Source organism: Aquamicrobium terrae, from assembly GCF_040545735.1.
GTDB classification, from domain to species: Bacteria; Pseudomonadota; Alphaproteobacteria; order Rhizobiales; family Rhizobiaceae; genus Mesorhizobium; species Mesorhizobium terrae_A.
Window position 1 is genome coordinate 1 of sequence record NZ_JBEPML010000014.1, and the last position, 115343, is coordinate 115343.

At 61.3% G+C, this 115343-nt stretch carries 110 protein-coding genes and 8 pseudogenes (1 of these 118 running past the window's edge); 41 read left to right on the plus strand and 77 right to left on the minus strand.

What is annotated here, in order from left to right; all coding sequences use genetic code 11:
- Nucleotides 1–110 precede the first annotated feature (110 nt).
- Complete coding sequence (locus tag ABID37_RS18015; RefSeq protein WP_354197451.1) at nt 111–623, minus strand: recombinase family protein; 513 nt, start codon at nt 621–623, stop codon at nt 111–113.
- Between ABID37_RS18015 and ABID37_RS26255 the strand changes: the two genes are divergently transcribed.
- From ABID37_RS26255 to ABID37_RS18080, 15 genes and pseudogenes are all read left to right on the plus strand, one after another.
- On the plus strand, nt 583–834 hold the full coding sequence (locus ABID37_RS26255; protein WP_435521585.1) for a zinc finger domain-containing protein: 252 nt from the start codon (nt 583–585) through the stop codon (nt 832–834). The two genes, ABID37_RS18015 and ABID37_RS26255, sit on opposite strands and share 41 nt — an antisense overlap.
- A gap of 57 nt (nt 835–891) precedes the next feature.
- Nucleotides 892–1194, plus strand: a pseudogene (locus tag ABID37_RS26260) (DUF7673 family protein).
- 590 nt (nt 1195–1784) lie between these two features.
- Nucleotides 1785–2369, plus strand: coding sequence for a hypothetical protein (locus ABID37_RS18020; protein ID WP_354197289.1), 585 nt, complete (start codon nt 1785–1787; stop codon nt 2367–2369).
- Between the two features lie 85 nt (nt 2370–2454).
- The gene (locus ABID37_RS18025; RefSeq protein WP_354197291.1) at nt 2455–3117 is read left to right on the plus strand and encodes a MarR family winged helix-turn-helix transcriptional regulator; all 663 of its coding nucleotides are present in this window, start codon (nt 2455–2457) and stop codon (nt 3115–3117) included.
- A gap of 16 nt (nt 3118–3133) precedes the next feature.
- Nucleotides 3134–3847 carry a hypothetical protein gene (locus ABID37_RS18030; protein ID WP_354197293.1) on the plus strand — a complete coding sequence of 238 codons (714 nt, stop codon included), beginning with the start codon at nt 3134–3136 and terminating at the stop codon, nt 3845–3847.
- Nucleotides 3848–4093: 246 nt separating this feature from the next.
- Nucleotides 4094–4576 carry a thioredoxin domain-containing protein gene (locus ABID37_RS18035; protein WP_239801967.1) on the plus strand — a complete coding sequence of 161 codons (483 nt, stop codon included), beginning with the start codon at nt 4094–4096 and terminating at the stop codon, nt 4574–4576.
- Entirely contained in the window at nt 4479–5270 is a 792-nt protein-coding gene (locus ABID37_RS18040) for an MOSC domain-containing protein (protein ID WP_435521586.1), read from the plus strand. The genes ABID37_RS18035 and ABID37_RS18040 overlap by 98 nt, the downstream gene beginning before the upstream one ends.
- A gap of 327 nt (nt 5271–5597) precedes the next feature.
- The gene (locus ABID37_RS18045) at nt 5598–5783 is read left to right on the plus strand and encodes a hypothetical protein (RefSeq protein ID WP_354197294.1); all 186 of its coding nucleotides are present in this window, start codon (nt 5598–5600) and stop codon (nt 5781–5783) included.
- Nucleotides 5784–6026: 243 nt separating this feature from the next.
- Entirely contained in the window at nt 6027–6956 is a 930-nt protein-coding gene (locus ABID37_RS18050) for an ArdC family protein (protein ID WP_239801970.1), read from the plus strand.
- The gene (locus tag ABID37_RS18055) at nt 6956–7939 is read left to right on the plus strand and encodes a hypothetical protein (RefSeq protein WP_354197297.1); all 984 of its coding nucleotides are present in this window, start codon (nt 6956–6958) and stop codon (nt 7937–7939) included. Before ABID37_RS18050 ends, ABID37_RS18055 begins: the two co-directional genes overlap by 1 nt.
- Before the next feature lie 526 nt (nt 7940–8465).
- The gene (locus ABID37_RS18060) at nt 8466–8777 is read left to right on the plus strand and encodes a DUF736 domain-containing protein (RefSeq protein WP_239801972.1); all 312 of its coding nucleotides are present in this window, start codon (nt 8466–8468) and stop codon (nt 8775–8777) included.
- Nucleotides 8778–8894: 117 nt separating this feature from the next.
- Nucleotides 8895–9164 carry a type II toxin-antitoxin system prevent-host-death family antitoxin gene (locus tag ABID37_RS18065; protein ID WP_354197299.1) on the plus strand — a complete coding sequence of 90 codons (270 nt, stop codon included), beginning with the start codon at nt 8895–8897 and terminating at the stop codon, nt 9162–9164.
- Complete coding sequence (locus tag ABID37_RS18070; RefSeq protein ID WP_239801974.1) at nt 9161–9574, plus strand: hypothetical protein; 414 nt, start codon at nt 9161–9163, stop codon at nt 9572–9574. Before ABID37_RS18065 ends, ABID37_RS18070 begins: the two co-directional genes overlap by 4 nt.
- 683 nt (nt 9575–10257) lie before the next feature.
- Nucleotides 10258–10569, plus strand: a complete 312-nt coding sequence (locus ABID37_RS18075) for a DUF736 domain-containing protein (protein ID WP_239801972.1) — start codon at nt 10258–10260, stop codon at nt 10567–10569.
- A gap of 364 nt (nt 10570–10933) precedes the next feature.
- Nucleotides 10934–11098 carry a hypothetical protein gene (locus ABID37_RS18080; protein ID WP_354197302.1) on the plus strand — a complete coding sequence of 55 codons (165 nt, stop codon included), beginning with the start codon at nt 10934–10936 and terminating at the stop codon, nt 11096–11098.
- 144 nt (nt 11099–11242) lie between these two features.
- Here ABID37_RS18080 and ABID37_RS18085 read toward each other — a convergent pair whose 3' ends face one another.
- Both ABID37_RS18085 and ABID37_RS18090 read right to left on the minus strand, forming a co-directional pair.
- Nucleotides 11243–11506: a WGR domain-containing protein gene (locus ABID37_RS18085; protein ID WP_354197304.1), complete on the minus strand. Its 264-nt coding sequence runs from the start codon at nt 11504–11506 to the stop codon at nt 11243–11245.
- A gap of 84 nt (nt 11507–11590) precedes the next feature.
- Nucleotides 11591–12037, minus strand: a complete 447-nt coding sequence (locus tag ABID37_RS18090) for a thermonuclease family protein (protein WP_435521591.1) — start codon at nt 12035–12037, stop codon at nt 11591–11593.
- Between the two features lie 624 nt (nt 12038–12661).
- Here ABID37_RS18090 and ABID37_RS18095 point away from each other — a divergent pair.
- Nucleotides 12662–13111: a DUF3846 domain-containing protein gene (locus tag ABID37_RS18095; RefSeq protein WP_354197308.1), complete on the plus strand. Its 450-nt coding sequence runs from the start codon at nt 12662–12664 to the stop codon at nt 13109–13111.
- 154 nt (nt 13112–13265) lie between these two features.
- Here ABID37_RS18095 and traG read toward each other — a convergent pair whose 3' ends face one another.
- From traG to traC, 3 genes are read right to left on the minus strand one after another with little or no spacing between them, the layout of a single operon-like run.
- Complete coding sequence (gene traG / locus ABID37_RS18100) at nt 13266–15146, minus strand: Ti-type conjugative transfer system protein TraG (RefSeq protein ID WP_435521587.1); 1881 nt, start codon at nt 15144–15146, stop codon at nt 13266–13268.
- Between the two features lie 31 nt (nt 15147–15177).
- Nucleotides 15178–15393, minus strand: coding sequence for a conjugal transfer protein TraD (gene traD / locus ABID37_RS18105; RefSeq protein ID WP_354197312.1), 216 nt, complete (start codon nt 15391–15393; stop codon nt 15178–15180).
- Between the two features lie 4 nt (nt 15394–15397).
- Nucleotides 15398–15661: a conjugal transfer protein TraC gene (gene traC / locus ABID37_RS18110; RefSeq protein WP_354197314.1), complete on the minus strand. Its 264-nt coding sequence runs from the start codon at nt 15659–15661 to the stop codon at nt 15398–15400.
- Nucleotides 15662–15916: 255 nt separating this feature from the next.
- Between traC and traA the strand changes: the two genes are divergently transcribed.
- The 5 genes from traA (at nt 15917) to ABID37_RS18135 (ending at nt 22401) form a co-directional block, all read left to right on the plus strand.
- Nucleotides 15917–19495, plus strand: a complete 3579-nt coding sequence (traA, locus tag ABID37_RS18115; protein ID WP_354197316.1) for a Ti-type conjugative transfer relaxase TraA — start codon at nt 15917–15919, stop codon at nt 19493–19495.
- 23 nt (nt 19496–19518) lie between these two features.
- Complete coding sequence (gene traF / locus ABID37_RS18120; protein WP_435521592.1) at nt 19519–20025, plus strand: conjugative transfer signal peptidase TraF; 507 nt, start codon at nt 19519–19521, stop codon at nt 20023–20025.
- Complete coding sequence (locus ABID37_RS18125; protein WP_435521588.1) at nt 20015–21181, plus strand: conjugal transfer protein TraB; 1167 nt, start codon at nt 20015–20017, stop codon at nt 21179–21181. Before traF ends, ABID37_RS18125 begins: the two co-directional genes overlap by 11 nt.
- A gap of 14 nt (nt 21182–21195) precedes the next feature.
- Nucleotides 21196–21792, plus strand: coding sequence for a lysozyme family protein (locus ABID37_RS18130; RefSeq protein ID WP_354197322.1), 597 nt, complete (start codon nt 21196–21198; stop codon nt 21790–21792).
- A gap of 303 nt (nt 21793–22095) precedes the next feature.
- The gene (locus tag ABID37_RS18135) at nt 22096–22401 is read left to right on the plus strand and encodes a transcriptional repressor TraM (protein WP_354197324.1); all 306 of its coding nucleotides are present in this window, start codon (nt 22096–22098) and stop codon (nt 22399–22401) included.
- On the opposite strand, the gene ABID37_RS18140 is transcribed toward ABID37_RS18135, so the two are convergent.
- Nucleotides 22398–23129, minus strand: coding sequence for a helix-turn-helix transcriptional regulator (locus tag ABID37_RS18140; protein WP_354197326.1), 732 nt, complete (start codon nt 23127–23129; stop codon nt 22398–22400). The genes ABID37_RS18135 and ABID37_RS18140 overlap by 4 nt on opposite strands.
- Before the next feature lie 230 nt (nt 23130–23359).
- Between ABID37_RS18140 and ABID37_RS18145 the strand changes: the two are divergent.
- Nucleotides 23360–23575 (plus strand): annotated as a pseudogene (locus ABID37_RS18145) (helix-turn-helix transcriptional regulator); the annotation flags it as partial.
- On the opposite strand, the gene trbI reads toward ABID37_RS18145, so the two are convergent.
- The 11 genes from trbI to trbB are packed head-to-tail and all read right to left on the minus strand — an operon-like array spanning nt 23566 to nt 33047.
- On the minus strand, nt 23566–24870 hold the full coding sequence (gene trbI, locus ABID37_RS18150) for an IncP-type conjugal transfer protein TrbI (protein ID WP_354197328.1): 1305 nt from the start codon (nt 24868–24870) through the stop codon (nt 23566–23568). The pseudogene ABID37_RS18145 and the gene trbI overlap by 10 nt on opposite strands.
- Nucleotides 24867–25328, minus strand: a complete 462-nt coding sequence (gene trbH / locus ABID37_RS18155; RefSeq protein ID WP_239801989.1) for a conjugal transfer protein TrbH — start codon at nt 25326–25328, stop codon at nt 24867–24869. The genes trbI and trbH overlap by 4 nt, the downstream gene beginning before the upstream one ends.
- A gap of 3 nt (nt 25329–25331) precedes the next feature.
- Complete coding sequence (gene trbG / locus ABID37_RS18160; RefSeq protein WP_354197331.1) at nt 25332–26156, minus strand: P-type conjugative transfer protein TrbG; 825 nt, start codon at nt 26154–26156, stop codon at nt 25332–25334.
- 19 nt (nt 26157–26175) lie between these two features.
- Nucleotides 26176–26838 carry a conjugal transfer protein TrbF gene (locus ABID37_RS18165; RefSeq protein WP_354197333.1) on the minus strand — a complete coding sequence of 221 codons (663 nt, stop codon included), beginning with the start codon at nt 26836–26838 and terminating at the stop codon, nt 26176–26178.
- Between the two features lie 10 nt (nt 26839–26848).
- Nucleotides 26849–28015, minus strand: a complete 1167-nt coding sequence (gene trbL / locus ABID37_RS18170; RefSeq protein WP_354197335.1) for a P-type conjugative transfer protein TrbL — start codon at nt 28013–28015, stop codon at nt 26849–26851.
- Nucleotides 27996–28205, minus strand: coding sequence for a hypothetical protein (locus ABID37_RS18175; protein WP_354197337.1), 210 nt, complete (start codon nt 28203–28205; stop codon nt 27996–27998). Before ABID37_RS18175 ends, trbL begins: the two co-directional genes overlap by 20 nt.
- On the minus strand, nt 28202–28951 hold the full coding sequence (gene trbJ, locus ABID37_RS18180; RefSeq protein WP_354197339.1) for a P-type conjugative transfer protein TrbJ: 750 nt from the start codon (nt 28949–28951) through the stop codon (nt 28202–28204). Before trbJ ends, ABID37_RS18175 begins: the two co-directional genes overlap by 4 nt.
- A gap of 22 nt (nt 28952–28973) precedes the next feature.
- Nucleotides 28974–31424 (minus strand): conjugal transfer protein TrbE, encoded by a 2451-nt coding sequence (locus ABID37_RS18185; protein WP_354197341.1) that lies wholly within the window; start codon nt 31422–31424, stop codon nt 28974–28976.
- 7 nt (nt 31425–31431) lie between these two features.
- Complete coding sequence (locus ABID37_RS18190) at nt 31432–31731, minus strand: conjugal transfer protein TrbD (RefSeq protein ID WP_354197343.1); 300 nt, start codon at nt 31729–31731, stop codon at nt 31432–31434.
- Nucleotides 31724–32089: a TrbC/VirB2 family protein gene (locus ABID37_RS18195; protein ID WP_354197345.1), complete on the minus strand. Its 366-nt coding sequence runs from the start codon at nt 32087–32089 to the stop codon at nt 31724–31726. Before ABID37_RS18195 ends, ABID37_RS18190 begins: the two co-directional genes overlap by 8 nt.
- On the minus strand, nt 32079–33047 hold the full coding sequence (gene trbB / locus ABID37_RS18200; protein WP_354197347.1) for a P-type conjugative transfer ATPase TrbB: 969 nt from the start codon (nt 33045–33047) through the stop codon (nt 32079–32081). Before trbB ends, ABID37_RS18195 begins: the two co-directional genes overlap by 11 nt.
- 483 nt (nt 33048–33530) lie before the next feature.
- Here trbB and repA point away from each other — a divergent pair, with 483 nt between their 5' ends.
- The 3 genes from repA to repC all read left to right on the plus strand — a co-directional run bounded on the left by repA (nt 33531) and on the right by repC (nt 37322).
- Nucleotides 33531–34745 (plus strand): plasmid partitioning protein RepA, encoded by a 1215-nt coding sequence (repA, locus tag ABID37_RS18205; RefSeq protein ID WP_354197349.1) that lies wholly within the window; start codon nt 33531–33533, stop codon nt 34743–34745.
- On the plus strand, nt 34742–35764 hold the full coding sequence (gene repB, locus ABID37_RS18210) for a plasmid partitioning protein RepB (protein ID WP_354197351.1): 1023 nt from the start codon (nt 34742–34744) through the stop codon (nt 35762–35764). Before repA ends, repB begins: the two co-directional genes overlap by 4 nt.
- Before the next feature lie 247 nt (nt 35765–36011).
- On the plus strand, nt 36012–37322 hold the full coding sequence (repC, locus tag ABID37_RS18215) for a plasmid replication protein RepC (RefSeq protein WP_354197353.1): 1311 nt from the start codon (nt 36012–36014) through the stop codon (nt 37320–37322).
- 47 nt (nt 37323–37369) lie between these two features.
- On the opposite strand, the gene ABID37_RS18220 is transcribed toward repC, so the two are convergent.
- Nucleotides 37370–38305 carry a recombinase family protein gene (locus ABID37_RS18220; protein ID WP_354197355.1) on the minus strand — a complete coding sequence of 312 codons (936 nt, stop codon included), beginning with the start codon at nt 38303–38305 and terminating at the stop codon, nt 37370–37372.
- A 283-nt stretch (nt 38306–38588) separates the two neighbouring features.
- Between ABID37_RS18220 and ABID37_RS18225 the strand changes: the two genes are divergently transcribed.
- The 3 genes from ABID37_RS18225 to ABID37_RS18235 all read left to right on the plus strand — a co-directional run bounded on the left by ABID37_RS18225 (nt 38589) and on the right by ABID37_RS18235 (nt 41217).
- Entirely contained in the window at nt 38589–39701 is a 1113-nt protein-coding gene (locus ABID37_RS18225) for an RHE_PE00001 family protein (protein ID WP_354197357.1), read from the plus strand.
- A gap of 100 nt (nt 39702–39801) precedes the next feature.
- Nucleotides 39802–40086, plus strand: coding sequence for a hypothetical protein (locus ABID37_RS18230; RefSeq protein WP_354197359.1), 285 nt, complete (start codon nt 39802–39804; stop codon nt 40084–40086).
- A gap of 24 nt (nt 40087–40110) precedes the next feature.
- A complete protein-coding gene (locus ABID37_RS18235) occupies nt 40111–41217 on the plus strand; it encodes a hypothetical protein (protein WP_354197361.1) in 1107 nt (368 codons plus the stop codon).
- Nucleotides 41218–41438: 221 nt separating this feature from the next.
- Here ABID37_RS18235 and dpdD read toward each other — a convergent pair whose 3' ends face one another.
- From dpdD to ABID37_RS18320, 17 genes and pseudogenes are all read right to left on the minus strand, one after another.
- Complete coding sequence (gene dpdD, locus ABID37_RS18240) at nt 41439–43568, minus strand: protein DpdD (RefSeq protein WP_354197363.1); 2130 nt, start codon at nt 43566–43568, stop codon at nt 41439–41441.
- Entirely contained in the window at nt 43565–44092 is a 528-nt protein-coding gene (gene dpdK / locus ABID37_RS18245) for a phospholipase D-like domain-containing protein DpdK (protein WP_354197365.1), read from the minus strand. Before dpdK ends, dpdD begins: the two co-directional genes overlap by 4 nt.
- Nucleotides 44092–48678: a protein DpdJ gene (gene dpdJ, locus ABID37_RS18250; protein WP_354197367.1), complete on the minus strand. Its 4587-nt coding sequence runs from the start codon at nt 48676–48678 to the stop codon at nt 44092–44094. The genes dpdK and dpdJ overlap by 1 nt, the downstream gene beginning before the upstream one ends.
- 9 nt (nt 48679–48687) lie before the next feature.
- The gene (locus tag ABID37_RS18255; RefSeq protein ID WP_354197369.1) at nt 48688–49401 is read right to left on the minus strand and encodes a hypothetical protein; all 714 of its coding nucleotides are present in this window, start codon (nt 49399–49401) and stop codon (nt 48688–48690) included.
- Nucleotides 49391–52432: a protein DpdH gene (dpdH, locus tag ABID37_RS18260; RefSeq protein ID WP_354197371.1), complete on the minus strand. Its 3042-nt coding sequence runs from the start codon at nt 52430–52432 to the stop codon at nt 49391–49393. Before dpdH ends, ABID37_RS18255 begins: the two co-directional genes overlap by 11 nt.
- Nucleotides 52429–53346: a protein DpdG gene (dpdG, locus tag ABID37_RS18265; RefSeq protein ID WP_354197373.1), complete on the minus strand. Its 918-nt coding sequence runs from the start codon at nt 53344–53346 to the stop codon at nt 52429–52431. The genes dpdH and dpdG overlap by 4 nt, the downstream gene beginning before the upstream one ends.
- Nucleotides 53343–55838 carry a protein DpdF gene (dpdF, locus tag ABID37_RS18270; protein ID WP_354197375.1) on the minus strand — a complete coding sequence of 832 codons (2496 nt, stop codon included), beginning with the start codon at nt 55836–55838 and terminating at the stop codon, nt 53343–53345. The genes dpdG and dpdF overlap by 4 nt, the downstream gene beginning before the upstream one ends.
- A complete protein-coding gene (gene dpdE / locus ABID37_RS18275; protein ID WP_354197377.1) occupies nt 55831–58971 on the minus strand; it encodes a protein DpdE in 3141 nt (1046 codons plus the stop codon). The genes dpdF and dpdE overlap by 8 nt, the downstream gene beginning before the upstream one ends.
- Nucleotides 58972–59204: 233 nt before the next feature.
- Nucleotides 59205–59771: a VUT family protein gene (locus tag ABID37_RS18280; RefSeq protein WP_354197379.1), complete on the minus strand. Its 567-nt coding sequence runs from the start codon at nt 59769–59771 to the stop codon at nt 59205–59207.
- Complete coding sequence (gene queC / locus ABID37_RS18285; RefSeq protein ID WP_354197381.1) at nt 59764–60489, minus strand: 7-cyano-7-deazaguanine synthase QueC; 726 nt, start codon at nt 60487–60489, stop codon at nt 59764–59766. The genes ABID37_RS18280 and queC overlap by 8 nt, the downstream gene beginning before the upstream one ends.
- The gene (gene queD / locus ABID37_RS18290; protein ID WP_354197383.1) at nt 60486–60854 is read right to left on the minus strand and encodes a 6-carboxytetrahydropterin synthase QueD; all 369 of its coding nucleotides are present in this window, start codon (nt 60852–60854) and stop codon (nt 60486–60488) included. The genes queC and queD overlap by 4 nt, the downstream gene beginning before the upstream one ends.
- Nucleotides 60851–61486 carry a 7-carboxy-7-deazaguanine synthase gene (queE, locus tag ABID37_RS18295; RefSeq protein WP_354197386.1) on the minus strand — a complete coding sequence of 212 codons (636 nt, stop codon included), beginning with the start codon at nt 61484–61486 and terminating at the stop codon, nt 60851–60853. Before queE ends, queD begins: the two co-directional genes overlap by 4 nt.
- 3 nt (nt 61487–61489) lie before the next feature.
- The gene (gene dbpB, locus ABID37_RS18300) at nt 61490–62587 is read right to left on the minus strand and encodes a DGQHR domain-containing protein DpdB (RefSeq protein ID WP_354197388.1); all 1098 of its coding nucleotides are present in this window, start codon (nt 62585–62587) and stop codon (nt 61490–61492) included.
- Nucleotides 62584–63873 (minus strand): tRNA-guanine transglycosylase DpdA, encoded by a 1290-nt coding sequence (dpdA, locus tag ABID37_RS18305; RefSeq protein WP_354197390.1) that lies wholly within the window; start codon nt 63871–63873, stop codon nt 62584–62586. The genes dbpB (ABID37_RS18300) and dpdA overlap by 4 nt, the downstream gene beginning before the upstream one ends.
- Nucleotides 63873–65015, minus strand: a complete 1143-nt coding sequence (dbpB, locus tag ABID37_RS18310; RefSeq protein ID WP_354197392.1) for a DGQHR domain-containing protein DpdB — start codon at nt 65013–65015, stop codon at nt 63873–63875. The genes dpdA and dbpB (ABID37_RS18310) overlap by 1 nt, the downstream gene beginning before the upstream one ends.
- Nucleotides 65012–65713, minus strand: coding sequence for a hypothetical protein (locus ABID37_RS18315; protein ID WP_354197394.1), 702 nt, complete (start codon nt 65711–65713; stop codon nt 65012–65014). The genes dbpB (ABID37_RS18310) and ABID37_RS18315 overlap by 4 nt, the downstream gene beginning before the upstream one ends.
- An 808-nt stretch (nt 65714–66521) precedes the next feature.
- Nucleotides 66522–67028 (minus strand): annotated as a pseudogene (locus tag ABID37_RS18320) (NAD(P)/FAD-dependent oxidoreductase); the annotation flags it as partial.
- Here ABID37_RS18320 and ABID37_RS18325 point away from each other — a divergent pair.
- The 3 genes and pseudogenes from ABID37_RS18325 to ABID37_RS18335 form a co-directional block, all read left to right on the plus strand.
- Nucleotides 67028–67171, plus strand: a pseudogene (locus ABID37_RS18325) (helix-turn-helix domain-containing protein); the annotation flags it as partial. The pseudogenes ABID37_RS18320 and ABID37_RS18325 overlap by 1 nt on opposite strands.
- Before the next feature lie 107 nt (nt 67172–67278).
- Nucleotides 67279–67884 carry a helix-turn-helix domain-containing protein gene (locus ABID37_RS18330; protein WP_090599498.1) on the plus strand — a complete coding sequence of 202 codons (606 nt, stop codon included), beginning with the start codon at nt 67279–67281 and terminating at the stop codon, nt 67882–67884.
- Nucleotides 67881–68522 carry an RES family NAD+ phosphorylase gene (locus tag ABID37_RS18335; RefSeq protein ID WP_354197396.1) on the plus strand — a complete coding sequence of 214 codons (642 nt, stop codon included), beginning with the start codon at nt 67881–67883 and terminating at the stop codon, nt 68520–68522. Before ABID37_RS18330 ends, ABID37_RS18335 begins: the two co-directional genes overlap by 4 nt.
- A 191-nt stretch (nt 68523–68713) precedes the next feature.
- Here ABID37_RS18335 and ABID37_RS18340 read toward each other — a convergent pair whose 3' ends face one another.
- The 3 genes and pseudogenes from ABID37_RS18340 to ABID37_RS18350 all read right to left on the minus strand — a co-directional run.
- Nucleotides 68714–69946, minus strand: a complete 1233-nt coding sequence (locus ABID37_RS18340; RefSeq protein ID WP_435521589.1) for an MFS transporter — start codon at nt 69944–69946, stop codon at nt 68714–68716.
- Nucleotides 69947–70061: 115 nt separating this feature from the next.
- Nucleotides 70062–70928: a DUF1259 domain-containing protein gene (locus ABID37_RS18345; RefSeq protein WP_354197400.1), complete on the minus strand. Its 867-nt coding sequence runs from the start codon at nt 70926–70928 to the stop codon at nt 70062–70064.
- A 41-nt stretch (nt 70929–70969) separates the two neighbouring features.
- Nucleotides 70970–71497: pseudogene (locus ABID37_RS18350) on the minus strand (chromate transporter); the annotation flags it as partial.
- Between the two features lie 180 nt (nt 71498–71677).
- On the opposite strand from ABID37_RS18350, the gene istA (ABID37_RS18355) reads away from it, so the two are divergent.
- Both istA (ABID37_RS18355) and istB (ABID37_RS18360) read left to right on the plus strand, forming a co-directional pair.
- On the plus strand, nt 71678–73228 hold the full coding sequence (istA, locus tag ABID37_RS18355; protein WP_354197402.1) for an IS21 family transposase: 1551 nt from the start codon (nt 71678–71680) through the stop codon (nt 73226–73228).
- A 16-nt stretch (nt 73229–73244) separates the two neighbouring features.
- The gene (gene istB / locus ABID37_RS18360) at nt 73245–74021 is read left to right on the plus strand and encodes an IS21-like element helper ATPase IstB (protein WP_354197404.1); all 777 of its coding nucleotides are present in this window, start codon (nt 73245–73247) and stop codon (nt 74019–74021) included.
- Between the two features lie 106 nt (nt 74022–74127).
- Here the strand turns inward: istB (ABID37_RS18360) and ABID37_RS18365 are convergent.
- The 24 genes and pseudogenes from ABID37_RS18365 to ABID37_RS18480 all read right to left on the minus strand — a co-directional run.
- A pseudogene (locus ABID37_RS18365) lies at nt 74128–75018 on the minus strand (chromate transporter); the annotation flags it as partial.
- Nucleotides 75019–75034: 16 nt separating this feature from the next.
- Nucleotides 75035–75976 (minus strand): chromate resistance protein ChrB domain-containing protein, encoded by a 942-nt coding sequence (locus ABID37_RS18370; protein WP_354197406.1) that lies wholly within the window; start codon nt 75974–75976, stop codon nt 75035–75037.
- Nucleotides 75973–76596, minus strand: coding sequence for a TerC family protein (locus ABID37_RS18375; protein WP_354197408.1), 624 nt, complete (start codon nt 76594–76596; stop codon nt 75973–75975). The genes ABID37_RS18370 and ABID37_RS18375 overlap by 4 nt, the downstream gene beginning before the upstream one ends.
- A 117-nt stretch (nt 76597–76713) precedes the next feature.
- On the minus strand, nt 76714–77190 hold the full coding sequence (locus tag ABID37_RS18380; RefSeq protein ID WP_354197410.1) for a TerB family tellurite resistance protein: 477 nt from the start codon (nt 77188–77190) through the stop codon (nt 76714–76716).
- Between the two features lie 162 nt (nt 77191–77352).
- Complete coding sequence (locus tag ABID37_RS18385) at nt 77353–77568, minus strand: calcium:cation antiporter family protein (protein WP_354197453.1); 216 nt, start codon at nt 77566–77568, stop codon at nt 77353–77355.
- A 527-nt stretch (nt 77569–78095) separates the two neighbouring features.
- Nucleotides 78096–79364, minus strand: a complete 1269-nt coding sequence (locus tag ABID37_RS18390; protein WP_354197411.1) for an MgtC/SapB family protein — start codon at nt 79362–79364, stop codon at nt 78096–78098.
- 253 nt (nt 79365–79617) lie between these two features.
- The gene (locus ABID37_RS18395) at nt 79618–80535 is read right to left on the minus strand and encodes a DUF6671 family protein (protein WP_244505149.1); all 918 of its coding nucleotides are present in this window, start codon (nt 80533–80535) and stop codon (nt 79618–79620) included.
- A 66-nt stretch (nt 80536–80601) separates the two neighbouring features.
- Nucleotides 80602–82473: an adenylyl-sulfate kinase gene (cysC, locus tag ABID37_RS18400; RefSeq protein WP_354197413.1), complete on the minus strand. Its 1872-nt coding sequence runs from the start codon at nt 82471–82473 to the stop codon at nt 80602–80604.
- Nucleotides 82473–83405: a sulfate adenylyltransferase subunit CysD gene (gene cysD / locus ABID37_RS18405; protein ID WP_354197415.1), complete on the minus strand. Its 933-nt coding sequence runs from the start codon at nt 83403–83405 to the stop codon at nt 82473–82475. The genes cysC and cysD overlap by 1 nt, the downstream gene beginning before the upstream one ends.
- Nucleotides 83406–83558: 153 nt before the next feature.
- Entirely contained in the window at nt 83559–85280 is a 1722-nt protein-coding gene (gene ilvD / locus ABID37_RS18410) for a dihydroxy-acid dehydratase (RefSeq protein ID WP_090599431.1), read from the minus strand.
- A gap of 37 nt (nt 85281–85317) precedes the next feature.
- A complete protein-coding gene (gene pyrC, locus ABID37_RS18415; RefSeq protein WP_435521590.1) occupies nt 85318–86358 on the minus strand; it encodes a dihydroorotase in 1041 nt (346 codons plus the stop codon).
- Nucleotides 86359–86363: 5 nt separating this feature from the next.
- Nucleotides 86364–87938 carry a pyruvate kinase gene (locus ABID37_RS18420; RefSeq protein WP_090599434.1) on the minus strand — a complete coding sequence of 525 codons (1575 nt, stop codon included), beginning with the start codon at nt 87936–87938 and terminating at the stop codon, nt 86364–86366.
- 28 nt (nt 87939–87966) lie between these two features.
- A complete protein-coding gene (locus ABID37_RS18425; RefSeq protein WP_167523851.1) occupies nt 87967–88725 on the minus strand; it encodes a tellurite resistance TerB family protein in 759 nt (252 codons plus the stop codon).
- Between the two features lie 180 nt (nt 88726–88905).
- Nucleotides 88906–89250 (minus strand): DUF1476 domain-containing protein, encoded by a 345-nt coding sequence (locus ABID37_RS18430; RefSeq protein WP_150978941.1) that lies wholly within the window; start codon nt 89248–89250, stop codon nt 88906–88908.
- The gene (locus tag ABID37_RS18435) at nt 89247–90311 is read right to left on the minus strand and encodes a TerC family protein (protein WP_150978942.1); all 1065 of its coding nucleotides are present in this window, start codon (nt 90309–90311) and stop codon (nt 89247–89249) included. Before ABID37_RS18435 ends, ABID37_RS18430 begins: the two co-directional genes overlap by 4 nt.
- Nucleotides 90312–90509: 198 nt before the next feature.
- Nucleotides 90510–91676, minus strand: coding sequence for a universal stress protein (locus ABID37_RS18440; RefSeq protein WP_354197419.1), 1167 nt, complete (start codon nt 91674–91676; stop codon nt 90510–90512).
- A gap of 465 nt (nt 91677–92141) precedes the next feature.
- Nucleotides 92142–92978, minus strand: a complete 837-nt coding sequence (locus tag ABID37_RS18445) for a hypothetical protein (RefSeq protein WP_354197421.1) — start codon at nt 92976–92978, stop codon at nt 92142–92144.
- Between the two features lie 21 nt (nt 92979–92999).
- The gene (locus ABID37_RS18450) at nt 93000–93404 is read right to left on the minus strand and encodes a hypothetical protein (protein ID WP_150978948.1); all 405 of its coding nucleotides are present in this window, start codon (nt 93402–93404) and stop codon (nt 93000–93002) included.
- Nucleotides 93405–93455: 51 nt separating this feature from the next.
- Nucleotides 93456–94304, minus strand: coding sequence for a universal stress protein (locus ABID37_RS18455; RefSeq protein ID WP_150978949.1), 849 nt, complete (start codon nt 94302–94304; stop codon nt 93456–93458).
- 75 nt (nt 94305–94379) lie between these two features.
- Complete coding sequence (gene htpX, locus ABID37_RS18460) at nt 94380–95288, minus strand: protease HtpX (RefSeq protein WP_354197424.1); 909 nt, start codon at nt 95286–95288, stop codon at nt 94380–94382.
- 148 nt (nt 95289–95436) lie between these two features.
- Nucleotides 95437–95745, minus strand: a complete 309-nt coding sequence (locus ABID37_RS18465; RefSeq protein WP_354197426.1) for a TFIIB-type zinc ribbon-containing protein — start codon at nt 95743–95745, stop codon at nt 95437–95439.
- A gap of 3 nt (nt 95746–95748) precedes the next feature.
- Entirely contained in the window at nt 95749–95934 is a 186-nt protein-coding gene (locus tag ABID37_RS18470; RefSeq protein WP_354197428.1) for a DUF465 domain-containing protein, read from the minus strand.
- Between the two features lie 58 nt (nt 95935–95992).
- Nucleotides 95993–96583, minus strand: coding sequence for a hypothetical protein (locus tag ABID37_RS18475; RefSeq protein ID WP_354197430.1), 591 nt, complete (start codon nt 96581–96583; stop codon nt 95993–95995).
- 7 nt (nt 96584–96590) lie between these two features.
- The gene (locus ABID37_RS18480; RefSeq protein ID WP_354197432.1) at nt 96591–96920 is read right to left on the minus strand and encodes an HPF/RaiA family ribosome-associated protein; all 330 of its coding nucleotides are present in this window, start codon (nt 96918–96920) and stop codon (nt 96591–96593) included.
- 113 nt (nt 96921–97033) lie between these two features.
- Between ABID37_RS18480 and nhaR the strand changes: the two genes are divergently transcribed.
- The gene (gene nhaR / locus ABID37_RS18485; protein WP_354197434.1) at nt 97034–97951 is read left to right on the plus strand and encodes a transcriptional activator NhaR; all 918 of its coding nucleotides are present in this window, start codon (nt 97034–97036) and stop codon (nt 97949–97951) included.
- A 50-nt stretch (nt 97952–98001) separates the two neighbouring features.
- Here the strand turns inward: nhaR and ABID37_RS18490 are convergent, their stop codons facing one another.
- From ABID37_RS18490 to ABID37_RS18520, 7 genes are all read right to left on the minus strand, one after another.
- Nucleotides 98002–98283, minus strand: coding sequence for a winged helix-turn-helix transcriptional regulator (locus ABID37_RS18490; RefSeq protein WP_354197436.1), 282 nt, complete (start codon nt 98281–98283; stop codon nt 98002–98004).
- A gap of 146 nt (nt 98284–98429) precedes the next feature.
- Nucleotides 98430–99164 (minus strand): IS21-like element helper ATPase IstB, encoded by a 735-nt coding sequence (gene istB / locus ABID37_RS18495; RefSeq protein ID WP_354197438.1) that lies wholly within the window; start codon nt 99162–99164, stop codon nt 98430–98432.
- Entirely contained in the window at nt 99097–100665 is a 1569-nt protein-coding gene (gene istA / locus ABID37_RS18500; protein ID WP_073067652.1) for an IS21 family transposase, read from the minus strand. The genes istB (ABID37_RS18495) and istA (ABID37_RS18500) overlap by 68 nt, the downstream gene beginning before the upstream one ends.
- A gap of 484 nt (nt 100666–101149) precedes the next feature.
- Nucleotides 101150–102145: an alpha/beta hydrolase gene (locus ABID37_RS18505; RefSeq protein WP_143009414.1), complete on the minus strand. Its 996-nt coding sequence runs from the start codon at nt 102143–102145 to the stop codon at nt 101150–101152.
- A 534-nt stretch (nt 102146–102679) separates the two neighbouring features.
- Nucleotides 102680–103027 carry a LysE family transporter gene (locus tag ABID37_RS18510; RefSeq protein ID WP_090597675.1) on the minus strand — a complete coding sequence of 116 codons (348 nt, stop codon included), beginning with the start codon at nt 103025–103027 and terminating at the stop codon, nt 102680–102682.
- Nucleotides 103028–103042: 15 nt separating this feature from the next.
- On the minus strand, nt 103043–103303 hold the full coding sequence (locus ABID37_RS18515) for a hypothetical protein (RefSeq protein WP_143009415.1): 261 nt from the start codon (nt 103301–103303) through the stop codon (nt 103043–103045).
- Nucleotides 103304–103370: 67 nt separating this feature from the next.
- Nucleotides 103371–103784 (minus strand): cupin domain-containing protein, encoded by a 414-nt coding sequence (locus ABID37_RS18520; RefSeq protein ID WP_090597677.1) that lies wholly within the window; start codon nt 103782–103784, stop codon nt 103371–103373.
- Between the two features lie 101 nt (nt 103785–103885).
- On the opposite strand from ABID37_RS18520, the gene ABID37_RS18525 reads away from it, so the two are divergent.
- A complete protein-coding gene (locus ABID37_RS18525) occupies nt 103886–104545 on the plus strand; it encodes a LysR family transcriptional regulator (RefSeq protein WP_090597678.1) in 660 nt (219 codons plus the stop codon).
- Here ABID37_RS18525 and ABID37_RS18530 read toward each other — a convergent pair.
- The 5 genes and pseudogenes from ABID37_RS18530 to ABID37_RS18550 all read right to left on the minus strand — a co-directional run.
- Nucleotides 104524–104946: pseudogene (locus tag ABID37_RS18530) on the minus strand (IS110 family RNA-guided transposase); the annotation flags it as partial. The gene ABID37_RS18525 and the pseudogene ABID37_RS18530 overlap by 22 nt on opposite strands.
- A gap of 261 nt (nt 104947–105207) precedes the next feature.
- A complete protein-coding gene (locus ABID37_RS18535; protein WP_090597679.1) occupies nt 105208–105426 on the minus strand; it encodes a hypothetical protein in 219 nt (72 codons plus the stop codon).
- Between the two features lie 21 nt (nt 105427–105447).
- Nucleotides 105448–106353 (minus strand): DUF6671 family protein, encoded by a 906-nt coding sequence (locus ABID37_RS18540; RefSeq protein WP_090597680.1) that lies wholly within the window; start codon nt 106351–106353, stop codon nt 105448–105450.
- Nucleotides 106350–108773, minus strand: a complete 2424-nt coding sequence (locus ABID37_RS18545) for a YbcC family protein (RefSeq protein WP_090597703.1) — start codon at nt 108771–108773, stop codon at nt 106350–106352. The genes ABID37_RS18540 and ABID37_RS18545 overlap by 4 nt, the downstream gene beginning before the upstream one ends.
- Nucleotides 108774–108796: 23 nt before the next feature.
- Nucleotides 108797–110368, minus strand: coding sequence for a proton-conducting transporter transmembrane domain-containing protein (locus ABID37_RS18550; RefSeq protein WP_090597681.1), 1572 nt, complete (start codon nt 110366–110368; stop codon nt 108797–108799).
- 103 nt (nt 110369–110471) lie between these two features.
- Here ABID37_RS18550 and ABID37_RS18555 point away from each other — a divergent pair, with 103 nt between their 5' ends.
- Nucleotides 110472–111365, plus strand: coding sequence for a LysR family transcriptional regulator (locus ABID37_RS18555; RefSeq protein WP_090597682.1), 894 nt, complete (start codon nt 110472–110474; stop codon nt 111363–111365).
- Between the two features lie 89 nt (nt 111366–111454).
- A protein-coding gene (locus tag ABID37_RS18560; protein ID WP_354197444.1) for an IS630 family transposase occupies nt 111455–112403 on the plus strand; the annotation gives its coding sequence in 2 pieces (ribosomal slippage) (nt 111455–111790 and nt 111792–112403; 948 coding nt in all).
- Between the two features lie 10 nt (nt 112404–112413).
- Here the strand turns inward: ABID37_RS18560 and ABID37_RS18565 are convergent.
- Nucleotides 112414–113091, minus strand: coding sequence for a hydrogen peroxide-inducible genes activator (locus ABID37_RS18565; protein WP_231771620.1), 678 nt, complete (start codon nt 113089–113091; stop codon nt 112414–112416).
- 96 nt (nt 113092–113187) lie between these two features.
- A pseudogene (locus ABID37_RS18570) lies at nt 113188–113325 on the minus strand (LysR family transcriptional regulator); the annotation flags it as partial.
- A 100-nt stretch (nt 113326–113425) separates the two neighbouring features.
- Here ABID37_RS18570 and ABID37_RS18575 point away from each other — a divergent pair.
- From ABID37_RS18575 to ABID37_RS18590, 4 genes are all read left to right on the plus strand, one after another.
- A complete protein-coding gene (locus ABID37_RS18575) occupies nt 113426–113665 on the plus strand; it encodes a YdcH family protein (protein WP_161601057.1) in 240 nt (79 codons plus the stop codon).
- Nucleotides 113666–113675: 10 nt separating this feature from the next.
- Entirely contained in the window at nt 113676–113963 is a 288-nt protein-coding gene (locus tag ABID37_RS18580) for a hypothetical protein (protein ID WP_090597685.1), read from the plus strand.
- Nucleotides 113964–114102: 139 nt separating this feature from the next.
- Complete coding sequence (locus tag ABID37_RS18585; RefSeq protein ID WP_090597686.1) at nt 114103–115110, plus strand: TerC family protein; 1008 nt, start codon at nt 114103–114105, stop codon at nt 115108–115110.
- 99 nt (nt 115111–115209) lie between these two features.
- Nucleotides 115210–115343, plus strand: partial view of a hypothetical protein gene (locus ABID37_RS18590; protein ID WP_090597687.1) — the 5' end (the start) only. 181 nt of this gene lie beyond the right edge of the window; 134 of the gene's 315 nt are visible here — the first part of the coding sequence; it begins with the start codon at nt 115210–115212; its stop codon lies beyond the right edge, outside the window.

Here is a 115343-nt window from a genome sequence, read left to right on the forward strand (position 1 = left end):
ATGTTCGGACCCCAGCCTCTAGCTGCCCAGAGCCTCAGACGAATCCATCAAGTCTCACCACGCGCGTCCCTCCCGCGAAGCGGGTTCGTGCATGGGGTCGATTCCGGTCGTCAGCCATCAAGAGCCCGGTAAAGCGTGGAGCGATGCCCGCTTAGGAACCGAGCGACTTTTGCTATGGGCTTGTTTTTCTGGTCGATGAGTTTCTGCGCTTGAGCGATATGTTCGTCCGAGAGCACCGACGACCGCCTGCATTTCACACACTGCGCCCTGGCAGCAGTCCGAACGGCGCTGGTGCGCTCTGCGATCAAACCACGCTCAAAATCCAAGATGCCGGCCAATACGGTCAGCATCGATCTTCCGCCCGGCGTTGTCGTATCGGCCCACGGCTCGGCCAGCGAACGCAAGCCGGCAGTGGCCTGCTTGATCCGCACCGCGATCGCCAGAACGTCGTGCCTGGATCGGGCAAGCCGATCAAGGCACGTCACCGTCACCACGTCGCCCGCGCGCAGGTCGTCAAGCATGCGCGTCAACTCGGGCCGAGGGGGTTGCGCCTCGGAAGCATCTTCCTCAAAAATGTGAGCGATGCCGGTGATCGTCGGCTTGACGCCGAAAGCAGACCGCAGCTTTCAGAAGAAGAGGTTCCGCTGCAATCGGTGCAACCGAACATGGCCGGATCATCCGGTGACGCGTGTGCCCTGTCCCACCTGCCAGGCGCCAGCCGGACGCTGGTGCCGGCGTCCGTCGGGGCACCGCGCGGCGGATCTCCACGTCGATCGTGAACGCGCCGCATTGGCTGTGGCGTTCTTGAGATGTGCGAAGGTCCAAAGCGAGTAAACCGTGCAATCGGACCGATGTTGAGATAGTTTGATCGAAACCGTCGGAGGAATGGACATGGACGAGCTGACCTGGGCAGCTTTGCGGAGACTCCTGACGCTGGCTCAGAGCGACACCCACCAAGCGCGCCGGGTCGCCAATTTCCTCCTGGCGTGATGGAACGCCGAAAGCCTGGGCGGGTCTGACATTACCGATCTCTTCGCTGTCGACACCAGGATCGCCACCGATATGGCAACGGTCTTTTCCTGGCTTGCACGCCAAAGCAACGCGACGTATCCGACCGAACATCGTGCCGAGATCGAAGCGATTATCGCACAGTGGCGTCCGGAAATCTTGTCGCGGTCAAGCCAGCCGGCCTGACGGCTGAGCCAACTCCTCGTACCCGAATCGGTGCGCAGTATCAGCGCTGTGAAACCGTGGGGCTGACTGTCTGCCGGTGTCCTGCACGGCGGTGCAGCATTATTGGATTGAAACCGGCATCGGCGCGGCGTCTTCATCGATGGTGAGAGAGAAGTCGATGACCTTCGATGCGGCTGAGATGCCCGTCAGGTGGGCGGCCGTTTGGATGTCGATGGCTCTGACGTCGATGAATCAAAACAAGTGCGCAGGATCAGGCAATTGGTCACCACCGCCTGTCGCTCCTTTTCCGTGTCGATATCGAGGCCGTGCCGGACCTCCCTCGGTCTGGCTGCGGTCCTGAACCGGCGGCCGTTCACTTCAAGGCCGCGTGCCGCGCCGCGTTGCGGCCGGATCGAGCCGGTCTCGACATGGCAGGCCCGCGTCCCGCGCCAGGCTCGAGAGCCCTGCTTGGCCGCAAACCTGCCATGCTCGACTTCGGTCCGACCGGACCTTGAAGCGCCCGTCATTCCGCCGGTTCTTTTGTTCCGCGCCCGAGGGAGGGCCGGCACGGAGCCGGTTCGAGCTTCGGGAACAGAAGGAAAGGACATACCATGACCAAGAAAGCCAATTCCCGCCCGAGCGCCCGCGTTGTTCCTCTCCGTAAAGGAACCACCCTCGAAATGATCCGGCTCGCCTGCCCCGATGCGGCTCAGGCTTCCCTCATCTCGGAAAGCTTTGGCCTCCCGGTTCTCGACAGCGACGGTATCCGCGACCTCCACGAAAAACTCATCATCGAAACGGCTTCGGCGCTCGACGAAGGCCTTGGCGAACGGGCCATGCAGATCCACATGCAGCGCATTGTCGGATCATTCGTCGGTTCCGCCTATGGTGCGGGCCAGTTTTACAGCCGGGCGGTGACCGAAGCGCGCGACGCCACAGCAAAGGCCGCATGCGACGACCGCGACGAAGACATCGGTGGACCCGTGGGGTTCGACAGCGCCGCGCAGCGCAAGCGGGAATTCGCCGCCGATATGGCGCTCCAGGCCCATGCCCTGCGCATGGCGGCAGAAGGTGCAGTTGCTGCCTACGAACATGTCATCGGCGAGAAGTGGAAGCCCTTCGAGCGGGCCGTCGAGAACCCTGGCCAGGCCGTCGATCGCAAGGCGGCCGAGCTCCAGATGTCAGCATTTGGCTGAGCCGCTTCGGGCGGGGCCTCGGCTCCGCCCGTCGCCTCGTTAAAAAGTGCATTGACGATATATAGGAATCCTATGTAAATAAATTATGGAACCTCCTTTCGTTGCACCGCCGGTACATGCGCGCATTGCTGAAGGCCTTGAGCGGATCGCCATGGCATTGAGGGCGGACGATTGGGTACGTGCGCGCACGGCCGGTGTCACTCCGACGCAGTTGGCGATCCTGCGTCTATTGGACGGCCGTCATCGCGGATGGACAGTCAAGGACCTGTCCTTGCATCTGGGGGTATCCCAACCGACTGCTACCGATTCTATCCTCGCGCTCGAGCGTAAGGCGCTGATCGAAAAGCGCGCCGATCCCGCCGATGGCCGCGCCGTCCGCATCGTCATCACCAGTGCGGGCAGGGCTGTGGTCCGGGCCGGCCATGAGACTGCCGGCGCTGTGGATCGGGCTACCTCCGCCCTTAATGATGATGATCAGGAGCAACTTCTCGTGCAGCTCGTGTCCGTTATCCACCAGCTTCAGGAACAGGGCACCATTCCCATTCAGCGCATGTGTGTGAGTTGCCGGTATTTCCGGCCCTATGCGCATGCCGATGCGGCGCAGCCGCATCATTGCAATTTCGTCGACGCGGCCTTCGGCCAGCAGGATCTGCGGATCGACTGCCGCGACCACGAAACCGCCGATCCTTCCGCCCGGGCTGCCACTTGGGGCGCATTTCAGAAGGATCACCACCCTCCAGGCGAATGAAGAAGGAGACGAACACATGCACCGAGTACTTCTGCCGGCGGCGCTGCTCGGCGCAATGTCGGCCGTGCCGGCCCACGCCCATGAGAACACCGTGACGAGCCGGCCATCCGACGCCGTGCTGGCCTCGTTCGACATCATTGAAACCAGTATCGTCACCCATGGCGATACCGCCATTTTCACCACAAGGGTGCGTGGTGAAGCGGGGGTCGACAAGCCCGACGCCACCGGAAAGTTCGAAGGCTCGAGCGTCTATGCCTATGTCTGGCCGACCAGTCTCGACAGCGGCGATATCGGGTTCGACGCCAGTCAGGGAATCGTGGCGCTCGCCGTCACCTTCCATCCCGATTTCGACGACGCCGCCTATGGCGGAGAAAACCGCCATGTCTGGCACCCCCACTGGGTGGTGCTGGGAGAGGACGCCGCCTGCCCCGGCGGCCTCAAGGTTCACGATATTCCCGAGGGCACGACGCCAAAGGTGCCACCGACCTGGCCCAACGTGCCGCTGCTGATCGACAGCCCGGATTATCCCACAACCTTCACGGGGGACACGGTGGAAGTGAGCATTCCCGTTGCACTGATCGGTGGCATCGCCGATGCCTCGTTTGACGGTGTCACCGCCGGCCTCAAGGTCAACGCAAACCTGCACGCGCCGCTCTTGTGCGTCGACAACGTGTTCAAAGTCGCCTCGGGGGATCTCAGTCTTCCGGGCAAGGTTGCACCCGCCCATTGATCGGAATTGTCTGCGGCCATCGAAAGAAGGGCCGGTTCGTCGACTGCCATCGACGAACCGGCAGTTTCACCCCTCCAGGCATGAAGAGAAGAAACATGGGCAAAAATATCCTCATCGAGCCGACCGACGCAACAAGGCTTCTCTTGGACCAGTCGGTGACGTTCTCAGGATGTGGTACGGGGCGTGATAACCGGTCCCGACGTACATGTTGACCTGGCCCCCGGCTTCCGAAAAGGACCAACGCTGATGCTCACTCCGTCGCCCGCTCCCGAACTCGCCGTCAGCGCCTGGTTGAACACGGCAGAACCACTGACCCTTGCGGGTCTGCGCGGTCGCGTGGTGTTGCTGCACGCCTTCCAGCTCCTGTGTCCAGGCTGCGTTGCGCAATCCATCCCGCAGGTGCAACGCATCGAACGTGTCTTTTCAGGCTCCGACCTGCAAATCATCGGGCTTCACACGGTATTCGAGCATCATGATGCCATGTCGCCGGTGACGTTGCGAGCGTTCCTGCATGAATATCGCATCGTCTCCCCGGTCGGCGTCGATATGTCGGATGAACAATCTCCCATTCCGGTCACCATGCGACGCTATGGGTTTCGCGGCACCCCGTCCTCTGTACTGATCGGGCACGATGGAGCGATCCTCCACGAGACGTTCGGCGTCGAGGAGGATCTCGTCGTGGGCGCCCGGATCGCCATGGCACTGGCGAGCACAGGGACTCCATCATGACGGGCATTCCATTGCAGGCTCTGCTCGTCGGAGATGTCCGTCCCCTTGGACCGCGGGGCATTCCGAGCGGGATCGCCAAGTCGCCAATCGACCGGCCTTTGATGCTCGGCCTGCTGGCCTTGCCGGTGACGCGCAGGGCGACACTCGGCATCACGGTGGCGCCGAAAAAGCCCTTCATCACTACGCGCTCGATCACTATCCCGCCTGGGTTGCGGATATTGGCCAGCGCGATGTTCTCGGCGCGGCCGGCGCCTTTGGCGAAAACCTCGCCACAGCTGGATTACTGGAAGATGACGTGGCCGTCGGCGACGTCTTCGCCATCGGCAGCGCCGTCATCGAGGTGAGCCAGGGCCGACAGCCCTGCTGGAAACTCAATGAACGCTTCGCTCAACCGGATATGGCGCGGCGCGTCCAGGCCAGCGGTCGCACCGGTTGGTATTATCGGGTGCTGGAGCCGGGTCAAATCGCGCCCGATAGTCGGCTCGAACGCATTCACCGTTCCGCACCGGCCTGGACCATCAGCCGCATATGGCGGGTGTTTTATGTCGACACGCTCAATCGCTCCGAACTCGTGGCGCTTGCCGAGCTGCCACAGCTGGCCGAGGGCTGGAGACGCCATGCGCGGCGGCGACTGGAAACCGGAAGGGTTGAAGACTGGACACCGAGGCTGGCCGGCGACGCACGCGCCGACTGACCCTGACCGCGATATTGATCCAGGTTGAGGTCGCTCCCATAGCTGATCCTGCCCCTATGCCGTGGTCTTTGATCCCAGCATCGTCATTCTCCTGCCTTTGGGCTGGGCGGTCGGCACATAGGCGGCCACCGGAAGCCGGCAAATCCCGCTCTCTTGTGATGGCGTCCTGACCCGCCCCCGGATCTGCCACGTTCAACCCGCAAGGGGTCCGCTACGCAAAGCGTGCGGCCGCTCTGGCTTCGCCTGACGCGGTGATCGCGCCCGGGGCCGGGCCTTTCGAGGAGCCATCGAGCGGGAATTGGCCCGCTCCCAAGATGGAGCCCTCAAATGTCGCACAACCTCGAACTCGCCCAAAAGCACGCCTGGAACCTCGCCCGCACCCTTATGACCACCGTGATCCTCTTCCGATCCGACAATGAGTACGGCGTCCTTCCCGCCGATGAGATCGAGGACGCAGAAGTCGAAGCCCTCTACGAGTACGATCCTCACACGGGTAGCCGCTCGGTTCATTGAACCGAGCCTTCCCCTTCATCGTAACAAGGCGGCGCAATGCGCCGCCTTTCTTCTTCCTGTCGCCCGACTGCGGCCCCGTCCGGTTGCGGTCCTGGCGGAGCCGGACAGTCCGTGCAACGGCTGCGCCGTCCGCCGCTTCGCTCCGGCCCTGCGGGTGCGCGGCCTGCCGTGGTGCTCCGCCCTTTCTGGACCTCGTGACGGGGCCGCGATCGCCGCGGCCTCCAGACAAGGAGGTTCATGAAAATGAGCAGGAAAGAAAAGAACGCCACCCGCGTCGATATCTATGCGCGGATCACGGAGCGGATCATTGCGCAGCTCGAAGAGGGTGTTCGCCCATGGGTGCAACCCTGGCGCGCCGGCAATGCCGCCGGGCGCATCACGCGGCCGCTGCGCCACAATGGCGAACCCTATTCCGGCATGAACGTGTTGCTGCTGTGGTCGGAGGCCATGGCGCGCGGCTACGCCGCGCCGATCTGGATGACCTTCAAGCAGGCAAGGGAACTTGGCGCGCACGTCCGCAAGGGTCAAACGAGCAGCACCGTCATTTATGCCAGCCGGTTCACCAAGACTGAAACCGATGCCCGGGGCGATGAAGTCGAGCGCGATATTCCGTTCCTGCGGGCTTATGGCGTCTTCAATGTCGAACAGATCGAAGGCCTGCCCGAACACTATTACCATAGACCTGCCCCGGTCATCGACCCGGTCGAACGGATCGAGAGAGCCGATCGCTTCTTCGCCCATGCCGGGGCGAAGGTCAGACATGGTGGCTCGCGAGCGTTTTACGCCCCTTCCAGCGACCACATCCAGATGCCGCCCTTCGAGACGTTTCGGGATGCGGCTTCATATGTCGCAGTTCTAAGCCACGAGCATATCCACTGGACGGCCAAGGCCGATCGTGTTGGGCGCGATCTCACCCGCTATGCAAAGGACAAGACCGAACGGGCGCGCGAGGAACTCGTCGCTGAAATCGGGTCGGCGCTGCTGTGTGCTGATCTCGGCATTGTGCCCGAGCTCGAACCGCGACCAGACCATGCTGCCTATGTCGGCAGTTGGCTCTCGGTACTGGGAGATGACAAGCGTGCTATCTTCCAGGCTGCTGCCCATGCCCAGCGGGCCGTCAATTTCCTCCACGCGTTGCAGCCTGCCGCTTCCGAAGAGCGTGAGGCCGCGTAATGTTCAACCCACAGCATGTCGCTGGGGAAGGCATCGGCCCTTCCCCCATCCGTTTGCGTGCGCTCTCGCTTGGCGCGGGCGTTCAATCCACGACCATGGCGCGGATGGCCGCACATGGAGAAATCGGGCCCATGCCCGATTGCGCGATTTTCGCCGACACCGGCTGGGAGCCAAAGGCCGTCTACGATCACCTGGACTGGCTGATGTCGCCCAGTGTATTGCCGTTTCCCATCCATATCGTCTCGGCAGGCAATATTCGTGACCAGCTTCTTGGGGCCGGCCAAGGTAACCGTTGGGCCTCCGTTCCGGCGTTCACCAGAACGGTGACGCCGGCGGGCACCGAGATGCCGGTCTTCGATGAGGACGCCGACGGCGAGGTCATCGCCATCGGCACGCGCCGTACCACGAAAGAGACCGTGTCGATCGGCATGATCCGGCGGCAATGCACGACCGAGTTCAAGATCGTTCCGATCCGCCGCAAGGTGCGCGAGCTCGCCGGCCTGACGCGTGGATGGTCACACGGAATCTCGCGTGACGGCGAACTGCTTGCCGTCGTCGCCACTGACACGCTGATCCGCGAACGTGTGGCCGGACTATCTCGCCATGATGCGATAGAACTGTCGCGGATCTGCGCTGTCGAGCCTGGGCTCTGCCGGGTTGCCCTGCGCCTTTGGCGCATGTTTGTCTTTCCCGGTCTTTGCGCCGAACGTGGGTGCCGATGGGCCGTGAGCTATCAGGATGCCGCGCTGCATAAAGGCGATCTTTATCGGTTTGACGGCTGGATCCGGATCGGACAATCGCGCAGCGGTACGGACCCACGTTCCGGCCGGCCCGGTCGGCGCGAGGTGATATGGGGCTGGTGCGATGACCCCGAGGAACGCCGACGTCGATCACGGGGCCTCGCAGATCAGCCTGAACGCCTTGGCCTTACCGCGGGCGCTGGTCGGCTCGCCCACTTTCCCTTCTCGATCGGAGAACGTTGAACAGTTACGCAGACTGGCTCAGGCCAAGCGAAGAACCGATCAGGCAGAAGCAACCTCTCACTAGTGCGGTTCCGCCACTGAGGTGACTGCGCACAGCCGCCACCTCAAGTTGCGGTCGGGCGAACGGGCAAGGATGTCGTTGGTCGTCAATATCGAAAGAGCTGGCTGCGATGAGGCGGTCGAGCTGCTGGTTTCGAGGCGGATTTCATCGGGGTGCGGGGTAGGTGTGCGGACACCATGACCGCGTGTCCTTTTCTTCAAACGCGTGACCAGCCCTTTCTGCGGCTCGATGTGGCATGTCTGACCTGAAACCGGCTTCGCCTCGATCGTTCTCCCGCAACGGCCGTCCGCGACTTTCTTCCCCTGCCGGCTGCGCCGCCATTCCTCGCGCTCCAAGAAAGTCGCTTCCGGCCGCCCTCCACTGCATTGCGGCCTCTTCGAGGTGCGGTCCGATCGTCTCCGGTCTTTCGACTGCCATCGAGGCCGCGAAGGGCGCGGCCCGAACAAAGCGAAAAGGAATATCACCATGGCTACCATCGGCACCTTCACCAGCACCGCCAACGGCTTCACCGGCACGATCAAGACCCTCAACCTCAACGTCAAGGCGCGCATCGAACGGGTCGAGAACCCCTCCGACAAGGGCCCGCACTTCCGCCTCTACTCGGGCGCAGTGGAACTGGGCGCCGCCTGGCAGAAAACCGCCAAAGAGAGCGAGCGCGACTACCTCTCGGTCAAGCTGGACGACCCGAGCTTCCCGGCTCCCATCTACGCCACCCTGATCGAGGTGGACGGACAGGATGGCCTCCAGCTGATCTGGTCCCGGCCGAACCGAGACTGAGGCTCCCGGCCCAATCGGCCCCGCCATCGGGCGGGGCCATTGGCAGCGGGAAGTAACCATTGCACCAAATACGGCAATGCTGTATATACCAACTATCACAGCAAGCTGGAGTTGCCGATGTCCGGATCAAACAGCACATTCACGACCAGCGACTTTTCCCGAAAGTCAGGCGACATCATTGCCGAGGCGCTGCGCCGCCCGGTGACGATCACCCAGCGCAATAAGCCGCGCCTGGTGATCCTCAATATCGAAGACTACGAGCGCATGCGCCGCCAGGCCGATACCAGAATGGTGGGCACGCTCGAAACCATACCGGATGCGCTTCTGGATGAAATGGCCGAAGCCATCGGGGCCTATGCAGACGACAATGAAAGCGGCCGGTCTTGAGTTTTGATGAAATCCAGACCGCAAGCGTTGTCCGCTACCCCTATCTGTGGGTTCGCGAAGCGGGCCACGGCGAAACCGAAGGTCGCAAGAGCAGGCCCGTTGCAGTTGGGATCAGGCTAAACCGCCCAAGTGGCGATCTCCTGCTTCTGTTTCCGATCACCACGAAACAGCCGGAACCGGCACGCTTTGCGGCAGAGATCCCGGCAACCGAAAAGCGACGAGCCGGCCTCGATGCGGATCTTCGTCTCTGGTTGATCCTCGACGAGTACAACACCGACATCATCGGCCAGTCATATTACCTGGAGCCTGAACCGCCGATGGGGCGCTTCAGCAAGGCGTTTTTCCTACCGCTCGTGCGCGAGTTCATCGCACGACGCCAATCGCTGCGCGGTATCAGCCGCAACCGGTGAGATGGATTTCCGCCTTCCCTCTGGCGGTTCCAGGCGTGCATTGCTTGTGGCGAAGCGCTCCTGACCCGATGGCACGAACGACCTGCGTACCAGACCGTCCTAGTAGTCCTCCTTCCAGTCCGCGTGCTCGGGGAGTCGGCCGAGAAAGGCTCTTTCGTCGAGATTCATCTGGTTGCGAGCTCGCCACGCACAGCAGTTCGTATCTGTTGCCTCGCAGGTCGAACAACTTGCTGGCTCCACCACATCCGATCGTCCCAACCGCCGGCAGCCAGCAGATGGCGTATCCGGCGCGGGCCTATCTGCGGATGTTCGTCGAGCCATACGGCAGTGCTGACATCGGTCAGGTCCCTTGCGGTGAGGACCGCGATACTTCCGGGGCCGGGTCCCGACGGATGAGTCGTTTCCATCCCTTTCGCCCCTGAGCCTTGCCGGCCCTTTCTGCGGCTCGATGTGCCATGTCTGACCTGAAACCGGCTTCGCCTCGATCGTTCTCCCGCAACGGCCTGCTGCGACTTTCTTCCCCTGGCGCTGCGCGCCATTCCTCGCGGTTCAAGAAAGCCGCTTCCGGCCGCCCTCCATTGCATTGCGGCCTCTGCGAGGTGCGGTCCGATCGTCTCCGGTCTTTCGACTGCCATCGAGGCCGCGAAGGGCGCGGCCCGAACAAAGCGAAAAGGAATATCACCATGGCTACCATCGGCACCTTCACCAGCACCGCCAACGGCTTCACCGGCACGATCAAGACCCTTAACCTCAACGTCAAGGCGCGCATCGAACGGGTCGAGAACCCCTCCGACAAGGGCCCGCACTTCCGCCTCTACTCGGGCGCAGTGGAACTGGGCGCCGCCTGGCAGAAAACCGCCAAAGAGAGCGAGCGCGACTACCTCTCGGTCAAACTGGACGATCCGAGCTTCCCGGCTCCCATCTACGCCACCCTGATCGAGGTGGACGGACAGGATGGCCTCCAGCTCATCTGGTCCCGGCCGAACCGGGACTAAGGTTCCCGCCCGATCGGCCCCGCCACCAGGCGGGGCCATTCCCCTTCAAGGTGGAGATCCCGGGCAGGTGCCACAGGTCAAACTCCAGCCTTGCCACGGGCATCGAGCTCGTGGCGAGGCGGTTTCTGGCGTTAAGGCCGAACCGTGGTGGAACAGTCTGCTCAGTACGTCCGAGGATGCCATGACGGCCCGAAGGCCTCAAGGACGAGCGGTTCCCCCAAATTTCAGCCCCGGCCTCCGGGCCGGGTCAGAAATCCGGCTCCCCCACCCGCCGGCTCCGCCGGTCGCGTGCCGCGATCCCTGACCCCTCCGCTCCGACATGTCCGTGGTCGCCGTCTTTCACAAACAATGACGGAGATGACCAATGTCGATCGATCAGCACATCGAGGAATTGCGCGCCGAGCTGCGGAACGCCGTTTACCGGGACGAGCGCCGCTGGATCGAGGATGAGCTCGCGACGGCGCTTGCCGAGCGCGAGGTGATCTGGGCGGAGGAGGAAGGTGTCCTCGGCAGCGCGCCGCCCTTCTAGGGCGGCTTTACGCACGAGGCCGCCAGCGCCCTGTCGTGCAAGCCCGACGAACGGAGGGCCACAGATAGATCGGCTGCGTCAGCAATGTCTTGTTTTTGCCGTTGCTGCGCGGAATGGGCACTCCGCCCTTTGTCGCGATGGAAGTCAGCTGCTCCCGGTCGTACCGGATGCGGTATAGCCGCGCCGTCGCTTGGCGCGTTCGAGACGCAGCGAGGCGGCGGCGGCCTCGTCCTCACTGTCAAAGGTCTCCATCATCGACTGGCCGTTGGTTCCGATGCGGCCCCAGTTGCGGATGACCGACGCGCCGCCGAACAGGGTAGGCTGGATCGCGAGCGTGTAGAACCGACGCATGTTCTGCGTCGGGTCGATGCGTCGGAGATGAACCGGGCACGCGTCCTCTTTTCCCATAGTTGGAGTCTCGCCTCCGGCGGAATCGGCGTCAAACAACTTTCCTGAATCGAACCGGATCGACCGATTCATTGCCGTGATGGATCACCCGCACCAGCTCCGCCGCGTGCCATCCCACCGACGCGCAAGACCCTCGTCCACCAGCGTGTCACCAATCGAGCGCCCATCGCGCACCACGGTGCGCAGCTTGCGTCCATACTGATCTTCATCCCGCGTCCCCGCGACGAGCGAGAACGGCCCGGAATTCAGCAGTTCGCGCAGTCGGCGCTTGGCGGCCTCACCTTTGATGCGTTCTTCCTCGCAGCGCGGCGGGTTGATCTCCGGTGTGTCGATATCGGTGATCCGGATCCTTTGTCCCGAGAGCCAGAATGTGTCGCCATCGACGATGCATGTCACACGGCGACCCTCGCCACAGAAGGAAAACGTCGCGCGCAGCAGGTCGGTCTGGGAGAAAGCGGCGGTAGGAGCGGGTTGGCCACCTTCCTGATGGAGGTGTGCGCCATATATCCCTGCGGCAATGAGGCCGATCATCGCCCAGGCCCATTTCAGATTGAAACCCCGGCCTTGCGCGCGGCTGTTCCGATAATTGCTGGCAGGGCCGGCTGATCTCTTCCTGCCATAGCGCGGACTTGGTTTCTTCCAGCCGCTCTCGATACGGATGTTTCTGTTCAAACGGTTCGGCGCCTCTTCGTTGCTGCTGCGCAATTATAGGGGCGATGGGTTACGATCTGCTTCCGGAAGAAATGGGCTGGGCGAGTCCCTTTCGGGGCACGGCTCTATTCGCTGCGCTCACCGAACCCGCTGACGCGGTTTCAGCCCATGCGGGTGACGATCCTCTCGCAGCGGGGCGTGGCGCCGGTGACGCCGTAGGGCGGCAGTCGAGGATGCACGAAGGGGGGTGAGCCGGCTGGTCGCCGGAAACGGACACGGCCCCTGGCGGGGCCGTGGTTGCACTCACTCTACCGGCCAATGATACGGGCCGCGCCCATCGCCCCAAGGACGAGCGGTCCCCCCTGATTTTGCTGCCAGCCGCTGAAGCGTCCGGCCACAAAACCGGCTCCCCCACTCGCCGCTTCGCGGCCGCAGAAGCGGTCCTTGACCCGATGCCCGACTTGCCCGGGGCGGTCTCTGTCATCGCAATGAAAGGAGACCAGCATGACAAATTTCCTCACTGCCTATCTCGTGGAAGTCGAGCGTCGGACAATCCGGATCGTCACGATCGATCCTGGCAACATTCTTGCCGAAATCCGTCGCCATATCGGTTGTGAACTTATCGACATGGTGCGCATCGACCGGAACCATAGCATCGTAGTTGACGACAATGGCCTCACCGACGAGCTGCCCTGTTTCACCGAGCTGAAAGACTACGGTAGCCCGCTCGCGGGAAACCTGCTGATCATCGGCACCGATGCGGCTGGTGAGACCGTATCGCCAACTCATCCGATCGAGGATATCGCGGCGATGCTGATGATCCGGTATCCGGTTCTGTCCCCGGAGTTCGAGATGCTCCGCGGTCCGCACGTCTTTGGAAGCCGCGTAAGCGGGCTTTCCGTCAAGCTGATCGGGGTGGTCCCAACCGTCCTCACTGAAGAGCGTGCACATTGATGCACGATAGCGGAAGGCGGCTTCGGCCGTCTGTCGTATTTCATTCTTTCGGATGCGGAATTGCGGTTTCGGGCATCCGAATTTTTTCCTGGTCAGCATATGGCGCAACCCGGCTCTGCCTGGACGTCAAGGGACGGTGCTGGCGCACCGAGCCTCATGCCTGTTCCCCCTTCCGGTGGAATCTGTTTGCGCCGACGACCGACTTCATATCGTTTCGTCGGAACCAGATCGCGCGTCCGCACCGCAGTGGTGCATTTCCGGCTGTGAAGACGATCTGCTCATCACCGCGCATGCGTAGGACCTCCTCGGGAAGGATCAGCGCTCGCGACGCCAATTGCTTGGACCGCGTCCGGGACGAGCCGGACATAGCCGAAGACCGGCTCAGCTGATCGACCTCGACGGTGGTGTTGCCGCAGCGGCGCGAGATGTAGTCGGCGGTTTCGGGATCGTTGATCGCGGCGAACGAGACCCATGATGCGCTTTCGAACCATTTGCTTGTCGCGTCGCGCCCGCCATAGGCTTCGCGCATCTGGCCGATGGATTGAAACAGCAGCACCAGGCTGATGCCATATTTGCGCCCGGCATCGCGGGCGGTTTCGAGAATCCGCAGATAGCCGAGCCGCGCCACCTCATCGAGAAGGAACAGCGCCCGCCCGTGCATTTCTCCATTCCGGTTGTAAACCGCATTCAGCAACGCGCCGATGATCGTGCGCGCCAGGCCCGGATGCGTCTCCAGCGCCTTGAGATCGAGATTGACGAAAATGTCGGTCTCGCCCTCGGCGATAGCATCGGTCGAGAAAGTCGATCCGGAGACGAGCGCAGCATAGTTCGGATAGCTCAGCCAGTGGGTTTCCTTCACCGCATTGGCATAGACGCCGGAGAATGTTTCCGGGGTCATGGCGATAAAGGGAGCGACGTTTTCCTTGACGAACTCGGATTCAGAATTGTCGTAAATTTTTTGAAGCCGCTCGCGCAATTTCGGCTCAGGCTCCGAGAGATTCGCCCGCATCTGCCGCAGATGCTGGTTTTCTTTGTCCGTATGCCCGGACAAACAAACATCGGCGATCAGCGCCGTGATGAGCTGCAGCGCCGATGCGCGGAAGAAGTCGTCGCGGATCGAGGTCGACCGTCCGGTATCGGTCATCACCCAACTGGCGACGGCCACGACATCCTCTTCTCGGGTAGCCCCGTACCGGCCGATCCAGTCCAGTACATTGAATCCCGTTGTCGGATCCTTGGGGTCGAGGACGAAGACGTCCCGGCCTGCCTTGCGCCGATGCGCAATTACCATAGGAGCAACCTCGTTGGACGGGTCGAGAGCAACGAGGCCGCCACCCCATTTGAGCGCGGTCGGCACCGTCACCGATGTCGTCTTGAACCCGCCCGAGCCGGCAAAGACGAGGCCATGCGTCGAGCCGAAGGACGCATCAAAGCACAGGAGGGGCGATCGACCGCCCGCGCCCCATGTCTCAGGATCGTCGGAACGGAAGCTGCGATCGGCGACGACATCCTTGTCGACGCGATAAGCCTCGCCGACGACGATGCCCCCGACTGCGGGGAAGACGCGCTTTGCATCATTCAGCGACATCCACCTAGCCTCGCCGTGGATGGCTCTTTTACCACGAACACGACGAGGCGATGATGCAGCAAAGGCCGCATTGCCGCGCAGCGCAACGCGCAAAGAAAACATGCTTGCAACGAGGGATAGCATGGCGCCGATCGCTGTTGCCGGATCGACATAGGCAAGGATTGTGGTTTCTGTCGGCAGGCTGCCAGCAAACGTGGCGAGCCGGGTGAGTTCCCGGATCGCTGCGACGACGATGATGACCAACGTACCGATCAGCACGCCGCCACCCGCACAGCGGATGGCGGCCGCACCCCTGGCGGCGAACAGAAACACGATGCCAATGCCCGCGGCTGCCACATAGGGCAATGCGATCCCAACCCGCCCGAAGGCGAGTTGCTGATCGGAGGTTCTGCCGAAACTTGCCGTCCACTGTTCGATGCCGGTGAGCAGCATCAGGGCCGTGACCATGATCACGCCTGGCGCAATAAGCAGTGCGATCCTAGTCGGGTTCACGGCCGAATGCCTTTTCGCCGATTTCGGTAAGCCGTGCCCGCTCCGTGTCGTCGCCCTTGATCCTCAACTTCGCGTCGATGAGCAGTCCGAGCAGGAGCGCGCGCTTCTCATAGCGCAGACCTGCTTTAGCGACCAGGCCGCCCAGCGCGATCTTTTCCCGCGTGTCTTTCTTACGGGCTTCGTCCGTCTCTATTTTTTTCATCCGCTTATGCCTCTCCAGCCTGCCCCGCAGGCGCGCCAGCCGCGATCGGCGCGGACGTCGGTTTGTTGACCCGTCCTCCCCCCTTCCGAAACTTCCCCGCAATCTCCTCGAGCGCAGCGACAAGATCGCTCTCTTCGATCTCGATCTCGCCAAGCCCTGCCCTGAGTGCGAGCCGGCCGATGCGTTCAGCCTCCCGGGTTTCAGCGGCCTTGAGCTGCTCCTGAAGACGCGCGATTTCTTCCCTGATTTTCGATGACGGTTTTCTCATTCCGGTGGCTCCTTTCTTGCTCGACTGGCCTTCGGCAGCGGCAAGAATCGGCCGGGATCGCGCTTTGCGCGACCCGGCATAAATGCCGGGTCGGCGGAGCCGACACTTCTTGAAATGATCCCGGCGATCCGAAGGATTGCCTCCAAGGGCGCAATTATACGTCGCTGGCGCGACGCGTTTGCTTGTCCGTCCTCTAGCCGGCCCGTGAGCTGCCTTCGGTGCGTTGGATCAACCGGAAGAAGGGGTGGCGCTGCCGTGGCCATCGCGCATTTCTCAGCCAGCATCGTCAGTCGCGGGAACGGCAGCAGCGCAGTGCTGTCGGCGGCCTATCGCCACTGCGCGCGGATGGATTTCGAGCGCGAGGCCCGAACGGTCGACTATTCCCGCAAGGCCGGATTGCTGCACGAGGAGTTCGTGATCCCGGCCGACGCACCCGACTGGCTGCGAACCATGATCGCGGACCGGTCGGTCGCAGGGGCGGCCGAGGCATTCTGGAACAAGGTCGAAGCCTTCGAAAAACGGGCGGATGCCCAGCTTGCCAAAGACCTCACCATTGCGTTGCCGCTCGAGCTGACCGCCGAGCAGAACATCGCCCTGATGCGCGATTTTGTGGACAGCCAGGTGCTGGCGCGCGGCATGGTGGCCGACTGGGTCTATCACGACAATCCGGGCAATCCCCATGTCCATCTGATGATGACGTTGCGCCCGCTCACCGAAGACGGGTTCGGCGCCAAGAAGATCGCGATGATGGGGTCAGACGGCCAGCCGCTCAGGACGAAAACCGGTAAGATCCAGTATGCGCTATGGGCCGGCGGCATCGAGGAGTTCAAGGCGGTTCGCGACGCCTGGTTCGAGCGGCTCAATCATCATCTGGCGCTTAATGGGATCGACCTGCGCGTCGATGGCCGGTCATACGAAAAACAGGGCATCGCGCTTGTTCCGACCATTCACCTGGGCGTCGGCGCCAAGGCGATGGATCGCAAAGGCCAGGCGAGCGGCGAGTTGCCGGACCTTGAACGCCTTCAAATCCAAAAGGAGCGTCGGGCCGAGAACGCCCGTCGTATCGAGACCAATCCCGAGCTGGTGCTGGATATCATCACCCGCGAAAAGAGCGTCTTCGACGAGCGTGATGTGGCCAAGTTGCTGCACCGCTATATCGACGATGCGAACCGATTCCAGAACCTCCTGGCGCGGGTTCTGCAAAGCCCCGAAATCCTGCGGCTCGAGCGCGAGCGCGTCTCGCTTGCAACGGGGAAGCGTGAACCGGCCAAGCTCACCACGCGGGAGTTGATCCAGCTCGAAGCCGGGATGGCGTCACGGGCAATCTGGCTGTCGCGGCAGTCCTCGCATAGCGTTCATCGCCGAGTGCTGGAAAAGACCTTCGCGCGCAACGCCCGCCTCTCGGCCGAGCAGCGATCGGCCATCGAGCATGTCGCGGGAGGCAAGCGGATCGCCGCGATCGTCGGCCGCGCCGGCGCCGGCAAGACCACGATGATGAAGGCTGCTCGCGAGGCATGGGAAGCGGCCGGTTATCGTGTCGTCGGCGGCGCACTGGCGGGCAAGGCGGCCGAGGGGCTTTCGAGCGAAGCCGGGATTGCCTCCCGAACACTGTCGTCATGGGAACTGCGCTGGCAACAGGGACGAGACGGTATTGACGAAAAGACCGTTTTCGTCCTGGACGAGGCCGGCATGGTGTCGTCACGGCAGATGGCCCTCTTTGTCGAGGCGGTGACGAAAGCTGGCGCCAAGCTCGTGCTTGTCGGCGATCCCGACCAGCTCCAGCCGATTGAGGCGGGCGCCGCGTTTCGCGCCATTGCCGATCGCATCGGTTATGCAGAGCTCGGGCAGATCTATCGCCAGCGCGAGACCTGGATGCGGGCGGCGTCGACCGATCTGGCCGGCGGTCGGATCGGCGCTGCACTCGCGGCCTATGACCAGGCCGGCATGGTGCGTACCGAATGGTCGAGGGACGAGGCGATCGCCGCTCTGATCGAGGACTGGAACATCGATTTCGATCCGACGCGAACGGCATTGATCCTCGCGCATCGACGGGTCGATGTGCGCGAGCTGAACGAGCGCGCCCGCGGGAAATTGGTTGAACGCCGGGCCATCGAAGTGGGCTATGAGTTCCGAACCGAGGACGGCCCCCGCAACTTCGCCGCCGGCGACCAGATCGTGTTTCTCAAGAACGAGGGATCGCTCGGCGTCAAGAATGGCATGCTGGCCAAAGTGGTCGAGGCCGCTCCCGAGCGTATCGTCGCCGAGATCGGCGAGGGTGATGAACGCCGCCAAGTCACGGTGGAACAGCGCTTCTACGCCAATGTCGATCACGGCTATGCTACCACGGTCCACAAGTCTCAGGGCGCTACCATCGACAGCGTCAAGGTCCTCGCCTCCCGCACCCTCGACCGGCATCTGACCTATGTCGCGCTCACCCGCCACCGTGATGCTGCTCAACTTTATGTCGGCATCAACGAGTTCACCAAGCGCGGCGGCGTTCTCGTCGATCACGGCACAGCTCCCTACGAGAACAGCAAAGAGAACCGCGACAGCTATTTCGTGACGCTGGAGACGTCGGAGGGCCAGCAGAACACGATCTGGGGCGTCGATCTGAAGCGTGCGATGAACGAGGCCGCCCCCGAAATCGGCGACCGGATTGGCCTAGAGCACAAGGGTTCGCATCCTGTGACGCTGCCCGACGGCCAGACGGTCGAGCGCCATTCCTGGAAGGTGGTCGACATTCGCGAGCTCGCCCTTTCGCGGCTGTCCGAGCGTCTCTCGCGCGACGGATCGAAGGAAACCACGCTCGACTACGAGGGCGCATCAGCCTATCGCGCCGCACTGCGCTTTGCGGAAAATCGCGGGCTCGATCTGATGACTGTCGCGCGCAACCTGGTGCGCGACCGGCTCGAATGGACGGTTCGGCAAAAGCAACGGATTGCCGATCTAGGAATTCGCCTCATGACAATCGCCGGGCGGCTGGGTCTCGTCTCGGGCTCTCGGCAGCAAACCCATTCCACCAATATCAAGGAGCGCCTGCCCATGGTTGCCGGCATCACCGTGTTCCCGAAATCTGTCGAGCACGCGGCCGAGGACAAGCTCGCCGCTGACCCTGCGCTCAAGACGCAATGGGAGGACGTCTCGACACGTTTTCACATGGTTTACGCTCAGCCCGAAGCCGCTTTCAGGGCCATCGATGTCGATGTCATGCTCAAGGATCCGGTGACCGCCAAATCCACAATCGCAAAGATCAGTAGCGACCCGGAGAGCTTCGGTCCGCTCAACGGCAGGACCGGCATTCTCGCCAGCCGGGCGGACCGAGAGGCGCGTGAAACCGCCAAAGTCAATGCGCCGGCGTTGGCCCGGAACCTCGAAAGCTACCTTCGGCAACGGGCGGAAGCTGAGCGCAAGCATCAGGCCGAGGAACGCGCTCGCCGGGTGAAAGTCTCGGTCGATATTCCCGCGCTCTCCGACCACGCACGGCAGGTCCTCGAGCGCGTGCGTGATGCCATTGATCGCAACGACCTGCCGGCGGCGCTCGGCTTCGCCCTGGCTGACCGAATGGCCAAAGCTGAAATTGACACGTTCAACAAGGCTGTGTCGGAGCGGTTTGGCGAGCGGACGCTGCTCTCGAACGCGGCGCGGGAGGCAAGTGGCCCGGCGTTCGAAAAACAGGCATTCGGTATGGCGCCGGCCGAACGGGACAAGCTTGCATCGGCCTGGCTGCTTCTGCGCGCCGGCCAGCAGCTCGCGGCCCATGAGCGCACGACCCAGGCACTAAAGGAAACGGAAGCTCTGCGGCAATCCCAACGCCAATCCCAGGTGCTCAAGTGAGCCACCGGCGGCGGGCGGTGGCCATCATCGGCTTGGGCGCAGTGGTGCTGGTCTTGCTGTTCGCAGCAGGTCAACTGCTCGGGTTGCGAATAAATCTAACACCCAGCTATCCGCTCGGCCTCTGGCGCATCATGCCGCTCGAACGGCAGGTGGCTGCCGGCGATCTGGTTTTTGTTTGCCCTCCGCCTACACCGGAGTTCGAGTTGGCGCGCGACCGCGGCTATCTCCGTGCTGGTCTTTGCCCTGGATGGATGAGCCCGCTTCTCAAGACCGTGGCGGCGCTGCCTGGCCAGACCATCGACATCGGCGAGTTGGTGACTATCGACGAGCGCGTGCTGCCGGAATCGGTGCTTCGTCCTGTCGATGCCGAGGGCAGGAAGCTCTCGGCCTTTGTCGGCGGCGTCGTGCCCCCCCACCATGCCTTTCTTCACTCCAGCTTCGCAGGTTCCTATGACTCGAGATATTTCGGGCCGATCCCCTTGTCCGGTCTGCTCGGCCGGGCCCATCCTGTCTTCACCTTTGGTCCGTGACATTGTCTTGTGCGTCGCCCTCGCGGCGGCGGCCGTCGCTATCGGTATCGTGGCCTGGAGCGGGGAACCGCTTTTGCTTCCAATCGCCATGCTGTTCCCCGCTCTGTGGGCTTCTGCACCCTCCCGGACTGGTACCGTGCTGGTGGCGGCGGGATATTTCCTCGCTGCGTCGCGGGGACTGCCGCAGGGCGTGGCCAATTTCTACGGCAGCGGCTTTGGGGCAGGCGTTGCCCTTTGGTTTGGCGCGGCGCTCGCTTTCGTCCTGGTCCATGCCGTTCTCTGGACCCCTCGAGCGGGAACAGGCAGGGCACGACGGTATCTTCTGGCGGCACTGCTCATGAGCGTCCCGCCTTTCGGGATCGTGGGCTGGGCGCATCCGATCACTGCGGCAGGGATCGTATTCCCCGCATGGGGCTGGTGGGGGCTAGCCGCGGCCGCAGCCGGTCTTTTCATTATGGCGACGCGCGCCTGGCCTATAGCTGTGCTTGTGATGGGAGTTATGTGGATTTGGTCTGCTGCCACCTGGACGTCTCCCCATACCCCCCAGGGATGGATCGGCATCGACACTCGGTTCGGGGGCGGGCAAGGGGTATATACCGGCCATGAGCAGCACCTTGAAACGATCGCGATGGTTAAGGCGGCGACGATCAATGGCGAGACGGTCGTCGTTCTACCCGAGGGTGCCGCCGGGATCTGGACACCTACCGTCGAACGGCTTTGGGGGGACGCCCTTGCGAACGTCGACGTGACCGTCAATGCCGGTGCGATCATCGTCGACGCCAACGGCTACGATAATGTCATGCTCGACATGTCGAGTGAGGAGGTCTCCGTACTCTACCGAGAGCGCATGCCCGTGCCCGTCTCTATGTGGCAGCCTTGGCGGGCGCTCTCTGGCGAAGGGGGTGGTGCGCATGCGCATTTCTTTGCCAATCCTGTCGTGGAATTCGCCGGCCTGCAGATCGTGCCGCTTATTTGTTACGAGCAACTCCTGATCTGGCCGGTCCTGCAATCGGCCATCTATGCACCCGAGGTGCTCGTGGCCACCGGAAATGGATGGTGGACGACCGGGACGAACATCGTCGCTATCCAGAAGGCCGCAGCCGTCGCTTGGGCCGGCCTCTTCGATCTTCCGTTAATTCTGGCGTTCAACACCTGAAAAGGATAGCAGCCATGTTTGAGCTCGCCTTCATCGAACAGTGCGCGGATCCCGGACTCGAGATCTCCATCGTCGAACGATTCATCGAAGCGGTCGGCACCAACAATCCGCTGGCTGTCTCGATCTCTTCGGGCAATCGTGTGATCCTTCCAGAGCCTCCGACGACACCGGAGGACGCGATGCGTCTTGTCGAACGTTTCGTTGGCCAGGCGGTTGTAAGGGTAGGCATCACACGGTATCCCGCAGGCCATGGGATAGCTGATGTGACAGAGCTCGACCCGGCGATGCTGGATGCTTGCCAGAACGTTCGAATGGGAACCGAGCTGTTTGGAAAGGTTTTTCGAATCGTGGCTCATTCCAACGGAAATGCGGATGGCAGCACATTTGCTGACGCCGTTGAGGCATGGGGAACGGGAACGTTCGAAGGTCGCTATATTTTTGGCGACGCAGATCCAGTCCCGGCGCACCCGCCTGCAGAGGTGGTTCAGGACAATGTCGATGAATTGTCTGGCGATGAGCAGCCCGGCGTCTTGGCGCCTGCGCCAGAAGAACTGGATCCCAACACGGCGGGAATTCGTGTCGATCTCACCGGAATTCCTGGCACCTTCTAGGCTTCGTCGCGGGCGCCGATCATTGATGTTCGCTGACATCTAGCCATCACGTTGATCCGCGAATATAAATCCCTGCGAAGCGGTACGCGCCGCTTTGAGGCGTAGAAACCTCTTTTCCGCGGTTGGTGTCGACCGAAATGACACCGAGATCCTCTGGCCATTGGCCGGGGGCCTGTGACGTATGTCCAGGTGCCTCGGTGCTAAAGGTCGCAGGGCCGTCGGAAAACGGTTTCTACCCCCCGGCTTGGGTTCAAGGATTATTGTCTGCGGGGGCGTACCGCAGACCAAGCCGCTGGGGCCAGGATGGGAAAACGCGTCACGAAAGATCCTTCCGCGCTTGAAGCGGAAATTCGCGAGTTGCTCGATCCCCTCGATGATGCGCAGCGAGAGAACCTCGCCGTCAGGGCCATCGTAGAGCACAGGCGGCTGCTTCAACGCGCGGAGGAGATTTTCTCGGCGATGAACACCGAGGCGGCAACCCCGGATAGCGATCTCACGGAATCGTATAGCCCGGCGATGCTTGAATGCAAAACACAAGCAAGAGCCGTCCAGATCATGATCGACTGTTTAGGCTATATTCCCGCGGTTCCGTCGATGGATGAGCCTTAGTCGAGCAATCCACGCAACAGCGCGATCCGCACCGCATGACTTATATTCGATGCGCCAAGCTTCTCCCGGGCCCGTTCCAGATAGAAGCGGACCGTTTTTTCGGTAATTCCCAATAGCTGAGCAGTCTCGGCTTTTGTTTTCCCTAGTGACGCCCACATCACGCAGATCTGCTCACGAGGGGAGAGTTCTGTACTTGTGGCAGCGGGAACGACGGATGCAAACTCACGCATGCTGATATGTAAATACGCCACAGCGGTTGCCACATATGCGAAATCTCGAATTGCGACATCGGGAAATTCCACACTGTCAGCAGCGAATGAGAGTAGGACAGTACTTCCAAAACTGCCCCGGATCGGTAGCGCCAACCCCGATGAAACTCCAAAGTCCTTGGCTTCACCGAAAAATTGGCGGATCACGGCGTCACTCTCGTTTCTAGTAGAGTAAGACCATGCCACTGGGCGCATCGTGCGCGCAGCGTGGACCGCGACTGGGTCCAGTAGAAAGTAGTTTTGGCTTATGTAGCGCTCCTGCCATTCCAGCGAATAATTGGAATATCCGCGCCGATCACTCGCACGACCCTCAACGTAGGCGTATCGTTCGAAGCCTGAGTTCGCTGCGAGCTTTTCGGCAGCAATTCTTATCGATGCTTCATCGCGACCTAAATCCAGACTATCGATGAAATTCCCAACATAATCGTCCAGAACGCGTTTGATAGCGAAGCCCTCCAACTGGCGCGGACGCGCGACATAAACACCTACCTGTAGGTTCTCCGTTTCCCTATATATTATCCGACGCGACGGTTAGTCCAAATGAACAAGTTTCAATTTTCTGTAAACGGTTTTATTGAGGATTCATCGTAAAGCACGTCGACCGAGGACTTGCGAAATGTTGTTACAGTTTCGCTCGATGATATCCAACGTAGTTTTTCTGGTGACTTTCTTGCTGCCGAGGGGCCTCCTTCGCGGACCTGCTAGACGAAACACGCCGGGCCATGGCCCAAAGGCTGCTCACGCAAACAGGGGTTCCAATTTCCGCAATAGCCGGTTTGCTCGAATACGGCGCGACCAGCGCCCTGGCACTCGACATGAAGCGTTGGACGAACATGACAGCTACTGAAAATAGAGCCTGGATCGGCCAACTTCAGGCGGATGAGCCACACGAAAATTATCGGTAGCCGCTTGGAAATACGATATCTTGATCAACGAGGATATTGAAGCGGTAGCCAGGGCGAATTTCAAGCGTCGGTTGGACGTTTAGATTGCGGGAAAGGGTCTGCTGCGACATCTGGCCAAAGCTTTCGGCAAATGAGCGCCTGGCGGCATCCTCAGCGCTATTGGAGGTTCCAAACGCATTCCGGTCCTGCGGGATCATCATTTCCGTCCCGGCGCCGATCAATGCTACAAGAATGGCGGACCCGAAGGTGCGAAGATAATGATTGTCGACCCTGTCGGCGAACCCGCCATAGCCTGAGGCATCGGTTCCTGCCATGCCGCCGATCTGGAGCGCCGAGCCGTTCGGGAAGATAATATCGGTCCAGATGACCAGCACGCGGCTCTGCCCGAAGGAGACGTTGGAATCGTAGCGTCCGAACAGTTTCGCGCCCTGCGGGATCAGCATATGGCGGCCCGTGGCGCTATCATACACGTTCTGGCTGACCTGGGCGGTGATGCGACCGGGGAGGTCGGAGTTGATGCCGGTGACCAGTGTCGCAGGAATCACCGACCCGCGCTTGAGCTCGTAGGGCGACATCTGTGGCACGACCGGGTTCGGCAGATAGCCGAGCTCCGCGATATCCTGATTGAAAAACCGTTCCTTTCCGGCCTGCCCGTTCGGGTCGCTGCTGGACCCGGTCAGCCCGCCTTGCATGGCGGCGGCGTAGAGATCGAGGGCGCTTGCGGGCCGTGCGGGCTGGCCTGCCATAGGAACTCCTCCGGCCGCTTCCGATGTCGGTTCGCGATTGGGATCATTTAGGCTGACAGCAATCGGAGAGTCATAGGCAGCATCACTTGCCTGGAGCCGCGCCATGCGCTGCCGGTGCTGTTCGCGCAGATACTGCTCGTGCTGTTCCCGCTCAAGCCGCGCCCGCCAGACCTCTTCGGGCTCGAGTTGTGGTGTGGCGGGTTGGGGGGAGACCGGGGGTGGGGTCTCAGTTGCCGGGAAGGGATTGGCCGCGGTCTCCGCTGTTGCAGGTGGAAGCGGCTGGAATTGCGGCTGGGCTGGCTCGCCGATGATGCCGTCGGGAACACCTCGGGTTAGCTGGTCGGCATAAGTCGATGCCGATTGCGATCCCGCCGCACCTGCGTCACCAGTGTCGCGAAACCGCAGACCTCTCGACGTCAGCCCGTAGAAGATGACGGCAAGAAAAATCACCACCAGAGCAACGGCACCGATAATCGGCAGCCGGTTCAGCCGACGGATCTTCGGGGCGGATGCGGCATCCGCTCCGCCAAGCTTGAGCGATTGCGTCATGCCGTGCCTGCCGAGCCATGTTGCCGGATCGATAACGGGCTGACCGGGACAGCACCTTCGGCACCCGGCTTGTACATGCGAGTCAGATCGAAGTGCAGCGTTGACAGCCTGACCAGAACTGCCCCCTCGAACTCATCAACGGTATAGGCAAGAGCGAGGATATTGGCGTCGTCGGTTTTCTGGTCGGTGACGACGGCATAGCCCCAGCTGTGGAGAGATGCCTGAAGGGCGTGGCCGAATACCGAGCCATCGGGCGTGAACCGGATCGTCGTGGTGCCGGGACCGGCCTGTTCGGCAAGCCTGCCAACCATGTCGCCGGCGATGCTGTCGGCGGCTTCCGGCGACAGCTGCGCCGTTACCGTGCTTTGGATGAGACCGACGGGTCCTAGCGTCTGACAAGCCGACAGGAGACCGGCTATAATCGAAGTAGCGATGAGGCGACGGAGCACTGACAACATCCTCTATCCTCCCCGCCGGATGGTGATTTTTTGCTGCTGCCGGCCGACACCGGCGACGAGGATGGCGTGATCGATGTAATAGTCGACCACCATCATCGTGCCATTCATGCGGTAGTTGACGATGCGGTTCTCACCGCCGGAGACGACGAACAGAACTGGCGCGTCCTGACCGGAAAGCGAGGATGGAAACTGGATATAGGTTTTTTCGCCGTCGCCATAGATTCGGGTCGGACGCCAGGGCGCAGATCCACTCATCCGGAAAGCAAAGTTCAGCTGGTCCGCGGGCACGCCGGCGCCTGGAACGATGCTGGCTTCCATTCGTGCACTAATCTCGGCAAACCGAGCATTGACATCCTCAGGGTACTCAAAGCCGACCCGAGCCATATACTGGCTCTGATGTGATTTGAGCTGGATGTGGTAGGTCCGCCGCGAGGTGGTCACAACCATGGAGGTTACCAGCCCGGGCTCTGACGGTTTGACGATAAGATGCACGGCCTGGCCGCCGGGCGTGCCGGAAGTCGCCGGCTCAACTTTCCAGCGCACGGTATCGCCGAGCAGGACGTCGCGAACGATCTCGCCAGCTTGCAACTCGATATCGCAAACCTGCAGCGGTGAACAAACGACAGAGGGCTGAACCTCGCCATAGAGGAAGATGACCTTGCCGTCATTGCCGCGGGTCACCACCCCCTGCCCTGATTGCCACTGTCCGGAGAGACCCGTTGCGCGCGCCTCGTTGGCGCTCAGCGCTTGTGCCTGAGCAAATGTCGGTGCTCCCGACAAGAAAAGGGCCGCGCACAGGACAGCTCCCCTTGTCCTCCAAAAACTCATGATACTCTCCTGCTGGCACTCACAATTGTGCTGTCCACTCGAAATCTCTCAAATAAAGCCCGATCGGATTGAGACGGATGACCGCCTCATCCTGCGGCGGGGTGAGGGTCACGGTGGCGATGCCGCGGTAACGACGCGTACCAAGTTCCTTGCCCTGCCGGTCGCGCTGAAATTCGGTCCAGTCGACCTGATAGGTCTGGTTCGACAGGGGGACGATGTTGGTGACCTCCACGGCGACGGTCATTGTCAAAGCGCGATCAAAGGGCGAATTGCCACGGAACCAGGCATTGATCTTCTCGGTGGCCGGGTCGGAGGTGCGCAGCAGCGCATAGGTGCGGTCGATATATTGCTTCTGGACAACGGCGTCGGGTGTGACCGAGCGGAAGTTACTTACGAAGCTTCCGAGCGTGGCGCGCACGACCCGGGCATCGGCATATTCGATCTGCTGCGGGAAACCGGCGCTGGCCGCCGTCCCCAGGCGGTCGACCTCAACGATGTATGGAACGAGTTTAACCTGCGTGCTCTGATAAAGCGCGTAGGAAAAGCCGATCACCGCCATCAGCAATCCGGTGATGCCAACAATGCGCCAGGCGCGCGCCGCGACCACATAGGAGCCATAGCGCTCATTCCATTCCTGGCGCGCGGCGAGATAAGGGTTTTCAGGTGGGTTGCGTGCAGCCATGTGTTCTCACTCACGCTTTGTCGTCGCTGGAGGGTTTGCGCGTCGGCCGGCCCTGGGCCTGGTCGAGCTTTGAATTTGCAAGGCCAAGCGTCGACGCGCCCCATGTGCCGGGCACGCCGATGGCCTTGTCACGTGCAGCGCCTGCTAACGCACCGCCGGCAGCACCGGCGCCCGACGCCATACCTTTGAGCGCGGCCGCTCCAAAGGATGCGCCGGCGGCACGGGCGTCAGAAAAGGCCGCCGCCCCTTCCCTTGCGCCGCCCGCAGCAAGCGCCGCGCCGCCGACAGCAAAGCTTGCCGCCTGCCCGCCATGCCGGATCGTCTCCATGCCCCCGGTCACCGAAACGCCCTGCACCACGCCCTGGATGATGTTGGGCACATAGATCGAGATGATGAAGACCACGACGGAAATGCCGGCAATGGCAAGCGTCGACAGATATTCGTCCGAACCAGCCGGGCCGCTCGCCAGATTGACCAACACTTGTGAGCCGATGCGGGCGATCATGACAAGCGCCATCAGCTTCATGCCGACGCTGAAGGCGTAGACGAGGTAGCGGACGGCAAAATCCTTGGTGAAGCTCGATCCGCCAAGTCCGAGCATGATCATGCCGGCCAGTAGGCCGACATACATTTCCACCATCACCGAGATGAAAATTGCCGCGACGAGGCTGAAGCAGATGACAACCACAATCATGGCAAAGACCGCAGCGATCGCGAGCGCATTGTCCTCGAACAGTCCGAACTGGGCTTTGCTCGACATCGCGCTCGCCACCTGAAGTCCGGCATTGAAGACGTTGGCCGGTGAGGCGGAGCCGCCGCCAGCGCCGATCTGGAATAGGCTGTCGACCATGGCCTTGGCAAAAGCGGGCCCCTGTTCGAGTATGAACACGAACAGGCCGATGAACATGATGCGCCGCACCAGTTCGGCAAACCATGTGTCGAGCGAGGCGGCTGCCAACGCCAGCCAGACGGCGGCAATGCCGATCTCGATGCCGGCAAGAATCCAGAACAGCGAACGGGCCGCCTGCAGGATGCTCGTTTCCCATCCCTGGGCGGCGCTGGCCACCTCGTTTTCCAGATTGGTCAAGAGCGAACCGTCCTGCGCGACGGCCGGTTCGATGAGGAGTGACACGCCAACCAGGGCGACGAGCGCTGCCCTAATCGCCCGCGGCGTCATTGCCCTGCTCCTCTCGGGTGCCCCAGCGAGGCCGCATTTCCTGGCCGCTGGTCGTGTCGAATTGCTGGGGAGCCACAGCGGCAGGAGCCGCTGGGCTGGGCGCGTCGGTGGGATTCGGAGCAATCCAGACCGTCACGCCGATGCCGATCACGACGACGATGGCTGCAACAATAAAGACAAACCTGCTCACCAGCGTGGCTCCATCATCTGGCCGCCGGAACTTGACGGCGCGGTTGATCTGAAAAATTCCTCGCGCCGAGTCTGGGCTAAGTCCCTTGCCGCCTGTTCGGATTGATACCAGGTAGCCATCATTGTCATTTGCTGGGACACGAGCCCGCGTAGCTTTTGGGACTGTGCGACCTGCTGCGCCGCGATCTGATGTCCGACCTGAAGAGCCTGCATTTGGCCGACCGCACTTTGCGACATGGAGCGAAGTTGCGACATGGTCGTTTCCTCGCTGCCGAATTGCTCCGCAGTGAAGCCGGCGGCACGCAAAGTTGCTGCGATCGTATCCCGATTGGTGTCGGACCAGTCCTGGTAGCTCGAGGAGAAGCTCTCACCATTGGCAAGGCCGGTCCTGAATTCGGCAAAGCTCTGGAAGCGTTGTTTGAGCACGTCGTCGATATTGCCCATGGAGAATGCGATCCCCTGCCCCTGGTTGACGAGCCCCTGAAGGCGCGCGAGATCGCTTTCGACCTGGCCCCAGACATGGTTCGGAAGCTGCAGCGTGTTTTGCAGCATGTTTTCGTAGATGCGAATCTGGTTCTGGATCTGCTCAGCCAGCTGGGTGATCTGCTGCACCTGGTTCTGGATCTGCTCGGCGGACTGACCAACCAGACCCACCAGTTCAGAATTATTGAGCAGTTGCGTCCATTCCGTCGCCTGCCCCGTCACCACGCCGGCATGTGCGGGAGCAGACGGGATCATGCTGGCCATAGTGAGCACTGAAATCGCGACCCTAGCAGTGTGCGAGAATTGTTTCGGCATCGCCGATCCCCCTTTCGGTAAGCCAGGCCTCTGGCCAGTTTGCGCCGTGGTCATGGGTAAGCTGCTGGATGCGTTTGAGATCGTCCTTGCCGGCCGCACCGACGAAGGACAGCGCGATCGGTCCTAGCGCCATGTCGAACAAGCGCCGACCCTCCGGCGAGGCGACGTAATATTCGCGTTTGGGGATAGCGGTTGCGACGATCTCGATCTGGCGCTCGTTGAAACCGATGCGTTCGTAAAATTCGCGTGTGCCCGGTTCGCGTGCCGCGCCGTTCGGCAGGCAAATTTTGGTCGGACAGCTCTCCTTCAACACATCGATGATGCCGGAGCGTTCGGCATCCGAGATCGACTGAGTGGCGAGCAGCACCGCGCAATTGGCCTTGCGCAACACTTTCAGCCATTCGCGGATCTTGTCCCTGAATGTCGGGTGGCCGAGCATCAACCAAGCTTCATCAAGCACGATCAGACTGGGGGCGCCGGTCAGACGCTTCTCGATCCGACGGAAGAGATAGAGCAGGACGGGGACGAGATTGCGCTCGCCCATGTTCATCAGTTCCTCGACCTCGAAGCACTGGAAGGTGCCGAGCGTCAGACCGTCATGCTCGGCGTCGAGCAGCTGGCCCATCGGTCCGTCGACTGTGTAATGGTGGAGCGCATCTTTGATCTCGCGCAGCTGCACGCCGCTGACGAAATCCGATAGCGAGCGGCCGGGCGCAGATGCCATCAGCCTGATCTGGCGCGAAATCGCATTACGATGGTCGGGCGTGACTTTCACTCCTTGCATCGCAATTAGCGTTTCGACCCATTCGGCGGCCCAGGCGCGGTCGCCATCACTGTCGAGTTCGGCCAGCGGGCAGAAAGCCAGCATGGCATCCCCCTCCCCTGCCCCGATTTCGTAATGATCGCCACCGGCTGCTAATGTTAGCGGCAGAAGCGACTTTCCCTTGTCGAAGGCAAAGATTTGCGCATCGCGGTAGCGGCGGAACTGAGCTGCAATCAAAGCCAGCAGCGTCGACTTGCCGGATCCGGTCGGACCGAACACCAGCGTGTGGCCGACATCATCGACATGAAGGTTCAACCGGAACGGGGTGGAGCCGCTGGCGACCTGCATCAGCGGTGGCGAGTTGGGCGGATAGAATGGACAGGGTGCCGTTGCGCTGCCTGACCATACTGAATTCACTGGAATGAGGTCGGCGAGGTTGCGCGTGTTGATCAACGGTTCGCGAATATTGGCGTACCAGTTCCCCGGCAGTGAACCGAGATAGGCCTCGGTCGCGTTGAGCGTCTCAATGCGCGCGCCAAAGCCTTCAGCCTGGATGAGCCGGCGTACCGCTTCCGCTTGTTCGCGCAGGCGGCCATCGTCATGATCGAACATGACGATGACCGGCGTGTAATAACCGTAGGCGACAAGCTGTGAGGCGGCTTCCGCGATCGCGTCTTCTGTTTCGGCGACCATCAGCATGGCGTCTTGATCGACGGACCGACTCTGAGTCTGGAACAACTGGTCAAAGAAGGGCCGCACCTTCTGCTGCCACTTCTTGCGGGTGCGCTCGAGCCTTTGCCGCGCTTCCTGCTCATCGAGGAACACAAAGCGACTCGACCAGCGATACGTCAGCGGCATCAGATCGAGGTGATTCAGAATGCCTGGCCAACTCTCGGCCGGAAAGCCATCTATGCCGACTACAGACAGATAGTGACCATCAACCATCGGCGACAGCCCGTGATGGAACTCGGCGGTCGCCAGCCAGTCGAGATACATCGGGATCTTGGGCAGGCGGACTGGATGATTCTCTCCAACGATGCAAAAGCGGATAAATTGGAAGAGCTCGTCATAATGCGCTTCACGACCGGTCTCGGGATCGATAACCGTCCGTGTGACCATGCGGCGGATGGACAGCACGTTCGACAGATACTGCTCGACCTCGCGGATCGATGTCCGGAAACTGTCGAGCACGGTGTCCGCGTAGGTCTCTGAGCGGCTTTCAACATCGGAATAAACATAGCGCGTCATGGCTGATCTGCGCCGCTCGGGTGGGCGGTAGGTGAGGATCAGTGCGTGCTGGCTTTCATAGTGACCACGCTCACCTTCGAAATGTGCGCGCCGCTCGTCATCGATGGCTGCTGTAACAGCGTCGGGAAAGTAGCTCTGTTCGCGAGGCGGATAGGAGACTGCCGGCACACGCACGGCCTCGACCTGGATCATCCAGCCGGAACCGAGCCGTGACAGGATTGTGTTGATCTGGCGCGATACCTCGTTACGCTCTTGGTTGGTCGAGCTTTCCGAATCCGGACCGGCGAAATACCAGCCAGCCATCAGGCTCCCGTCCTTGAGCAGGATCACGCCATTGTCGACGAGGCCCGCGTAAGGGACGAGGTCGGAAAAGGATGGGTGTGTGTTGCGGAACTGACGAAGTGCAACCATGGACGCGTCAGTACCTGCGCCATGGCGAGGAGGTTGGGGGATAAGCCTGGCGATAACGAACGTGGCGCAGATAAACCTGTCGCATCATCGGATCAGCCTTGGCCATCATCCGCAGTGCTCCGACGACACCGATCCAGATTCCAATCCCGAGCAGAGCGGAGAACCAGGTCAGCACCACAAAAATCAGGATAACTGTTGCAAGCCCGGTCAAAAGGACCAGCTCGCGGTCCGCTCCCATCAGTTGGCTCGGGCGCGAAAGCGCCCGATGGATGCGTGATCGGATGAGAGAGGTTCCAGACTCAGCCAACGGTCCCCTCCCCTGCCCCAACCGCAATTGCCGGTCCGGCAGTGCCGATTGAGGCACCCGACGCACCGAACAGGCCGACAATCTGGGTGGCGCCGAGAAGGATGCCTGCGACGAGAACAACGTACATCAGCCGCCGCGCGAAATCGTTCAGTTCACCACCGAAGATCAACATGCCGCCGGCCACTGCGACCGCAGCAAGTGCAATGAAGCCAGCCACCGGTCCGGTGATCGATTGCTGTATTTGCTGGAGAGGGCCTTCCCACGGCAAGCCGCCGCCGCTTGAAGCAACCGCCGGCGCGGCCGTGAATCCTAGCACAATGAACGCCAGCGCGATGGCTTGTGGTCTGTTAAACCTCATGGACGGTCCTTTCTTCCGAACAGGTCTCAATTTGGTACTGGTCGCCCGAAAAGCTCTCGACATGGATCACCTCACGAACGCGCCTGCCCCTTGGGGTTCGCTCGATCGAAATGACGAGGTCGACAGCTTCCCCGATGACTTCACGCATCGGTTGCTGGCTCGCCTCGGCAGTGAGTTGCTCTAGCCGTCGCAATGCGGAAATGGCGCTGTTGGCGTGAATCGTGGTGATGCCGCCGGGATGGCCAGTGTTCCAGGCCTTAAGCAAGGTCAAAGCGGCGCCGTCACGAACCTCGCCAACGATGATCCTGTCGGGACGCAGGCGCATCGTGGATTTAAGGAGCCGGGCCATATCCACTGAATCCGTTGTGTGAAGACTGACCGCGTTCTCGGCCGCACACTGGATTTCAGCCGTGTCTTCAAGGATCACGAGACGATGCTCTGGTGCGCGATGCACCATCTCGGCAATCACCGCGTTTACCAATGTGGTCTTCCCAGACCCGGTGCCTCCAGACACGACGATGTTTAGACGGGCATCGATCGATTTGCGTATAACGTCGACTTGGTCGACCGTCATGATTGCGCTGCGGACGTAGTCCTCAAGTGAGATCAGGCGGGAAGCTCGCTTGCGGATGGTGAAGCTTGGGCCAGCCACTACGGGCGGTAACAGGCCTTCGAAGCGATGGCCGCCGATCGGCAGCTCGCCGGAAATGATCGGTTGGTCCTCATCTGCTTCCGTCAGCAGCGCGTGCGCGACGCTGCCAATGATGATCTCCGCAGCACCCGGTTGCAGGTTGCCCATACTGTCGATCCCCTGCCCCACGCGCTCGACAAACAAGCGTCCGTCTGGGTTCAGCATGATCTCGACGACGGACGGATCTTCCAGCGCCGAGCAGATCGTCTCGCCGAGAGCGTCCTGCAGTTTTCGGACGAGTCGGGGATGGGAACGCGCGGTAGTCAACGCGAGCCTTTCAGGCGCTTGGTGCTTTGAAAGGCTGCTCGGAGACTGTCGGCAGTCGTCTTGATAGTTGGCACAGGCATGATCCAAGTCGTTCGCGTGATTGCGACGTATTGATCATGGGGCGTTGCTCAGGGTCACCCCGGCATAAATGCCGGGCCAGGCAACGGTGAGTCGCCGTGATTCCCTCCCGAATCGTGGAACCAATTGCTGAGTGGTCGGGAAGAACAAACTTGGTCGAGATGGACAGACCCGGCCTTTATGCCGGGTCAAAGAGCACCGTTAGGCTAGGCGTGACGAGAGGGAAGTTATTGAAAAACAGGCGAAAACACGCCGGTGGACGAAAATAGGTGCCTCGACACCGGACTCGCCTTAACTCCTCGTTAACCTTAAAGCGCTGGACGCATCGGGCAAATTATGCCCTAAGTTTGGCGGGAGAAGGCCGCTAAAACGGCTCGATGCCGCCAAAGAAGAATCGGAACGACAATGCAAGCTACAGTGGTCAGCTCTCAAACTTTCGAGGACCCCGCCGACAAGATCGTGCGGCATGCGGCTTTGCTGTCGGACCACCTACAGGCTCGACGCGAGCAGATGTATCCTCCGAATGCGGAGAAGTCTCTACGCTTTTTCATGACCAATGAGGTATCCAAGCTCACGTCTATTCCGGAGTCGACTCTCAAACTGATGTCGAATGAAGGCAAGGGCCCGGCCCCTGCCCGACTTGAAAATAATCATCGTGCCTACACACTAGCGCAGATCAACGACCTGCGGCGGCTGTTCGCTGAGCAAAGGCCTGCAGAGGCACTGCGCTTTCTCCCCCATCGTCGTGAAGGCGAACATCTTCAGATACTCGCAGTTGCAAATTTCAAGGGCGGGAGTGCGAAGACAACGACTAGCGCCCACCTCGCTCATTACCTAGCGCTGCACGGATATCGAGTGCTTGCTGTGGACCTTGACCCTCAAGCGTCGTTGTCCGCCATGTTCGGATCGCAGCCCGAGATGGATGTCCACCAGAATGAGACGATCTACGCCGCGCTCCGGTACGATGAAGACCGGCGGCCTATTAAAGAAATCATCCGCCCTACATACTTCACTGGCATCGATCTCATACCGGGCAACATCGAGGTCATGGAGTATGAACATGAGACGCCTCGATTGCTGGCCGAAGGGAAGTCTGGAACACAGGACATTTTCTTCGAGCGTCTCCGACGCGTAATCGCCGAGGTCGAAGATGACTATGACGTCGTCATCCTTGATACTCCGCCCTCGTTGGGTTTTCTAACTCTCGGTGCGATTTACGCAGCGACGGGGCTGTTGGTGACTGTACATCCAGCAATGCTGGATGTGATGTCAATGAACCAGTTTCTCTTGATGATGGGCGACCTCATTTCGGTAATCAGAGATGCCGGTGCCATCCTCCATCACGACTTTCTGCATTACGTCGTGACTCGCCATGATCCCAATGACCAGTCGCAGGTACACGTCGTTTCGATGTTGCGGCATCTCTTTGGCGAGGACGTCTTGGTTCCCACCGCAATCGAGAGCGCGGCAATTGAAACGGCGGGGCTCGCAAAGCGCACTTTGTATGAGTTGGAATCTGGGAACATCGCAGCAGCGACGGTTAAACGCGCGCGGGAGTCCATTGATGCAGTGAATGAGCAGATCGTTTCTCTTATTTCTGCGAGTTGGGGGCGAGCATGAGTAAGCGAGCCGGCAAATCCATCTTGGCGAATTTCGGGTCTTTCGCTGACGCAAAGGAGCAGAGCGACCGCAGGGACGCCGAGACCGGCGCGCGAGAGACAAGATCTTCCAGCCGCGTCGGCGCCGGCGTAATTGGGGCGACGCAACGATCTCTGAGCGAGCTCATCGAACAAAGAGACCGCTTACAAGCTATCGTCGAAAGCGGAGGGAATGTTGAGCTCTCGCCCAACGTGATCGAGCCCTCCCCGTTTCCCGATCGGCTCGCAGACGATACGGACGAGCAGTTCAGTGAGTTCAAGCGCTCGTTTGAAGAGAGTGGGCAGAAGGTACCAATTCAAGTTCGGCGTCATCCCGAGCGCGAGGGGATTTATCAAGTTGTCTATGGGCATCGTCGCTGGCGCGCAGCGAAGGAGTTGGGGGTCACCCTCAAGGCCGTTGTCGTCGAGCTCGACGATGCCGAGCTGGTGGTTGCGCAGGGCATCGAGAATGGCCAGCGACAGGACCTGACCTGGATAGAACGCGCTCTCTTTGTCGCGACAATGGACGACGCCGGGATCAAGACAAAGGACATACGTTCTGCGCTCTCCATCGATGACGCGGAATTGGCGAAGATGCGTAGCGTATGCAGGTCTGTCCCGCGGGATGTCATCCGGTCGATTGGAAGGGCACCCGGCGTCGGGCGGCCGCGATGGCTAGAGTTAGCAGCTGCCGTCACGGAGCGCCCGGATGTAGAAGGGAAACTTCGGCAGACCTTGTCAACTGACAAGGTTAGGGCACTAGCGTCAGATGGCCGGTTTCGGGTGGCGCTTGCCTCTGTGAAGGACAGGACGGAAGGGAAAACCGTTCCGACGAAATTGTTCGCCCCTAGCGGGAGAGAGCTCGGCTCCATAGCAGTCGGCAAAGGTGTTGTTAGGATAGCACTTCCGACAACAAGGGGCGAGGATTTCGCTGAGTTTCTAGAGCGAGAGCTGCCGGCACTCGTCGATCAGTTTCTTTCGACGAAGAGCGGCGACGGCTAGAGAAAACCTTGTCAGCTGACAAGGATAACGCAGAAGGCGACGAAGCCTTCAATCTGGATCGGTAACTGAAGAAAGGGTCGCGAGACAACGAGCAAAAGAAAAAGGCCCCCGAAATGCAATCCGGAAGCCCTTCTCTGCGTGTGGTAACCTGAGAATCGCACTTCCCGGAATCACAGTCAAGGCCCAACGGCGACTGAGTGTCAGTTCGGTGGACGGATTTCTTTTGCCTAGCGATAGGTGAGAGACGATGCACACGCATATGACAACGACGCCCTTTGGGCGGCGGCCGATGTCGCTTGGCCAGATTGCGAGCCAGATGACGGCCAAGGCCATGCCTGAAACGGCGGTGGTTAACAAATGGGAAACGTTCAAGAATATCAGAGAAGCTCGGGATCAGCTCGGTGCCACCGATCGGTCTCTGGCGATCCTCAACGCTCTCCTTTCATTCCATCGGGAGACCCAGCTCTCCGCCGAAGGTACCTTGGTAGTATGGCCTTCGAATGAGCAACTTTCTGCCCGTGCCAACGGAATGCCGGCAACGACCCTGCGTCGGCACCTTGCTGTCCTCGTTGAATGTGGCTTGATCATTCGGCGCGATAGCCCGAACGGCAAACGTTACGCTCGTAAGGGGAGGGGAGGGCACATCGAACAGGCCTATGGCTTCGATCTCGCACCGATCGTCGCCCGGGCCGAGGAGTTCGAGTACCTGGCCGAGGCTGTCCAAGCCGAGAAGAGAGCTCTCAAGGTAGCGAAGGAACGTTTGACGTTGCTGCGGCGGGACACGCTTAAGATGATCGATACGGGTATCGACGAAAGCGTTCCCGGCAACTGGGGGAGGGTTCAGCAGCAATATCAGGACATCATTGCACGTTTACCCAGGACTGCCCCGAGGATGCTCGTGGAGGAAATCTGCGACGAGCTGCAGGATCTGCACGACGAAGTCCGGGACATATTGGAATCATTCATAAAAACACAGAATCCGGACGGCAATGAGTCCCATTCTGGTCGCCACATACAGAATTCAAACACCGAATCCCTACCTGAATCTGAATACGGCTTTAGAGAAAAGAATGAAGCGGGCGGCAGCGCCGGTGAAAATGACAACGTGAAGAGCTTGCCGAAGCGTGATTTGCCTTTTGGCATCGTGCTGGACGCATGTCCAAACCTCCAGGAATGGGCAGCCGGCGGCGAAATCAGGCACTGGCGAGACTTCCTGGCCACGGCGGAGGTCCTTCGGCCCATGTTGGGCATCAGCCCCAGTGCGTGGCTTGAGGCGAAGCAGGCAATGGGCGAGCGGCACGCGGCGATAACGCTAGCAGCCATGAACCAGCGGTCGGAGAAGATCAACAACGCTGGCGGATATTTGCGCAGCCTGACCGAGAAGGCCCAAGCGGGTAAGTTCTCAACCTGGCCGATGATCATGGCATTGCTCAATGCAGAGCTGAATGCGTCGAAAATCGCGAATACGACGGGGGCAAAGCCGCGATCCGAAGATCAGTCCAGACAGTATGCCGTCTCCGATGCATTGCTTAAGTCGCTCGAGAGGCCGAAACGGTGAAGACCCATCCCTCCGGCCGAGAATTTTCCGCCGCAGCAGGACCCGAGCTACGGCGTGTCGGTAGAGGATGGAGCCAAGCCCAGGCGTCGTGCACGGTCGAGCAGATTCTTGACCGAGGATGGCGACCACCGGGAGCCGCCACGCGGGGTCCGTTCATGAAGGCGCTCGAGTTGCAATGCGATTTCACGCAGCGTAAGCCCCGGGTTCGAACCGTGAATGCCGGCGATAAGCGTCATCAAGCGGTCTTCGGGGAGGCGGGGAGGAGACTTCTTGAGCAGGTCCGGGTCAGCAAGATGCTCGTTAACGAGCCACTTGACCGCGCGTCTGAGCCGCTCTGGTGTCCAGTCGAGGCCGCGCTGCCTCAACACGCGTGCGATGTCATCCCAGGTGTGGTCTGGGCGCATGCGGCGAACGATCGGCAGCCACTGGTTTGCGGACGCCTGGATGCGGTGACCATAAGCGGCCTTCTGCGTTGCACTCATCTTCGCCAAGGCCTCTGGTCGCCGATCGCGTAGCCCGGGGTTGCCCGGAAGCTTCCCCTTGGCCTTGGCCGCTCGAATGCCCGCTTTTGTGCGTTCGGAGATGAGCGCGCGCTCCAGTTGCGCCACGGCGCCGAGGACCTGAAGCGAAAACATGCCCTGCGGCGTTGTCGTATCAATGGGATCGCGCAAAGACCGAAAATGAGCCCCCTTGGCAGTGAGATCCTCAATCACCTCGAGGAGGTGGCTGACAGAGCGGGCCAGACGATCGAGGCGCACGACGACGAGAGTGTCGCCGGGGTCAATTTCTCGGAGTAGCTTTGCGAGGGCAGGGCGAGAGCGAGAAGCGCCGGATCCGTGCTCCTCTACGATGAGGTCGCAGTCGGCCGCGCGCAGCTCCATTTCCTGCGCTTGGGTTGCCTGCTCGTCGGTGGAAACGCGGGCATAGCCAACTTGCCGGCCCTGTGGTCGACGGGAAGACTGATTTTTGGTGCTAACGGCCATCTTCTGCGCCTGAGAACTCGTGTCCAAGGGGTTTTTACAAACACAGAGGATAAGGATAACCGATCGGTTGTAAACGTCTCTTGTGGTCTGAATTGTGGCTGCTGAACTCCCAGATCCCTTGAAAATCAGCCTTTCCCGTCGATCTGAGCGCTACCAAGCAGCCTTATGTTCAATCTGAAAGGCCAGAGCGCATTAGATAGTATGCACGTGTGAAAAATAGTCGCTATCACGGAAGCAAGATATCAGTTATCTTCCATATAGGAAGATAACGCACGATATTCCAATGGCTTATGAGATCAGCAAAATTCCTCTGGAGACCCTGCTTCCAGCCATAGTGCGTGCAGAAGATCGGGTTGCCCGCCTGGACGAAGCAGTGCGGCGGAGTCCGGTGGGCGGAGGTTTCATCGAGCGCTCGCATTTCTTCGATTCCGCTGCCAGCATGTGGGTCGCGGGGGAGCTTGTTCATGTGGAGGATCTCGTTCTCCACGATGCCCATATGGATGTCCGGGCCCCTAGCCACGAACTGACTATCTCCCATGCGATCCTTCGTACGCGGCGGCGTATCGCATCAGCCAAACCCGATTGGGCGTTGAGCGATCGCGGGCTCACCGCGTTGAGTGGAATTCGGGATCAGGAAGGCGAGACGGTCAACCTTGCGGTCGATGAGAGGCGAGGGGGCGGCTGTGAGGCTGATGAGCCGGACCTCCTCGCCGATGAATTCGCGCTGATTGATGCTGTGTTGGAACGGTCAGAACGGCTGATCAGTAATATGACGAAAGGTGACGGGGGTCCCGCATCTGCAAGCCGTGGCCTCGTGGTGGGCGATCTGATGATCCGTGATCCCGACTGGGACGAAGCTGATCGCCTGTCGCAATGGCGGTCTGTCGAGATGTCGGTTCAGGATATGCCGCCGACAATCGCAGCAGCACTACTGTTCGATGCGTGGGAAACGCTCGAACCAGCGCAGCGGCAGCATTGGCTTGGAGGGCTGTTGATTGGTGCATATTTGCGATCGAGAGGCAAAGTCTCCTCCCATCTGCTGGCATTCAATGTCGGATTGAAGGCGATCTCCCGAGACCGACGCCGAGCGAAAGATTGGACAACCCGTCTCATTGCGTTTCTGGAGGCGATGGCGGCAGCGGCAGATGCTGGCATGCGCGAACTGGTGCGCTTGCAGCAGGCGCAGGTCCTGATGGAAAGAAGGCTGATCGGCCGTCGCACATCCAGCAGCCTGCCCTCGGTTATTGAACTTGTCCTGTCGCGGCCGATGGTCTCCGCCGCGATGGTGGCGAAAGTCATCAAGGTGACGCCGCGAGGCGCTCTCAACCTGATTTCGGAACTCGGCATACGGGAACTCACCGGGAGGGGAAGATACCGCGCCTGGGGCGTTCTGTGATTCCTTCAATTGCAGGAGCGAACATTACTCACTCACGGTGAGATCGAACTGAGAGCCATTCGTAAGCCGCACGGCAAGCGAGGTCTTCAACAACTATGATATGACAGCGCGGCGTCTCGAAAAACGAACGCCAAAAGTGATTTCAGACAAGATGCTGCATGCGCGTGTTATCGGCATCCTTTCCGGAAGCGCGTATTTGCCGGACGGCTTGCTGATCGCGTCGGACACACAGAGCAAGACGCAGCTCTTTCATTTTTCGCCGCCCGAGATCGCATCGATCTTCACCGCGTTCCTGGATGATGAAGTCAGGCGGACTTCCGACGGGTACATCGATAATGATAGCCAAGTCTCGGGGACACGCAAAGTGTTCGCTATCAGGGAATAGTTGACATTTGGAGAAGGATTTCTGGTGGAGATTGACGAATATTTCGAGAGGCTCGGGCACTTAGCCAAGATCGCCAAGGAGTCGAATTTCACGGTCTATGCGCTGGTGGAGACGCCGGGCTCGCACGCCGCGATGGTTGCGGCTTTGCTTGCTTTTCGCGAAAGCATTTTGACGGCAGAGGACGAGAATGGGCTAAGCGGCTATTTAGCGATCGGCTTCTTCGCAGGTCGAACCCATCGAGAGCGTCTTGCGGCCTTCGCGATGACGTTCGAGATCGAGCATGAGTGGAAGCGTCGCGAGGTCAAGCGGCTGTGTGAGCGCTATGACAGTAGTCAGCGCCTCTTCCAGAGCGTCCCTGGGCTTCTTGACAAGATACGACGTCGAGCGAGCGGGAGCCAAGATTTTGAGCTGATTGAGGTTAGCGCGGTGAACTCCGTCAGTGGTAGTGAGATCTACCGAGTTGGAAACGCCTTTACGAAACTCTGCCCTTACCTCAGCCCGGGTATCGTGAACTGGGCGCAGACCGAATGGCCAACTGCGCCGGCCTTTGTTCGGCTCGACGCAGGATATTACTCCGCGACACAGCCGCTGCAGTTGTTGACCGAAGCGACGCTAGTGCCTGCAAACCCGCGATGGCTAGAGGATTTCAGCCTTCGCAAGGGTATGAAGGATTTCGCTGCATATTATCTGTTGGACCGTCCGCCATCCGAAAGACATGCGGAATACTGGGACTATCATGCGAAAAACGTACGGCGGCTTGAGGTTCATGTTGAACGACGTGAGGACGACTACCTGACGATGATCATCGAAGAACTGCCACGGCCAGACGATCCCAGCGGATTGATGATCGCCCGCTGCATCCATCTCGACACTCACGACCCCGCGTTTACGCCGCTTGGCCAGGTAGAAATGCAGCACCTCGACTTGGCTATCAATGTCTATGAGGGAGAAGATCGGGAAAAGCGCTTCGCTCAGAGTCTGCAAAACGGTAAAGTCCAGGCTGCGAGCTTTCGGACGCACCTGTTCCGTATTGAGCAGACGCCGTTTGTATCGCTATTCAGCTTCTGTGAGATGTTTCTGGAATCGAAAGTTCTGCTTAGCGAATGGCTCAATGAACTCGTGAGCGCGTAGGCTTCATTGCCGCGAATATCCGCTTTTCTGCGAGATCGGAACCTCGGGCGAGCCGTGTACATAGTGCGCGAGTGCCCGATATTGATGCAACTGCACCTGAAATTCATCCCAGACGTTGGTCCTTTTGTTGATTTCCACCAGGAATTGACCCGGGATTAGCGGATATTTCCATCGAGATTTGGCTCAATGACGAGGCTTGCGAGTAACGTCAAGTAACCAAACTAATGCGATAGATGATCCTCTATGGCGCGCAGGATGCTGGAGAAACCCCTCCCTTGCGCATATAGCAGTGTGCTGCTACCGCGGTGTTTACGGATAAACTCTGTTGCCGCGTGCTTTGCTGATAGCCAAGTGATCACAAAGATATCTGAATTTTCTGCAAGTGCGCGCAGGCGAACGCTACCTCCGTGATCGGCATTTGTATCGACGGTGACGGCTGACGTGATCTCCTCCAACGCAGACTTGGCTTGCCGACTTGACGAGTCGGACAGCGAATAGATGGCGATGCGCAAGCCTGCCAGACGGTTTGCCAGATCGTCGTCCGCAGATGGGGAATCTGTTGCCGGTGTTACCGGCAGTGGCCAACCGAGTTCGCTCGACAATAACGTTACCGCGATCCGCTGAAGGCGGGTCAACCGGCCATATATTGGAACAATACGGGCAAGAATCCGATGGAGGAAGGTCTCGCGGGCACTCGCATCAGGCGCAGCGGCGTTCATGAAGCTCTCGACAAGTCCCAGAACCCAATAGACCATATCGACCCCAAAGCCGTCGCCGGCGATCTCGTCGATATCGGCGATCAGGTCATGATAAGCTTTCTGGTCGAGACCGGCGGCCAGAAGTGCTTCGACCAGCACTTGGCTCGATTCGTAGATTGTCGCTCCGCGCGCGCTTCCAAGCGCGAAAAGAGTGAGCAATCGTCCGTAAATCGGCGACAGCGCAGCTCTCGGAAATTCTGCGTCTCGCTGCAACCAGGCGACCAGATAGGGCAGGGCCTGAGTTGTACGATCACCGGCAAGTTCATCGCCCTGCACCTTTTCGAGCGCAGCGACGAGAGCGCGAACCGCGACCGGATCCCCGACCGATGCCCCGATCTCCCATTCATCCTTGCCCCGGCGTGCGAAATCGAGCGCGTTCGTAAAGGCCGGATCTGAAGCACGATCGAGCCAAGCAATCCAGGACGTTGGAGGCGTAATGCTCGCAAGCTCGTCGGTCGCCTGCACCATCGGACGGAATGGCATGGTCTCGCGCAGCAACGCCAGCTCATCAGAGCTGAGTCGGGCGATCGCGGCCATCGCGCCAGTAAGCAAATCAATGCTGTCGACAGCCTCTGCCTGAATCAGCGCTTCGCGTGCCGTATCGATCGGATCTGCAACCTCGGCAGCTTGAGGTGTTGCTGATACGCGCGCCGGCAAGAGGTCCGCTATCCAGCCCAGTTCGTGCATTCGATCGGCAAGAATGGAGAGAAGATCCCCGTGACCAGAACCCAGTGCTTCGAGACCGAGTAGACGCCATCCCCCCGCCTGCAATCCTGGCGGGGCACCGGTGATAAGCATCGACTGGATGAACGGCTGAACCAAAGTCTCGAAAGCAGTGCGCGTGCCTGCCACATTTTCAGCGTCGAACGGCTCTGCAATGTAGGTTCGATACAATGCTTCAAGGAGAAAGGCTGTAGTTGCAGGCGTCCTACGCGCAACGCATAGGCTTCGAAACTCCGGTAGCGCGACAATTCTTGTCCAGTCTTCGAATATGGCTAGCAACTGAACTTCAAGGAACTTGATGTTGAGCGCGTCAAGGCGGAATTCGCTGCGCAGGCGTTCGAGCACGGCAGCGGCAGCGTCTCGGCGCCCTACATTCAGATAGTCTTGGAAACGGGTGAGCAGCCAACTGGTCGGGACCGGCGCCAAGCGCTGCAATTCGGGGGCGCGGGCGAGGGTATCTCGCGCGCGGAGCACTGCACGTAATGCCGCGATACGTGAACGATCATCTCCCGGCAGGCGCATGATGGCTGTAACCGCCGGGGCAGCTAGCATGAGACGGGTGCCCACTGGATCTGCGGTGTCGAAGGGCTCCGGCACGCCGTCGAACCCGGTGAGCGTGGGCCCGGCGAAGGCAAGAAGGATGGGTTTGAGGCGTCGCCAGTCCGACATGGTCGACGCCGCCACATTGACCTGCATGGACCCGGCGCTATCAATGACAGGAACCAGAGCACCAGGAAAGGCTTCGGCAATCACGGACCGGGTCACATCCGCGCAGAGCACTGTGACGTCGGGACTGGCACCAGCGCATGGCTGAAGAGCGACAAGGTCTGCAAGCACGGCCCCGGCCGCGTCGAGGGTCGGGCCGATCATGTCATCTGGCCTTCCCATCGGGATTCAAGTTCGATCGTCTGTTCGGCGACCGCCGCGGGGTCTGTGCGCAGGACAATATGTTCTCCGTTAATGGAGATACCGTTGAGCGTGAGATTCATCGAGCCGCTGAGAAAATAGTCTGCGCCGAGCAAGCCCTTGGCGTGGAAGCCTTTCGCCACAATCCATTTGATCTGATCGCCGTAGCGCACCTTTAGTGTCAGCAATCGGGCGATGAAATAATCATTGTGGCCATCCTCGCGGATGATGAGTCTGATCTGAACGCCGCGTGCGAGGAGTGAACCGAGTAATTGAGATAAATGAATTGGAGCAGCCGGCCAGTCCGGCTCGAGTGCTGTAAATTCGCGCGCCGAGTTGTCAATGATCTCGATATCGCTAATCCAGGCAAAAAACAGCCACAGCTTCGGGCTGGGGTGGATGAGTTCGGCGACAAATAAGCTCTGGAACAGATCGCGCACCGCGCGCGATTGCGTTGGTCCGTGGAGATCGCGGGAGGGGTACGGCATCAGACCTGCTCCCTCAGCGTAAGTGTCGCCAAAATCTTGCCGTCCAAGCGTTCGACTCGTTCGATCACGAGGAAGAACTGAAGGACGCCCACACCTACCGGCGTTGCCGAGAGCCGGATCAGGGCGGCGCGGAAGAGTCCAGCCTTGTCGGCATCAGCCGCGAGGCGAGCAGTTCCCTGGGCTTCAAAGGCGTTTGCGAGTTGAGTTTCCCAATCCGGATCGCTGAATGGAATCGTCGCAATCGACCGGTTCAGCAACAGATGCCGGACGACGGCCGGGTCGGTCGACCGCGTCTGGCGGAACGGATTGTAAGATTGCAGAACGCGCTGGCGCACTTCGTTTGCGCGCGGCCACAATAGGCTCGTTATTGCCGACAATACGGTAACATGCGTGATCGCGGCAGCCGGCAGCGTTGCGGTTAGAAATGCGCGAACGGCGTTCGACAATGTGGCATCGCAGCTTGCGATATAGGCATATTCGCGCAAGCCGATGGCAATGCCAAACCGATCCTGCGTCGCATCCCAGTGGGTCTGCAGATCGAGCAGCAACCGGTCGAGTTGGGGTCCCGAACCAGCACGCAGAAGGCGGCTGTTAAGCGAGACTGAGAGTGCATGGCTGAGATCAATCCCGCCACGCTGTGCGAGGTGATGCGACAGGTTGCGCCACAGGATCGAGCGCTCGCTGTGCGAATTGGTTGCACGAAGACGTGCAATTTGCTTGCCGATCTCGCCATCGTTGGTGCTCAGTTGGAGGATTTCCCGGAGGCCGCCATCGACCAGTTCAAGATCGCTCGGCGCCAGCGCTGCATCGAGTGCTGAGAAGAACAAACGTGGTTCGGACGCGAACCGATCGGCAAAGGCTTCGAGAACACCCGCACCGCCAAGCGTCGTCTCGCTGATCCATACGCTTGCGACATCGGATGTCACATCATCGCGGATATCGACGAGCAAGCTGTCCATCGTTGCCTGGCGGGGCGCTGCCGCGATGCATGCCTGGAGCATCGCCTCGCCAAGCGTTTCTAGGATCAAGCGGCGAAGCCACGCGCTGAATGCTGCGGCGTCGACCTCGATCAACTGCGCGGCCAGCGCCCGCAACCGCTCACGAACGATTGGTCGCCCCAAGTGTAGGAGCAGTGCCTGCTGCAACCGCCCGCCGCCGGCCACAGCGCCGACCTTGACCGTGCCATCCGCAGGATGTCCTCCATTACCCCCGGCGTCATCGTCGGCATCGCTGTCTAGCGTGTCATCCGTGTCGGGCGGCATTGGCGGCGTTGCGCCGAACACATCGTCCATCACGGCATGAAACACGGCTTCGATCCGGTCGTCGTCGAGCATGTCCGAAATGACTTCGGCAAGCGGTCGGTCATTGGCCGAGGCATCGGCTAGCAATGCCGAGAGCAGGAACTGGATCAGCCATTCGCGCTGGAACTGGTTGAGATCATCCGGCAGTTCAGGATCGAGCCGGATCAGATCGCGAATATAGGCTAGCTTGCTGGTCGCCAAGACGTCGGGTGGCAGGCTACTGCCCGCAAGTGTTTCTGCGTCGGGCAATGCCAAGTCAAGTCGAAATCCGTCGACCTCAAGTTCGAAGCCGATGGCTGCCGGACGGTCATCATCGCAGGTAAAGGTGAGCGTGACAGGAAAATCATCCTGGAGCGTCCGGATATTGGCCTGGGCCGTGGCTGCGAAGCGACGTACGTTGATACTTGAGCGGAACCGGTGCAGGTGGAAGTCGATAGCCCGCACATGGTGCCGCCACTCCGAGCGCGCCGGGACCGGAACCCCGAGAGCGTCGCCATTCGCAACGATGTCGGACTGCCAGAGCAGTCGGGCGTTGCTGCTCGGCAGCGCCTCAGTTCGGGCGGCGCGCTCAAGACGCACGGTCCGGGGACGAAAAACCAGCAGAGGCGTTCCGCCCACGCGATCATTTAGGCTGCCGGTGAAAGTACCGACAAATTCGTGCTCGAGTGCGCAATCGCTGATCCGGCGGTCCTGTTCCGGAAAGGCCGGGTCGACCGGTATCCAGTGCGACAGCGCCCCGCGTTCATGCGCAAAGCGGCGTGTGACCCGTCCGGGTACGAATTGATTGAGCGCCTGGAGGATCGGCATCTGCTCGACCCGCTCCTCATGATTGACCGTTGCAGGTGGAATGATGACCCGCACTTCCGGCAAGCTGAGGTCGCTGAACAGGTTGCGTGGCACGAAGTCAGGAAGCGGGTGATGATCGACTTGCAGGTCGAGTGCAGCGCCTGCACCGGGAATAGCAGGTTGCCAGTTGCGAAACAGTCGGCGCACCAGGGTCGGAACAGCTTCGAGAAGAAGGGAGCGCGGTGCTTCCCAAAGCAGGGTTTCGGCGACCGACCGTTCGATCTCTAGCGCACCCATGAGATAGCTTCGCAGACCCTCGATGGTGGCAGCGTCACCTTGGACCAACTGGGTCAGTTTGGCGCGGGTGCGATCGAGAACAGCGCGCTCTGCGGCACTGGCCTGCGGAAGCGGACGACTGAGTAGATTCCACTGCCAGGCTTTCTCGTAGCCAGAGGTTGTTGCGGCCAGCCAGTCGAACAGTGCGAACACCGCCTGGATCTTCATAACATAAGGATTGCGGATCGGGAGATATTGCGGTGCGAGCGAAGGATCGAACAGATGCTCGAACGCCTGGTAGAAAGCGCGGTCGCGGCCATAATCCGACAGTACCGTGAGCGTAATCGGCCGCATCGCCCGGTCGCGTCCCGCGCGCCCCTTGCGTTGAAGGAAGGACGCCATGCCGCGCGGCGCCTTGTGCTGGATAATGGCGCCGACAAACGGATCGTTGAAGCCGACTTCAAGGGCGGCGGTTGCAACGACAATATTAGCCGATTGATTGACGCCCGCGTCTTGCGACGTGGTGCGCCCGACCACCAGTCGACGATCAAGCGGATGGCCTATGTCCTCGCAGATCCGCCATCGCTGCCCCTCGACGTCGCGCATCGCTGCATCAGGTCCGGGACCGCGAATACTTGCGAGCGGCGCGCGCGCGGCATCGGCGCGCCCAAAAATTGTATACGCCTCGGCATCGCGCAGATCGTCATAAAGGCGATTGGTGACATCGAGGTCGTCGGTGAACAGGAAGGCGCGCCGGCCGAACACGCCCGAGGTATTCATCGAGCCAGGGGGATCTAGCAGTCGCGGCAACAGCATCGATGTCTGGATTGTGGTCGAGAGCAGCGACGCGCGCGATGCCGGGTCGCCGCGTAACAGGATCTGATATTCGGCCCCCTGCTCCTCGAGTTCCTCAAGTGTCGGCGTAATCTCGACGACGTCATCGGGTGCAGCACCGGTAAGGTCCGAAAAGAAGCGCGCGGCATCGCCAAGCGTTGCCGACAGGCCGACCCAGGTGATGGGGTTGTCGAGGAGGTGCCGCCATCGGCGCAGCGTCAACGCGGCTTGCGCTCCGGTTGCCCCTTCATAAGTGTGTACCTCGTCTAGCAGCGCGAGCATCGGCTTCCGCGCAACCGAGAGACCAATACCGAACAGGCCGCGCATCCAGTGATCAGACAGACGCTGGTTGAGGATCTCGGTCGTAGTGAACAGAATATCAGGCGGGTGACGCTGCAGACGGGTGCGGGTCAGCACAATCTGGTCGTCACCGATCTGCTCACTGCAGCCATGTTGGACACACACAAGGCGTTCTACATCTGCCGCAATATCGCCACCGCGCCAGACGAGTTCTTCATCGCAGCGCGGACAGCGCATCCACGGACAGACGAAATCATCGCCCCGCTGGACCCAGTCCTTGTTAGCAAGTTCCTGGCGTGTGGCCCGCGTTGGGGTCTTTCCGAACAATGCGCCGATGATCAACGGACGTCGCCCGTGCGCCGCGAGCACTGGGTCCATCGTTCGCCCCATACGGAACGCTTCGGCAAACTGGTCCTTTAGCAGTTCGATGCGCGGGTAGATCGCGAGCGCCTTGACCCAATGTTCGGCGCTGATCGCTTCGCCGATGCGGATCAGACCTGGCAGATAGAAGGCGATAGTCTTGCCGCTGCCAGTGCCGGCCGTCACGATTGTACCACCATCGGCGGTTGCTGCCGACAGGCGCAGGGCTGCGCGCTCCTGGAACCCGGCAAGCCGCATTCCATCCCGTGCGGTCAAAGCCCGCCACAAGTCTTGCCGAAGGGTTGAGCCGCCGAGGACGGCTTCATGATCGGCCAGGATGTCGGCAGGCAAGCGGTCTCGTCGGGGAAAACGGCGCGGTCGGCAATCGACCCGGAAGTCTGCAACGAGCGACGGCGCGCCCTGCCAAGGTTTGTTGGGAAATAGCTGTCGGTTCGCAGTCAGTAATCGCATCATCTCGGCAAAACGCGATCGGATGCGAACTTCCCCGCCAACGTTTGCCATTTCAAAGATCAGCTTGGCATCGATCAGTTCCTCGACGAGATCCTGCCCGTCAGTGCCGCTGGCATTGGCCGCATCACAGACCTGGTCGCCTAGTTCAAAGGCTTCGTCCTCGCTGAGTGAGCCGTCAGTAAATCCCCATTCGAGCGAGCGCATCTCAATCGCTTCGATACGGTCGAGCACCGCGAGGGCATTGGCAGACACAGGCATGGTTAGTGTCTACCTCAACTTGATTCGAAACGCGCTGAGCAAGTTTCGGCTTTCCAGCCACATCTGCACCTCGGGAGTGTAGCTGCTTAGCAGGGCGTCGCTGTTGGCCGCAGCGCGGATGAAGGCGACCACGCTCGACGGGATATCGGACGCGGCAAGTGATTTCCACGCTGCCTCGTGCTCATTTATCAAGGTATCGAGTTTGGCGATCGCTTCTTTCGGATCAGCCGGTAGGTCTGCGCCGAAGGCGACGACATTGCTGCGAATCTGCCGAATTCTGGCAACGCTTGTCCTGAATTGCGGCACTTGGGCGAGCGCACTCAACACATCGTCTGCGCCAAAGTCTGCGCGCTTGTCGACATAAGCCTTCCATGCAGCAATCGCCGCATTGCGCCCAGCATTGGCGATGCCGTTTAAGCGATCGGTGAACGCGTGCTTGATGTCGAACGGCGGATCATTAAGCTTGACAGGGTCCGCCTTAATGGCCTCGCGCAAAACACGTGCCTTTCCCGCGAAGCCAACGCCGTCGCTTGGCTCGAATTCGACCGGAACACCTGCTTCAGAAAGCGCAGTCAGGGTTTCGCGTAGCCCTGTCATCAGCAGCGCCACATTTTTGAACTGAGTCGCACGTGTGGCAAACTGGTCAGCTTCGTCGGCGGTATTCCTGAGCTTTTGATAAGTGTGGATCTTGGTTGCCAGCGTGGCGGCGCGATCAAGAAGCATCGGTATGCTCTCCATCCATACCCGACAAGGCGTTAAGATCGGCTTCCATCGCGGCGAGCGACGTATCAATTTGCTTCAGACTGGCTTCCATCTCACCCTGTCTGGCATTCAGGCTCTGGCTGATCGCACCGATGTTCTGGTCGACAGTGTCGAGAAATGCCTGCGCCACGGTCGCAAGTGCTGTTCCGGCCTCGACCGCACCTCGTCGCCCGCGGCCAAAATGCGGTAGTGCCGCTATAGCATCGGTTTCATTACGAAGAGAACGAGCAGCCGCTATCGAGTCATCGAATTGTACGGCCCTGAAGCGATCGAGCGCGTCCGTCAAGCTTCGACCGGTGTTGCTGGTGCCGATACCTGCGTCGGCGACAGCCTGTCGGGCAGTATCGAGCGCTGCGATGATCGCAGCGCGATTTGATGTCACGCCAAAGGCGCTCTCCATATCATTGAGCCAAGATTGCCGGACCGCCATTTCGGAAGCTGCGGCGGTCGCGATGGTATCCCTGATCTCTCGATAGGTCTTGGCAGGCTCCAGAGTGTCGCCATCAGGTGGTTGTAAACGCAGTTGCCATTTAGCCTGGCGAAACTCGCGGATCGGTCCGAGAATGCGACCGGGATTGAGCATTGCGCCGGTGCGACCGCCCTTCATGCTCGACATCTGTGATTGCGCAACGCCGACTAGTTTCTCGCGGTTTTTGCTGAGCTTGTCGTAAAGTAATTTCATGTCCCGGGCTGTGCTGGCGCATTCGCTTGCCCAATGCGAACTGAATGCCGCGTCTATCATTTCGGCGATCGATGCATCCGGTTTGATTTTGCCGCCGATCGCCGCGCCAACGCAGAGGAGTTCGATTGCTGCTGCGGCCTGGTTCCATTGCGGTGTTGGCTGGCAAATCGCGAGCAATTGTGCCTCAATACTTTTCGACCAGATCTCTACGCAATCGAGAAAGGCGCCGAGCATCTTTTCGCCGTTGGGGAATTCCCAGCGGAACTGGTCCTTGCTTGCGCGCAACACACCCTGAAGCGCCGCTGCGGCGGTCGCCGGTTGGACCAGGTCGCCAGGGATGACAAGCTTCACCTGCAAGTCGGTGCGGACTTGCGTTGTTTGTCGGTCAAAACTGATGCTTGCTGTTTGGAAGGCCTTGCCCGTCTTGCCAACGAAGCTCGCCTTTGCGAGCCCGACCATATCCCAGTCGATGGCATTGGATACGGCCGAAAAGATCAGCAGTCTGAGGTTGTTTGCGACGGTTTGGTCGAGCCCTTTACCGCTAATCCACTGCTCTATGAGCAAATCCTCTCTGCTTGCCGGTCCCTCCGGGTTCACTTCGGTGGTCTGGTGTTCGGTGGTCGGCTCGACTGGTTTGGCAGTATCGGCGCCAGGGATTTCAGGAACCTCGAATGCGGCCCGAAGCCGCTCGTCGAGATTGGCGATCGTGCCGGTGCCATCATAAAGTTCGAGGAACGCGGTCCAGCGCTGATAATTCTGCGGATTACGGTTTTGCAATTCAGCCTGAGCGACAGCAGGAAGCGCCGTGATCCCGCCGAGTTTCTCCAACAGCTTGAATGGAGGAAACTTGCCGGTCGCAATCTCAGGTCCAAAATTGTCGAGAACTTCAACTAGCAGATCATTCTGCAAAACGCGGGGATTGAGACGTTCGGGCATCGAACTATCTGCACGCAAGGCCGCATTCCACAGCGACTGTGTGGTAAACGGGTAGAGGCCATAGCCATCGACCTCGCCGAAGATAGCGTGACATTCGGTCTGGTAGCGGCAGGCGCCGCATTTAGAGCGCGGGCTCTCGCCGGGCGCTGCCGCATCGCTCCACTGGGAGATGCCGTCGCGCCCGAGACGGACAGCGTTGAGATAGCGGGAAGTGAACTGGCTAAGCGATGCCTTGGTAACCGATCGGCCCTCGGCCCGGCCCGCTGAGCGATCCATGTCTACAATATGGGTGGTCCGCATATACGCAGTTTCGGCGACGCTCTGGAAGAAGCCAGTCGTGACAGCGATCGCTGTTCGCATCCTGCACTGGCGATCATCACCCTGCGAGGTGATCGCCTGCAGCAGCGCACGATCAATACCCTGCAAGCGCGCGAACTCCTCGATCAGCAGAACCAGTTCCTGTCCCTGCGTCTTGAGGTAGCTACGCAGGCGTGTCATCAACTCCTCGACCCGGTCTCCAGAAAAACTGAGCGTGCGCGCTACCGCACGATCAAGATTACGATTTATGATCTTAGTTGCGAGAGGAAGATTGATCGCAGGATCGAGTTCGATGATATCGATCGCATCGCGGGCAAGGCGCGACGCATGGGCAAAGTCCATGCCCCCGAGCGGAAGGTCGCTATCGACGAATACGCGGCGCTGATCAGGACGGTCCTTGGCATTAGACGGCGCGAAGATATGATCGACAATCTCGGCGATTACAGTGTTGTCACCAAGGAAATGCGCCTGACGCATATGGGGATCTTGGAAGAGGTTAGGCAGGCAGACGAGCAATTCCTGTTCGATCTCATCTGCCTCGGCTGGTAACACCTCCTCGCGAATCACTTGAGCCAGGTCATTGAGCAGTTGCTGCTTCTGGTCATTGCGGCTCTGGTTGCCATCACCTGCCGATTGAAGCGTCTCAAGGAAACTTCCCTGCTGATCGACAGGGAGTTCGGCAATGATCATTTTGACGATGTTGCGCAGGCTGGTGCCCGATTTAGGTACGACCAGTATAACCCGTTCTTTGGTCGGCTTGATGTTCAGTCGCATCCAGTGAACAAGATGCGACTTGCCAGACCCGGTCTCGCCAAGGATCGCGGCCAGCGCATGCGGCCGATCCTCGCGGAGAAAGTCCTCGAGAAAGGCGGCCGGAGTCATATCGGCCCACGAGGCCTCGCCGATCTCCTGGAAGGATTTACCGACCTGCGGGCTGACCTTTAAATCCCAGTCACTGTGCACCGCGCGAAACAGGCTGTCGGTGATATGTTCTGCGAAGGGATTGATGACTTGGCGAACGGCGCCGGGATCCCAGCAAAGATAGTTGCGCATCATGCCGCTTCTCGCAGCATGATGCGGCTCACTCGGCCCTCGCGGGATCCAAAGTCAAGGATGCGCGAAGCGGCGTCAGCGACGCCTGTCATTGTCAGGCGCTGGCGATCGACGAGTCGCTGGAGCGCTAAGCTAGTTGCAATTGACAGGCGTTTGTCGCCATCAACCACCGGTGTCAGCCGCAAACTTTCATAGTCATAGCGGACGCTTCCGGTCTCGAAAACGGGGAAGATCGCCGCCAACCGTGTCATGAATTGCTCGATCGCTAGATCACTGGCCTCGGCGAAGATCGTCGGAAGCGCACTTTCGATCGCCTTTACCGGATCAGGAATTACACGACGGGATGTGACATCTTCAGGATCGTTGGCGCCACCGACAATGGTGGCAAAGCCGAGATAGCGCGCCCAATACAGGAAGTTCTGGTAGCGGTTGAGCGATGTTAGTTCGGTCTTTGATGCGTGATCGCCGATCTGCGCCTTAAGAGTATTCTGGGGCGGTTCAGAAAAACTCATCGGCCGCAGCGGACTGGAACTGAGAAACCAAGACAAGGCAAACATGAAACCCGCCTGCTGGGTCTCAGCGGCGCGGCCCGGATCAAACAACGTGCGGCGCATATAAGCGAGGAAGTAGGCTTCACTATCCTCCCGCCTCTTGCCCCCACTTCGCGCATCGGCGGTCAGTCGCAGCTTGTTATCGACCTCTTCGACAAGGCCGATACGTCGCGCTTCGGCCAGTGTGTTGCTGAACAGGGTGGTGGTCGACTCACCATCATCGTCACTGCCTCGGCCGCTGAGCGAAGGTGGTGTGGCCCAAGCCTCAATCCGGTCCCTGACTTCGCCATTCTCGCTATTAAACAAGGCGGCGTAGATCGCGAACAGTCGACTTGGAACAGCTTGGGCGGTGGTAACAATACTCATTGGGCTACCCTGGCATTAAATTCATCGAGCGTCAGCGTCCGCCCACCAAAAACATCCTTCAGTCTGCGGCCATCGGGCGCAGGTTGATCGATGGGGGCCAAGAAAATCCGGGGGTTGTCCGGTCGCGGCACTAGATTCTGCGGCTCCAGTATCTGCCGGTCACCAACCATCACGAATTCAGGTCCGCGCGGTAGCCGCGATAAAGCGAGCGAGGACAGATTGCTTACAAAAAAAGCTGTCTTCTCCGCAAATTTGAGTACGCGGTCCATGTCGAACGGTTGCGGGCCGAGTGTTATGAGCTTGGCGAGGCGGGCCTTCTGAAGGCGTTGCAAGGTCTCGCCGAGTCGTCGTGAGGAGTTTCGGGCAAGGGCGCCGGGATCATAGCTTACGAGCAGGCGCAGATCGCGGTCGAGCAGATCAGCCACAAGAGGTTCGAGAGGTATGGTCCAGGAACCACGTGGCTCTCCGACCGGCACAGTGCTGAGGCGGCAGTTTTCGTCGGTGCGGCAACGACTACAGCGACTGCATGCGCGCCCAACCCGGTCGCCACCGTAAAGCTCTTCGAGAATTGTCGCTGGGCAGCGCGCATCGCGTAGATACTCGCGCATGAGGTCGAGATTGCGCTTGGCGGCGAGCCATCCGACCTGACGGACGGGTTCTACTCGGTCCTGCCAAAGCGCCATATCGAGATGATGATCATCGATGATCTCTATCTCCAGCCAATCACCTTCTTTCTGAATTCTAGGATAGGGTGTGCCGAGCAGGCGCAGGATGCCGGCACGCGCCATTAGTGCCACAGTACGCAGGTTCCAGTCTGTATTCGCGTCGCCGAACATGTCGATGTCCCGCTCGTCGGTGCCGGGCCTTCCGTCGATCCGCACGGCAAAGCGCCCATCGCCGAAGGATGCTTTACGGGCGAACATAGCCTCCCAGCGATGATAGCCGCGGTCGATACTGATCACCTGCTGGGTGTTTATGCGCTCGGCAATCTTGATGTCCTTTGCGGTTGGTACGATCAGCGAGAGCGCGGCCTTGCCGTCGCGACCGCCTCGGCCGACCTCTTGATAGAAGCGGTCGAGCGTCTCCGGCACGCAGGCATGGATGACACTGCGGGCGTGAGCATAGTCGATGCCCAAGCCGAAGGCGGATGTGCCAACAACGATATCTAGCGTACCGTCGCGCCACTGACCGACAATTTCTTCGCGCTCGCTACGGCTGGTTTTGCCATGGAGTTTGCGGACGCGACGGAAGCCTGCCGTAGTCAGGCGTCTAAACCAAGCGTTCGCTGCCGCGACCTCGGTTACGTAGAGAACAGCAGGCCGGGGTGCGTGATGGAGCGCCTCGAGGATCTGCGTGGTACGGTTCTCCTCATTGGTAGATGGGGCGATCCAATAGTCAGGTTCGGGACGCAACCCAACAGCGGCGATGCTTTCAAAATTGCTCTCGGTGCCGAACAGCGAGCGCAACGTCTCCAGCGACGAATCCGTAAGAGTCGCAGACAACATGATCGTACGTGGCGCCTGGCCAGTCGGCGCTGCCGCAAGCAGTTCGCGACGTAGGCCGCTGAGTTCCTGAAATTCGGTGCGAAATCCGGTTCCCCATTGGTCGACGAGATGGGCCTCGTCTATCACCATCGCCCGAAGCAGGCCTGCCTCGGCAGCACGGCGCAAGGAGTCCCGCAAACTGCCACACGCAGCTTCGGGCGATGCAAAGCAGAGGCCTTGGGTGCCGTCCGCGATCTGCTCAACAATAATGCCATTCTGGATATCGTTGCCGCCCTGAAAGGCAAGTGGCCGCGACAGCCTGCATACCTCGACGGCTTCTTGTTCGTGATTGACTCCCAAGGCGACCGTCGGAACGATTACCAAAGTCACACCCCGGCTGTCGGCTTGGTTCGAGTCGACGAACCCGACGGTCTGAATCAGTTGGAAAATCATGCTCTTGCCTTCGCCAGTTGGAAGAGCAACGACGAGACTTCCTCCTGCGGGTGTCGAGAGTGCGGCACGCACCGCCGCACGCTGTCCGCGGCTACGATAGGATGTGCGCCCAACCGCCGACAGCAGTGGGTCTCCCTCGCAACCCGTCATGTTGAATTCGCGACGTGTCGTCTCTGACGCAGCATAATTCTCGACCCCGTCGACGGCATCCGCAAGCCACGCTGGCTTCCAGGCCTGGAGTGTCACAAGTCGTTCCTCGCTAGCGGTGGCGCTGCGCAGTCCAACCCGATCCCAGGCGGCGAACTCATCGAAACGCGGATGCGACACCTCCAGCACGGGTGGTATCGTTGCACCGCGGCGGACATGCTCATGCATCATGGCCTGGCGCAGCAGTACTGCAAGGTCGAGTGCGCTCGCGGCGCATGCAGGATCGACCAGCGCACGGCGTAGACGCTCTACCGCTGGAGAGTGGGCCTGCCAGTCCGCACCACCGCCGGTTCGATTGAGCAAATGGCTCAGTGCAACAAAAGCATCTTGGCCACCGAGATTAGCCATCGCGCGATCTCGATGACACTGGATTCCCGAGGATGAAGCAGCCCATCGCATCGAGCCGGATCGCCGGGGATGCGATGCTCGGCAGAATCGACTCGATTAACGCAATATCCTCTCGCGCCATCGTATCGCCTGTAGACTGGCGGCGCTGGAGTCGATTCTTGTGACGCTGCAGATCGCTTGCCGCGAGAGTTGTCGCAGATTGAATCGCCTCCTGGACATCGGCCTGATCGTACAAAGTCTGGCGGGCACCGTCGCGCACCCGCCGACAGATAGCGGGGAACACAGCAGGATCGATGTACTTGGCGAGGATATGCGGCCGACTGCCTAGATTCAGGTCGGCGTTTGGTCCTTTACCATGACCTCCATAAGGCTTTGATAAAATTGCCAATAGCGTCGGATCAATAACCGGTTCGCCATTGATGTCGATGAACAAGGTCCGTTCACTTTGAGTGAAATAACGCTGTGCGCGACGCGATGCGGCGAGTTCCGCTCGAGACGGCGCCAAAAGGTCGGCCATGTCGAGACTGGGCTCAATCGTGAAGCAGAGCTTGAAGCCAACCCACGCGTCACCGAGCCAGTTTGCAACAGTTCGGTAGGTGATAAAAGCGGTTCCGCGGTCGTCCCAACGCGTATAGCGCGCGAGTACATCTATTTGCGGTGTTCCGGGGCGTAACAGGGTTACCCCGGCACGCCGCGTTGCAATCCGGCGCTTCCAACTTAGCGGTTTAGTGTCATCAAATTCGAGTTGCTGCTGCCAAGGCGATCTGGGAATCAGTGTCTGCTTGGTGATCCCAAGTTTGAAAGGATCTGCCTCCGGCCAGGCGAAGGGGCGCTTCCTGATCTGCAATGTGTCTATCAGCCATTGATCGACGCTCGCCTCAAGCGCTGCCTCGTCTGCCTCGGCATCGTCAAGCGCCTGTATAAAAGCTTCGACAGGTTCCTCGGCCAAGGCAATACGATCGAGGGCATATTGTTCGTCCTGCGACTTTCGCTCATCTGCAATCTGTGAGCGGATGTCCGCCACAAGTGCAGCAAGCGCGGTGGGGCCTGTCATTAGTAACGCTTCGAGAGCCCGGGTTTCGAAGCCTTCAAGCAAGAACTGCACGTCGCTGATCGAGCGATGGAAAATGGACAAACCTTCGGCCAATAGTTCGTACCAAGCCACGAATGGGCTGTTGTCGTCGTCTGAAGGCAGCAGGATCCGGTGTCGGACAATGCCTTGGCGGCGGCCATAGCGGTCGAGGCGACCGATACGTTGTTCGATCCGGGCAGCGTCCAACGGCAGATCGAGATGTACGATCGCGTCGGCGAAGCTGAAATTAAGCCCTTCTTCGGCGGACCGGTCGACTGTGAGGATTGCCGCGTCCGGCACTTGCTCGAACTGGGCCGCTGCATTCTTTTCATCCTCGTCGATGTTAGGTAAACTACCTTCGGCAAGAAGCAGGCAAAGCGGTCCGTCAATTGCATCCTGCAGGGCTTCGTGGAACGCCGCAGCGGTGACAGGTACCGTCGCAAAGACTACAACCTTGGGATGATCAACGTCAGCCCGCAGCGTCTTGATCAGCCGTCGAACGCTTTCGACCATAATTTCGATCCGGACGGCATCGTCATAGGCTTCTGCCTGCTCCCGCAACGCGTCTAGAATTTCGGCTTCGCCGGCGAATATGGGGCTGGCATTAGCCAGCCATGTGCGAAGGGTGTCGCCGCCTTCTGAGATCGCCCCAAGAAGTTCGCGATATCGCGCAGCAAGCGGTGTGGATCCAGCTTCGTGATCGACAAGTGAGTCGACTGCTGCCGACCGCCAGTCCTCGAGTGTCGTAAAGAGGGTCAGATCGTCGCTTGAATAGCCTTCAGTACGAACGTGGGTTAGCGAGTCGCCATCTGGTCCACGCGGACGAAACTCCCAACCCTCAGCATCGGCGCGACGCGAGCGGATCAAACGCTGATGGATACGATAACTGTCGGAGATGTGTTCTTTGAGCGCGCCGCAAAGATCGGAAAGGCGCTCGGGTGCTTCACGCGTTGCGGCGATCAGTTGCGGCGCGAGATCCTGGACGACAAGGTCATCTGGAAAAGTACGGACGAGTTCGGCTCCGCGTTGGCGGAGTACGAGACTTGATGCTTCCGGGTCGAGACTGAGAAGCAATCGACCAATCGCCCGGCGTTGTTCGAGTTTAGCCCGAAACCCATCCAGATCATTGAGCGGATGTGTGAGTGGGTCGAGTAGGTTGAGCAGCGCCAGAAACCGGGATTCCTGGCCGAGCGGAGGGGTTGCGGAGAGCAGCAGTAGCACGGGTACGTCACGTGCAAGCTCTCGCAAGCGCATGGCAGACGGCGCCAGCGGGCCGTTTTCAAGCCCGACCAGATGATGCGCTTCGTCAATGACCAAGACATCGGGTGTTCGCTTGACCCGTGCAATATCCGTGTGCGAGCAACATTCAAAAGGTTCGCCAAACTGATCGAGACGCAGTTTTTTGGTGAGTTCGTACCGCCACTGCTCGCAGAGCGCGGACGGGGAGGCAATCAGTACTTCGGTATCGGGATTGTCGATCAGATGCTGACGGATGATTAGCCCCGCCTCAATAGTTTTGCCGAGGCCAACCTCATCGGCGAGAAGGTAGCGCTGGATTGGATCGCTCAGAACGCGGCGGACCGCGGCGACCTGGTGCGGAACGAAGTCGACCCCGGCAGATAATAGCGAGGTCAGACCCTGCGCCGCGCTGGTCAGTGTACGTAGCGACGATATGGCTGTTTGGCGCCGGTCGTGTAGGAACTGGCTCTCGGCAACGCCTGCCGCGAGCATTTCAGCAGGATCTTCAGGCGCGTTCCACGGTCGTACGAACAGGTCAATCTCACTGAGGTCCTCCTTCCTTCCGTTGGGGAAGCAAACCTCATAGGTGATTAGCCCGTTCTCATGCTGGAGATAGTCGGTGATGCGGCCAACCCGCATGCGCTCGTCGTCGAGAACGTAAGCGCGGGTCTGGGCACTTAGGAATGCGCGCGTGATGTCGCTTACATTGTACTCAATGTCTTCGCTGCGCTGGATGGAATAGAAGATCGAAACGATGCAACGGCCGCTAGACGCAGACTGCAGCTTCCCGATGCCCTTCTGCCCAGGCAATCCAACAAGCATCCCCTTGAACAGGCCCGCACCCCCTTGGTGATTCCCAGCTTTGGATATCCTACTTTCTATCCTGACAACAAAGTATACGAGAAGTTGCTAAAAACAAATGAACCCGTACCCGCGATTTGCTTCTCTCTGTTGCAGAATCATGTAATACTCTCTAACCAGCAATAAATCTTCTGGTCAGAAGTTAGTCGCAAGCTTAGCTTACATATTGCGGCGAAATGTCTCGCCTTGTCCCCTCACGCTGCTTCAATCCCGATGCGCGCATCCCTTTTCCGTAACCGTATCATGATCGGCAGGCAGAGCAGGACCATCCAAGCCTTGCCGACGACCTGTCCGCCAAGAAACTCCAGACTCCCGAAGGCAAGCCAGAGGAATACCATACTGTCCACAACCAAGCCAACAACGCTACTGGCGAGCACAGCGCGTACGAAACGGCGACGCTGCAGCGGGGTATAGACCGCCAGATCCGCAAACTCCGACAAGAGAAAAGCTGTCGTGGAGGCAACGACAAGGGCTGGTGGCGCGAAGCCAGCTGATAATAATGCTCCAAGCGCGATCGCTACGATCGACCATATGACGCCAAGGCGTCGTTGCACGAGATCACGCAGTATCAACGCGAGCCCCACAGCAAGGACACCGCTAGGAGCGTCCAATCCGGGCGCTACCGGGATCAGACATGGACCATCAGGAGCGCAGGTGGTTCCAACATTTTCGATAAGCCAGTTCGATAACGGGATCGAGCCTGCATAGAGCAAAAAAAAGACAATGCCTTCCCGTATACGCGTATGATTGATGTCAGTCATGACCGATATCCGCGCACGTTGCTGATTTGGCGATGAACCGCTGATAGCCGTGGGCACGCAATTCACAGGCAGGACATTTACCGCATCCCCGACCCCAATCATGCAGCGAACGGTCGCCCTGATAGCAGGTGTGGGTTTCTTCCCGAACAAGGTCAACCAGCGCATCACCCCCCAGTTGATGAGCCAGATGCCAAGTATCAGCCTTGTCAATCCACATCAGTGGAGTGTGGACTACGAAGCGTGTGTCCATGCCGAGATTGAGGGTAAGCTGTAGTGCCTTCATCGTATCATCACGGCAGTCCGGATAACCGGAGAAATCCGTCTCACACACGCCGGTCACGATATGTTTTGCGCCTCGCCGATAAGCGATTGCGGCCGCGAAAGTCATAAACAGCAGGTTTCGACCCGGTACAAAGGTATTGGGAAGGCCATTTTCCTGCATCTCGATCTCGACATCCCTTGTGAGGGATGTCTCGCTTACCTGGCCAAGTACGGCAAGGTCGATAAGATGATCATCCGCGAGTCGGCCAGCCCAATGCGGAAACTGCTCCCGGATGGCTTCGAGAACCACCGGCCGGACATCGAGTTCCACGTGATGACGCTGGCGATAGTCGAAGCCGACGGTTTCCACGCGCTCGAAGCGATCAAGCGCCCACGCGAGACAGGTCGTGGAATCCTGCCCGCCGGAAAACAGGACGATGGCGTCGCCATCATTCATGATGCATCCCCTTCGCCTTCATATTCCGCCCAGCATTCCGGTGTCTCGAAGACCTTTACGGAACTGATTTGCGGAAGGACAGGTCTGACGCGGTCCCATATCCAGACCGCGATATTCTCTGCTGTGGAGTTTTCGAGCCCCTCGACATCATTGAGGCAGTAGTGATCGAGGCGCTGCAAAAGAGGACCAAACGCGGCTTCGACGTCAAAGAAATCGACAACGAAGCCGGAGAGGGGATCGACAGGACCTTCGAGGCGTAGTTCGACCCGATAGGAATGTCCATGCATCCGATGGCAACGATGTGTCTCGGGTACGTTGGGCAACCGATGAGCTGCCTCGAAGGTAAATGCCTGGGTGATCTTCATCGGATTCCTAGCTGCTTGTGTGTCTGAAGACTGAGTTGCCACCGTGGGCTGTCCAGGCAGAATTCGATGGCCGCCTGCGTGTTGCGTGCAACATCCGGGCCATCCATCGGCTGAAGCAGGAAATGCTCAAAGGCTAGTGTCTCAAACCGTTCAGGTTCTGCTCCCACCTGTGGAAAAACCAGCTTGAGTTCGTTGCCGTGCGTGAGTTCCAGAGGCGCGCCGGCTTTCGGGCTGACGCAAATCCAGTCGATGCCGTCCGGCGGCGTCAGCGTACCATTGGTCTCGACCGCAATCTCGAACCCTTCCTCATGCAGGGCGTCGATCAGCGCCACATCAACCTGAAGTAGCGGTTCACCTCCGGTCAGCACGACAAAGCGGTGTTGATTGTGCGAAGACTGCCATTTCCCGGCGACGGCCCCCGCGAGTTCGGCCGCTGTTGCGAAACGACCACCGCCGTCGCCATCGATTCCGACAAAATTGGTGTCGCAGAATTGGCAGACAGCTTTTGGCCTATCAACCTCACGGCCAGACCAGAGATTGCAGCCTGCAAAACGGCAGAACACCGCGGCACGTCCGGCGTTTCGACCCTCACCTTGCAGGGTGTAGAATATTTCCTTCACCGCGTAGGCCACAGTTCAGCGAACCTCCTCGTTGCGCGGGATGGCGCGCCGTAACTCCTGAACGAGGTGAAGTGAGAGTTGCCTGATATCGGCCGGGACATTTTGCAGGCCGTTCCAGCGACGACGTTCGTCTCCGAATGCCCATTCGCCCGAACTCCAGGCCGTTCGCCCTTTCAGATGCCGCAATCCCCGGGCAAATGACTCACGATCTTCAGCACCGGTCAGCACGTGCAAGGTCTCCATGACGTAACCCATGGCGATGATACCGGCGCCGTGCACCAGGCGCGATGTTTTCGGCGTCTTTTCGTCCCAGTCGTCAGAAAAGACATGCCTGACTGCATGGAAAAACTCGCTGACAAAATTCACGCCGCGATCGAGCAACAACCGGTCGTCGTCAGAATAGAGACGCAAAGCTCCGTCGCTCAGCGAGTTCATTAGCAATCGTTGAAGAACGGTGTCGCGGATTATGCCTTTCGGGTTTGTCTGCTGACGGATCATACCCCGTAATGCCGAGCCTTCACGATAATTCAGAGCCTCAGTCATTAGCGCAGCTTGGCTACGACTGGACATGCGAGGTGGCAAGTCGCTCACCTGCGGCAGCAACTCGTAGACCAAGGCCTTTGGCAAGGGCCGGGTATTGTTGATAAGAATGAACTGCTTTTGCAGTTCTTCGAGGCAATCGCAGATAAAGCCTGAAACCAGCACTTCGAAATCACGGCCTTGCAAATCCCTCAAGGCGGTGAAGCGTTGTTGCCCGTCGACTATCCATCCCGGGGCGCCGTTCGATACATCGATTGCAAGCCGCCCAAATCGCCCCTCTATGCCATCATGCGCAGGGCTGGGTTCCAGGCTTGCCGAATGTGTGAACGCGACAATGATAGGATTGGGCAAAATCGCATTCGGTTTTTCGAGATAGTCACGAATTTCGCGTATATGGCCGGCAATCTGCGGGCGTTGGAAGCCACGCAAGGTACCAGCATCGTCTCGTCCTGCGCGCTCGATACGAGCGAAACGCTCGACGTCCTGAGCGCGGGCGGCGAATGTGAAAACAGGTAGTCCCTCGCTCTGGCGCGGTGCAACGACGTCAAAATGAAGAATGTTCGGAGAACTCATACCGCCTCCGCCCGAAATTCGTGCAAATGCTTATAAAATACGTGCAGATTATGCATTCCTCGCCTTTTATTGCGATTAGAGTTTCTAAAGATCAGTGCTTCGACTCCGCCCTCGCGACAAACCCGGCAATCACAGCCTTCCCATGGCCGATCCTGGAGCGTATGCGTGTAAACGCGGCGTTGCCGTTCAAGCGCCTGCGCCCGCTTTGACGGAGAGGCCTCCTCATTCCAGTTGAGTTTTTCCCAATAGGCCATCACCGCGTCGAGAGCGTCATCGACACCTATCTCGTTGCAGGCCAAGCGCCGAACGCCATCAAGCGCCGTCGCTTCAAGTTGACGCGCCTCTTCCTGGTTCAAACGACCCTGTAATGCCTTGACTTTCAGTCGATTGTTCTCGGTCGCCTGAGGGATGCGTATCGCGGTGTAGTAAGAAAGTTCGCCTGAATCGCTGCGTGCCCAGTAATTCTTGCGTGAGTCCTTGAATGCGCGGAGCAAGGGCGACGTCGTATCAAAACTTGTGACGCCATACCGTTCGAGATCGGCGAGATGTTCTATCTTGCCAAAGCCAAGGAGGTGCAAACGTACCTTGTTTGGCAGCACATCACGAATTGCAGCCAAGGCGCGTCTTATCTGTTCGATCCTGAGCGGGACTGTGCCGCCGATCGCGAGGTAGTCGTAGCCCATTCTGGCGAGGCTGAGCGCGGCCTCGGCCATGCTTGGGGCAGACCAACCCTGGATCACGCCCATCGGGACAAAGCGGCGACCCAGGCATTTGGCTTCATGCAGGAATTCAACTGCATTCTGCTGGGTGATTTCGTAGCGCTGACGGATGTCTTCTGTAACGTCTGCCTCAGAACGTTCCTTATCTGCATCATCGAAATCGAATATGAGATGATCCGGGGAACATCCGTGACTGAAGTCACCGTCGCCGTAGAATTCGACCGTATCCTGAGCCCGATAGGGTGGTTCAGCCATATTGCGGTAGGTGAACGCGCCGCAATCACCCATCATGATGCTGTCAGGAAATTGCTCACGGGAATAACGCAGGAAGCGTCGGGCGCCTTCACGCCTGAACCGCATCAGTTGCGCCTCGGTATATTTCCCCGGCATCAGGGCATCACCGACGATGCCACGAGAAACGAGTATCCCGTCATAAGGAGCGGTATCAAGAAACTCATGTGGGAACTGGTCGTCGCGATGTACCGTGCGACCCGCTCCATTCCGGTCAGCAATAAAATCATAGGCCGGATCGACGAAGTCGAGACTATCTGCAAATACGAACTTCATCACGCGACCTTCGATAGCAATTGTGCGTGATCAAGACGTGCTAACTGGTCAGAGAGCAGCCTTATATCACGGCTATTGTTTTGAATATCGTTCCACTCGCGGTCGATATCCGGCCAGCGCCCGTTGGTCCAGCAGCAATACGGCGCGATACGCTGAAGTGTTTCTTGAGCGTGGCGGCGTGCATCGCCATTGGCTGGTGACCGCGCCATCACGCGATCCATCAAATAGCCCATCGCCTCAATGCCGGCAGAATGCATCAACCGACTCTTGGTCGGCGGCTTGCCCCACGCGTTCGGGAATACGTCGGCGGCGGCACTCCAGAAAGCTGTTAGCAACCTGATCATCGCGGCAGTATCCGCCTCCTGCGACGACGAAGCCTTGTAGGGAGCGAGTGCGCCAAGAGGGCTGCCGATGCTATTGCGCACCATCTTGACGAGAGCGGTGTCGACTACGACGGCCCGCGGATTGTCGTCCGAGACCCGACTGACAAGCCCCCGAAAGGGCGAGTCCGGTGCCGTGGCGAGGAGATTGACGATTGCGCTGGGAATGCGCCGGGGCGCCAGATCCCGTGGAAGCGTAACATCGACTTCCGGAAGAAGTTCGTTGATCAGTCGGGGTGGCAGTGGGCGCGCTTTGTTGACAAGAATGAACTGTTCCCGGTGTACGGCCAGATCCTCTGAAACGAAGGCGACGACCGGAACGGGAAAGCTTCTGTCCCTGGCTTCGGCAAGAGCCAGCGAGCGCTGCTGCCCATCCACAATCCAGGCCTCCTTACTTCCGTCTTCGGGAATTGGGATACGCAAAGTGCCTGATTGCGAGGCGCCGACATCGCCTTCAGGCTTGCTGCCTCTGCTTTGGGTAAAGATGGCTCGCGGCGAAATAGCCAGGATGATCGCGTTCGGGAAAAGAACCGAACCCTGATCGAGAAACTCGACAATCGACCGGACATGATTGCGGATCTGCTTGCGCTGGAAGCCCTGCAGCGACCCATCAGAATCTCGGTGTATCCTGCTGATCTCAGCGATGCGCAGCAAGTCCGCGCCAGGCACGAAAAATGAATAGATGTCGACCCCGTCGGCCTGCTGCGTGCGCAATGCGCGGACGGTCAGAATCGACGTTTGATTGCGCTTGGCACTCTTCATAGAAACTCCCTTCCGTCGATGGCCTCACGATAGAGGCGCGAAAAGCGCGCCTGTTCGCAGGCCACTCCTTCATTGTCGCGCAGCACACGGAGCAAACGCCCAATTCCCGTGTTTGAAGGCAAATGCCGTTGGATGAGCGACAGTATCTCCTCGTCCTGGAGGCGTTGCCGTTTCCTCTGAACGGGGACCTTCTTTCTGGAGAGAATTGATGCAACCCAGTTGCGATGGGTCGCCGCATCAGCGTTCGGGTGTTCTGACAGGCCCATTTGTACAAAATGCAGTAATGCGCGTTGCGCAAAATCTGCCCGCGTTCCTGGCAGCAAGGCCTGAAGACGTTCGTCGTACGGCAACACACTGGGAAGCAATCTGGTGGGCAATATCGACTGCAGGTTGGCCCCAACAATACGCAACCTGGTGATGGCGGAGTTGGGCAGTGCATCCAGGCTTGATGCAAGCATCCGGGCATAAGGCTGACTGAGAGCAGCAACGATGCACCCCGTGCCCTTTCCCGTAAAAAGGGTGGCGATCGGAGTTGAATACGGTCCCTCGCTGACTGCCGACCACCACGAAGCAGGATCAAATTCGCCGTTGATCCGTGTGGCGACGCTCTCCAGTCCTTTCCCGCTCACGGTTATACCATAGGCAGGGATGGCGTGCTCGACGTTCACAAGGCCAAGGCCCGCGGAGATCGTGTACAACGGCGCCTTGGATATCTGCGAAGCACGGAGCGCCAACTGAAAGCCCCGCCCGCCGTATAGTTCGCCCGCCGGACAAGCGATTGGCAGTGATCTCAGCCGTTCGATCCATGCAGTTTCTACATGGGATTGTTGGGCGGTAGGGAGCGAAACTGCTTGAGCAATTGCGCTGGGGCGCACTTTCTTCCGACTGGAACAGGGTACAAAAAGAGCCGATATCTCCGCATCAGGTACAGATGTATCTTGATTTTTAAGCACGGATCCGCCCCCTGATCGCAGTCCGGCAGACGTCGCGCAGTCTCTGCAACCCATAGCCAAAGCGGTCGCAAAATGGAAAACATGCCTACCTGACTCCAACAGCTACGGTAAAAAGCCTGTGCTGTCAACTTATTATGCCGCAATTATTGAGAGTCATTGCCCCCTATCGGTGTCGCAGTTATTGCCTGCAAATAAAATTTACAGAGCCAGAAACTGCGCAAATGAAATGACGCTGTCCTGAGGTGCCGCGAACAGAGTTTTGTTGGGCGCGGCGATAGCAGTTTCATCGGATCTTCCACAACCATTATGCGGCGCTAGGTTGGTTTGCTTGGGGAACTGGATGGGATATGGGCGAGTCTGTCGGCTACAGAGCGATTGGCGTTGCCCAGCACTTTGCCACATGACCCGTTTTGCGGCTGCATGAAATCACGCCGCGTGGAGTGTTGAACCTGATCCAAGAGCTCAACGTTCGGTTAGATGCCGGTTCATTCGTCAGCCAGCGCAGCAGAACCTTCGCGTCCTGATCGACCATCGCAACGATGCATTCTCCTGATCAATTTGAACCCGCCGGGTGCTTGCCCGACGCTGCCGATCGTCCCGAGGCGCTTCCCTGGGTGATGAGCCGCGAGCTACGCTGGTCGCGCGTGTGAATCCACAGCCAGTTCAGGGCGACGCTCAACCGGTTGCGGACGCCAATGAGGAAGTAGATATGGGCCAACCCCCAAATCCACCATGCGAGAGCGCCGCGCAGCTTGATGCGGCCGAAGTCGATGACGGCCAAGCGCTTGCCGATCGTGGCGAGGCTTCCTCCGTGACGATATCGGAAGGTTGAGCTCTGATGATTGCCGGCAAGGCGGGCGCGGATCGTCGATGCGACGTGCTTGCCCTGCTGTTTTGCCGCCGGGGCGATGCCGGGCACCGGATTTCCGGCGGGATCGGCCACGGCCGCCGCGTCGCCGATCACGAAAATCTCCTTGTGCCCCGGCACAGTCAGGTCAGGCTCGACCCGTGTCCGCCCCGCCCGGTCGGATGGCGCGCCGAGCCATTGCGCTGCCGGTGATCCTGTCGCGGCCGATGGTGTCTGCGACGATGATCGCAAAGGAGGTGAATGTAACGCCGCGCGGCGCGCTTAACCTCATTAATGAGCTTGGCGTGCGGGAGATGACGGGCAGGGGACGGTATCGCGCATGGGGAATTCTCTGAAAACGCGCGCCAACGGACTCACTGAACCATGGCATCTGCAGCGAGCAGTTGGTTGACGGCGGCGCTAGCGTATCTATATAATCCCTAAGACAACCAGCGAGGTTATCATGGTTCGCACCGCGCCAAACCCGAGCAGCACTCGTTCTGATTCCCTGCAGGCGGCCTTTCTTCGGCGCGCAACATCTGCGCTTGAGCGCATGGCGGCCACCGCGTCGCCGAAGACACTGTCCGACGCTTTGGCTGCGCCAACCGATGCGGGTTCGCTTGCATGGCTCCTCAGCCGGTCCGAGGTTGTCGGTCCAGCCGTCATCGAGCTCGACCCGCTGGTCCCTGCCTTGGCGAGGAACGTCGAACACCGCAAGCTCCTGCTTGAGCGCGCCGGCGGCACTTTGTCGGCAGAGGATACGGGTCGGCTGCTCGGCATCTCGCGCCAGGCGGTCGACAAGCGCCGGCGAGCCGGAGCGTTGCTTGCTGTTCGCGAGGGGAGCGACTGGCGTTATCCCGCCTGTCAATTCGAAGAGACGGACGTCGTCGCCGGTATCTCGGATGTCATTCGAGCGTACGCTTCGGCTGGGCCGTGGGTGGCGCTCGATTTCCTGCTCGCGCCCGACTCGGCGCTTGGAGGACGATCGGCCCTTGAGACGCTGAAGTCCGGCGATCGGGCCGCGGTCCTGCGCCTCCTGCGCAGTGAGGCGCAGGACGGGTTTGCATGACGCCGAGGAAGCGGACCGCACCCCGCGGTCCCTCCGGTCTGGCGCCTCCTCCTCCCGAATGGCTCGCTGACATATCGCTGCCGATCGACGAGATTCAGGCCGGACAGGTGTTGCACCGTGTCCACCGTTCGTCGCTCGCCCCGATCTTCTTCGGCCCCGGCTCCAACGTGCCGCCCACGAACCGCTTTGACAGCGCCAGTGGACGGTTCGGAGTCCTCTATGCCGGTCTCACCCTTCGCAGCGCCCTGGCCGAAACCCTCGTGCGCAATCCGCAACGTCTCATGGTGGCCATGACCGATATCATTGGGCGCTCCGTATCCGGGCTTGTCTCTGACAGACCTATGCGGATTGTGCGCCTGTATGGATCGGGACTGCAGACGGTCGGGACGGACAACTCGATTTCAACGGGACCCTATGAGCCTTGCGGCCTTTGGTCAGACGCCCTCTGGGATCACTCAGACCGTCCGGATGGATTAGCCTACCAGTCGCGCCATGACTCCAGCGAGATCTGTTTCGCGATCTTTGAAAGAGCCGATCTTCGCCTTAAAGCTGAGGGAACCCACGCTTTGTCGAGCATGCTTAGAGACGTGGCCGCAGTGCTCGACAGCTATGGCAAATCCGTGTCCCCACCCCTCTAAAAAGAGTCAACGCAGAGGCACACGTAGGGTTATGCCAGGTCCGTTCCTGTAGGGCCGAGATCGCAGCCTATACGCGCCGCCGGCGTCCGAGGTGACGCGTCTTCGTTTGAAGCCGACAGGAGCGGACCTCGCCCGCAAGCGCCTCAGGGTGGTGAACGGAGGCAATGAGCCCGGCGGTGTTCAGCTGCAACCTACTTCCGCTCTTCCGGCGGCTTGATGTGGCGGAACTGCGCAAGCAGCAGCAGGTCGTAGGTGATCTTGAGCACGCCGCAGATCAGGAATGGCCAGGCCTTGTAGGATGCGGCGAACAAGGCGCCGGCGAGTGCGGGACTGGCAGCCGCGGCGAGGCTGCGGGGGACGGAGGTGAAGCTCGCAGCGGCGGCGCGTTCCGCCTCTGTCACCACGGCCATGACGTAGGACGAACGCGTCGGCACGTCCATCTGGGAGAGCGCTGCTCGGATCAGCAGCAGGGCAAGCGCAACGGCGAGGTTTGGGGCGAGCGCCGCCAGCATCAGTGCGATGCTGGAGGGAATGTGGGTGAACACCATCGTGTTGATGAGCCCGATGTGCCGCGACAGCCAGGCGGCGACCGGGAAAGAGAAAGCCGACAGTACACCCGACCAGAAGAAGAACACACCGGCGGCAGACAGCGACAGGTCGAACCGCTCGAACAGCCAGAGCGCCAGCAGCGACTGCACGACGAACCCGCCGGCAAAGGCGTCGAGGCTGAAGAGTGCCGCGAGCCTGAAGACGATGGCGCGGGAGGGACCAAGCGCGGCGGCGGCCTCGCTTGCGGGCGGGCGCTTCGGGATGCGTGCATAGAACACGCCACCCAGGAGCCCGACAACCGCGTAGAGGACGAACATCAGCTTGATCGCCGTGAGCTGGCCGAGCCCGACCGTGGTCATCACATCGGGAATGGCCGAGGCGAGCGCGCCGACGGCGCTTGCGAGCGCTCCTACAAGGCTGTAGCGCGCGAACATCCTCGTCCGGTTGGCGTCACTCACTTCCCGCGTCAGCGCCGCGTGCTCGATCGGCACGAACACGCTCACACTGCCGGCCGACGGGTTGATCGTACCGGCGAAGGCGACGACCAGCAGGAGCGCATAATCGTGAACCACGGCGAAAGCGACGCCGGTTGCGATCATCAGGCTCGCGGCCGCAAGCAGAAGCTGGCGATGATCGAAACGCGGGCCGAGGAAGCCGACCGCGATGGTCAGCAGCGCCGAGCCGAGCAGCGATGCGGTGGCGATGATGCCGACCTGGAGCGGCGAGAACCCCAAAGCGAGCAAATAGACCGGCAACAGGACCGCCACGAAGCCGTCGCCGAAGTCGCGTAAGGCGCGTGCCGCGAGGAGATGGGTCGCCGGACCGAGCAATTGCCTCGGTGGGGCGCTTAGTTTGGATCTCGCGTACAACCGCATCGGCGCTCAGTTCAAATGGATTATCGCATGTCCGGTTGCCGGCTGATCCGCTCTCCGCAGCTCGCAGCCCGATCCCTGTCGCCGGGGGGGCCAAACGGGCGACCACCTCGACCAATTATGGCGAACAGCACGCGTCATCGGACTGGACCTGTTTCTGGGTTGCCAAGGCACGGCCCAAAATAGTGGCCAGGTCAGTGGCTTTGCCGATGCCCCAATAGTGGAGGAAGATGATCCGGGGTTCCTCAAAAAACATGTGGTTGTGGACGGCGACCACCTCGATCCCGCCGGCGCGAAGTTCCCGGATAATCGGAGCGACTTCGAGTTCGAGCATCGCGAAGTCGCCGCACACCGCGGCCCGCTCCTCAGTGCCTTGGAATGCCGCCCAGGTGTTGTATCCCATCACCGAGTTGATTTCCAAACCGCCGCAGCGGCTGCATCTGACGGGAACCTCCGGGCGCCCCAGCGTGAATTTGAAGACCCCGTCCTTGAGTTCGCCCGGGGCGCCGATGATGTCTTCCAACTGCCTGGTATCCAGTTGGTTGGGGACCTCCTTGATGGCAGGGTTGACGGGACGAGTCTGGCGAATCGTTTCGACTGCATCCAGTATTTTGCGAACACCTTGTCCCAATGTGGCTTCGTCGGCCGTAGCTTCGATGTGCATGAACAGCACCTCGGGCTGCGCGCGGATGAAGTGGTTGTGCAGCGCGGTCACATAGAATCCCCCCTCGATTGCTGCGGAAACGGCAACACCGACTTCGTCTTCCATCAGAACGATGTCGCCCATCACCGTCGTCTGCTCAGTGCCTTTGCGGAACGCTGCCCAAGTGGTCAGGCCCATAAAGGGAACTATCTCAAAGCCATCCACAGTCACCTTTACATCGCTGCGCGGCACCGACATTTTGAGTACGTCGCCGGTCATTGTTCCCGCGATACCTGCAGCCGCCTCAAGGTTTTTTTGATCCAACATAGTGCCATCAGTCATAGCCAGTCTCCTTCCGAAGGGATGTCACTCACGCAGGCTGCCTAAAGTGTTCCCGAAACGAGCCCAGAGAGCAAACCTGCGCCCGAACAGGCGGCAAGCACCGGCAGCATGCCGACCTTGAAGCGGAACACGGCGATCAGCGCGCCGAGGGTGAGCACGAGCGAGGCCACGTTGACCGAGCTCAGGACCGGCACATCGACGCTCATGCCGAAGCCGCTCACCTCGATCAACTCGCCGAAGAGCACGTGCAACCCGAACCACACCGCGAGATTGAGGATGACGCCGACGACGGCCGCTGTGATCGTCGCCAGCGCCGCCGACAGCGCCCGGTTGCTGCGCAGCGCCTCGACAAAGGGCGCGCCGAGAAAGATCCACAGGAAGCAGGGCGTAAAGGTCACCCAGGTGGTGAGCAGGCCACCGAGCGTGGCCGCCAGCAACGGATCGAGCGATCCGGGCGCGCGGAAGGCGCCCATGAAGCCCACGAACTGCGTGACCATGATGAGCGGCCCAGGCGTGGTCTCGGCCATTCCGAGCCCGTCCAGCATCTCTCCGGGCTGGAGCCAGTGATAGGTCTGCGGGTTTCGGTAATTCCCGGACACGGATTTCAGTAAACCCCGGACAGTGATTTCAGTAATTCGCGGACAGCGATTTCGCTAAATCCCGGACAGTTCCGGGATCGGATTTGGCGGTCGGTTCTCGGCTGCGCCGTTCTGGCAATTTGCCCCCTCACGATTGAGTAGCGAGGGGCCATGCCGAGACGGAAGCAAGCGAGACGAACGACAGTGAGGGATATACGCACGATCCTGCGCCTGACCCATGAACAGGGTCTGTCGGTGCGCGAGGTGTCGGAACGGCTGAAGATCAGCAAGACGACGGTTTCCACCTATGTGCTGCGGGCGCGTGAGGCCGGGCTTAAGTGGCCGCTGCCGCTGATCCATGACAATGACGCGGCGCTCGAGCGGCTGCTGTTCGGTCGCGCCGGCCGTCCTCCGCGAGATCAGCGCGAACCGGATTTTGCGCTGGTTGCCCGGGAACTGAAGCGCAAGGGCGTGACGCTGACGCTGTTGTGGCAGGAGTATCGCACCGCCCACCTCGACGGCTACGGCTATACCTGGTTTTGTGAACGCTACGCCGCTTTCGAGCGACGGGCGAACGCGAGCTTCCGTCATCGGCACCGGGCGGGTGCGGTGATGCAGACCGATTATGCCGGCCACACGGTACCGGTGATCGACCCCATTACGGGTGTCATCTGCGCCGCCCAGATCTTTGTTGCGGTGCTTGGCGCCTCGAACCTGACCTTCGCCTTTGCCAGTTCCAGCCAGAAGCTGCCCGACTGGATCGACGGCCAGGTCCGGGCTCTCACCTTTTTTGGCGGCGTTACCAGGGCGATCGTCTGCGATAATCTGAAGGCCGGTGTGGTCAAGGCGCTGTGGTTCGAGCCAACGTTGAACGCGACCTTTGCCGCGATGGCCGAGCATTACGATACCACCATCTTGCCGACCCGCAGCCGCAAGCCCCGCGACAAGGGCAAGGTCGAGGGCGCGGTGCTGATCGTCGAGCGCTGGATCCTGGCCAGGCTGAGGAACCGCACCTTCTTCTCACTTGCCCAGCTTAACGCGGCGATCGCCGAACTGGTGGAGGATCTGAACAATCGGCCGATGCGCCATGTCGGCAAAAGCCGCCGCGAACTGTTCGAGGAGATCGAGCGGGCGGCCCTGGCGCCGCTACCGGCGACACCCTTCGAATACGCCGAATGGAAGTCGGCCAAGGTCCATCCCGATTATCATGTCGAGGTCGACAAGACATTTTATTCCGTGCCGCATCGGCTGATCGGGCGCACCGTCGAGGTGCGGCTCACCCACCGCGTGGTCGAGATCTTCCACGACCACCAGCGTATCGCCAGCCATGTCCGCCGCTCGCAGCGTTCCGGCCACGTCACCGTCAATGCCCACATGCCCAAGGCGCACCAGCGCTACGCCAACACCACCCCGGCCAACCTGATCGGCCGCGCCGCCAGGATCGGGCCCAATGCCGCCATCCTGGTCGAACGCATGATGCGCGATCGGCCGCATCCGGAACAGGGATATCGCTCGGCCATGGGTATTCTGTCGCTGGCGCCACGCTATGGCCCGCAGCGCCTCGACGCCGCCTGCGAGCGGGCGCTGTCCATCAACGCGATCACCTATTCCTCGGTCAACGCCATTCTCAAATCCGGCCTCGACCGGGCACCGCCAACCCCTGAACCGGCGCGGCCGACGCCGGCGCACGCCAACATCCGCGGCAACACCTATTACCAGTGAAGGAAAGGAAGAAGGAATGCTGACGAACCCCACCCTCAACCAGATGCAGACCCTCGGGCTGAACGGCATGGCCACTGCCTGGCGGGAACTGGCCGAACAGGACAGCGCCGCCGAACTCGGCCGCGACGAATGGCTCGGCCTGATGCTTGATCGCGAGGTCGCCATGCGCGCCGACAAGCGCGTCAGGAACCGGCTCGCCGCTGCCAGGCTGCGCTTCCCTGAAGCCTGCATCGAAGACATCGACTTCGCCGCGTCACGCGGCCTCTATCGACGCAACATCATGGCGCTCGCCCAGGGCGAATGGCTGAAGGCGCATGAGAACCTCATAGTCACGGGCCAGACCGGCACCGGGAAGTCGTGGTTGGCGTGCGCTATCGGTCGCCAGGCGGCGCGCCTCGATCATTCCATCCTCTATGTGCGGGCGCCACGCCTGTTCGAGGACTTGGCGCTCGCCCGCCTCGATGGCCGCTTTCCCCGACTCATCGACAAGCTCATCCGCGTCCAGCTGCTCATTCTCGACGACTTCGGAACGCACAGCCTCTCGGACCAGCAGCGCTTCCATCTGTTCGAAATCGTCGAGGAGCGCTACCGACGCAAATCCACCGTCATCACCGCCCAGACCCCCGTGGCCAGATGGCATGACCTGATCGCGGACCCCACCGTCGCCGACGCCATATTGGATCGCCTCGTTCACAATGCCCACCGTATCGAGCTCCAGGGCGACAGCATGCGAAAGCAAAAAGCCGCGCCCGTCTTGACGGGCGGCGAAAACGGCGAAATCAATCACCCGTAACGACAACAAGGCAACCGAGGACCAACACCGCCAAACTGTCCCGACATTAGCGAAACTGCTGTCCGGCAATTAGCGGAATCACTGTCCCGACTTTCTGAAATCCCCAATAGGTCTCCACGGCCTGCTGCGCGACATAGGCAAGAACGGCATAGGCGCCGCCGAAGGTCACCACGGCCATCTTGGAGAAGAAAACGGCAATCTCGGTAAAGACATTGCCGGGACCGAGCGCGGCAAGAAGGGCCGCAACCGGTGCGAGCCACAGAATGAGGAAAACACCCGCGATCTTCAGCGCCCAGGCGAGCGAGGGCCGCGCATGAGCGGGAATCGTCTCCCCGAGGACACTGTCCGCGTCGGCAACCTGCTTGTCACCCACCTTGCCGTGCCCGTTGGCGGCAAGAAAGGGCGCAAGGCCCGCCCGTCCGCCGGCAAAGCCGATGATGGCCGCGCTCAGAATGATCAGGGGAAACGGCACCTGGAAGAAGAAGATGGCGATGAACGCAGCGGCGGCCAGCGCCACCATGATGTTGTTCTTGAGGGCGCGCTTGCCGACGCGCACGACGGCCTCGAGCACGATGGCGAGCACCGCCGCCTTCAACCCGAAGAACAGCGCCTCGACGGCACCGACATTGCCGAAGAGCGCATAGATCCAGCTCAGTGCCATGATGGCGACGACGCCCGGGAGCACGAACAGCGTGCCGGCCACGAGTCCGCCCTTGGTCTTGTGGAGGAGCCAGCCGATATAGACGGCGAGCTGTTGCGCCTCCGGTCCCGGCAGGAGCATGCAATAGTTGAGCGCATGCAGGAAGCGGTTCTCGCCGATCCAGCGCTTCTCCTCGACGATGATCCGGTGCATCACAGCGATCTGACCGGCCGGGCCGCCGAAGGAAAGCGCCGCCACGCGGGCCCAGACGCGCACCGCCTCTGCGAATGGGATGCCATGGTCGGGCGCTGAGCCGCGCTGGATGTGTTGTGCTTCGTTGCTTGCGACCTTGTTCATCGATCCATCCTGTGCGTCACCGGCGCTTCTTGCGGAAATACTGGTAGAGGTTGTCGAAGACGGGCGCGCCTTCGGCGATGCGCGCCTCGTCGTCCGCATGAGCGATCGCGATGCCGGCGATGAGATGAGCAATACCGGCCGCTTCCTCGCGCGCGAACTTGCCGTCTTTCAGGTCGATGTCATGGACGATCTCGGCGAGCGCCTGAAGGGCCGGGTCGTCGAGATCGACGCGGGCAAGCAGCATTTCGAAGCTGCAGCGGTCGCCCTCGTGGGTGAACTCGCCTTCGAACATGTCGAAGCGCAACTCGCCCGGCTTAGGGACGTAGTCCTTGCCCGGCACGAAGCGGATGACGGCATCGGAGTCGATGAAGCGGCGGATCAGCCAGCTGCAGGCGATGCGGTCGACGTGGACGCCTTTGCGCGTAACCCAGACGTGCCCCTTGAGGTCCGCAAGTGTCGGCGCAGCCTGTGGCTCTGCGGCGTCCATGTCCTCGTCAGCCGTAAGCCGGCTCTCGAGTTCAGCGACGGCACCTCCCGCACCGAGTTGCCCAGTGGCGCCGAAGAAGTCGATCGCCATGACGTCGGCGAGCCGCTTGCGCATGCGCCGGATCTGGTTGCGCGCTTCTGTCTTCTCCTCACCGCCCGCCGCCGCATCTAGCGTCTCTGCGAGCGCACGAGCCTCGTTCGCGATCGCCTCATAGTCAGCATCGCGCGCCGCATCGAACAGCGCCCGCGCCTGGTCGTCCGAAAGGCCATCGATCAGCCGCGCCTCGCACACCATCGCCTCGCCGCCGCCCTCGACGATCTCCTTCAGGAGCCACGCGAAATCCTCCCGCGTCTCGGCGGTCGCCGGCAGCGCGTAGACGGTACTCTTTACTGCGACGGCGCCGATTCCCTGCAGCCGACGCCAGATCTTGACGCGCAGATAGGCCGGCTTGCTGGGAAGTTGGTGGATCAAAAGTAGCCATGGTTGGTTTGGTGGCCGATCGTCTTCCATGAAAATACCGTATCACTCAAGACATAGTTTGCAACGCTTGTATCATGAATATGAATTGAAAAAGGGCCGCTCATCGAACCTTTCCCGCGACATCGGGTTGGCGCACAAAGAATTTCTCTCCGTGCAGCTCCTTTGATCATGTTCAGGTGCTTGCTCATGAATTGCACCGCAGCACTTTTTGGCATGTCGTGCTTCTTGTCGTCCGTGAACAGCATCTTGATGCCGGTCACAACGAGGAAGGCCGCGAAGAGGTAGAGGACCCACGAGAATTCGGTGATGATTGCCGAGCCGGCGGCGATCATGATGGCGCGCAGGATCACGACACCGAGAATGCCGTACACCAGAACCCGATGCTGATAGGCGGGGGGGATGGCGAAGTAGGAAAAGATCATGGCGATGACGAAAATATTGTCCATCGCGAGGCTCTTTTCGACAACGAAGCCGGTCAGATATTCCATACCGGCCTGCGAGCCGAGCCATAGCCAGAAAATGCCACCGAAGCCAAGGCCAATGGTAATGTAGAACGCCGAAAGGCCGAGGGACTCCCCGACGCCGATCGCATGACTCTTGCGGTGCAGCACGCCCAGGTCGAAGCGAGCAGCAGCCCGACGCCCGCGACGAAAGCAAGTCAGGTCCAGACCGGCTTGCCCATGAAGTCGAGGAAAAGGAAGTCCATCTATATCACTCCCGCCGGTCGATTACCGGTAGCCCCACGGTCGCATCGAGGCGACTTCTGCGAGCGCCTCTTCCTCGAAGGAGTGACGGATGCCGTCAGCTTCCAGTACCGACATGCAGATCTGGATCAGCGATCTAAACTGCGGATTCGTGAGGTCTGCCGTAACGATGTAGGCGCGCGCCCTGCCGAGAGCCGAATCCCGGTCCGCAGCGAAGGCATGGGTGTGGGCTTCTATCTCGCGGGCAACATCGTCGGTCGAAAAGCCCTGCAGCATCGGATTTGTCCGAAATAGGGACATGATCCTGCGCCGCTCGGCATCGTCCGCCTCGCCGTCGGCATGGGCGATAATCATGGCCGCTGCAATGGCAGCTTCCATAAAGGCTTCCTGGCCCGCTACATCGGCCTCGGCCGCAAGCGTATGCCGATCAAGCCGGGCACGCAGCTCGGCGAGCGGGCGACGAGCAAAGATGTCGTCGTCGTTCGAGCGGAATTTTGTCATGGCGGAACTCCTCTTGCCGTGTTTGACAAGGGACCTGCTCCACTACCAGTGAAGCGAGAAAAGCCGGCCCCTGAGGTGAACCGACATCGTGCGGGTTACGCACCAGAGGGGCCCGGATCACGGCTGAAGAGATAAAGACGCAAAAGCACCTTTCAAGAGCGGTTACGAGAATTTTTCGCCGCGTGTGGAGGTCGGGCTCGGCCGGTAGCCGATGTGGCGTACATAGACCTGGCGCTTGCCGGACTCCCTCCGACGCGCCGCGAGCAGGCTGGTGGCGAGTTCGGGCAGCGAGGTCCTGACAGCGACGATTGTGAGCCCGATAGCGGCTTCCGAAATGTCGAGGCCCACGGCAAGGTTGATGGCGGATGCGACCAGCAGTTACCCGCCTCCGGCGAGCAATACCAAACCGGCGACCGCTCCCAGCAGGAGCACTGACACGGAAATGGCGCTGATCGAGGCCCTGCCCTGAGCCCGCTGCGGCCCGGCTAAGAGTCGTTCGCGAGCTTGAACATTGACCCGCGCGCTTTCCTTTCGATTCCACGTCGCATCCGTGACTCGATGTCATGGATTCATTGATCGACTTCTCCAGAGTTTCGCGCTTGGGCCACTGTGCAACCGAGGCATTCCACTGCGTTGAAACGTCGTCTGGACTTATCCAAATTCTCGACGGGCAGGGAGGAGGAAATGATGAATATCTCGGGAGGAACCTCTGGTTAGGTCTGGTTGCCTTAGCCGAGTTGATCGTGATTGGCTATGCCACCAGCTGGTTCGGCGGCTCACCGCAACCCGCACCGCAGCAGTAAGAGTCCGCCTCGAAACTTGGCGGATGCCGTTTGGGCAACGGCCTGAAGGACACGCACGAGGCGTTCATCGAAGCCTCTGACGTTCGCGACGCGGCACGACGCTCAGGCCATGATCATGCTGCTGATGGCAGCTGCAAACCACCACCCCGCCCAGACAGCGGCGGCGGTCAGCAGCAGGCCGCCGGCGACCGTCCAGCCGAACGGCGTCGCCCTTCCACGCAGGGCCAGGACGATCCGCACACCGGCATTCACGCTGTTCGCTGCTGCCAGCGGCACGACCGCCTCGGACGCCGGCAACTGCCCGGCCACAACCAGCGAGGCCAGCGCAACCGCGGCGGACCCGGTGCTGACGAGCCCCGCGAGCGCGGCTGACAAGAGGACGGCCTCGCTCCCGAAACGGTCGTTCAACAAGGCGGAAACGACGATCACCGTGGCCACAATCAGGGCAAAGTTGATGGCTTCCCGGACGCTGAAGATACGGCTGGGAAGTTCGAGCCCCTGGCCCTCGCCCCCGTCGCGCAATCCGAAACGCGCAAGCGTCACCCCGAAGAGCAGCGTAACCACCATCGGGACCAGCAGGACCGGGGCTGCAAGCGAAAACATCAAGGGGCTCAGGAACAGCAGCACGATCCCTGTCTGCACGAGCGAGGAGACCGAGGAGAATGTCGCACCGGCGGCGGCCGGGTAGGTTTCGACCGGTCGATCCTGCACTTTCCTCGCCATGGCGACGACGGTCGCGGTGCTTGAAACGAACCCGGACAGAAAACCGCTCAATGGCAGGCCCAGCCGGTCACCGAAGACCCGTGTGCAGATGTGGCTGACCGCGCCGATCGCCATCACAAGGATGATGATGACGAACAGGTTCTGCGGGTTGATCGCCCCGCCCGGACCGAAGCCTTCGTTCGGCAGGATCGGGAGGATCAAGAGCGCTGAGACGCCCAGGATCAGCCCGTCGCGGATCTCGAAATCGTTGAGTACCGAGCGGCTGAACTCGCGCAGCACGGTGCGCGCGGCCAAGAGCGCCGCGACCAGAACGCCTGAGGCCGCCGCGAGGAAGGTGTGGTCGATCGACAGCGCACCCAGCACGACCACGATCAGCAGCGCAAGGCTGGTGGTCAGGCCCGCCTGCCGATCTGGCTGTGACAGATGCGTCACCATGCGCAGGCCGCCGATGACGGCGAGGGCGACGGAGAGCATCGGCCAGCCCCCGGCAATCTGACTCAGCGCGCCGGTCAGCGAGGCGAGCGCGAAGGTGCGCACGCCTGCTGGGGCGGGGCCTCCGGGCTCGCCTGCATTCCGCTCGCGCTCGATCCCGATCAGAAGGCCGATGCCGAGGGCCTCGAGCAGCAATAAAGCCTGAGAGGTTTCCAAGGATATCCCGCCATATGTTACCGCACCCGCAAAAACGAGTTGGCCCACGGTAGGCGGGTCAGGCTACTACAGCAATAAGGCCCACTTTGAATCCTTGGCCATGCCGTTTGGCAACTGACCTCTGTCCATGGAACGAGAGTACTTACCTCGCGCGGCCGATAGTGGCCCTGTTGAGGGACACGCACGAGGCGTTCATGGGAGCCACTGACGTTGGCACCGCGGCAAGATGGGTCGCCAGAACGGTATCCTGAGATCAAGGATTGCACTGGTTGCACAGTCCAGGATCGGCCGTGGGACGTTCTGCAACCGACCGTGCGACGCGATGGCCGCACGCCGCACAGCTCAAGACCTCCGCCTTAATCACCTGGGTCGGCTCGCCGCACCATTCGCAAGGTAGCCCAGGCACGCGCTCGGTGACGTCGAAGCCGGGATAGGCGCAAGCCGGGCAGCGGCTGCGAAACCGGCGAACGAGATCGACGGTGGCGCGCTCGATGGCCTGCATTCTGGTCGGGTTGAAATGGGCGCGCATATCGGTCTCGATGAAGGCCGCGCCACAGCGCGCTACGGCTTCGCGGACGGCACGATCGAGAGCGTCAGCAGCAACAATTCCTTTCCATAGCGCAATGTCCGGTGCCGGTTGGTCGCCGCGGCAACCCATCACAATCAAGCCATGCTCGGGAAATTGCATCCGTTCGGCGAACGCGAAGGCCGCAGCGGGGCCGTCGACGACACGGTGGGCGAAGTGAGTGTCGATGGTTGCATCGTGGCCCGTAATCTCAAGCCCAGTCTGCCGGTCGACAAGCAGCACGAGCTCGCGGCCGAGCGGGGCGAACGGAATCCATGGGTGTGGCCCGAAGCTGCCCTCGCTTGCGATAGCCACACGGGTGTGCGGTTCATGCTCGAACGCCGCGGCGATCTTGGCACGCGCGGCGTCGAGCTGCGTGCCGGTCCGCTCGATCTCGCGGGTGAAGGTCCCGAAGCGGTCGGTATCGAAGGCCCCCGGCACAACGCAATCGAGGCCAAGCGCCTCGGTGAGCAACGGGGCGATCACACGCTCCTTGCCGTGCATCGTGGCGATCACGGCCCTTGCGCCCGCCAGATGAAATTGGTCGCCGCCGGCCTGATCGGGAAGCGCGTGAGAGAGGGTGTCGCGGGGATCAGGGATCGGCATGGAGGCGCGACCCCGCGTCGATTCGGAAATGGCTGTCCGCGGTGCTGTACATTGGGCGAAGGCTCCCTAGTTATCGGTTACTTTGAGGGTCCGGCCGAGTTGCAAGAGATGGAGAACCCGATCGGCCAGCGCCTCGGCTGGCGCGTCGTGGGAGGTGAGCCGCAATTCCGGCGCCTCCGGCGCCTCGTAGGGCACATCGATGCCGGGGACATGTGTGATTTTTCCCGCCCTGGCCTTCGCATAGAGTCCCTTGGGATCGCAGGCTTCCACCAACGGCAGCGGCGCGTCGACGAAGATCTCGTGAAATGGATGGGAGCCGGCGATCTCACGCGCGAGCGCGCGGTCGCGGGCATAGGGCGAGATCACGCAGACCAGCACGATCAGCCCGGCATCGGCCATCAGCTTTGCGACCTCGGCCATGCGGCGGATGTTCTCGACCCGATCCGCCTCGGTGAAGCCCAGATCGCGATTGAGCCCGTGGCGGACATTGTCGCCGTCCAGCACAAATGGATGGAAGCCGGCGGCCATCAGCTTGCGGTCGACGATGTTCGCAATCGTCGACTTGCCAGCCCCCGACAGGCCGGTGAACCACAGGATCGCCGGACGCTGCCCCTGCGCTGCGGCACGCGCATCGGGAGCAGTATCGAAGTCTTGCCAGGGGATATTGCCGGCACGCCGCAGCGCGAAGCCGCCCATGTCGCGGTTTTCGGCATAAGGGTCGAAGGCCACGGGGCGATCGGCCGCAAGATTGACCATCGCGAGTTCGTTCATTGCGAGCTGGCGGGCAGCCAGGTGCGCACGCGTGTCGATGTCGATCCGATGCTTCAGTGCTGTGACGGTCACCGGGATCTCATCGGTGCCGAGCCGCATCAGGTACTGGCGGCCGGGGATCATGGGTATCTCGCCCAACGACAGCAGATGCGCCTGAAACTGATCCGCGATGACGGGCGGCCTATCGGCCGCAGCCAGCACGTCGCCACGGCTTACGTCTACGTCGCGGTCGAGCACCAGCGTGACCGACTGCCCGGCGACGGCCTGGCCCAAATCATATTCCGGCATGATCCGAGCGACGACGGCACGCGCGCCGGAGCGGGTCACCATCAACTCGTCTCCCGACCGCACCCGGCCGCCGACGATCCGTCCGCAGTAGCCGCGAAAATCCTGACCGGCGCGACTGACCCATTGCACCGGCATGCGGAACGGTCCCCTCACGACGGCGGCGGCGACGTCGACCGACTCCAGCCATTCAATGATCGTAGGGCCGTCGAACCAGGGCATTGCGGCCGAGCAGGTCAGCACATTGTCGCCCTTGAGCGCCGAGACCGGGATGGCAACCGCTTCGGCGAAGCCGAGCGCTTCGGCGAGGGCGGCAATCTCGGCCGCATGACGCTCGAACGCAGCAGGTTCGAAGCCCACCAGGTCCATCTTGTTCACCGCCACGGCGACGTGGCGGATGCCCATCAAGGCGAGGATATGAGCATGACGCCGCGTCTGGGTGAGGACGCCCTTGCGCGCGTCGATCAGCAGCAAGGCGGCATCCGCCTGCGATGCGCCGGTGGTCATGTTGCGCGTGTATTGCTCGTGGCCCGGACAGTCGGCGACGACAAACTTGCGCTTGTCGGTTTCGAAGAAGCGCCAGGCGACGTCGATGGTGATGCCCTGCTCGCGCTCGGACATGAGCCCGTCGAGCAGCAGCGCGAAGTCGAGGTCGCCCTCCGGCACGCGGCCTCTGCTCTCATTGAACAGGCGCGCAAGCTGGTCCTCGTAGACGCAGTCGGCATCGTAGAGGATTCGTCCGAGCAGCGTGGATTTGCCGTCATCGACGCTGCCGCACGTCAACAGGCGAAGCTGCGACTTGGCTTGCTCGGCGGCGATGACGCGGGCGATGATGGCGTCCGGGCTTTCCTCTTCCGGCATCTGATGGGGCGTGTCGCGCATCAGAAATATCCTTCCTGCTTCTTGCGCTCCATGGAGCCGGGCTGGTCGTGGTCGATCAATCGTCCCTGGCGTTCGCTCGCACGGGTTGAGCGCATCTCGAGCAGGATGTCGGCGAGCGTGGCGGCGGTGCTTTCGGTTGCGCCGGTGTATGGGTAGCAGCCGATCGAGCGGAATCGGACCGACCTCTTTTCGGGGGACTCTCCCGCCTCGAGCGGCATGCGGTCGTCGTCCACCATGATCCAGGTGTCTTGGCGCCGAACGACGGGCCGAGGTTTCGCGAAGTAAAGGGGAACGAGGGAGATGCCTTCGATCCAGATGTAGTCCCAGACGTCGCGCTCGGTCCAATTTGACAGCGGAAACACGCGCATCGACTCGCCGGGGGCGAGGCGCGTGTTCCAAGCATGCCAGAACTCCGGCCGCTGCGTCTTTGGCTCCCAGCGCTGCGCTGGGTTGCGGTGTGAGAAGATGCGCTCCTTGGCGCGCGACTTCTCCTCGTCGCGGCGTGCGCCGCCGATCGCGGCATCGAAACCCCAGCGCGCCATTGCTTGCTTCAGTCCCTCGGTCTTCATCGCATGGTTGTAGACCGCCGAAGAGGCGGTGAACGGCGTGATGCCAGCGCGCGCGGCTTCCTCGTTCGTGTGAACCAGGAGTTCGAACCCAAGGCGCGCGGCTGTGCTGTCGCGGTGGGCGATCATTTCCCGGAACTTCCATCCAGTATCGACATGCAGCACCGGGAACGGCGGCGGTGCCGGTGCGAATGCCTTTTGCGCCAGATGCAGCAGGACCGAGCTGTCCTTGCCGATCGAGTAGAGCAGCACGGGCCGCTGAAAACAGGCGGCAACCTCGCGGATAATCGCGACGGACTCGGCCTCGAGCCGGCGTATGTGCGAGAATCGTTCATCAACTCGGCTGGGAGCTTCGATGACTGTCATATCAGCATGGTCTCTCGACTTGTGCGGCCGCCGAGAAGATGGCGGCTTCTTGAGCTTCCAAGTGTCACTTGCAGAGGCGGCGCGCGGCCAGGTCGCCACGACACGGTGCGTGCAGCCGCGAATGGCCGTGGGGCATTCAGCTTCGCCCGGCTTTCAAATGTCGGCATAGCAGTGCGTCTCCGCGGCGGACCCAGGGTGGGTGACCGCGCCTTTCGAGGCGGGCCCCACGGTCTGCGCAAATTTCCAAAGCGCGCCTGACTGGAAGTCGTGACGATGCGGTCGCCACGCCTTGCGCCGAACCTCCAGCTCTTCGGCCGAGAGCTCCACGTCAAGCGTACCCGCCTCGGCATCGATGGCGATGATGTCACCGTCCTTCAGCAATGCGATCGGGCCGCCAACGGCCGCTTCCGGATCGACATGCCCAATGCAGAAGCCGCGCGTGGCGCCGGAGAAGCGCCCATCGGTGACGAGCGCCACCTTGTCGCCCATGCCCTGGCCGTAAACGGCTGCCGTGGTCGCCAGCATCTCGCGCATGCCGGGCCCGCCTTTTGGCCCTTCATAGCGAATGACGATGACCTCCCCCGGCTGGTATTTACGCTTCTGGACGGCGTCGAAGGCCGCTTCCTCGGAGTCGAAGCACCGGGCCGGCCCGCGGAATTGGAGGTTCGTCATACCAGCCACCTTGACGATCGCGCCCTCGGGGGCGAGCGTGCCGCGCAGACCGGCCACGCCGCCGGTGGTGGTGATCGGGTCGGAGATCGGGCGAACGATGTCCTGGTCGGTCGGGAAGGCCACGTCGGCCAGGTTCTCGGCGATCATCTTGCCTGTCACCGTGATGCAGTCGCCGTGCAGATAGCCGCCGTCGAGCAGCGCCTTCAGCAGCACCGACACGCCGCCGATCTCGAACAGATCCTTGGCAAGGTAGCGCCCACCGGGTTTGAGATCGGCGATGTAGGGCGTGCGCTTGAAGATCTCGGCGACCGCATGCAGGTCGAAGTCGATGCCCGCCTCGTGCGCGATCGCCGGCAAGTGCAGCGCCGCATTGGTCGAGCCGCCAGAAGCCGCCACCACGGTAGCGGCGTTCTCCAGTGCCTTGCGGGTGACGATGTCGCGCGGCCTGAGATCGCGCGCCAGCAGGTTCATCACGGCCTTGCCGGACGCTTCCGCGAAGGCGTCGCGGCTCTCGTAGGGCGCCGGGGTACCGGCCGAACCGGGCAGTGCGAGCCCAAGCGCTTCGGAGACGCAGGCCATGGTATTGGCGGTGAACTGGCCGCCGCAGGAGCCTGCGGAAGGGCAAGCGACACATTCGAGCGCGTGCAGCTCGTCAGCGGAAATCTGGCCAGCCTGATAGCCGCCCACCGCTTCGTAGACGTCCTGCACGGTGACGTCCTTGCCGCGGAAGCGCCCGGGCAGGATTGTTCCGCCGTAAAGGAACACGCTCGGGACGTTGAGGCGGACCATCGCCATCATCATGCCGGGCAGCGACTTGTCACAGCCGGCAAGGCCAACCAGCGCGTCGTAGCAATGGCCGCGCATGGTGAGCTCGATCGAATCGGCGATCACTTCCCGGCTCACCAGCGACGACTTCATGCCCTGGTGACCCATGGCGATGCCGTCGGTCACGGTGATGGTGGTGAACTCGCGCGGCGTGCCGCCGGCCGCCTTGACGCCCAGCTTGACCGCCTGCGCCTGGCGGCTGAGCGCGATGTTGCACGGCGCCGCCTCGTTCCAGCAGGTGGCGACGCCGACAAAGGGCTGGGCAATCTCCTTTTCGGTCAGCCCCATGGCGTAGAGGAACGAACGATGCGGCGCGCGCTCGGGACCAACGGTCGTGTGGCGACTCGGCAGCCTGGATTTGTCGAAGCTATGTGTCATGGGTCGGCCTCGGTTTGTGAATAGGGATCCGTTGCTTTCAATCCGTCGGCGCAATGCGCCAACGGACCACGCCTTCCGGGCAGAACACCCGCACCTGCTCCCTTCCAACCGGCTGGGTTTCGGGCGGCTTCCAAGCTGACTGCACGAGCGTGACGGTCTCGGTATTGGGCGGCAGGCCGTAAAAACGTGCGCCGTTGAGCGACGCGAAGGCTTCGAGCCGATCGAGCGCCCCTTCCTCATCAAAGACCTGGGCGTACAATTCGAGCGCAACCGGCGCCGTAAAGATGCCGGCGCAGCCGCAGGCCGATTCCTTGTCCCGGACCAGGTGCGGCGCCGAATCCGTGCCGAGGAAGAAGCGGGGGTTGCCGGAGGTCGCGGCGTTCCTTAATGCGAGGCGATGGCCCTCCCGCTTGGCCACGGGCAAACAGAACATATGCGGCCGGATACCGCCCGCGAACATCGCGTTGCGATTGATCATCAAATGATGAACAGTAATGGTGGCTCCGATGGGCCCCTCGGCGTCCTGCACATAGTCCACGGCTTCGGCGGTCGTGATGTGCTCCAGGACGATCCGCAGCGCCGGGAAATCGGACCGCAGCCGGACAAGCACCCGGTCTATGAACGCCTTCTCCCTGTCGAAGACGTCGACCTCGCCGTCGGCCACCTCGCCATGGACCAGAAGCGGCATGCCGATGGCCTGCATCCGCTCCAACACCGGATAGACCCGGCGGACATTCGTGACACCGGCGGCGGAATTGGTCGTGCTGCGCGCCGGATACATCTTGACCGCGGTGATAACTCCCTCGGCGAAGCCTCGAGCTACCTCCACTGGATCGGTCTCATCGGTGAGGAAGCAGGTCATCAGCGGCACGAACCTGGAGCCGTCGGGCAAGACGCGCCGGATCCGATCGCGATACGCCGCAGCTTGGGCAGCCGTCGTGATCGGCGGATCGAGATTGGGCATGATAATGGCGCGGCCGAAGGTGCTCGCCGTCCATGGCAGCGCCATCTGCAGCATGGCCCCATCCCGAAGGTGCACGTGCCAGTCGTCAGGCCGAAGGAGGGTCATCTCGTTCACCGGGGTCACCTTCGCTCCGCTTCGCGCGCCTGACGCGCATCTTGCGGTTCTATCCAGAGCTCCAGCGGCATGAGGCGGGCCGACTTCTTCGACTGATGGCGATCCATGCGGCGGAGCACATTGTCGAGAAAACGTACTGCCTCGACGATGAAAGGTCCTTTGTTGAGCATCACGCATTCGGCGCGCTGCGCCATGGCCGCATCGGTTACTTCCGCTCGGCTGGGCGCTCCTTGTTCGACCATCCCGGCCAACACCTGGGTCGCCCAGATGACCGGCACATGGGCCGCCTCGCAAAGCCAGAGAATATGCTCTTGGACTTCGCCGATGTTCTCGAAGCCACTTTCGACCGCGAGATCGCCTCGCGCGATCATGACCGCCAGTGGCTGTTGCCCGGCGCCATGCACGATCAGCTCGGGAAGGTTCCTGACGGCGAGCGCGGTTTCGATCTTGATCACGAGAGGCTGCACGGGACGTCCGCCGCGTCGTGCTGCCAATTCCCTCTGAATAAGCGTGATGTCCGACGGACGCTGAACGAACGAGAACCCGACGAGGTCGGCATTCTCAGCAACGAAATCGAGATCGTGGATATCCTTCTCGGTCAGAGGCGGAAGATCGAGCGCCGTATCCGGGAAGTTCAGTCCCTTTTTGCGTCTGAGCTTCTCCCCTTTGCCGCGCGCCTGCTCCACGCGAAGCATCGCGCCGTCAGGCTCAATCCTTTCGACACGCGCTCCAATGCGGCCATCGTCGATGAAGACCCGTGCTCCGACTTCAAGCTGATCAAGTACGGCAGGGAACGTCACACGGATGACGATATCGCCAGCCTTTAGCTGAGCGGGCATTCGACCGGCCAACATGAGAAGGTCGCCGCGGTGGAGCCGCGTCTTCTTCGGCGCGCAGACTTCGGCGATCCGGCATTTCGGGCCGGCGATATCCATGAGGATTGGACAGGTCCTGCCTTGCTCAGCCGCCGCGGCGCGGCTGTTCTCGATCATGGCCGCCCAGGTCTCGGGTCCCCCATGCGCGCAGTTGATGCGCAGGCAATCGGCGCCGGCCCGAATGATGTCAGCCACCAGGGCGCGATCTTCACTGGCTCTGGTCGGCAACGTGACCATGATCCGCGTGCCGGGCCCGTGCGGATCGCTCCCGAAAATCCTGGCCTGCTCTCGCCTCAAAATCCGCTTTCCGTTCCGGAAGGCTAAGGGGACGGGATGGGACACGGCGGGCTCGCCGGCGATTTCGGTCAGCCTCGCGCAGACGGCGTCAAGGGTCGCCATGACGCGGCCCTCACTCCGCCCGAGCGAAGTCAGTCCAAGCGCCGAGAGCTGATGTTGTAGACCGCTTAAATCATGGCGACGAAACGCTAGATACTGCGCGAGATTGATGGCTCCAGGCAGAAAACTCGGCCGAGCCACGTTGGGGGTCCAGTCCTCCACAATGGCTTGGCTCTCCCGAATGACGGCAGCTCGGATGCGAACGATCCTGGACAGGAGGCGCTTCGCAGACACCTTCCGGTCTGCCTCACGGGTGCGGCCCGCAGCAGGACGTTTCAAGCTCGAACGTTGGATCGCATTCAGCGTCATTGGCTCTCCGATCGCGCGTCCTACAAGATCACGCGGTACCGCGGCCGGCGGCCTCGATGTTCCTGCGCAAAAGCGGATCGAGGCCGAGCTTGTTGGCCAAATCGTCGAGCCAAGCCGCTTCGGCGGGAGTATCGGCATCAATTGCGATGAAGGCTGCCAGGTACACCTGCGCGGCCTCCTCAGGAGAATTCGCAGCGGCGGCGAGTTGCTCCGGCGTATCCGGATGGGCGATCAGAGACTCGAGAAAATGCCGCTCCTCGCCCGGGAGAGCGCTCGCTTCGACGCGCTCGATCAAACGGGAACGCTCGGTCTCGTCAAGGCGACCATCGGCCATGGCCGACGCGATCATCGCACGCAACAGGAGGGTGGCGCTGCTGTCTGCCGGCAGAGCACTCGGTGGCGACAACAGACCGCCGGAAGCCGGTTGTGCCGCACCGGCCTGCTGCGGCGAGAGGCCGCCAAGCGCATCGCGGATGGTTTGCGGAACGAGCGGCTTGCCGTCGCGATAGTTGCTGTAGGCCTTATAGGCGAGCCCTCCGAGCAGGGCGACAGCCCCGATCTGCAAAGCGCTGCCGCCGAGCTTCCGCGCGTGCTTGGAGGTCAGGAGCGTGCCCGCCAAACCACCCGCGAGCGCGCCAGTTCCGAGTGCGCCCACATTGCTGGAGAGGTAATCGCCGAGGCCCGCGCGTCTACTGCGGTCGACCGGTAGTCCGACTTCCGCGTTGCCTTGCCGTGATGCCGGGTCACCCGCCAGCACGGTGTTCAGCAGTTTGTTCACGTCGATCATTGTGTTCTCCTGTGATGGACCGGTCGGCTCGTGCCTTTTGCAGACATGCATTCACAGCGCTGCGCCGCGGCAGCAGCGCAGCGGCGATTCAGTGCTACGGCACGTGCAGTTCGCACGCGACGGCGCGTCATCTATACGTGCCGAGCGATTTGCCTTCGCCAGTCGTCTCTTCCGGGTCATTCAGTCGGTCTCGCGGGTTTGCACGATCGCCTGACGATGGAACTCACAGAGCTTGCGGCGTACTTCCTCGCGCGTGATGGCAAATCCGCAACGGGTAAGGTCGCCAAAGAGCTTGTCGACGACATCTTCGTCCCCAGGCTCGCAAAAGTCGGCGTGGTGAACCGCTGTCGCGTAGCCTTGAACTCCATCGTCCCGGAGCTGCATCAGTCGACCGGCCCACAAACCCGCGAGCACGTTGCGGCGGGCAAGGACGTTGTCACGCGTGTCGGTGTCTATGCACGAGTCGGTCCCGGTGGAGGATGCGGTGCCGTGTGTCATGGCAGCAATAGGGACATCAACGTTCATCGATCATCTCCGGCAGAGCGGGCATGGGGGTGCTCTCCGACGGGGAGCGGAGGCAAATCCGTCTGGCCGCGACCATGAGTTTCCTCGCGCGCGGCCGCACGTGTCTTCCAGAGCGAGAAGAGCACACCGCCCGCGATGAGGGACAGGGTCACGCCGAGCGAGATCGCGGGGTCGAGTTTGCCGACGATCTGGTTCCAGAAGATCTTCGCCCCGATGAAGACCAGCACGATGGCGAGCGCGTATTTCAGATACTCGAAGCGATGCACCATGGCGGCGAGAGCGAAATAGAGGGCGCGCAGCCCGAGGATCGCCATGATATTGGCCGTGTACACGATGTAGGTGTCCGTCGTAATGGCGAAGATCGCCGGCACCGAGTCGACCGCGAATACCAGATCGGCGATGTTGATCATGACCAGCGCCAGAAACAGGGGCGTCGCAAAGCGCGCGAGCTTGCCTGTCTTCGGGTCTGGCTTGCGAACGAAGAAATGCGAACCGTGCAACTCTGCCGACACCCGCATACGCTTGGACAGAAAGCGCACGATCGGGTTCTTCGACACGTCTTTTTCGCCCTCGCCGACGACGAGGATCTTGATCCCCGTGGCGATCAGAAAGACAGCGAAGATGTAGAGTACCCACTCGTACTGCTGCACGAGCGCCGCGCCGAGCCCGATCATGATGCCGCGCAAGACCAGCACCGCGATGATCCCCCACAGCAGGGCCCGGTACTGATACTTGGCGGGAATGGCGAAATAACTGAAAATCAGCGAGATGACGAAGACGTTGTCGATCGAAAGCGCCTTCTCCAGAGCGTAGCCCGTGAAGTACTCCATGCCCGAGGTCGGGCCCATGGACCACCACAGCCAAGCACCGAACACGAGCGCGACAGCGATGTAGAACACCGATAGCTTCAGGCTTTCCGCGACACCGAGCTCTTTATCCTTCTTGTGAAGAATGCCGAGGTCGAAGGCGAGCAGCGCGCCGACCACGAAGAGGAAGGCGAGCCATAGCCAGACAGACTTGCCGAGGAAATCGCTGGTCAGGAAATCGGCGAGCAGTTCCATGCGTAATCCTTACTATTCGGGTGTTTGAGAGCACCCGTTGAATGCGTTACGGGCTCCCTATTGCGCCATGCTCGAACGCCAGCGGGACCCGGGGCCTTCGGGAGCGTTTGAGACGTTAGCGAGCGGGCCAATTGCGATAGCGCCAATGGCTCTTGTTCGGGTTGTCGCTCGCCGATGCACTGCCGTATGTGCTCCATCTCAATGTGAGAGGAACACTGGCAGCGGCGGGTTCGCGACGATGGTCTTCGTCGCGCCACCCAGGATGAAGTCGCGCAAGCGGGAGTGCCCGTAGGCACCCATTACGAGCAGGTCGAGGTCGTGCGCGGTTGCATACTCTTCGAGAGCCTGGCCGATCGTCCGGCCGGCGGCGTCTTCCTCCTCCAAGACAGCCTCGATCCCATGACAGGCGAGATGCTCCGCGAGTTCCCCTCCCGAGCTTCTCGTATCGGGCGCCTTCTTCTGTGTGATCGTCACCACCCGCACGGTCTTGGCGCGCTGAAGGAGCGGGAGGGCATCCGCCACGGCTCGTGCCGCGGGCCGGCTGAAGTCCCAAGCCACTCCAACGACATCGAGGGAAAAGAACTGCTGCTTTTTGGGCGTTTCCGGGAAGACAATCGTCGGTCGCCCAGAGCCGAGTATCACGCACTTGGCGATTTGTTGCTGTAGGTCCGCGTGCTTGCCGATCGGGACCATCGTGACATCGTGCATCCTGGCGCGTTCAGTCACGATGTCCGGGAGCTGCACCGTGGTGCATGACACGATGATCTGCTGGTGTGTGAGGCCACGCTTCGTCGCCATGCTTTCGAACGCACCGATCAGATTCTGGGCATGCGCCACGCTCCTCCGCCGCGCCGCCGCAATCATGCCCGGGATGTCGAGCAACATGTCCGCAACTATGTTGCTGGCTAGCGGGATCTCGACCTTGAAAGTCAGCGCCGAGATGCGCGCGCCTAACGCCGCGGAGAAGTCGACCGCTTGCTCGACGGCCGCAACCGGGGTCGGATCGGGATAGCTGCTCACGTGAAGCAGGGCGTCGTTGAAAGCCATTCTCTCAAATCCCAGCTTGGTCCGGATGGTTCGGGACGGCATCGCCCTCTTGTGCCGTCGTTGTTCGTCAGTCCGCACGGCGCCTGTTCCTCCCCGTCCGTTTGCCTGTACCTTTGCCGAGCGCAGAGCTGCTTGGTGACGTCGGGGAACGAAGCCGCTGCGCTCGATTTCAATGGCTGAAGGCTCCGACGCGGTCTGGCCAACGATGCCGCGGTCGGGAAGCCGATCCGCCGGTTTCACGACGATCGTATTGCCGATCGCCGTGATGCAGTCGGCGTGCAAGCACCATCGGTCGGTCCCTGTCAGGCGTCTGAACAACGATCATCAATCCTCCATCCACCCAGATTCTTGAGCATGTGCGGAATGTGGGCTTGATTGATCGTCAAAAAAAGCAGATTAATAATAGTGCTTTGATCGAGAAAAACTGCGGATCGGAGTACAAGCAGCCACACTACGCTGGACGGTCACGAACCAGCATCGAGCGCGCTGCCGAGCAGCTGCGTCTCGCCCGCAGACCATCAGAACGGAACACTCAAGGAAGCCTTCGGAACAGCGCCATTCCGCCGCGCGGGGCGCGTGCCGACTGGCGCTGTCCCGCGGCGGGACAATTGACTGTGTCCCTGTGTTCGACGCAAGTGCTCTCACGGCATCCTTCTGAACGCTCAAGGGCCGAAAAGCCTTACGCTAGCTGCGCAATCTCAAGCAGACCGTGGAGCGGCTGGGGTAGCGCGCGCAATAAGTGCTCATGACTCACCTCGTGTCAGCCGTCTTGGCTGTCACGAGCTAGGCTCGGCCGGACGGCCTCAGCGGCGTGTGCTGTCGACTACTGTCGCTAGGCATCAGTTTGGTCCCAGACTTGCCCAAGCGCGCCTCAGCGCGCTGGACGGTGTGGCGGCTGGGTAAACTGCCAAGGTCGGCAATGCCAGGGCGCGTGAGGAAAGCCACGCCAGCCGAAGGTAAGCGAGCTGCGCCCGCCCGGTATATGCCGGTAGAGCGTCGACGGCTGCACTCCGAGTCGCCGCGATCGAGCGCGAGGTCTTCGAGCTGGTCGGCCTCCGCTTCGCTCAGGTCGCCCAGCGTGAAATTCAGGTGCCGTTTGCGCGCGCCCTCGACGATCGAGAAGCCGCCCGACAGCAACGGCGTCACGGAGCCCGTGTCGATCGGGCGACGCCCCGCGCCCCATTCCTGACCGAGGGCGGGCCGAAACGCCTTTCCAACCATCACGATCCCGGCGCTGATCGGCTGGCCGGTGGGTTGGGTGACGTCGAAATGAAGGTACCGGGCGTTGACCGGCTCGGCGAAGCACCAGATGTTATTTGCGGTGTCGATCGGTCGGCCGACGACGTTGAAACACCGTCCCCAGGCGCGCGGCTTCAACATCCCGTCCCATTCCGCCGGGCCTTCGATCCCGCCCGTGCCCGCGAACCGATCGACCAGCAACGGTCGCTTCAGATCGGCGGTATCGTCAGCCAACGCGATCCGCAGCACGCCGCCATCGACCGACGCGTCCAGCACCTTGCCGACCGTGGCGATCGGCGGGAGGGCGAGATCGGCGTTCTCGGGCCCGATCCGCACCGTGATCGGCGCGTCGGTCCAGATCAGTGAGGCGAGCGTATCCAACGCCGCATTGCTGCCCGGTGCCTATCGCGTCGATATACCTTCGTATATCATAGGAGTTGTTTCGGCCGTTGCTCTCAGGATTTCCGCGCGGTTCATCTGGTAAACTGCGTGTATCAGGCCGAGTTGCTGCCAACCCGTGTCGCGCGGCAAGTCGTCCTCGACGCACCAGCGACATTCAGTGCGACCCATGGCAGGATTGACGTGCCAGTGTGAATGCGGCCGGGGCGCAAGCTGCCGATCCAGCACCTTGGCGGTGCCGGCAGCTGTGGGCTGACGGTGACCGCCAGTCGCATGCGAACGAGAATATACAGGGTTCTTTTGACGCACCGCTGGCGCGCAAAACCCCTGAATGGATGCGAGTTTGAAGATCATGGCTCTCTCCGTGCCGGCCGCAAAGACCACCAGCCCATAGCCGTTGATGATCATTGGCGTTGTCGTCCTGGCTCTCCGCCGTCGCGCAGCAGTCGACGCGACACCTCAATGCGACAGGAGCACCGGCGATGGCGGGTGGGCGATGATGGTCTTCGTCGCGCCACCCAGGATGAAGTCGCGCAGGCGGGAGTGCCCGTAGGCCCCCATCACGAGCAGGTCGATTGCATGCGCGGTCGTATATTCTTTGAGAGCTTGCCCGATCGTCCGCCCGGCGGCCTCTTCCTCCTCCAGGACAACCTCGATGCCATGAAAGGCGAGATGCTTCGCCAGGTCCGCGCTTGAGTGGTTCGTATCAATCGTCTTTTCCTGTGTGATCGTCACCACCCGCACCGTCTTGGCACGCTCCAGGATCGGGAGGGCATCGGCCACCGCCCGTGCCGCGGCCCGGCTGAAATCCCAAGCCACTCCGACGACGTCGAAAGACAAGGAACCACTGCGTTCTGGTACTTCGGGGAGGATAATCGTGGGGCGTCCAGAGCCGAATATCACGCTCTCGGCGACATATTGCTGAAGCGTCGCCTGCTCGCCGATCGGGATCATCGTGATATCGTGCATCCTGGCATGTTCGGTCACGATGGCCGCCAGCTGCGAGGTCGTGCACGACTCGACGATCTGCTCGTGTGGAACGCCGCGCTTCGTCGCCATGCCTTTGAACGTGCTGATCAGAGCCTGGGCATTGGCCGCGCTTTTCTGCCGCTCGGCCGCAACCATTCCCGGGATGTCGAGCAGCGTATTCGCAAGCACGTTACGGGCGGTCGGAATCTCTATTTTGAAAGTGAGCGCTGAGATGCGCGCGTCCAGCGCCCCGGCGAAGACGACAGCTTGCTCGATTGCCGCGGCCGACGTCGGCTCCGGATAGCTGCTCAACTGGAGCAAGGCGTCCTTGAAAGCCATTCTTCTTATCTCCTCAATTGATCTGCTGCTTCACATTGACCGCATCACACGGCTCACCTTGCGTCCGCTTCATCTTCACCCTGCAAGTTCCTTATCCGCGGTTTCGAGCGCCGCGATCCGCTCTTCCAAAGGCGGATGCGTTCTGAACAGGCGCAACAGTCCGCTCCGTGCCCTCCCCGAAATGCCGAATGCGGCCATCTTGTCCGGCAAGGGTGCCGGCTGCAGCGCCGCCAAACGGCGCAGGGCGGCGATCATGTGCCGCCGGCCGGCGAGCTCGGCGCCACCCCGGTCGGCGCGGAATTCCCGCTGGCGGGAGAACCACAAGACGATGATCGATGCGAGGACGCCAAGCAGTAATTCGGCGACAATCATCGTGACGAAGAAAGCAGGACCGTGACCGCTCTCGGTCCTGAACACCACCCGGTCAACCACATGGCCGATCACCCGCGACAGGAACATGACGAAGGTGTTCACCACGCCCTGGATGAGCGCCATCGTCACCATGTCGCCATTGGCGGCGTGCGACACCTCGTGCCCGAGCACCGCCTCGGCCTCTTCCCGGCTCATCTGCTCCAGAAGTCCCGTGGACACCGCAATGAGCGAGGCATTCTTGCTCATGCCGGTGGCAAAGGCGTTCACCTCCGGCGAGTCGTAGACCGCAACCTCGGGCATCTTGATGCCGGCGACCTGGGCCTGGCGGGCGACGGTTTGGACCAGCCATTGTTCCGTTGGGGTCCTTGGTTGAGCGATGACCTGGGCGCCGACCGCGCGCTTGGCCGTCCATTTCGAGAGGGCGAGGGAAATGAAGGCGCCGCCGAAGCCGAAGACGGCCGCGAAGATGAGCAAAGCGTTGAGATTGAGGCCCTGTTCGTTGAGGTAGGGTTCGACCCCCAGCAAGCGCAGGGTGATCGACAGCACCAGCACCACGGCCAAATTGGTTGCCAGAAAAAGCGCAATGCGTTTCACCCGGCGCTCCTCACGCAATGTCTGCGACCAGAATCTTCATAGTCCCACGCGCCCAACTCGGCGTAGCGGCGAGTCGGTTGACCTCTTGCCGCTGCGCCTGAAGCGCTGATGCTCCACGTCTGCCGTCGTCGTCCGGCCATCCGCGTGGCGCGCACGGCGCTTCCCCTCAGTCGAAAAAGTCTGACAAGAAGGATCTCTTGCGCTTCTTGTGGCCGTAGCTGCGATGATCATCGTCATCGTCATCGTCATCGTCGTAGTGGCGTTGCTCACGGATTTCGCGCGACCCGGTCGTGCGGGCTGCAGGCGACGCATCTTCGGTGCTGCGAGCGATGATCTTGTCGAGCTCGCCCCGGTCAAGCCACACTCCGCGGCAGGTCGGGCAATAGTCGATCTCGACGCCTTGTCGGTCGGACAGCACCAACCCGGTCTTGCAGGTCGGACAGGGCATCGCCGCGACAGTTTCCTCGGTTCGCATGGTTCAAACCCTCTCCTGCCGACCGAAGCCGACGAGCGACTGCAGGCGATCCTTCACCGCGAGCCTGAGCTTTTTCAGCCGCAGCAGTCTGATGCCGTCGGGAAAACGCCGCTTGTGCTCGTGTCGAATTGCATCGTCGAGCTTGCCGTGGACGACCGTCAGTTTGTATATCAAAGCACTCATACTCATAGCCTTTCTCCGGTTGGTTGTTTGAGATGCGGTCCTCGCGGTACTCCTCGCCAAATTCCTACTGAGCCGGAACCGTCAAACGAATCTCCACACGCTCCTCCACCTGGCGGAACAGCAAGAGATCGATTGACTCCTGGTCGCGCTTGAAGCGGTGATGTTCGGCCTCGGGCGATCCATTCACCACCTCATGGGCGTATCCTGCGGCCGCGAAGCCTTGAACGTAGTGTGCTCGCACGGCCTCAAACGCGGCGCGCCCGGCATAGCGGACCTCGACCGTCTTCTCCCCGCGCGCGAAATAGCTGCGCACCAGGCCGGGAAAGCGTGGCACGGGCCCCGCATCGATGCCGCTGACGTCGCTCGTCGCCGGGCTTTCCGCGAGATCCGGCACCCACTGTCCGATCTGTTCTTTCAGGCCTGGCACCACCTGTTCGATCTGCGTCGCCGCATCGTTGGCAAGGCGCCTGCCTGCCTCGGTTGCCGTCGGAAACTGCCCCCATAACCAGGACAGCAACGCGATCCCGGCCCAGGTAACCAGACCGAGGATCCCGACAACGGCGGCAACCAGGATCAGCCAGGTGCGCGCCCGTACCTTGCTCAAAGCCGAAACGGCCAGCGCCGAAAACCGATGCTTATGGAGGGGGCTGCGCATCACCGCCTCACGAAGCCAGTTCACTGAAGGTGTCGCGCACGCGCCGCAGGCGGCGCCCCAGAGTTCGCTTGGCCCGATCCGCGGCGCGCTTCACCGCGACATGAAAGTCCGCCTCTGTCTCCTCGATGACGATATCTGACCGCCCGTTCAGCCGAACGCGCAGACTGCAGCGCTTGTCTATGCCGTCCTTCGGTCCGTTGATATCGGACAAGACCACGACAACGCCGCGAATGTGCTCTGGAAATTGCGACAGTGCGAATGCCAGCCGATATTCCACATGCTCACGCAGCTCCTCTGTGAGGTCCGCGTTACGCACTTGAATCGCGATTCTCATCATTCCTCCATCCACCAGCCGAGTCCGCGCAGTATCTAGGCTTGATCGATCATCAAAAAAAGCAGATAATCCGGTGTGTTTCAGTCGAAAAAAACTGCTGATTGGATTGGCCGGCCGTGTTGAATTACAAGCAGCTGCACTATTTCTGGCGGGTCGCGAAGGCCGGCAGCATCGCGCGCGCCGCCGAGCAGTTGCGCCTGGCGCCGCAGACCATCAGCGCCCAGATCGGCACGCTGGAGGAAGCGCTCGGAACCGAGCTGTTCCGCCGCGCCGGGCGGCGGCTGGAATTGACTGCGGCGGGGCAGTTGACCCTTTCCTACGCCGACGAGATCTTCCAGATCGGAAGAGAGCTGGAGGAGACGGTGCGCAACCGCCCCGGCCGCAGCGACATGCTGTTTCGGGTGGGGGTGGCCGATGTCGTTCCCAAGTCGATGGCCTATCACCTGCTGGCTCCGGCACTGACCAGTGCGGGGCGTGTGCGGTTGATCTGCCGGGAAGACAAGCTGGATCGGCTGTTCGCGGAACTCGCCATCCACAAGATGGATCTCGTGATCGCCGACCGTCCACTGCCCTCTGAATTGGGGGTGAAAGGCTACAGCCACGCTCTCGGGCGCACACCGATCGCCTTCTATGCCGTGCGCGCACTTGCCGAACGCTACCAGGAGGGCTTTCCGCGATCCCTGGACGCAGCCCCCATGCTCATCCCAAGCGATGGCGCAACCATGCGGGGGGCGCTTACGCGGTGGTTCAGTGAACATCAGATCGAACCGCGCATTGTCGGCGAATTCGACGACACCGCGCTGATGAAGGCCTTCGGCAAGGCGGGCGCAGGCATTTTCCCTGCACCGGCAATATTGGCCGACGAAATCCGCGAACAGTACGCAGCCGAGATCATTGGCCGTGCCGACAGCGTCGCAGCGAGGTATTATGCCATCTCGGTTGAGCGCAAATTGACTCATCCTGCCGTCGTGGCGATCAGCGAAGCAGCGAAGACGGACCTGTTCGTCGACGACAAAGCGCCAGCCAAGTCTTAAGCGGGTCCGCTCGCTGCTATCGTCAACCACGAAGACAAAGATAGATGCCGTCAGGCGCGGCGAACGCCTTTGCGGGAGGGTTCGGCGCGCCTTCGCGTTCCAATCACCATCTCAATTAGTTCGGCGATCGTGCAATGACTTTCGACAGGATGCCTGAGGAACAAGTCCTCATGGACGATGTAGCGATTGGCGCGCCCTTCACGCATGCGGCTGAGATAGCCTGCCTCCTCCAGTTCGGCGACGATGCGCTGCACGGCGCGCTCCGTGATCCCGACCCGAACGGCAACCTCGCGCATTCTCGCCTCTGGGTTCTCGACCAGGCACAGCAGCACATGGTGTCAATCGGCGTCGTAACGGGACCCCTTATCGGCTTGCAAAAGGATCCCCTCCTTCTGGTTGCAACGGTTAGCGCCCGCCGGCCTGGAGCCCTCCATTTAGCGCAGGGTCGGCGGGCGCGGTTTTGTTATCTTTCTCGGCTTTAGCTTTGAGAGCGGTTCTTGAAGCGCCATGATTCATTTCCTGTCTCGATGATCTCGCAATGATGCGTGAGACGATCGAGCAGCGCGGCGGTCATCTTTGCGTCCCCGAACACGGCCGGCCACTCGCCGAACGCCAGGTTGGTGGTGACGATGATCGATGTCCGCTCGTAGAGCCTGCTGATGAGATGGAAGAGCAGCTGGCCGCCGGCCTGGGCGAAGGGGAGATAGCCGAGCTCGTCCATAATGACGAAGTCGAGTCTGGTGATGAAGTCAGCCAGCCGCCCCTGTTTGCCATTGCGCGCTTCCGTTTCGAGCCGATTGACGAGATCGACGACGTTGTAGAAGCGTCCGCGCGCACCGTTGCGGATGAGCGCCCGGGCAATGGCGATGGCCAGATGGGATTTGCCCGTGCCGGTGCCGCCGACCAGGACGACGTTACGCTGATCGGCGACAAAGGCTCCGCCGGCAAGATCACGGATCAGGCTCTCGTTGACGGGCGTGCCGGTGAAGTCGAAGTCATCGATGTCCTTGGCCAATGGCAGCTTGGCGACGGTGAGCTGGTATTTGATGGAGCGGGCCTGCTTCTCGGATATCTCGGCCTGCAGCAGATCGCCGACGATCTTCGGTGGTTCGTGCTGGCGCTTGATGGCGACGCCCATGATCTCGTCATAGGCTGATCGCATCCCGTAGAGCTTCAGCGTGCCCATCAGTTCCAGAACCTCGGTGCGTTCCATGGCTGTTCGTCCTCCTGAGACTGTCATAGCGGGCGCAGTCGGCGATCGGCTCGTGAGCCAGCTTCAGCGCCTGGGGAATGGAAAGGATCGTGCCCGGCGCCGGGTCGCGGCGGCGGGCCAGGATGTTGAGGATCACCGCTGCCGACGAGACGCCGTGATCGAGCGCCTCCTGACAGGCCGCCTCGACCGCGTTCAATCCGTCGCTCAGCACACAGGTGAGGATCGACACCATCTGCCGGTCGCCGTCATCCACTGTCTTGAGCTTGCGACGCACCTTCTCCATGGCCGACGGCAGAACCCAGTTCTTGAACGGTGCGCCGTTGCGCAACCCGCCGGGTTTGCGGGCCAATACCGGGACGTAATGCCAAGGGTCGTAGATCACCTCGTTGCGGCCGAAGCAGCGGGCATGTTCGCCGACGACCACGCCGTCCTGGCGGATGACGATGCGATCGGCATAGGCATGGATCTCGACCGGCCGGCCGACGGCGCTCGACAGCACCGAGTATTTGTTGTTGTCGAAGCGCACCGTGCAGGTCTTCGACACCGAGGCCGGGACACAGTGGAAGCCGTCGAAGCGTCCGGCATATGGAATGAAGCTGCCGCGCTCCTCCTCGAACACCTCCCAGATCGTGCGGCCGTCCTGTTCGGGATGCCGGTGCGCCTTGGCCCAGGAGACGCATTTGTCGGCCAGCCAGCCGTTCAGGTCCTCCAGCGTCTTGAAGCGCAGACGCGGCGTGAAGAAGCGTTCTCGTACCAGCCCGACCTGATTCTCGACCTGGCCCTTCTCCCAACCCGACGCCGGCGTACAGGCCTCCGGTTCGACAAGGTAATGACCGCACATCTGCGCGAAGCGGCGGTTGTAGCGGCGATCCCTGCCGATGAAGATCGCGTCAACCGCCGTCTTCATGTTGTCGTAGATACCGCGCGTGCACGCCCCGCGGAAGAAGGCGAACGCCCGGTCATGGGCGTCGAACACCATCTCCTGCGTCTCGCGCGGATAGGCCCGAACGAAGAACATGCGGCTGTGACAGAGCCGCATGTGCGCCACCTTCACGGTCACCGTCACGCCGTCGAGCAGGACGACCTCGTGGCTCCAGTCGAACTGGTAGGCTTCGCCAGGCGCGAAGCTCAGCGGGATATAGGCCTCAGCCGCGGCGCTGCCGCGTTGCTCATCCCAATCCTGCGCGTGGCGCCACACCGAGCTGTAGCTGCCGTCATAGCCAAGGCCGCGAAGCTCCTCGAAGATCCGGATCAGCGTCAGCCGCTCACGCTGCGGCTTTGCCGCATTCGCCGACAGCAGCCCGTCCAACTTCTCACGCCAGGCTCCCATCCGGGGATACGGCTGATGCTTGCGCTCGTAGCGGAACTCGGTCTCGTCCGATCGCAGCACCTTGCGAACCACCTTCCGCGAGATCTTCAACTCCCGGCAGATCGCCTTGATCGACTTCCCCTGCACCAGCGACAGCCGGCGTATCTTTGCAATCGTCTCCACAACCAACATCCAAAACACAAATGCCTCCGATCAAACCGGACGCACTTTGATGACCCCACGTTAAGGGGTCCCGTTTGGACGAAAATTACCCCTCAACTGGGGTCCTCATTCCATGAAAAATCACAGTCATCGACCCGATCGGGCCAATACACGCTTCTCAAGCTGTTCACCCCCTGGCAGCCCCAGAACACAAAACCCCATAGCCAAAGCGTGCCGACCGCGGGTTCCTGCATGAGGGGCTTTCGTACGCCTGCCGGCACCCGAAAACCTTCACCTAGTCAGACGTTGAGTCTGGGTTGCGGAGCACCCGAAACCTGCCGTATCAGCATTTGCTTGTCGGCATAGTGGGGGCACGAAGCCGGCCGGCAACTCTGGATCGCCGCTAAGTCGTGAGCTGAAGTCACATTGGGTACCGAACCCGTTTGGAACCATTGCCGGGGCATCTTGAAACCAGTTCCCGCGCGCGCAGCCGATCGGTTGAGAACCACTCGTATCAGGGCACCGGCACAGTCGCGATGAAATCGGTCATTCGCTTCAGTGCCTCGGCATCGTGGAAGATACCGAAATGTGTCGTCTCCGCCAGAACTTCTGCGCGTCCGCGGTAGCCGCTGGCCTTCAACAGATCGAGTAGCGCGGTACTGTCGACGGCCTCATCCTTGTCGCCGACGAGCACCAGACTGTTCGAGGGCATCGCCTTCACGTCGGCCGCATAGTCGTTGCGAGGATGATAGGAGGAATTGAGCCGCCAGGAATAGGCGAGCGTCTCGGTCCCGTTCCACGCGCCGGCAGGTTTGTTGAAGGCGATGATCGGCAGTCCATCGAAGCCGTGCACGCCGATGATGTTCAGCGCCACGAGTCCCAAGATGCGGGGCGGATGGATGACGTTCCAACCGCCCGCATTGCCACCACGCACCGCGGCCGTGCGCGGAATGACCGGAGCCATGGCGACGTAGCTCGCGATTGCTTCCTGCTGCGGTGCCTTGCCACCCGCAAAACGCAACACAAATCCGCCGCCGCTCGAATGGCCGCCCAGGATGATGGGACCGTTATGGCCCTGTTTCCGAAGTTCCCGGGTGAGATCGACGATGTCGTCCTCATACTGGCCGACATACTCGACGTCGCCCCGGCGGCGTCCCGAGAAATAGTGACCCCGCATGTTCGGCAGGACGACCTTGGCTGCTCCTGCCGCGCTCACATACTTCGCCAACTCGTCATATCCGGCGCCATGGTACGAGGACCCGTGAACGAAAACCAGGATCCGCTCGTTCGCTGCATCGTAGAACCTGTAGGCAAGCGCATCGCCGTCACGCGCGCGAAACTGCTGCAATGGCAGATCCGCGGCACCGTTGTCCCGCTCCCGGGAAAAGCCGAAGACATCCGTTTCCGGCGGCATTGGCGGAAAGGGCATCGCAATCGCCACGATTGCGGCGATCAGGCCGGCCGTCGCGAGGGCGATGAGAATGATGAATCCGCGAAACAAATGGCGCAATGTGTCAACTCCGCAAGTGAATTCGTATTCGAATGAAGCGCAGCAAGTTCATAGCCATGTCGACAGAAGTGGGACGTATCCCAGCGTCTGCGGCGCAGGATGTCTGCGCCACAGGATGGCGGGCATTCTCTTGGAGGAGCCGTACAAGACCTACCACTGCAGTGCTGCGGTCGCAACGAGCACCATTGCCACGGGACGTCAACCAAGCGGCGAGGCGAAGGGGATAGCCAATTGAAACCCGCAATTCCGCTTCCCACCCGTTCGAGCCATCTCAGGCGCACGCGGCGCGCCGTGCCCGGAGACTGGCAGGGTCGACCCCTGATCTGCCGTTCGGACCTATCGCGTTGGAGATTCGAAAGCGGACATTCAAGCGAGTGAGTGTTGGCAGCCTTCGGTACCTTTGTCGGCCGTAGAGGTTGGATCGGGCACTTTCGAGAAGGAGACAGAGGCTGGGCTAGGTTAGCTTGACGAGCCCGTGTTGCGCGACGTGAACGTGCACCTAGATCTTTCGGCTATTGATCAGCCGAGGTCCAACTATGCGCTAACAGTCGGCAGGGCCGACAAGAGGGCCATGAAGCAGAGCGCGATCCCTGCCGTCCTGCAGATGGCGCGATAGTGCCAGAGTGCGGCAGCACGCACGATCGGATGCGAGAAGAGAGCCGCCACGACGGCATGCCAGCCGATGGTAATGATAGTTGCAATGGCCACGACCGAAAGCCCATTGATGAACCCTGGCGCCTCGAGCATCAGGCTGACGAGGGCCACGGCGTAGAACGCTGCTGTCTGCGGCGACAGGAAGCCTATCAGTACGCCTTCCACGAACAAGTCCCCCTCAAGTCTCCTGGAGGTACCGCCCATGGCAGGCGGTGTAGCGCGGACCATGTGCCAAGCCAGTCCTCACAGCACCACCGCACCGCAAATCTTCGCCGCCGGAAGTGACAGGGGGGCGGCAAGTTGAACCGCGCCGAACAACATCAGTGCGGTAAGTGCCGCGCGCCCGATGCCGATGCCCAGCAGCAGGGGGAGAGTCCTGCCGAATCCTTGAATGACAGCTAGGCCGCCAGCCGCGAAGGTGACAGGTCCCGGAATGATCACCATCACCACATAGGCAGCGATGAACTGAAGCATGGATAGAGATAGGAAGGTGGAAGCGGACATGGTGGTCAATCCCGGCTGGCCGTTTCGGAAAAACGAAGGCCTGTTCGCGTGACTGTTCGTTGTCGGATCAGGCACCGCTCACTGGGTCGGCGAACGGTGCATCAGGAGCGCACACATAGAAAATCACCATCCGCGCCGGCACGTCCCCCTTGTTGAACCCAGTCATGTTTACGCCGGAAGGTTCGACGAAGACTTCTCCCGCTTTGATCGCAACGGGCTCGCTTCCGTCGAGTTCAAGCGTGAAGGTGCCATCCAGCATGTAGACGGTCACCGGATAGCGATGCGAATGATAGGGCGTGACATCGCCCGGAAGCAGGGTCGAGGAAAGCACCCGGATCTCCTGCTCGGGGTGGATCGGCATGCCCCGTGCGACCTCGCGGTGAATCGGAGTCAGCTTCGCCATTCCGCTTTCCTGGGCGCTGCGCGTCAGTCCGACGGTCAGGCCTGCGATCATGGTTTCAACGTCGCTTTGGTGGTGCATTGGTTTTCTCCCGTGAGGACGTGAGAGAACCTACTGAGAGAACTTAGCGAGCGGCAGCAGAGAAACTGCACTGCCCGCGCGCAAAAGTGCATAATGGCGTCATGTTCGACTGGAGCGACCTCCGTCATCTCATCGCCGTCTCGCGCTTTGGCAGCACGCTTGCCGCGGCGAAAGCGCTTGGCGTGAACCAATCCACCGTTCACCGCAGGCTGGGCGAACTGGAAAACGGCATCGGTTTGATCTTGGTGAAGCGGCATCCGTCAGGCTATCGCTTGTCTGAACTGGGCGAGACGCTGATCGACTACGTGCTCGCCGTCGAGACCGCCGTCGAGGCACTGGAGCGCCAAGTTCAGGCGCTGAAGTACGACCTGAAGGGCGTGATCCGCCTTACCTGCCCGGAGCCGACCGTCTCGCGCATGGCCGCCATCGGGCTGCTCGACCGCTTTCACGAGCGCTATCCCGGCCTCGCGGTCGAATTCATCACCAGCGATCGCTATCTCGACATCGCCAAGGGCGAGGCCGATGTCGCCTTCCGCTCGGGCGAGCCTGCGGACGACAGTCTGGTGGGTCGTAAGATCTGTGACTCCATATGGGCGATCTACGCCAGCAGGAGTTACGTCCAGCAGCACGGCCGACCCGGCAGCATCACCGAATTGGCGGACCATGCCCTGATCGGCTTCGACGGCATAATGCAGAACCATCGCGTGGCGAAATGGCTGCCGCAGGCGGTCCCGAATGACCGCAGCGCGTTCGATATCTGAGTGCGCTGGCGGTTGAGCATCAACCGGACCCGGTGCAGCATCATCACGCTTTGCTGCTCAGGCGACTTCACCGGCACGAAGCGCATGGTCGGTCGGGTCACGGCCTCGCAGATCGCTTCTGCGTCGGCTGCATCATTCTTCTGTCGCTTCAGATAGGGCTTTACGTACTGTGCCGGCAGCAGCCGCACATCATGGCCGAGTGCGATCAGCTCGCGAGCCCAATAGTGCGAGGAACTGCAGGCCTCGATCCCGATCACGCATCGTGGCAGACTTTCGAAGAAGGCGAGGACACGCCCTCGCGTCAGCTTTCGGCGAACAACAACCTCGCCGGACGAATCCACCGCGTGGACCTGAAAAACGGACTTTGCAATATCCAAACCGATCGTCACAATGTTGCTCATCGTGGTGCTCCTCCATCTTCAATCCCGCGATCATACCGCAGGGAGGGAGGAGAGCCGTCCACCGCATCAAGTCCGGACGGTCCGCTGTTGGAAGCGCTTGGCGGTTAGCTGCCTTTCCCGCACTGCCCTGTTGGGCAAAGTTTGCTTGGTCAGCGTAGGCCCATTGCGGCCATCAGAATCTGGTGGACGGAAGCCGTAAACGGTCGTAGCCGACCGGCCCCAGCATCAGATGCGACGCCACTGACCCTATCACCACACACTTCACGTCATGTTCGAATTCCGCACGTTGGCGCCGAGGCCTTCGGCGACATACGCACGCAGGAGCAGATTGAGAATCTCAAGATCGTTTTGCACTTCCACCGGATGGCATTTCCTGGCGCCTTCGAGGGCCGCCTTCAGCCATGGGCTCATCCGAGGATGCGCCAGAACCCAGGCGATCCGCTCGTCATTGGTCTGCGGCGCGTCATCAGCTTTCGTCATCGGCCTTTCTCCATCGTCCGGTCATGGGTTGCACAAGGGACAGTGTCCCGGATCGGCCTTGGTCAGCCCGTCGCCGCGCGGCCGGTTCTCACGATGCGGGCAGGCGACGCAGCCGAAGACGCGGTGGCGGACCATGAGGCTCGGCGTCCCGCACCATTCGCAAGGCAAGCCGATCTCGACATCGACCTGTCCGTAGCCGGGCGTGCGGCAGGCCGGGCACAGCGCGGAAAGCCGTTCGGCGAGAGCAGAGGCAAGGCGGCCGAGCGTCGCCATCCGGGTCGGGTTCATGTGGGCGCGCATATCGGTCTGGATCAGCGCCCGGCCGTCGTCCGATTGCGCCTTAGCCGACATGACGGCCAGCTCGAGCGCGGTTCTGTCGCGCAGGCCCTTGTGGATGTTGCCTGCTCCACCTTCGCTCTCGGCCGGCTTCACGATCAAGGCGTGCGCGGGAAAGCCGAGACGATCCAGGATGGGCGTCACATCGTCGCCAGCAACTACATAACCGTGGCCGAAGACCGGCGCGTCCTCGATCAGATGCTCGCTGACGACGATGCCGCGCATATCGTCGACGAGCACCATGAGCTCGACCCCACCGGGAACGAATGGGATCTGCGGGTGCGGGCCGTAGCTGCCTTCGCTGGCAAGGCCGATCGGCAAGCCGGTTGCCTTCATGCCCAGCCGCGCCTTGGCGATTGCCGCCTCGCGGATGGTGCCGGCGCGCGGGATCTCGCCGGTGAAGGTGCCGAGTGCGTCGGTGTCGATATCCGGCGCGGACGAGACGATCAGTCCGAGCCGGTCGCGCAGGACGGGCGCGATTGCTTCCTCCTTTCCGTGCATCGTGGCGAGCACGGCATGCCGGCAGGCATAGGGTGAATACCGGTGGCCGGCGTCTGCAAGGGGGACAGCTTGCGGAACGAAGGTCTTCATGCGTGCGCCTGAAGTCGCAAGGTTTCCACCTCCGCTTCGTCCCAGGAGAGGTTGCCGGCGTAACGCCAGGCCATGCGGCCGTCCTCGCCGAGGGCGAAGAGATGGAGCCAGCGATTGTCGAGCAGTGCCCGGACGTCCGCGTGGCGCTCGAGGATGCCGGTGATCGCCTTCTGCGGGGCCTCGATGACGACGGAGAGCCGCAGCGGTTCATGCGCCAGCTCATTACCGTCATGGACGGACTGCCAGGGCAGGCCGGCGCGCAGGAGGCCGCCATTGCCTTCGACGACGCCGATTCCCCCTGTGACGTTGTGCAGGAGCTTGTTGCCGGCGCCGAAGACTTCCGGCGCGACGGTTGAGCCGTAATATTGCAGGCTGATCCAGCTCGCGACGACGACCGGTGCGGTCAGGATTAGTTCCAGCACGCCGAAGCCTTCGTCGCGCCGCCAGTCATAATCATGCAGGAACGCCCGGCCCCCCAGGTCGCAACCCGTCGTGCGCCACCGAGGCGCGGCGACGAAAGCCTGGCAGCCGGCGAGCGCCCATTCGGGTCGCAACTCGGCCCAGTCGCGGGCGCGGCGGGCAATATCGGCCTGTGTCTCGGCGCGGGGCAGGCGCCTTGCCCGTTCGGCCCGCGCGAGCCCGCCTGCGGTCTGGAGCCAACCCCTGGCCGCCGTCAGGTCCGCGGCGTGCTCCACCGAGGAATGATCGGCGTCATAGATGGTAACGTCGTCGGTCGTCGTGTCGTGGAGGGCCGCCAGGAACAAGGTGTCTTCGGGAACCACGATGCCGCGTGCGAGAAGGCTGGTGCGCACGTCGGGCGCGTTGAGCAGCGAGGCGAGCAGCCGGGCATTGACCTCGCCCGAATAGCCGCCGCAGGCCCCGCAATGGAGTGCACTGGCATGCGGGTTGTTGACGACACTGGCGCCGTGGCCGGCGATCAGCACCAACCTCGCGAAACGATCGGTGAGCGACATGGCCCTGAGGACGGTTTCGGCCATCTCGATCCGCTGGTCGAGGCCGATCGTGTCGGCCGGCCGTGGCGCCGGGTCGTTCGGTGCGGCATTGCGGGTGAGCCCCAGCGCGTCGCGAAGAAGCTTGCCGACATAGACTGGCCCCGTCGCCTCGACGAAGGCGAAGGAGGAGACGGCGGCGAGCTTGAAGCGACCCCAGGCACGCTTGGCACGGGCCGCGATCCGTGCCGTGCGATCCGCGCGCTCGGTCTCAGGCGTCTGCTCTCCCGAGCAGGTGAAGAGACCGGGCCGGAGCAGAACGGGCAGGCGGGCTTCCACCACGTCCGAGCCGAAGCGGCGGTGCGCGATCCCCATGCCGAAGAAACCGGCGAAGCCGAGCGTGCTGATCCCGGGATCGAGCGTTTCCAGCGCCCTGCGAAAGACCTCCGAGCGGACGTCGATGCAGAAGGCCATCTGCATCGCGGGACGCGACGAAGCCGGCACGGCGGGCCGCGGTTCGGCGAAGAGGGCCCGCAGCTGCCTCTGGGCGGCGCGCTCAGCGGCCTCCTGGAGGATCGCATCGACATGATCCTCCGCGCTTGCGGCGACCGGTTCGGCATGGGCGGTCACGGTCTCGCGCCATTGCGTGCCGATCTCGTGCTCGTATTGCCGCAGAAGTGCAGCTTCCCAAACGAGACGAATGGCAAGGAGATCGATCACCGTCTTGTCGGTCCCGCCTGCCAGTGCGGCCTTCCAGAGGCGATAGCGTGCGAGCTGCGCCCAGCCGCCCAGGCTTGCCAGCAGGCGGTGGAAGCAGCTTTCCAGCGCCGACTCGGACAGGCCGAGCGTCTCGACGGCGTCGATCAGGGCGGCCTCGGCGCTTTCGGGAGCGTCCGCGACGGTGCCGGCGAAGCGGGCAAGGCCGACGATCTCCGGGGTCAGGTCATGCATGGCGACGGTGCGCCAGGAGGCATAGGCGCTGCGGCCTTGCGCTGCGGCCCAGAGCGCTTGGCCCTGATCGAAATAGCCTGCCGCCCAATGGCTGATGCGCTCATCGACCACGGCCTGCCAGTCGATGCCGCTGGCCTCGCGCGCCAACTCGGCGACGGTCGGCAAAGCCCGCGCCGCCGACGTCTCGACATTCAATGCCTGCTTTAGCGCGGGAACCGTTTTTGGGCGCATTGATGCTGGCGCCGCTCCAAGCGCTTCGGCCAGATCTTCGTCGGTGAGTTCGCCGCTTTGGTGGCGCTCCCGATACCAGTCGCGCGGCATGTTGAGCCGGATGCCGGCGACCCGCCGCAACCGCGCAGCGGCGACAGCCAGCGGTTCGCCCGTCTGGCCAAGGAACGGATTGACAGCGACGCTGGACGCCAGCGGCCAGAGCGGCGGGATGGCGCGCGCTGCGCCGTGCGCCGCAGCCATGACTGCTTCGGAGCCGGGAAGTGGGGTCTTGTGTACAGTCATCAGCATGAGGTTTTCCTGATCCTTGAGCGTCACGAGGGCTTGCGGACGGACCAGCCGCCCAGCATGCGATCGAGCATGGCGTTGACATAAAGCCCGTTGGAGAGATGAACCCGCAGGCCGGCAGCCGCCGGATGGCCCGCCCAGAGCGGGAACAGCGCCTGCGCGACTGCGACCAGGCCGAAGGTCAGGACGGCGAGCGCCATCAGGGTCCATTCGAGCCTCCCCGGCGCGGGCGTCGCCGGCAGCACGCCCGCCGTCAGCCATTCGGCCACCGTCTGGAGCGCGAAGTAGCCGAGGGCAGCTGCGGTCGCGTAAATTGCTGTCCTTGTCGTCAGGGCGCGCGGTGCGGCATCCGCTAGCCCCTGGGCCAGCAGATAGGCGACGCCGAAGATGAGGATGGCGCCGAGTGCGAGCGATTGGGGTGATTTGTGCTCAAACCCGAAGCCAAGACCGAAGGCTGCACCGATCGCGCCATAGATCGCCAACGCGATGAAGAAGGCGCGGGCGACCGCGCCGCCATCTGGTATGGCCACCGGTCCCGGCCGGCGGATCGAGGCGACCTGCTCGACGGCACCGCCCGAGGCCAGGAAAGCATGGGCCTTGTAGAGCGAATGGGCGACGATGTGGAGCAGTGCCAACGGGAACAGCGCCAGCCCGCATTGCAGGATCATGAAGCCCATCTGCGCCACGGTCGACCAGGCGAGCGAGGTCTTGACTGCTGGCTGGGTCAGCATGACGAGTGCGCCGAAGAGGGCGGTGAAGCCGCCGACCATCGCCAGCACCGCCAGCACGCCGGGCGCGAGCAGCATCACGTCAGCGAAGCGGATGAGGAGAAAGCCGCCGGCATTGATGACGCCTGCATGGAGCAGCGCCGAGACCGGCGTCGGCGCCTCCATCACCTCGGTCAGCCAGCCATGGGTCGGGAATTGGGCCGATTTCAACAACGCCGCGAGCGCCAGTAACCCCGCCGCTGCCGGCGCGTGCCAGGAAACGTCGCCGGTCCGCGCCATGGTATTGATCGCGGCGATATCGGTCGTGCCGAAGGCCACGCTCATCAACAGCACCGAGCCTGCCAGCGACAGGGCGCCAAGGACCGCGAAGAGCCGCTTCTTGCGCGCCGCGCGCTGCGCCCCGATGCGCTCGGGATAGAAGAGCAGCAAGCGATGGAGCGCAAAGCTCGTCGCGATCCACGCGCCGAGCAGTTGCACGAGATTGCCGGCCTGAACGAGGAGAAGGACCGCGGCTAGCGCCGCGCACAGCCAGCCTGTGAACGCGCCCTGCCGTGCTTCGCCATCGAGCAAGGTACGCGAATAGCGCAGCACGATCCAGCCGACGAAGGAGACCAGAAGCAGCATCGTCACGCTGATCACGTCGAGCCGCGCGGAGAGACCTATACCAGCCGAGCCTATGAGGGCGCTGTCGCCCGGACCCTGCAGCAGTAGGAGAACCAGCGAACCGGCCGCGATAGCGAGGGCCGACATGGCGGCTCGCTCGGCGACGGCCGCTACGTGCGGGGCCCTTCGACCCGGACGCGAAGACGCGAACAGTGCGGCGAGAAGCAGGAACAGCGGTGCGGCGAGCGGCAGCAGATTGAGCGACAAGGTGGTTTCCTTGGGTGCGGTGGCGACACCCTGCTGCTAGCCGAGCCGCGTTCCGAAAGAAAATGCATTGTTTGCTCAATTCCGTTCGCTATTATCGAACGGCATGGCAGCGCTCAATTATCACCATCTGCGGTATTTCCGGGCCGTCGCCCACGACGGCAACCTCACGCGCACGGCCGCGCGCTTGAACCTGACCCAGTCAGCGCTCTCGGTGCAGATCCGCAAACTTGAAGAGCAGCTCGGCCATGCGCTCTTCGACCGGCGCGGACGACAGCTTCATCTGACCGAAGCCGGCCGCATCGCGCTCGACCATGCCGATGCGATCTTCGCGACCGGGGAGGAACTGCTAGGCACGCTTCGCGAAACCGGTACGGCGCGCCAGGCGCTGCGGGTCGGGGCGCTCGCCACCTTGTCGCGCAACTTCCAGATGGAGTTTCTGCGGCCCGTTCTCGGCCGGACCGATATTGAGCTCGTCTTGCGCTCCGGCGGGGCCGCCGAGCTTTTGCGCGCGCTGGAAGCACTGAACCTCGACGTCGTGCTCATCAACCACGCGCCCGCGCGTGATGTACTGACGCCCTTCGTGGCGCATCGGATCGCTGAACAGCCAGTCGGCCTCGTCGGCACGCCGCATCGGTTTTTTGGCAGAGCGGGCCTCGTCGATCTTTTGCGCGACCATCCCGTCATCGTACCGACGCTGGAGAGCAGCGTGCGCGCCGGCTTCGACGCTCTTGCCGATCGCCTGATGGTGCGCCCGCAGATCGTCGCGGAGGTCGAGGACATGGCGATGATGCGGCTTCTGGCCCGCGAAGATGTCGGCCTTGCCGTCCTGCCGCCCATCGTCGTCAAGGACGAGCTGGCGGCCGGCCTCCTCGTCGAGGGCGATGAGCCGCTGGGGATCACGGAGACCTTCTTTGCCGTGACGATGGAACGGCGTTTTCCGAACCCGGCCTTGCGAATGCTCCTGCAGCAGGGCTCGGCGCAGATCGGAGTCGTTTAGAGCGGTTCAGTTTTTGACTGAATCGGATGGATTCCGCTTTGGATGATTTTGTGATTCAAGATGCTGGCTGGAGTGGAGGCCAGCATCTGATGACTGCACCTCTATCTAATGATCTTCGCGAGCGGGTTGTCGCAGCGGTTCTTTCCGGCGAGAGCTGCCGCTCTGTAGCGGCTCGGTTCGGTGTCGCGGTGTCGTCGGCGGTGAAGTGGTCTCAACGCTACCGGGCGGCGGGTTCTGTCGCACCCGGCAAGATGGGCGGGCATCGCAAGCGTATTCTGGAGCCGCATCGGGCATTCATCGTGGAGCGGATCAACCAGACGCCGCATTTGACGCTGCATGGGCTCAAGGCCGAACTTGCAGCGCGCGGGGTGAAGGTGTCCCACGACACGGTGTGGCAGTTCCTGCGCCGCGAGGGGCTGCGGTTCAAAAAAAACGCTGTTCGCCCTTGAGCAGGCCCGCGCCGACATTGCGCGGCGGCGACAGCGCTGGCGTTCCTTTCAGGCCGGCCTCGACCCCCGCAGGCTGGTCTTCATCGACGAGACATGGATCAAGACCAACATGGCTCCCCTGCGCGGCTGGGGAGCGAAGGGCAAACGCCTGCGCGGCTTCGCCCCGCATGGCCACTGGCGCACGCTCACCTTCCTCGGTGCGCTGCGCTGCGACCGGCTGACGGCCCCTTGCGTCTTCGACGGGCCGATCAACGGCCAGTGCTTCCGCGCCTATGTCGAACACCAACTCGTGCCCGTGCTCGAACCGGGCGATATCGTCGTCATGGACAATCTCGGCTCGCACAAATCGGCCGCCGTCAGGCAGATGATAAGGGCAGCCGGCGCCAGGCTCTGGTATCTGCCGCCATACTCGCCCGATCTCAACCCCATCGAGCAGGCCTTCGCCAAGATCAAGCACTGGATGCGGCACGCCCAGAAGCGAACCATCGAGGACACGTGGCGACATATCGGCCACCTCGTCTCAACCATCGAACCCCAAGAATGCGCAAACTACATCCAAAACGCAGGGTATGCTTCCGTCAAAAACTGAAAGACTCTAGCTACCCGACGCCGAGCGCCTGTGCCGCATCCTTGGCCCTTTTGGCCAGTTCCTCAAAATGCGCCGCGCGGCCGGCCGTTGTCCTGAAGTAGACCCCGACTTCGCGGGTCTCGCGCCAGTCGCTCACCTCAAGGAGATGCACGTCTTCCGCGTTGCGGAACTCCGCCCGTGCGTAAAGTTCTGGGAACAGGGAACAGCCCATACCTATCGAGACCATTTGGCGGATCGCGTCGAGGCTGGTGCCGACATAGTCGTCGACGACCGTCGCACCCGACGCCTTCGCCAGGTGCTGGACATTTTCCAAAAGACGGTTGCCGCTCCCCAGTGCCAGAAGGCGTTCGTTTGCCAGCTCCTTCATGGCAACGGATCGCCTTTGCGCAAAGCGGTGATCGGCCGGCACGCCGAGATAAAGCCGCTCGCTGCCAATCGGGATGAAGGTCAAGGAGGGCTCGCCGCATGAGGGGCCGACACCGCAATCGAGCGTGCCTTCGGCGACAGAGGTTTCGATCGCGGCAGGGCGATCCTCGACGATATAGATTCTGAGGTCGGGATATGTCCGGTGGAGGGGCGGCAGGAAGGTCGGCAGGAAGTACGGCCCGAAGCTGGGAGGCGTACCCAGCCTGACGACACCGCCCAAGGCAGCGCTGTCCTGCGCGACGGCATCCATCAGATCGGTCATCGCGGCAAGCGTAACGCGTGCTCCATGGAGAAAGCGTTCTCCGGCTGGCGTGATCAGGACCGCTGCCGAGGTCCGCTCGAAGAGCTGGATGCCGAGATTTTCTTCGACGATCCCAATTTGAACGGACAGCGTGGGTTGCGAGACATGGCAGCGCTTGGCGGCCTTGCCGAAATGACCGCATTCGGCAAGGGCGACGACATATTCGAGCTGGCGCAGGGTTGGTCGGAACGGCATGGCTGATAGTTGACGACTATCATGACGATTTCAACAATCAATTGGCGCAATCGCAAAGGCATACCCAAATCAGCCTCGTGGTCAACACGGAGGTATGAACATGGACCCGTTCCTGAACTCGCTGCGCAATCGTCGCGCACAAATCCAGGCCCGTATCGAGCATGAACAGGCGCGTCCCGCGCCCGACAGCCTGAGGCTCTACGGGTTAAAGAAGCTCAAGCTGCGGTTTCGCGAGCAGATCGAATATCTGGAGCGGCTCAACCGGGAAGGGCAGGCGACAGTCATCCCAGTGATCCGCCGCAGGTCCTTCACGCCAACGATGGCGCGGCCGCGGGCGTGAGGGCGCATCCATGCACCTTCAACCGCGCCAAGCGGCAAAGCTCAACCGTGTCGTCGGCTACGGCGGCGTTGCCCTGATCGTCGCATGGTCGCTGCTCGCGCTTGCTGCCTATGCCGCCGTCGAGGCGGCGGTCGGCTGGATGGCCGGCATGGGCGCTGCCGATGGCCTGATCGCCTGGTTCGCACAGATCGCCGCGCCGCTTGACGGACCGCTGATCGCGATCGTGTGGCTTGTCGGCGTCGCGATCCTGGGCGTTGTGACCGTCCTGATCCGCCGTTTGACTTCGGCCGCAACCTAGCTGGTCTACCGCCGCCGATCCTGCGGGATCGGCGGCGGACATGTTGATTGCCCCAGTCCGGGCCCCTCTGGCGAGAGATGCCGGTCCTCTCGCGATGTCGGACATTTTTTCACCGTGGACGACCGGCTGGAGAGTTCACGTGGAATTTGCATTTCTGTTCGCCGACTGGCTCGGCAAGCCGGTCTGGATGTGGCTCGGCTTCATCTCGATTGTTATCGCGCTTCTGGTCTTCGACCTCGGCGTCCTTCACCGTGACAATCACGAGATCGAGGTGCGCGAAAGCCTGATCCTGTCGTCGATGTACATCACCCTCGGTCTGGCCTTCGGCGGCTTTGTCTGGTGGCAGCTCGGCGCGGAATCCGGTATGAACTATGTGACGGGTTTCGTGGTCGAAAAGACGCTGGCGCTCGACAACGTTTTCGTCATCGCGCTGATTTTCTCCTTTTTCGCGGTTCCGCGCAAATACCAGCACCGCGTGCTTTTCTGGGGCATCCTCGGCGTCATCGTCCTGCGCGCCATCATGATCGGCCTCGGCGCGACGCTCGTCTCGCAGTTCTCCTGGGTGCTCTACATCTTCGCCGCGTTCCTGGTGATCACCGGCATCAAGATGCTGTGGATCGGCGACAAGGAGCCCGAGATCGGCAATAACCCCATCGTCGGCTTCCTGCGGCGCCGCTTCAACGTGACCGACGAACACCACGGCCAGGATTTCTTCGTCAAGAAGCCCGATCCGAAAACTGGCAAGCTCGTCTGGTTCATGACGCCGCTTTTCATGGCGCTGGTGATGGTCGAGATCGCCGACGTGATCTTCGCCGTGGATTCGGTACCGGCGATCTTCGCTATCACGACGGACCCATTCATCGTCTACACGTCGAACATCTTCGCCATTCTCGGCCTGCGCGCGCTCTACTTCGCGCTCGCTGCGATGATCCACCGGTTCCAATACCTAAAGCCGGCGCTCGCGATCGTGCTGATCTTCATCGGGTCGAAGATCTTCGTCGCTGACCTGCTCGGTCTCGAGAAGTTCCCCGCCGCGCTCTCGCTTGGCATCACCTTCGCTATCATCGCGTCGGGCGTGGTCTGGAGCCTGGTAAAGACGCGGTCTCAGCCGCCGCATATCGGGCCGGAAGAATTGCCGCGCCCCTAAGGCTCGGCCCTGGCGCTGGACAGCAAGTCCATCGCCAGGGCTGCCAGATGGCGCACTTGGAATTGAGCTCGACATGTTCGGACGCAAGGAGTTGAAACAATGCACGACATGCTGGTCGCCCTGATCACCTTTCTTCTTCTCGAGCCGCTGCAGCAGGACATCGCAAGGTCGCTTGCCGACACCAGCGCCCCGCAGGAGGTAGTGGCCTCGCTCGTCGCCTGTGTAACCGAGCA

Bases quoted from the DNA above. Each gene is read 5' to 3' on its own strand.
- ABID37_RS26255 (WP_435521585.1), top strand. From the start codon at position 583: ATGCCGGTGATCGTCGGCTTGACGCCGAAAGCAGACCGCAGCTTTCAG.
- ABID37_RS18020 (WP_354197289.1), top strand. From the start codon at position 1,785: ATGACCAAGAAAGCCAATTCCCGCCCGAGCGCCCGCGTTGTTCCTCTC.
- ABID37_RS18025 (WP_354197291.1), top strand. From the start codon at position 2,455: ATGGAACCTCCTTTCGTTGCACCGCCGGTACATGCGCGCATTGCTGAA.
- ABID37_RS18030 (WP_354197293.1), top strand. From the start codon at position 3,134: ATGCACCGAGTACTTCTGCCGGCGGCGCTGCTCGGCGCAATGTCGGCC.
- ABID37_RS18035 (WP_239801967.1), top strand. From the start codon at position 4,094: ATGCTCACTCCGTCGCCCGCTCCCGAACTCGCCGTCAGCGCCTGGTTG.
- ABID37_RS18040 (WP_435521586.1), top strand. From the start codon at position 4,479: ATGGAGCGATCCTCCACGAGACGTTCGGCGTCGAGGAGGATCTCGTCG.
- ABID37_RS18045 (WP_354197294.1), top strand. From the start codon at position 5,598: ATGTCGCACAACCTCGAACTCGCCCAAAAGCACGCCTGGAACCTCGCC.
- ABID37_RS18050 (WP_239801970.1), top strand. From the start codon at position 6,027: ATGAGCAGGAAAGAAAAGAACGCCACCCGCGTCGATATCTATGCGCGG.
- ABID37_RS18055 (WP_354197297.1), top strand. From the start codon at position 6,956: ATGTTCAACCCACAGCATGTCGCTGGGGAAGGCATCGGCCCTTCCCCC.
- ABID37_RS18060 (WP_239801972.1), top strand. From the start codon at position 8,466: ATGGCTACCATCGGCACCTTCACCAGCACCGCCAACGGCTTCACCGGC.
- ABID37_RS18065 (WP_354197299.1), top strand. From the start codon at position 8,895: ATGTCCGGATCAAACAGCACATTCACGACCAGCGACTTTTCCCGAAAG.
- ABID37_RS18075 (WP_239801972.1), top strand. From the start codon at position 10,258: ATGGCTACCATCGGCACCTTCACCAGCACCGCCAACGGCTTCACCGGC.
- ABID37_RS18080 (WP_354197302.1), top strand. From the start codon at position 10,934: ATGTCGATCGATCAGCACATCGAGGAATTGCGCGCCGAGCTGCGGAAC.
- ABID37_RS18085 (WP_354197304.1), bottom strand. From the start codon at position 11,506: ATGGGAAAAGAGGACGCGTGCCCGGTTCATCTCCGACGCATCGACCCG.
- ABID37_RS18090 (WP_435521591.1), bottom strand. From the start codon at position 12,037: ATGATCGGCCTCATTGCCGCAGGGATATATGGCGCACACCTCCATCAG.
- ABID37_RS18095 (WP_354197308.1), top strand. From the start codon at position 12,662: ATGACAAATTTCCTCACTGCCTATCTCGTGGAAGTCGAGCGTCGGACA.
- traG (WP_435521587.1), bottom strand. From the start codon at position 15,146: ATGGTCACGGCCCTGATGCTGCTCACCGGCATCGAACAGTGGACGGCA.
- traD (WP_354197312.1), bottom strand. From the start codon at position 15,393: ATGAAAAAAATAGAGACGGACGAAGCCCGTAAGAAAGACACGCGGGAA.
- traC (WP_354197314.1), bottom strand. From the start codon at position 15,661: ATGAGAAAACCGTCATCGAAAATCAGGGAAGAAATCGCGCGTCTTCAG.
- ABID37_RS18130 (WP_354197322.1), top strand. From the start codon at position 21,196: ATGTTTGAGCTCGCCTTCATCGAACAGTGCGCGGATCCCGGACTCGAG.
- ABID37_RS18135 (WP_354197324.1), top strand. From the start codon at position 22,096: ATGGGAAAACGCGTCACGAAAGATCCTTCCGCGCTTGAAGCGGAAATT.
- trbI (WP_354197328.1), bottom strand. From the start codon at position 24,870: ATGACGCAATCGCTCAAGCTTGGCGGAGCGGATGCCGCATCCGCCCCG.
- trbH (WP_239801989.1), bottom strand. From the start codon at position 25,328: ATGTTGTCAGTGCTCCGTCGCCTCATCGCTACTTCGATTATAGCCGGT.
- trbG (WP_354197331.1), bottom strand. From the start codon at position 26,156: ATGAGTTTTTGGAGGACAAGGGGAGCTGTCCTGTGCGCGGCCCTTTTC.
- ABID37_RS18165 (WP_354197333.1), bottom strand. From the start codon at position 26,838: ATGGCTGCACGCAACCCACCTGAAAACCCTTATCTCGCCGCGCGCCAG.
- trbL (WP_354197335.1), bottom strand. From the start codon at position 28,015: ATGACGCCGCGGGCGATTAGGGCAGCGCTCGTCGCCCTGGTTGGCGTG.
- trbJ (WP_354197339.1), bottom strand. From the start codon at position 28,951: ATGGCCAGCATGATCCCGTCTGCTCCCGCACATGCCGGCGTGGTGACG.
- ABID37_RS18185 (WP_354197341.1), bottom strand. From the start codon at position 31,424: ATGGTTGCACTTCGTCAGTTCCGCAACACACACCCATCCTTTTCCGAC.
- ABID37_RS18195 (WP_354197345.1), bottom strand. From the start codon at position 32,089: ATGAGGTTTAACAGACCACAAGCCATCGCGCTGGCGTTCATTGTGCTA.
- repA (WP_354197349.1), top strand. From the start codon at position 33,531: ATGCAAGCTACAGTGGTCAGCTCTCAAACTTTCGAGGACCCCGCCGAC.
- repB (WP_354197351.1), top strand. From the start codon at position 34,742: ATGAGTAAGCGAGCCGGCAAATCCATCTTGGCGAATTTCGGGTCTTTC.
- repC (WP_354197353.1), top strand. From the start codon at position 36,012: ATGCACACGCATATGACAACGACGCCCTTTGGGCGGCGGCCGATGTCG.
- ABID37_RS18220 (WP_354197355.1), bottom strand. From the start codon at position 38,305: ATGGCCGTTAGCACCAAAAATCAGTCTTCCCGTCGACCACAGGGCCGG.
- ABID37_RS18225 (WP_354197357.1), top strand. From the start codon at position 38,589: ATGGCTTATGAGATCAGCAAAATTCCTCTGGAGACCCTGCTTCCAGCC.
- ABID37_RS18230 (WP_354197359.1), top strand. From the start codon at position 39,802: ATGACAGCGCGGCGTCTCGAAAAACGAACGCCAAAAGTGATTTCAGAC.
- dpdD (WP_354197363.1), bottom strand. From the start codon at position 43,568: ATGATCGGCCCGACCCTCGACGCGGCCGGGGCCGTGCTTGCAGACCTT.
- dpdK (WP_354197365.1), bottom strand. From the start codon at position 44,092: ATGCCGTACCCCTCCCGCGATCTCCACGGACCAACGCAATCGCGCGCG.
- dpdJ (WP_354197367.1), bottom strand. From the start codon at position 48,678: ATGCCTGTGTCTGCCAATGCCCTCGCGGTGCTCGACCGTATCGAAGCG.
- ABID37_RS18255 (WP_354197369.1), bottom strand. From the start codon at position 49,401: ATGCTTCTTGATCGCGCCGCCACGCTGGCAACCAAGATCCACACTTAT.
- dpdH (WP_354197371.1), bottom strand. From the start codon at position 52,432: ATGATGCGCAACTATCTTTGCTGGGATCCCGGCGCCGTTCGCCAAGTC.
- dpdG (WP_354197373.1), bottom strand. From the start codon at position 53,346: ATGAGTATTGTTACCACCGCCCAAGCTGTTCCAAGTCGACTGTTCGCG.
- dpdF (WP_354197375.1), bottom strand. From the start codon at position 55,838: ATGGCTAATCTCGGTGGCCAAGATGCTTTTGTTGCACTGAGCCATTTG.
- dpdE (WP_354197377.1), bottom strand. From the start codon at position 58,971: ATGCTTGTTGGATTGCCTGGGCAGAAGGGCATCGGGAAGCTGCAGTCT.
- ABID37_RS18280 (WP_354197379.1), bottom strand. From the start codon at position 59,771: ATGACTGACATCAATCATACGCGTATACGGGAAGGCATTGTCTTTTTT.
- queC (WP_354197381.1), bottom strand. From the start codon at position 60,489: ATGAATGATGGCGACGCCATCGTCCTGTTTTCCGGCGGGCAGGATTCC.
- queD (WP_354197383.1), bottom strand. From the start codon at position 60,854: ATGAAGATCACCCAGGCATTTACCTTCGAGGCAGCTCATCGGTTGCCC.
- dbpB (WP_354197388.1), bottom strand. From the start codon at position 62,587: ATGAGTTCTCCGAACATTCTTCATTTTGACGTCGTTGCACCGCGCCAG.
- dpdA (WP_354197390.1), bottom strand. From the start codon at position 63,873: ATGAAGTTCGTATTTGCAGATAGTCTCGACTTCGTCGATCCGGCCTAT.
- dbpB (WP_354197392.1), bottom strand. From the start codon at position 65,015: ATGAAGAGTGCCAAGCGCAATCAAACGTCGATTCTGACCGTCCGCGCA.
- ABID37_RS18330 (WP_090599498.1), top strand. From the start codon at position 67,279: ATGGTTCGCACCGCGCCAAACCCGAGCAGCACTCGTTCTGATTCCCTG.
- ABID37_RS18335 (WP_354197396.1), top strand. From the start codon at position 67,881: ATGACGCCGAGGAAGCGGACCGCACCCCGCGGTCCCTCCGGTCTGGCG.
- ABID37_RS18340 (WP_435521589.1), bottom strand. From the start codon at position 69,946: ATGCGGTTGTACGCGAGATCCAAACTAAGCGCCCCACCGAGGCAATTG.
- ABID37_RS18345 (WP_354197400.1), bottom strand. From the start codon at position 70,928: ATGACTGATGGCACTATGTTGGATCAAAAAAACCTTGAGGCGGCTGCA.
- istA (WP_354197402.1), top strand. From the start codon at position 71,678: ATGCCGAGACGGAAGCAAGCGAGACGAACGACAGTGAGGGATATACGC.
- istB (WP_354197404.1), top strand. From the start codon at position 73,245: ATGCTGACGAACCCCACCCTCAACCAGATGCAGACCCTCGGGCTGAAC.
- ABID37_RS18380 (WP_354197410.1), bottom strand. From the start codon at position 77,190: ATGACAAAATTCCGCTCGAACGACGACGACATCTTTGCTCGTCGCCCG.
- ABID37_RS18395 (WP_244505149.1), bottom strand. From the start codon at position 80,535: ATGCCGATCCCTGATCCCCGCGACACCCTCTCTCACGCGCTTCCCGAT.
- cysC (WP_354197413.1), bottom strand. From the start codon at position 82,473: ATGCGCGACACGCCCCATCAGATGCCGGAAGAGGAAAGCCCGGACGCC.
- cysD (WP_354197415.1), bottom strand. From the start codon at position 83,405: ATGACAGTCATCGAAGCTCCCAGCCGAGTTGATGAACGATTCTCGCAC.
- ilvD (WP_090599431.1), bottom strand. From the start codon at position 85,280: ATGACACATAGCTTCGACAAATCCAGGCTGCCGAGTCGCCACACGACC.
- ABID37_RS18420 (WP_090599434.1), bottom strand. From the start codon at position 87,938: ATGACGCTGAATGCGATCCAACGTTCGAGCTTGAAACGTCCTGCTGCG.
- ABID37_RS18425 (WP_167523851.1), bottom strand. From the start codon at position 88,725: ATGATCGACGTGAACAAACTGCTGAACACCGTGCTGGCGGGTGACCCG.
- ABID37_RS18430 (WP_150978941.1), bottom strand. From the start codon at position 89,250: ATGAACGTTGATGTCCCTATTGCTGCCATGACACACGGCACCGCATCC.
- ABID37_RS18435 (WP_150978942.1), bottom strand. From the start codon at position 90,311: ATGGAACTGCTCGCCGATTTCCTGACCAGCGATTTCCTCGGCAAGTCT.
- ABID37_RS18450 (WP_150978948.1), bottom strand. From the start codon at position 93,404: ATGATCATCAACGGCTATGGGCTGGTGGTCTTTGCGGCCGGCACGGAG.
- ABID37_RS18455 (WP_150978949.1), bottom strand. From the start codon at position 94,304: ATGGCTTTCAAGGACGCCTTGCTCCAGTTGAGCAGCTATCCGGAGCCG.
- ABID37_RS18465 (WP_354197426.1), bottom strand. From the start codon at position 95,745: ATGCGAACCGAGGAAACTGTCGCGGCGATGCCCTGTCCGACCTGCAAG.
- ABID37_RS18470 (WP_354197428.1), bottom strand. From the start codon at position 95,934: ATGAGTATGAGTGCTTTGATATACAAACTGACGGTCGTCCACGGCAAG.
- ABID37_RS18475 (WP_354197430.1), bottom strand. From the start codon at position 96,583: ATGCGCAGCCCCCTCCATAAGCATCGGTTTTCGGCGCTGGCCGTTTCG.
- ABID37_RS18480 (WP_354197432.1), bottom strand. From the start codon at position 96,920: ATGATGAGAATCGCGATTCAAGTGCGTAACGCGGACCTCACAGAGGAG.
- istB (WP_354197438.1), bottom strand. From the start codon at position 99,164: ATGGAACGCACCGAGGTTCTGGAACTGATGGGCACGCTGAAGCTCTAC.
- istA (WP_073067652.1), bottom strand. From the start codon at position 100,665: ATGTTGGTTGTGGAGACGATTGCAAAGATACGCCGGCTGTCGCTGGTG.
- ABID37_RS18510 (WP_090597675.1), bottom strand. From the start codon at position 103,027: ATGGTCCGCGCTACACCGCCTGCCATGGGCGGTACCTCCAGGAGACTT.
- ABID37_RS18515 (WP_143009415.1), bottom strand. From the start codon at position 103,303: ATGTCCGCTTCCACCTTCCTATCTCTATCCATGCTTCAGTTCATCGCT.
- ABID37_RS18520 (WP_090597677.1), bottom strand. From the start codon at position 103,784: ATGCACCACCAAAGCGACGTTGAAACCATGATCGCAGGCCTGACCGTC.
- ABID37_RS18525 (WP_090597678.1), top strand. From the start codon at position 103,886: ATGTTCGACTGGAGCGACCTCCGTCATCTCATCGCCGTCTCGCGCTTT.
- ABID37_RS18535 (WP_090597679.1), bottom strand. From the start codon at position 105,426: ATGACGAAAGCTGATGACGCGCCGCAGACCAATGACGAGCGGATCGCC.
- ABID37_RS18540 (WP_090597680.1), bottom strand. From the start codon at position 106,353: ATGAAGACCTTCGTTCCGCAAGCTGTCCCCCTTGCAGACGCCGGCCAC.
- ABID37_RS18545 (WP_090597703.1), bottom strand. From the start codon at position 108,773: ATGCTGATGACTGTACACAAGACCCCACTTCCCGGCTCCGAAGCAGTC.
- ABID37_RS18555 (WP_090597682.1), top strand. From the start codon at position 110,472: ATGGCAGCGCTCAATTATCACCATCTGCGGTATTTCCGGGCCGTCGCC.
- ABID37_RS18565 (WP_231771620.1), bottom strand. From the start codon at position 113,091: ATGACCGATCTGATGGATGCCGTCGCGCAGGACAGCGCTGCCTTGGGC.
- ABID37_RS18575 (WP_161601057.1), top strand. From the start codon at position 113,426: ATGGACCCGTTCCTGAACTCGCTGCGCAATCGTCGCGCACAAATCCAG.
- ABID37_RS18580 (WP_090597685.1), top strand. From the start codon at position 113,676: ATGCACCTTCAACCGCGCCAAGCGGCAAAGCTCAACCGTGTCGTCGGC.